The sequence below is a fragment of the Membranihabitans marinus genome, from assembly GCF_019802045.1.
Classification (GTDB): Bacteria; Bacteroidota; Bacteroidia; order Chitinophagales; family Saprospiraceae; genus Membranihabitans; species Membranihabitans marinus_A.
Map to the genome: position 1 here is coordinate 1 of NZ_JAHVHU010000002.1, position 115,343 is coordinate 115,343.

A 115,343-nucleotide genomic window follows, 5' to 3' on the forward strand; every position below is an offset into this window, starting at 1 on the left:
ATGTTATTGTCAAACCATGATGAATGGGATTGTGGTGGATGTAACAAAGCAGGTCATATAATTTTGTGTCTGTTACCACTGCCGTTCTTTTTGTCTTTTTTAAAAGTAAAGATCCTTGGATGTCGTATTTATGATTGATATACAAGGAATGGCCACTTAAAAACCTTCTGAATTGATCAGAAAGAAATTCGTTGAAGGTATCTTCGTTAGAAAGAAATTTAAACGCTGCTTGTGTTTTTTCTTTCGCAATAAGCTTTCGAATGATAGGGCTTATTGTTTTTACTTTAACCATAAAATGGAAATGGTTTGGAATTAAACAATATGCAACAATATCCATGTATGCCGTAAAGTATTTTTTGAACTTATTCAAAAAACGTGTATAGTCTTTATGGTCATAAAATAACTTTCTCTGGCTTACTGTCTTGTTGTAAAAATGATATACGCCCTGAGGTTGTAAGGAAGCATGGTAATCTGTTCTCATTATTTTGGTTTTTTAAAGTGGCCGGGCTTTACAATCTGTTCTCTTCCATGCTCTGTCGAAGCCTGGAAGATTCATAAGCTTGCAAATCCCTGATCCGTTGACGGGATTCATAAGATTAATTTTGGACAAATAGAATGATGACTAATAATATAATGAAAAAAATTACTAAATGAGGAATTAAAGATTGAAAATTTGTGTTCATGTAAAAAATTGTATTACATGGTGTGATAAATAAAAGGTAGGTGACATATGAATCAGATGTTTGTCGAACGGTAGTGTTTCCTTGCGTTCTGTTCTGGGATCGGGAAACTTGTGAGTTGGTCTTGTGGGTGAAGAGTCCCGAGTCTTTTCGAATATTTGAATAAGTATATTTCTCTTGACCGGACCATGAAATCCCGTAGGGATGAAAGCCCCGATAGCTATCGGGTAGCCTGGGTCGTGAGACCCTGGATCGGCGCAAGTTAATATTTTGAGTCCCTTGGGGACGGCACTCTATTGAGCCTGGAAGATTCATAAGCTTGCAAATCCCTTATGTCCGGTGAGATTTGCGGAGCATCTATTATACCGGGATTACCGACCCATGTTCTAAAATCTAAGTACTAAGTTCTAAAATCCATCAATCATCAACAATCAACCATCAACAATCAACAATCAACCATCAATCATCAACCATCAACAATCAACCATCAACAATCAACCATCAACAATCAACAATTACCCCCGCGCAGCCATTCATAAAATGCCTGGAGGCCCTGGTGGAGCGGAGTTTGAGGGTGATAACCCAAGAGCGCACGGGCTTTGGTGATGTCGGCCGAAGTTTGCGGGACATCGCCCGGCTGGGGTGGAAGCCGGTTGATATTGGCTTTTTTTCCGATGACCTCCTCGATGGCATTGATCAGCTCAGAAAGGGCCACCGTCTGATTGTTCCCCAGGTTGATGACTTCATAGTTTGTGCCATTGTATTGCAGCGCAGCCATGATACCGGACACAATATCATCGACATAGGTATAGTCGCGTAGGGTGGTTCCATCTCCAAAAACGGGGATTGCCTGATCTTCGTTGATCATCCGGAAAAACCGATGAATAGCCAGATCGGGCCGCTGTCGCGGACCGTACACCGTGAAAAACCGCAACGCGATAAAGCGAATGGGGTAGAGGTGGGCGTAAGCATGACCGAGCAATTCCCCGGCGACTTTGCTGGACGCATACGGACTGATGGGACGAAGCACGGCATCGGATTCTTGCCAGGGCACCCGTTCATTGACGCCGTACACACTGCTGGACGAACCAAATACAAATTGACCGATTTTCCTTTTTCGGGCTTGCTCCAACAGATTTTGTGTGCCCAGCACATTGACCCGCTGATAGGCTTCCGGATCGGAAATAGAGGGTCGGACCCCGGCCTTAGCCGCCAGATGAATGATCGCATCGATCCCATCCGGGAATTGGTGGACCAGTGCCTCAGCATTCGTGATGTCCAGTTCCAGGAGCCGGAAATTGGGGTGGTCCATCAACCGACTGATGTTGCTCTCTTTTAGGGAACGGGGATAAAATGGATCAAAATTGTCGATACCGGTAACCTGATGGCCTTCCGCGACGAGCCGGTCGCAAAGGTGGCTGCCGATGAACCCGGCGGCACCGGTAACTAATACAGCTGGATTTTGTGAACTATCTTCCATGCTTTGAAATCCTGTTTTTCGTTTCTGATGCCCCATCCGCGGATCGTTGATGCACCCTGATTTATCTCTGCGTTAAAATGGATGTAAACGTAATAATTTTTTTCTTTTTACTGGGTATGGGGACGCTGGCGCTGTTGGGACGCTGGCGCTTTGGGACGCTGGCGCTTTGGGACGCTGGGCCTCCCTACTTCGTCACGGGAGGTGAACTTTGGGGCGCTCCGCTGTTGGGACAATTCATTAACTGATGCCGATGACGTACGAAACCAGCTGCTAAATTTGCAGCAGTTCCCCGCATCGCCCCCACTTTCTATATGGAGCAAACTGATTTCAACCGCTGGCTGTGGCCTGCACCGCTGATCTTTCCGTTTTCAATCCGTTGAACGGGCCCATTTGATTAATTCAAATTGTGGTAATTCAATTTTTTAATACCTCCCATGAGACAAACTCTACAGGTCAGGGATAGTCAATTCGTGCTAATTTACTCAATTTTCTTGCTTGTCCAGCCGTCAATGTAATAATATCAGAGCTACGATGTATTTCTGAGTGGTATATGTTATCGGATAGGGGAGCATATTTAGAATATGTTTTATGCATTCGCCAGCAGTCACCGAAATGACTGATCTAATTTCAAATCTGGATTGGAAATCACTCACAATAGAGTTAATGGGTCGATTTCCTGCTCGATCTACCGATATACCCTTTGAATCTTTAAAGGCAGCTGAACTTGGTCCATTACGCTTGTTACTCCATTGATTAGGACTGGTCTTCTTTTTTGGTGGTCTTCAGGCGTACGGCCCTCTATATCTTCCTCCTGGATTTTACCAGATCGTATTTCAAAAGTTTGTGAATGGGGAAGGGGCATTCTTTCAAGGTAAAAGTTAATGATAATTTCTCCTCTAGAATTAACTCCACCGGGCGTTTATTCATTTCATCATTTTGATCATTTCTATACGTTCTGTTCAACGTCAGAATGGATGAAGAAGTTTTACTTTTGATAAATGTACTACATTTCTATTAATATATAACCTTTTTGAACATCCGTTCTTAGCTGCTCATGCAGGTTAGTCACCGGGTGATGTATTATGATTGTTAATTTTATACTAATCTAATCACACGGTGCTGAATCTGAGTCGTGTACTCTGTGACCGCGCTGCGGTCAAAAGGATTTTATGATCCGGTTGCTAATAAACTTGGACCGCTCTGCGGTCGTATTTTTGGAATTAATCGGGGTTTTCCAGCGGGTAGGACGCTCCGCTGTTGGTACGCTGAGCTGTTGGTACGCTGGCGCTTTCGTCCAGTTTCAGTTTCCAGTTTCGAACTAAATACACTGGGCTTTACAATCCGTTCTCTCAAGTACTTTGTCAAGTCGTCAGGATTCATAGGCTTGCAAATTCCTTATGTCCAGTCTCCATCATCAAGTTTCCAGTTTCCAGTGTCAACCATCTACAATCTACAATCTACAATCTAAGAACTAAATACACTGGGCTTTACAATCCGTTCTCCCGAGTACTTTGTCAAGTCGTCAGGATTCATAGGCTTGCAAATTCCTTATGTCCGGTGAGATTTGCGGAGCATCTAATATACCGGGATTACCGACCTATGTTCTAAATTCTAAGTTCTAAGTTCTAAACTCCATCAACCATTCACCATCAACAATTCACCATCAACCATCAACCATCTACAATCTAAGAACTAAGTACTAAACTGCATCAACCATTCACCATCAACAATTAATAATTAATAATTCACTTCAACACGATCCGACCTGTGAAACATGTACGGGTGACCTTCCCGCCCGTTTTTTTCACCACCAGGGTGCCGCCCCGCTGAACCGATTTGTGATGCCGGGGCCCCACTTCCACCGTGGATCCGCAGGAAGCTTCGTAAAGATATTTTCGGGACCGGCGCGCTTTGGTCAGTGGAATATCGTGCGTCCGCTGCGGACTGCCGCCCAGGGCCCGGATGATGGATTGCCAACGGGGACCGTGGCTGCTTTTGCCCCCATGCAGGTACATGTCGACGATGTGGGCCATTTCGTGGGGTATCGTATTTTCGAGCATTTCCGTCCGATCGCGGTGAATCGCTTCGATGTTAAATTCCAGATTGTACACCTCCTTCCGGCGCTTTGCCATCCCGGCCACCCGACCCGACCACACAAATACGATGGGTAACTCCTCGTCAGCCAGTTTGAAGTCCGGATAAAGTTCCCGGGCTTTGGCCTGGCAGGCCCGGACCCGCGCGATAAATTCAGTACGGCCCTCAAAATCTCCGCGGAAAATGCCGCGTTGACGCAAAATGGTGGGTTTGTGATTTGATTTCATAGCTGACTGATCTCAGGTGGATTGATGTTGAGCCGCAAATATAATTGAAAAGATGGGGTTTATGGGTATGGTTGATTTGTTGAGAGGGATCTGAATTTTTAATTTTTAGGTTTTAATTTTTAATTGGGAAGGGTGCTAGAACAAGCAGAAGAATAGAAGATGGACTTGGCGCCGGGGTAATTAGGTTTGGTTTGTGGTTTGGTTCTTTGGCTTTGGGGAAGTTCTCGGGTTTATGGTGTCGTATAGCCGAGGTGGGATTTGCTCAGCGGAATGGTAGCGTTTGTGGTTTGGTTCTTTACAGTGGGGGAGTTTCTCGGATTTATGGTGTCGTATAGCCCTAATGGGATTTGCTCAAGGGCAATGGTAGAGTTTGTGGTTTGGTTATAGGATGGTTGAGTTGTTGAGTCGATGAGTCGTTGAGGAAGGCTAGTGGCATTTTTAATTTTTAATTGAGCTCAATGATAGGAACTCTGCTGGAATCAGAAACGGTTGGGATGATTGAGACGGTACGAAAAAGTATATATCGCTTGATCGGACCAAAAAATCCCGTAGGGATAAAAGCCCCGATAGCTATCGGGGAGCCGGGGTCGTGAGACCCTGGACCAGTGGAAGCCTAATTATGGAGTCCCTTCGGGACGGCACTGCGGATGTTTCGTTGAGCGGAAAATCGGGTTCCGAATGCGAGACGCGTTCCTGCGACTGGCCCCCAATTAAACATTAACCATTAAACATTAAAAATTAACCATTAAGAACTCGTTCCACCCATTCCAGGTATTGTTTGTTCACCACCTTGGTCGAAAACACCTCTTCGGCCAGCTTTCGGCTGCGCTGCCCCATCTGCTGCTTCACAGACCCGTCCAGCGCATGAAATTCTTCAAACGCGTGGGCCAACCGGGCCGGGTCGTGGCAGGGAACCATCAGACCGTTTTCACCGGGAACCACCACTTCGCGGCAGCCCGGTACATCGGTGGTGATCACGGGACGACTCATGCTCAGCGCCTCGAGCAGGGTCCGGGGCACTCCTTCCCGGTAGGAAGGCAATACCACCGCCGACGCCTGACGGATAAAAGACCGGATGTCGGATTGAAAACCGGCAAAATCAATGCCTTCGTGGCGGCTGTACCGCTGCAATTCATCGGGCGTGATCGAAGCGGGATTGTCCGGGTCGGGCTCCCCCACGATGACCAACCGCGCCTCCGGATGTTTACTTTGGTATTGCGTAAATCCGTCCAGCAATTCCCGGATCCCTTTATCGTGGAGCAACCGACCGATAAACACATACACCGGCGAATCCGGCAACGACTCGTCGGGGGTGAAAAAGTCGGTATCGATTCCGGAGCCCAGCACCACCGCCGACCGGTCCGGGTCCACCAGGTTCCGCTGAATAAATAGCGCCCGGTCGTCCGGATTCTGAAAGATGGTGAGCTGATTCTGCCGAAACGCATACCTATACAGTTGCCGTGCCGCCCGACTTGCCAGTCCGCTGGACAGAAAAGTAAACCCCAATCCGGTGACCACGGCCATGGAAGGAATGCCCGCGCGGCGGGCAGCCAGGCTCCCGTATATATTGGGCTTGATCGTAAAATGGACGACCAGATCAATGTTGTGAAACCGATACAAAGCAGTTAGTTCGCGGATCAACCGGATGTCCTGGACCGGATTGGTCCCCTTGCGGCTGAGGTGCCGGATCGGATGAACCTCGATCCCTTCATCGGTGAGCTGTGGGGTAGCTGTATCCTCCGGTGCAAAGCACACCACCTGGTACCCCGCCTCTTTTAAGGTTCGGATCAGGGGCCGCCGAAAGTTGAGGATGTTCCAGGCTGTATTTAGGGTGAGGGCTATTTTTTTGATCGCATTGAAGTTTTGGCCGTGAAGGGGTTCGCGGATTTATAACGTATTCCGGACGAAGATGGTTTGATCGGGTTTCCGAATTTTTAGTTTTTAATTTTTAGTTGGGGTGAGTGCCCGTACAAGCAGAAGAATAGAAGATGAACTTGGCGCCGGGGTAACTAGGTTTGGTTTATGGTTTGGTTTTATGATGTTGAGTTGTTGAGTCGTTGATTTGTTGAGTGGTTGATTCGTTGAGGGGGAGCGGGTTTATGAGGTTTATAGGGTTGATGGGGTTGAGGAAAACATAGATTTGACAGATCGTGGAGATCTGTTAAATCTGTTTCCCATACGTCTTATTCTGGGGATCGATGAGCCGTATGATCAAGTTCGTCCCGGTGGGGACGGTCCATGGGTAGAAAAAATGAGGTTCCCCACCATCCTTCCGTGCTGTAGAGCCTGTCACCCCTTAGCGTGATACGGTCTATGACATTTCTACGAATGGCTTGTTAGAGCGTTGAGAAAAACAGGATATGTTTCTAAACCAAAATTCAATCAATAATCAACCATCAACAATTCACAATTATAAAGCGGTTTATTGAGTTGAGATTGTTGGGAAAAAGCTGGATGTGGTTTCCCAGCCTGGACCAATTTAACCCATGAAATTTGCGCAGCATCTATTTCACCGGGTTCAGAAGGGGAGATGGGATTCCTACGCTGGTACCCAATTTAAACGAAGCATTCAAAACCTGTCCCGTGAAATTAATTTATTTCACCGGGATTAAAAACTAAAAATTCTCCTCATCCGTTCCGTATCTTAACCGCACAATAAACGAAATCTATGGTCCAAGGCGTTTTTTCCTGGGTAGATCTGGTGATGACACCGATATGGCTGGTACTGCTGTATCTGCTCGCCTACACCATCGCCCACCTCAAGTACCGGGATCCCTACTTGGCCAAGCACTTTATGTGGGGTGTGAAATTGCATTATATTGTAAAATCCTTTTGAGTATGCATAAACTCATTTTAAAATTAATCTAGAATTTTCATGTTTGATCGCAGCAATGCCGATTTCTTTATTACATGTGTCATAAACTTAATGAATTATGTTTTGTAGCCCATGGCCATATTTAGTTATAATGCGTGATGCTTCTCAATTCAAATAAACTAATTTGTATATATCATCAATGAGGGCATGTAAGTGCTTTAATCGTGACTTTATATTAGAAATATTATTATAGTTCCTTAAAATTTTAAGGTCCATAACCTAGAATAAAATGTTACTCTATAATAGCCATCTTTAGTAGGGCTTATAGATGTTAAACAAGTCATCATTAAAAAAAAATTATGAATGAACAGAAGGATGATTTTGATTAACAGCGGCTTTGATTCGGTAGCTTTTTTTCTGATTCCTGTAATGGATAAAGGCAAAAATTAGTATTAACAAGAAAAGAAAAACCATTGTCTTTTGCCTGATGAAAAGGCCGAAGACACTTAAGCCGTTGGAAAGTACTAAAGTGCCAATCACAAAATAAACAAGACAAAATTTCAAAATTCTGGGTTGTTTATTAATCCAATAGACAAAAGAAACTCGGACCAATGAAAATGTTAGAAATAGGAATAATAGATTTTCAGCACTGTATTCTAAAAGTAATAAATTGGGAGAATCAAAAAATAAGGGACGATAAAGATAAGTAAAAGCTTTAAGCCAAAAAGGATAGGATGTCATGTCAACATAAGTTCCAGCAGTACTAACATATCCTTCATTACGCTGAATAGCTAATTGGACAGCTTCTAAAGAAACATCTCCAACTCTGAAAAAAGATAAAACTAACGGCAGTGATACTGTAGCAACTACAATTGTTATTAAAAATAGAATGAGCTTTTTCATGCCGCCCCATTCTCCACTCCACAAGAGGGAAACTATTAAACTAGTTATTAGGACAAATACAATGTGAGGTCGCACTAATAATAATAAGGCGAGACCAATCAGCAGATATTTTTTTCGTAATCGATAAAATATGAGACTATAACCTACAAGTGCTATGCCTAAAAGTACTATAGCGTCTTTTCCCGCCATAGTTGTATACATATGTAGACTTGGGTAAAGTAGAATCCAAGGAAATATATTGATCCCCCATATTTTTACCTTATCGGAATGGTTGGTTAAACGATGTGCTATTAAGTAGAATAGCAACACCCCTATGTAGCCAGCGAAAGAATAGAGATAAAAAATATCAATCGTTTCAAGTCCAATCTTTACAAAAGGATAAGTAAGAGTGGCTACGCCACTAGTTCCTAAGCCAAAAAGTTGTGTTATATCCGTAGCCCTTTCTCCTCTCGCAATATAGCTGATCCAATCTCCTGGGATAAAATTGAAATAAATTATAGAAAAGGGTATACGATAAAAAAACAAAAAAAATAGAAATGGTAGGCTGGCTTTTGGATACTTTGCTTTTACGAAATTCAACAAAATTAAAAATCCTGTGAAGATGACAATATAAAAAGTAATTCGTATCAGGATGTTCATTAGGTGCTCACTTGATAAGTTTATTTTTTACCATGCGGAATTTTCCACTTTTCTCTTGTGGTATATCAGTAACGTTTTTTATATTGATAGTCATTGAAGGGCCAATAACAGTTTGCAGACATCTTTTGAAAGCTCTCGCTTGTAATTCTGAGAACTTTTCGCCCGGTTTTATTTTGACTATAATCTCTTTTCTATTCTCTTGAATAATTTGGAATTGAATTATACCCTTTATTCCCTTAGTACAATTAGATAGGTTCCCAAGATTTATTTTCCCATGATCAGGTGAAAGAATATAGTCGTTGGATCTGCCATGGATTTTTTCGATAACTGGTGTTTTTTGCCCACATGAACATGCCCTACCTGATTGGTCAAAGCTAACCTGGTCTCCGATTTTATATCTGACTAAAGGAGTTCCTCTAGTTGTAAAGCTGGTTACGAGTATTTCACCTTCTTGACTAGGCATAAGTTCTGTATCCACTACTTCAATGATGCCGGTCAGCATATCATAATGAAGCTTCCCTTTGGGACATTCTGTAATAAATGGAGCACCCTCTGAAGATGCGTATTGGTCTCGTAATTCACATTTGAAAAATTCCTTAATCTCAGCTACCTCTTCAGAATTGAGCTTTTCTGCAGTAGGGAAAAAACATCTTACGCTACCTTCAAATTTTAAACCCTGATCTTTAGCTAATTTAACAATTTGATGAACTGAACTCGGAAAACCTACAATGAACTGAGGACTGAATTGATTTAAATTATTTATATAGTACCCTATATTTTTTCTTGTAATGTGAAATGTACTGTAATACCTTATATTGTTTATCCAATCTTTTCGCCAAAATACATTAGAATTATTATTTGGGACAATGTGTTTACCACTAAACCATGCGGTATTGGCTCCTTTTTTATATCCATATTGTTCCCAAAAAAAATCTAAAAATGCCCTTCTTTCCTGTATATCTTCCCATTTATACACTACCTTCAGAGAAGCACCGGTGGTACCGCCGGTGTAGGAGACATAACCATCTTTTTCTGACATTGTTTTACGTTGTTCATACTCTTCCACTAGTTCACTTTTTGTCATTATAGGTATTTTTGGTAGATCCTTTAAAGAATAACTTGTTTGTTTTGGGATGATTTCCTGGTAATATGAGGAGTTTGAACGAGTGAATAGAAGAAATTTTGTCAAACGTCGCTCCTGTTCCTTTTTAATCTCTTCATATGACTTGTATTGCCACTTTTTAAAATATTTTTTTGAAGATTTATAGTCGCCACCATATCTGCCTTTATTTTGTTTTAAATTATAGAATGTGACCATTATGTTTTGCAGTAGAATAGGTGCATTGTTGTAGATCCATTGAAGCTTGGTATTCATGTTTTATGGTTATAGTGCATTAGTTTATTAAAAGTGAGCATGTGTGTTAAGTGATGCCTCAGAAATTAAATTTATTACCCGTAATAGATTCCTGCATATAAAATTATCTTAGATTATTCTAAAATAGGTAAAATAACCTGTTGTTTCAATGGAGAAAACAAATGTGGAATATTTAGCACCTCGAAGCTAGCTTTCGTGGTTTGAATGCTAAACACCCCATTGCCAGTGATTGTACGAGAAACTGGGTCTTTTACGTAGAACTTTTCTTTCTGCATATCTTCTTTATCTATAACAACCTGACGTGTGAGGTAGGTAAACCGCATATCGAGGGAATAATTCTTTGGATTATATGCCCATAGTTTTATTGGTTGTGGTAAAACCCCTGTGGCTAATGGATCTGTAAAGGCAAATGGTCGGTTTGGTCCTTGTATGTACATTATGGCAGCAGGATTGTTGAATTTTATAATATAAAAAGCATTAGCTTTTGGCACTGTAAAACTTATGTTATTCCATTCGATGTTTTCATAGTCAAAAATTTTGCTGTTTATTTCATTTCCTTCCAAATCAAATAGAACCACATTACCTCCCCCATGTCTGTTTGAAGGAACATTTTTTACTCTAATTTTTATGGTCAAATCGCTACTATCTGGAATAAAGACCAGGGAATTAGGATTATTATTGAACTTGATTATCGGCATCGTATCAATTATTTCAGAGTGAAAATTCGGATGGATTGCTTTATAACCAAGAACAGTAGGTTTTCGAGATCGCAATGTGAAATTAGGAATTGGAGAAGCTTGTCCTTTTTTTATCTGTTGACCAAACTTGATGTTATTTCTATCTTTGACCATAACTCGGTACAATCCCCAGGAATGCAATAGTAGTCCGGATGAATCTGAGTAAATAAAATTAAGCAAATTATCCTTCATTATGTGTTTTTCTTGGTCACGATTGCTGGTGTAAGTATGCCGTATCGCTAGATAATGAAAATATTTTTCAATATCTTTCAATCGCTTCATTTCCAGGGAATCAGAACAAATGAGAAGTGCGTTATTAATCTGGTTTTCAAGATTTCCATAATAATAGGATGATGAACGTGCATCTTCAAAATAATTGATCAATTCCTTCAAGTTGAGGTTTGATGACGCAAACATATGCTGTTTGAATTGATCAAGAGACGCCTTATAGTTTAAATTTTTCCAGCTCGCTGTGCTTATCAGGTAGGTGGGCCAGCCAGCACTCAGAAATGAAGCCGTAGTTTCAAAATTGTATCCTGAATAATTTTGGGTTTTTATATGCTGAATTCGATTTAGGAATTCGTCACCATTTTGCCAATAAGGTGCATCTAAATTTGATTGAGGAATGGCCAGGTAGTCTCTTAAAAATAAATGGTTGTGAAATTCTTCCCACACCTGCATAAATTTATCAGGTGTATAATCTCTTTGAAAAGCATAGGGTACCAGCCCCACCAATAAATTATCATTTAGAGAAAAAGATGGAGGTGCAGCATGCTTATTATAAGCTATCAGCCAGACACCCGCATCTGGGTTTATTGACCGTAGGAATTCAGCAATTTTATTCGCCAAACCAAAAACCAGATCACTCGGAGTTTTATTGGCTGAACAATCTGTACATTGACAGTGTCCCCCACCATCCGGTGGTTCCATGTTAATATAATACGGGGGAGACTGGGTCTTCATTATTTTCTCAAGACGTATTTTTGCGTCTTTTTCATAGAGTTCAATAACGCCGGGGTGCGAATAACATAACTTTAGGTTACTGCTCCAACTTCTTATTTTGCCATCCTTATTTTTACCCCGCCACTCAGGATGTGCGATAATCTCCTCTTTATATTTTCTGTTAAATGTACTACCATAATGCCCAAATCTCAATTGTAGAACGTTAGCCATACGAAGCCGGTTCATCCACCGGTCGTAAGTATAACCCGCATTTTTTAATCCTTCATTTGTTGGAGGTCCTACGGAATATGAGGGAGCAAACCTGCGTAATTGAAATAAGGAATATATAGTAGTATCTATTAAAGAATGGTTTTCAAGCTCAGGAATATATGTCCAATGGTCTTCAGGTCCATAAAAACGATACCCCAAGATGTCGAGGTAATTGTATAAGGCTACTTTTTTGTTTTGGTCATTCCCGATAGTGAGATATACCGTATCCTTACAACCGGCCTGTATCCGGATGGAATCTTTCAATTTGGGATCAAAATACACTTGAAACCGAAGCAAATCATACGTTCTATTTGCTTTTTGATAACCTAACTTCAGCAGATGGTGAACATCCTGGATCGCATTTCCGGGCAACTCATCTGGTGCTAAGAGCGTGAGTGAGGTGTCAATCTCTATGTCGATATGATCCTCATGCGCGGGAACGGACTTCCGTTGGCATGCAGAGATAAAAAACAATATAATTAACATTCTGTATATCATAACTACAGTAATAAACGAAAAAGCGTGGAATTGTTGTTTAGAATACCAAAGGATCGGTAAGTTCGGGGGCTAGTTAGTGAGCAATCCTTTTCTGCGCTCCCCGTTCTCGCTTGCTTACCGATCCACTTGACGATGCGACTCCCTCAACTCTCACACCTTCTCGATCATCTTCTCAAACTCGGCATAGATACTCTCCACGGTATAATCTCTCGCTCGTTCATACCCTCTTTTCCCATATTCGATTAGCATTTTCGGGTTATCCAGTAAATACCGAATCGCTTTTTCCAGCCCGATCACATCACCGACATTCACGAGCAATCCATATTTCGCTTTTACAAAATCGCCTTCTTCTATAATCAACTTTTTATTCTCATTCAATATTTCCAAGGGGCCCGACATACAATTGGTGGAGATCACAGGAAGTCCAGTCGCCATCGCTTCCAGAATTACATTGGGGAATCCTTCAGAATTCGATGAAAGAATAAAACAATCGTGCTGGGTAAGATAGGGATTGACATTCCTTACGGTTCCTTCAAAAGAGACGCTTTTGGAAAAGGAATCATTTGCAAATTCTTGTTCCAATGATTTTCTAAGTTGACCATCACCCAGGAATGTTAAAGAAATTCCATCAATATTCTTTATGGCATTAATGATCATCGATGGATTTTTGATTGGTTTTAATGAACCTACTGAGATTAATTTCAAATCATTTGATGAGAAGCTTTCTTTCCGTTTTTGCATGATGACTGGATTATACAAAATCTCTAGATTGGTTTTGACCCTGAATGATTTTGTGAGATCATCGTTTATATGTTTTGAGTTTGAAAATACAATATCTGCTTTGTTATATAATATTGGAATTAGAAATTTATATAGCCAATAGCGTAAATTTGATGATTTATAGGCGATTGATGGGTAGCAACGCTCTCCTATAATAACTTTTATATCCGGATGCCTCATTTTAATAAAACCGTTAATAAAATTAGGACGGGTCAGAAAGGAAATGGATGCATCTATTTGGTTTTTACGTACGAAATCATGATACCGAGAGATGAATCGCGGAAATTTGAAAATTTTTTTTGAAAAATCATCACTTTGATTTTGATGGAGTATCACGGTATTTACCTCCTCGGGTATAGGGAAATGGATGTTCTCATAGAATAATACAAGATGGACGTTGTAGGTTTTGACCAGTTCAGGAAGCAACAGGCTGATGACCTTTTCAGCTCCTCCACTGGCGAGACTGATGGTCAGAATAGAGATGTTTTTTTTATTGCCGGAGCTCATTTCAATTTAAGATTGATAAAATCAAATGTTATTCGAATGGGATACAAGTCGTGTAAAGTTTATTGGTCCTTTAAATTTATGATCTCTTATGATTTCGTGTTCTGATATACAGCTCTCCATATATACGAGCTTGATAAGTATTTAACCGATCCTGAAACTGATCGGGAAACTCCTCTTTCGGCTTTTTGATATTCTTTTCTTCAAGAAATATTTTTAACGAGGCCATCCAGGAAAACAATTCATCTAGATAATTTACGGAACGGGTAGTGGCTTTACTCCAGAGGGACAGCGCCTGATCCAGGGACTTGTTATTGAAAATACCTAAATCACGAATGGTTGAACTATTGACGGCTTCGATCACTTCATTTCGGAGATCATTTCGGAGCCACTGACCATATGAATGATAGCTTTTTGTGTAGTTGTCTTTCTCTCCCTCATTTTGCCCGTATGGCAATCCCGTTCTGGCCCAGGGAATATTCAATAAATTACCAGGTAAATCTTTTAATAAAAGGATATACCATTGATCATCACGAACACTGGGGTCTAAAGCCCACATTTTTCCAAATACGTCAGGTGCAGTAAAAATTTGGTATAGGGGGGTGCTTTTTGTGATATGTATCATACAGGATTGCAACATTCTACGTAGATAATGTTGTTGTTGTTGTATTTCTCTTCTACGAATTGGTTTATTAGAATTTGATGATTTCGAGAGTTCATCTTCTAAAATAGGAGTTAGCTTCTTTTTTGCTGATGATTTTAAAATTCCAAATCGATCCTTACCTTTAAAAGATATATCTGAGAGGTTAGTAATATGGGTACCGGAATATTCCCCTCGACCGATACTGTCACCATAGCTTCCTGCCAATATCAAATCAAGACCCTCGATTTTAGAAACTTCATCCATTCCGTGATAATGAAATGGAGCCACCTCTGAACCATTATCGGAGGAAAGACGAATATTTTCATATAATGTTTCTGCGGATAGTTTTATATGTTGCCATTCCCAATTAAATTGTAGGGCAATTCTCTGAGCATATGCTACATCTCTTGAGTTCGTATCCCCCCATGAAATACCCGTGACTATGATATCAGGATCGATGGTGTTTTGATATTCACGTACTATACCTGCAAGGATTCGGCTGTCCATGCCTCCGCTAAGAAGTATCCCTATTGTTTTTCGACTATTGATATATCGTGTGACTTCTTGAAGTAGTGCAGTTTTCAATTCAACAGTAAATAGCTGACGATCCGGGATGGAATGTTTGTGGGGAGGCAGGGGGTGTTCTTGCCATTTATTATTTTCAGGATGAGACATCCAGGGAGCTCGATGAATGTTCTTGATAAGTGTTCGATCTCCTGGAATGTAGGGTAGGTAGATCCTAGAGATTAAAGAAACTAAGTCTAGCAAGTTTTGATCATCATTCTCCAGGTTGGTAATAAGTAATTCTTTAATGTTAAGAGAAAAAGAATGAACTGGTTCGTCTACTTTATAAAACGGATAGACTCCACCTAAATGATTAGTAAGTTCTTTCCAGCTTGAAGAAAGTTTATTTTGTACCATTTTACGAGTTGCTTGGGTCTAATTTTTTAAAGTAAGAACGGCGTCTTCGAATAAATTCTCGTATTGGCTTATTATTTTTTTCATATTGTAATTGTCAAAGCAGTTTGATTTAATAGCGTCCTTATCCCAAGAATGCTTAAAAGATTTTTTAATTGCAAGTGCCAATGCTTCGATATCTCCATCAGGAACTAAAAATCCATTGAAACCATTCTTGATTATTTCGCTATTTCCTCCTGGGACATCAAAAGCCACTACAGGGGTGCCAACTGCAAGTGCTTCCAATATTACATTGGAGAACCCCTCATAATACGATGTCATAACCACTATCTTTGAAGAAGATATAAAAGCAGTCGGATTTTTTTGAAAGCCTAGGAAGGTGAATTGAGAAGTAAGCCCTTTTTCTTCAATCAAATTTTTGAGATTATCCTCTTCAGGACCGGAACCTATTATTCCATATTTGACTTCAGATGATAAGTGTTCAGCAGCTTCGATCAAACGATGAATTGCCTTTAAGGGGGTAAGGCTTCCCACTGAAAGGACATCAAATTTTGGATGTTTGGAATGAATATTATTGATTGAAGAGAAATCTACAGGATTATTTATCGTCTTGAGTTTCTCTCGAGAAATGCTGAAATTTTGGTTTAAATCTTCTGCCATAGCAAAGCTTTGACATACGATGTAGTTATATTGAGCCAGTAGGTCTGGAAAAAGAAGGTTGAATCCAAGAGACATTTTCTTTTTACGTTCACTTGCATTTGTATTTTCACGTGCTATAAAAACAGTATTGCCAGAAAGTAAACGAGCTGGAAAAATTCTTCTTAAGAGGGATAACATTAGATACATTTGAGGAAGTGTGACGAAGACAATATCCGGATTAAGTGTATATATGAGATTTCGAATTTTCCAAAATGCAAATCTGGCTCGTGAGACTTTCAAATCATAAAATTGTGGACTTCCCTTTTTAAAATTACCAACTTTATTGATCCCCACACTAAGAACAGCTAAATGAACATCAAACTTATCTTTCGACAAGTGATTGAAAAGATGAACCATAACCCGCTCTGCGCCACCAGGACTTATGGAAGGCATGAGAAGAAGGAGTTTAATTTTCTTCATAGTTCGAGACTTTTCTTTGAAGAACATGGTTCATTGCGAACATATTTATTCTGGCATTACCTCTAAAATGAGGAAATAGCTTGTTAAATTTCAAAAGGCCGTCAATTCTTTTCTTCTGGTTTTGATCGATAATTCCATAAATATGAAGCGAATTCAAATAACCAGAAACAAGATTAAAATCCCGATGTTTTGATTGCTTTATTTTTGTCAATAGTGTTGCTAATGAACGGGAAATCCCTGCGTAAAGATCATCTTCATATTTGGTGTTTAGAAACCGAGTATGATATTTTTTGAAGAAAATTTCATACGCAGTAACAATCATTTCTAACCATTCAATCGTTTTACGAGTGGATTTAGCAGTATGAATAATGTGATAATTATCTGCTTTATTATAATCATAATGCACTTTGCCGTCATATTTAGAAAGCATTAGAATGTGAAAATCAGGATCCTGTAAGCGTGGAAGACATTCATCAAAAGGCTTTATCTTTTTAAGAATTTCAGATTTCCACGTTCCAGACATAATATTCCAAGGATGTTCTAATCGTAGAAAAAGAGATAAATAATCAGAACCTGATCTTGCTATTTTGTTGGAGAATATGGTAGTTTTCTCTTTTTCAAACATCTTGTAAGTTCCCTTTATCAGGATATCATTTTCCCCTATTTTGTGAATTCTTTGCATTCGGTTTTCCAAACACGATGGCATAAGTAAATCATCGCTATCCAGAAAAATTATATAATCTCCTGTGCTGTATTCTGTGCCAATATTGCGACAGGTATTGGCTCCTTTCGGTTCACGGTTCCGGTGATATAGTCGAAATCTTGAATCTTTTTGAACGAACTCTTCAATGATTTTTACAGTATTGTCAGTAGATCCATCATCAACCACGATGCATTCCCAGTGTGGGTAGGTTTGCTGTAGTACGGAGTCCAGGGTTTCGGCGATATAGTCTTCTCGGTTAAAAGAAGGGATGACAATGGAGATTATTGGTTCGTTCATATAATGAATTGCTGTTTAAGATTCATAAATGTATATTGATTTCTAGTCAGCCGTATAATATTCTGAATTATTCGCTTAATGGATGATGTTTATATTCAGAAACCCATTCTTCCGATCCCAGTATGGACGTTCCTAATCCAATTATACAACCACAATTTTCTTTGATGATAGGTAATATTTTCTTTTCCTCTTGCATTTATTCTTTGTCGAATTTCTTTTAGAGGAAGAGGACGCATGGTCCATAGGGCTTGTTTAAATATTCGAAAGTTTGATAATCCATTTTGTATTGCAACCATTCTCTTACCAGCTCCTATCCGTCGAGCTTTTTTCAATAACAGTGATCTATCTTTTGGAGGGTAACTGACCTCTAAATGTCCTAAAAGTGTTAGGTTCGCTCCCAAGGCAATCGCTTTTTTTGACCAGATGGAATCTCCGGTGGAACGAAGCGTTTCATCAAAGTATCCGTATTTTTCAAAAAATTCATTCTTTGTAAAAACACAACCTCCAGCAACGCGTCCACTTTCGATTTCTCTTTTTATATCCACATATATCAGGCTATCCAGTAATTCCCAGGTCGATGAGTTTTCATTTATCTCAAATTGAATGATTGGGGCACCAAAGTCGCTAGTATTTTCTTCCAATTGGCGAATTCCAGATTCTATAAAATGCTTTGGTACTACGATGTTGGAATCCAGCAATATTTTATAATACCCCTTTGCGGCCCGAATTCCCATATTTCGGGACGGATACGGGCTTTTTAATTTGTTTTGTATAAGCATTCTATCTGCATGGGTCTTTGCTACATCTAACGATCCATCTGATGATTCATTATCGACGACGATGATCTCATAGTTTATCCTGTAAAAAGTTTGAACTGATAAGGCTTTTAGACATTTTCCCAGTCTTTCCTTATTATTATAGACGGGAATGACAATAGATACTGAAGGATAATTCATATAAAATGACCCATGTGTGAACTGACAAATTTAAAAATTGATGAAATTCTTGAATATTGATGCCCTATTCTTCTAGCCCATTATGTAATGGGTAGGAGTGTCGAATAAAGTTATTTATAATTGTGATTTATGTTGTCAAATTTACTATTTTCATTGATAAACAGGTTATTTTGAAACTTTATGTTTTTTAAATTGGTGTCATTTACCGTATAGTATTTCCGGTGTTTTGAAATTTTGGAAAGTTTACCCAAGATAGTAAAATAAGCCATACTTAGACCCATTAGCTTTTTCCAATCGAACCGCATTCCACTTGAAATAACATACCTTATCAAACGCTGATGCATTTTTATAATTTGTGTTTTATACTTATTTACAGGGTTCTTTAGCAAAAGTAAAAAGTGTCGGTGGTACCTGTTTTTCACCGATTGGATACTGGGTGTTTTATTATCTGAATTTTGATTCCGTAAATGATAAGCTTTGCAATCTGGAATTACTCCTATTTTTTTGTTGATATACACAAGCCTATTTATAAGGTCATTATCTTCGCCGTAATGATCGAAAATAGGATCAAAACCACCGATTTGGTGGATTACGTCAATGGGGATAAACCAAAAGGCTGCATTGATGAAGTCAACAGGTATGACTTCCTGTTGATTTAAAAGATGTGTAATAGTTCTTGTTTTACTTCGCTTTAAGTAATTTTCAAAATTTCTATCAAGTGTATTGCTGTTAAAGTAATGCATGGGGGATAGAATACCATAGTCTGCATTGGATTTTGACACCATCTTCATTCTTCTGATAATTCCTGGTTCACATACTGTATCTTGATTGACCAAAAACACAAAATTATAGTTATTTTCGATAGCATACCGTAAACCAATATTATTTGCTTTGCCAAAACCTAAATTGACCTCTGAGAAGAAAGTTATTATTCTATCTCCAAACGATTTTACAATGCTTTTAGAATTATCAGTTGAATTGCAATCAATGATAATTATATCGGAATCTGGATCCTCAATTAATGATTGAATGCAGTTTTGAATCCACGCTTCTCCGTTGTACGTAACAATGATAATCAATACATCTTGATTGACAGTGGATCTATTTTTTAAATCTTGTTGCATATCTTGATAGTAAATAACGATACTTAAAATAGGTTTTCATCGGTAACTGTGACCATAAGAGGTCTAAGCCTTTTTTTCGTTCTTCAAATTCATAGTTTAAGAGTTGTAAGTCATTTTCATAGTAATTATTAATGAGTTTTTTTCTTTCTCTATTATAGAACAACGAATAATGATCAAATATCTTTAGTGATTTATTTATTCTGGTATCAAAAAATTTAGATGGTAAATTCAGATCGTTAATTACATTTTGTAATCCCTCTCTGATATTTTCAAATTTTATTACTTGATTATAAGCAATATGTTTATTATCTAGAAAGAAAAAAGTTGATTGCGGATATAAATGGTCTCCCCTATAAATGATATTTTTCTTTGAATTCATGACTTTTTGGTATGGTCCTGTCCCTTGTATGAAATCATTAAACGAACCATAGAGGTTGTGCATAAAAGATATGTATTTATAATCTGAGAATGCTCGGTCATATGGATTCCGAACTATTATGAATTTATAATAATCATTCCATTGTTGTTTTGAAATATATCCATAATCTATCAGTTGTTGTGGAGTAGCATGCTGAAGATGAATTTTGTTCTTATCGCACCATCCCATTAATGTGGTGTAGTTAGCTTTCTCCCATTCCCCCTTTTGAGGCCTCACTTCAAACGCTTTTTCGACTGAACTTCCAGCACACTTTGGAATGTGAATGAAAATTACTTTATGTTTATGATCTATCATTTGTTAGAATTAAATGTTTTAATAACTTCTTGAATAAGTTTTTTTTCTCCGAGGTAAAGAACTATCCCATAAATGATTAGGGGGATTGTAAGTGATATAATAGTAGGCATGTTAATTTGGTGGAATTCCGGTTTTATTAGAATAATCGTAAAAATCAAAATCATGTTCGAGAATGATATGTAGACCATGCTTCTTAGCTGACCCATTATTGATAATCCTATTGAATCTTTTATTTGAAAAAATGTGACGAATAGATTAAAAATATCTGCTAGCAATTTTCCAATAGCAATAGCAAATACGCTGATATAAGCACCTACTAAAATTCCGATAATTACACTTGGTCTTTTTAAATATATCTCTTTAAATATTAGATCTGTCCTTCCGCGTGAGATAATGACAGATCCTAATAGTGAGTTTATAGATGCAATCATACCTGAGATTGAGAAAATCTTGATAAATGGAACAGCCTCAATCCATTGGTCGCCGAAAACGATAAGAACAAATTCTTTGGCGTAAAAATAAACCATTATCATGAGTGGAAAACTAATCGAAATCACAATTTTGATTATTTTCACGTAATACTTTTTTATTTTGGCTGGATCATCTTGAATTTTTGAAAAAGATGGCAAAAACACGGCTGATAATACCTTGGATATGTTCGTTGTGGGTAATTTGATTATGGCATAGGATTTGGAGTAAATCCCCAAGCTCTTTTGATTATACATTTTTCCAATTAGGAAGTTATCAATGTTTGAAGAGAAGTAAGTTATGGAAGAATTTATAAACAAGGCTGATGACAATTTAGTATACCTCAGGATGCTCGACCACTTCAAAATGAATGAAGGTCGCCAATCGGTCAAAGTCCATATTAAAATAGTACTTAAAAATCCCTGTAATACTAACTGTATTGCTAAAGCCCATTCACCAAAACCAATGTAAGCTAATACAATTCCAGTACCTCCTGAAATAGCTGCAGCCAATAAATTTCTTATAGCAAGACTTTTAAAGTCCATACTTTTTAAAAAAAGGGCGGTAGGAACTAAGCTAATTGCAGTTATTGTAAAACTTATGGAAATAAATTTTATCAAAGGAACTAATTGTGGTTCATTATAAATGTTGGCTATGAGAGGGGCTGATATAAAAAAGATAATTGATAGGAAAAGACCCACTATTAAATTCAACCAAAATATTGAACTAAGATCATTGGTGGTTACATCTTTTTTCTGAATAATAGAACTCTTAAACCCAAAATCTATTAAGATGCCCGAGAAATTTGAAAAAACCGTTATCATTGCAATGATACCAAATTGTGACGGCGTAATTAACCTGGCCAGGACCATTGTAATTACAATGCCAATAATTTGGCTGCCATATTGGGAGATTGAGTTCCAATACAGTCCTTTTAAAGTTGACTTTCGTAGCGACACTCTATGTTATTAGTAGGTAGTAATATTATATTTTATCATGGATTGAATATTTTCCGCAAATCCATTCTGCGGGATAAAACGAGAATTCCTCTTCAGAATTGCTCGGCGAAGGTTCAGAAGAGACCGGAGATGGTTTTTTCTTTTAAAGACAAGCTTTACTAAGGGGTGATGGTGAATGATTGATTGTTAATGGAGTTTTAGTGTTAGTCCTTGGTGGTCGATCACTGAATCATGCCATTAGAACGATTTTACAATTTAGTCAGATTTATGATTTCTGATTTCATATCAAAGAGAGAAGTTTTTCAAAAGTGATCACTGGAAAAAACGGTCCCGCCGGTTATTACTATTTGTTTTCCATTTCGACTCATTAAATGGTGCTTTGTCTGTGATTAATTATTCGAGTGTCGCTATCGGTCATCCGTATCGCACTTTTTTTAATAAATATATTTCTTGATTCTTTTGGAGGGTAGGTATTTCTCCCTCAATTAAAGAATTATTTCCGGTTTTATTGTCTTTTATGGACATGATTTTAATCTCTGCATCTTGTGATATTGGTACGCTGGCGCTTTTGGTAGTTGGTGTCAGACACTTGCCGGGCGAGCCTTGTGGGTGGGGTAGTGTCTGACACCTAAAGTGATTTCCCCAACTGGGATAGAAGGCACTGCACTGTCTGGTGCGAGGTGGCTTACGTCTGACCAGTCTGCCCCATCCGATTCGTGCATTCTGTGACCGCGCTGCGGTCAAAAGGATTATATGATCCGGTGGCTAATAAACTTGGACCGCTCTGCGGTCGTGTTTTCAGGATTAATCCGGGTGTTAAGCCTGTTAGGTCGCTGCGCTTTCGGTACGCCTCGCTGTTGGGTCGCTGCGTTTTTTTGGTTAAAATGTACCGAGCCGCTGGCTCTTATATGATCCTTTATCCGTTATTCCCCCCGGTTGAAACCGGGGGCTATTACATGATTCGAGCCGACGGCTCTGACCGGACGCTGCGCTGTTGGTTGCTGCGGTATTGGGGCGCTGGCGCTATTGGGTCGCTGACGCTTTTGGTACGCCTCCCTGCTCCGCGACGGGAGGTAAACATCGCTGCTGGGACGCCTACATCTACAATCTATAATCTATAATCTAAGTCCTAAGTACTAAGTTCTAAACTCCATCAACCAACAACAATTTAATATGCCATCCGAATCAATGCGCAGCAACCTCCTCGTGATCCAGAAAGCTGATCAGATCGATAGTCTGTATGCCTTCCACAGTATTTCCCGAATATGAATCCATGGTGATCACCGTCTTGGGGTAGTTGTCATCGATAGCCTGTAGATTACCAAATTCCCGTTCCATTGTTTTAGGATCGTGAATGTTTAGTGCAACCTGGATATATGCTTTCTCGCCTTCTTTTTCTGCTATAAAATCTATTTCTTTATTTTTGAGTTGACCTACCTTTACATCGAATCCCTGGAAAAGCAAATGATTATAGACGATATTTTCCATGATTTTACCCGCGTCTTCCAGTCGGTATCCCCAGATACCATTTCGGATGCCTAAATTCTCAAAGTAATATTTTTCGCCGATTTCAAACATTCGTTTGCCAACCATGTCGTACCGGGAAGCCGGGTGGATCAAAAATGCATTGGTCAGGTGTTGTACATAAGTTTGTACCTGATTGGGAGCAATATTCACTCGTTGCGATTTGAGAAAATCACTTATTTTTTTTGCCGAGAAAATGCTGCCGGTGTGGGCGGCCAAAAACAGAACCAATTGTTCCAGGAAATGTACATTTCTCACTCCGTATCTGTGTACTACATCTCGAAATACGATGGTGTTGTATATGTTTTTTAAATATTCAAACACGACAGAATCTGTAAGCTCCAAGTGGACCAAATAGGGCAATCCGCCAAATTTCATGTATTGATCCAGACTCTTCTTTCCTTTTTGCAATTGATGAAAATTTAAAAACTCGGGATAGGATAAACTATAGACCGATATTTCAATGTATCTGCCGCTTAAATGACCTGATATGTCCGTGGATAGCAGATTTGCATTGCTTCCCGTACAGTAGAGGTCTACGTCTTCATCTAACAATAAGGACCGCAGAGCGGATCCAAAATCAGAAATATCCTGGATCTCGTCGATAAAAACATAGGTTGTGCCTGACCTGGATTTATGTTGCAATACATAGTCATGCAGATCTTTTGCTGTTTTTATAAATGAAAATGCCAGGTCTTCCTTGTTAATGTATATGATCTTATCCTCCCTATGGGATTTCTGCAACAATTGAATTATTTGATAGATCAAGTAACTTTTGCCGACTCTGCGCTGTCCTGTAAATACCTTAATTATATTCTGATTCATGAACGGCTTGACCTTTTCCAGGTAGTGGGGTCTTGTCAGAACATTTTTTGGTATTTTGAAATTCATCAAGATTAAATCGTAATTATAACTTTATGCGAATATAGTAAAAATTATAAACATGATTATAGCTTTTGGGACGCCTCCCTGCTCCGCGACGGGAGGTAAACTTCGTTGTTGGGTCGCTGGCGCTATTAGGACACTCCGCTGTTGGGACACTCCGCTGTTGGGACGCTACGCTGTTGGTACGCTCCGCTTTGGTAGTTGGTGTCAGACACTTGCCGGGCGAGCCTTGTGGGTGGGGTAGTGTCTGACACCTAAAGTGATTTCCCCAACTGGGATAGAAGGCACTGCACTGCCTGGTGCGAGGTGGCTTACGTCTGACCAGTCTGCCCCATCCGATTCGTGCATTCTGTGACCGCGCTGCGGTCAAAAGGATTTTATGATCCGGTGGCTAATTAAACTTGGACCGCTCTGCGGTCGTGTTTTCAGGATTAATCCGGGTGTTAAGCCTGTTGGGGCATTGACGCTGTTGGGTCGCTGGCGCTATTAGGACACTCCGCTGTTGGGACGCTGCGCTTTTTTTTGGTTAAAATGTACCGAGCCGCTGGCTCTTATATGATCCTTTATACGTTAATCCCTCGGTTGAAACCGGGGGCTATTACATGATTCGAGCTGACGGCTCTGACCGGTCGCTGGCGCTATTGGGACGCTCCGCTTTGGGTCGCCTCCCTGCTTTGCGACGGGAGGTAAATTTCATTTTTAGGACGCTGCGCTGCTGGTTGTTCCCGTACTGGGGTACTGTGCCCCAACGACCGTCCGCACGTCGCCGAAGCTTTAGCGGAGGAACAAGGTTCCTAGCGCACGCAGTGTCCCCAAACGGCGAAGCCTCCAAACTACAAACAGCCGAAGGCTCCAAACGGCCGAAGGCCCTCAAACGCACGCAGTGCCCAAACGACCAAAAGTCCCTAATATAAAAAGCCGAACATCCACAAGGGGATTATTCCTGCGACGCCATATTCGATGTCATCTTTGACGATATAGGCATTTTTCTTGTTTTTGAGGTTTCCCTGTGCTTTGCTTTTTCCACCTATTTCAATTATATACCTGGTATCGACCAAAAAATCTGCGTCACCAGACCAATGGATAGTTTCGATATCTTGAATCTGATTCATAAAGAAAGTTTCACGTAGTGTGCCTCTATCTGTCTGTTCTCCGGCTAATGCAAATTGCAGATTACTGTTATTCAGATATAGTTTTTCGGGTTTTCTCAATACAGCCATGCCCTGTGTGTCTTTACGTAGTTGCTGTATGAGTCGTGCCTTTTCCAATAGATGCAATACCCGCATAAGAGCCGGCCGTGATATATTGGTGGTTCTGCTTAACTTACTTATATTTGGTGTGAATGGCACGCTGGTTGAAATAACGTACAACAGTTTTTTGATTTTTACTAACATCTCATAATTAAGGTTTTCCACAGCTGCCAGGTCTATATCGATAATCAGATTCACTGTATGCAATAATCGCTGTAGGTATTCATTTTCGCCTTCAATAAAATACGGATAAGCTCCATATCGCAGGTATTCCTTAAATTCTGCTATGGGCTTTATATTATCATTGATCGTCCGGGCTATTTCCACATGATCTTCCAATATTTCCGACAGAGTCCATGTAGTAAACGATATATCTTTTTTGAGTTGAATATATTCCCGAAGAGATAGCTCCTTTAAACTATACGAAATAGCTCTCCGGCTTAAATCAGATTCGCCAGAATAAACTTCAAGTATCGACGAAGAGGTAAAAATCACCTGCAGATCCGGGACATTATCATAAATAAGTTTTAATTCCCTAGACCAACGAGGATACTTATGTACTTCATCCAGTAATAAATAATTGCCTCCTTCTTTCGAAAAACGTTCTGCCAATTCCAACATTCCAACATCCTGGAAAAACAGATCGTCCATGGCTACATAAAGTGCGGAGCCATCATTAGGCAGCTTTTTGGCAAGATACTGTAACAATAAAGTTGTTTTCCCACTTCCCCGCGCACCTGTGATCCCGATCAACCTGTTATTCCAATTGATTTTATCGGCCAGATACCTTTCAAAATGCAATGGCACTGTTTGTGCTTTTCTTTGTGATGTAATTTGTAATCGCTCTATATTCATGACGACCAGGAAATGATGGCTTAATTGTAAAATGTAATTTACAAAATTCGATGGTTATTGTAAAAGATAATTTACAAAATTGGGTGACATCAATTTTATGTACTTCTTGCGCAGCTTATCTTTTGGTACGCTGGGCCTCCCTGCTTCCCTACTTCGTCACGGGAGGTAAACTTCGCTGTTGGTACGCTGGCGCTGTTGGGATGCTGCGTTTTTTTGGTTAAAATGTGCCGAGCCGCTGGCTCTTATATGATCCTTTATCCGTTATTCCCCCGGTTGAAACCGGGGGCTATTACATGATTCGAGCCGACGGCTCTGATCGTACGCTGCGCTGTTGAGACGCTGACGCTGTTGAGACGCTGACGCTGTTGGGACGCTGCGCTTTGGTAGTTGGTGTCAGACACTTGCCGGGCGAGCCTTGTGGGTGGGGTAGTGTCTGACACCTAAAGTGATTTCCCCAACTGGGATAGAAGGCGCTGGCGCTGTTGGGGCGCTGACGCTGATGGGTCGCTTCGGTAGTGGGGCACTGTGCCCAAACGCCCCTCCCAAATCCGTCCGCGTGTCGCCGTAGCTTTAGCGGAGGAACAAAGTTCTAAGTGCACCCAGCGTCCAAACCCCAAACGAGCGCAGCTCCCAAACCGCCGTCAGGCGCCAAACCTGCCCCTCCCAACGACCTGTCTTTCTTTATCTCCCGACCAGCCGCCTGTATTGTTCAGCTATGGTGTCCAATCCAAAATTTTGATACAGTAATTCCTGGTTGCGTCTTTTTTCTTCATCGTGTAAGACCGGTGCTTTATGCTGATGATCTTTCATTGAAAAAACCCGGAACCCCTGTCCGGTGTAATACCGGTAGAACCCGGATTCTTCTGGCAGTACGATGGGGATGTGGTTTTGAAGGCAATACAAAAGGTTGCCTCCGCCCATCCCACGCATTTGAGGCATCCAGGCCAGTTTGACCCGGCTAAGTACATTGAAGTAGCTCTGGCGGTTTAGAAATCGATGGAGAAAAAGCGCCTTATCACCCATTTTGTTCCGGGCTGCTTTTCGCACCAGGGCTTCATACCGTTTGTTCGCTCCGTAGGAAAAAGGAATGATGATGCGGTCATATCCGGCAATCAGCTCTTCACTCAAGGCTTTGATGCCGTCCAGATGGTTGACCGTCACAGCCCCCGAATGGCCGAATAACAGATCGCGGTGCCGGAGGTCCGGCACATTTTTATGGATTTTCTGCCCCATGGCAAATGGGGCGTATTCCATGTGCGTCAGATCATACCGATCCCTGATCATGTGGTATTCGGCCGGATTCCAATGCGCAAATCGGTCGATGCGTTGCAAATCTTTTTGGTATTGGTCGTCTTCGCGACGAAGGATATCCAGTACCCGTTGAAATTTTAATTGGTAATACTGGGGGTTTTGCATAGAATCATAATACGCCCGGGTGGCCGTACCCAGGTATTCCCGGATCACCGCTCGCCGGTGGTAGTATTCATACCCATAAAAGATCCAGGTCACTGGCATGTCCGCCGGGATAAACGGCAGCAGGTGTTTGCGAAATCGGCCGGGCAAAGAATGAAATAGAACCTGTCGGTATCTCTTCATGCCCGAGCTCCGGAGTATTTTTTTCATCCCTGCGATGGAGATGCGGGTGACCTCCTGGTCTTCCGGAGTACCCTGTTTCCGCCTGGCTGTGCCGACGACGTAATAGTCGTTGTGGGAATCTGGAGCATAGGTCTTTTGATGCCGAATGAAGCCCTGGTGAAATTTATCGTCAATGCAAAGGTGCAGGTTCATGGGGTGTTTTATGGTGTAGGGGTTTGGTCTTGGATTTTGATGGCCGCTTAACTTCTCCGGTTTTGCCAAAGTTCGGAGGTATTGTTTGTGGTTTGGTTCCTGGGGTTTTGAATGAGTTCCTGGATTTCGTTTATAGCTTGTTCGATTTGGGGTTTTTCGATGTTATGTGGTCCTGTTTGTGGTTTGGTTCTGGGGGTTTTGAATGAGTTCCTGAATTTTGTTTATAGCTTGTTCGATTCGAGTTTTTCGATGTTATGTGGTATAGTTTGTGGTTTGGTTCCTGGGGGTTTGAATGAATTCCTGGATTTCGTTTATAGCTTGTTCGATTCGGGGTTTTTCGATGTTATGTGGTTCTGTTTGTGGTTTGGTTCTGGGGGGGGGTGAACGAATTCCTGGATTTCGTTTATAGCTTGTTCGATTCGGGGATTTTCAATGTTCTGTGGTACTGTTTGTGGTTTGGCTCCAAACGGGCGTAGCCCATCAAACGGCCCCAGGCCATTAAACTTCAAACGCACGCAGTGCCCCCAAACGGCGAAGCCTCCAAACTACAAACAGCCGAAGGCTCCAAACGGCCGAAGGCCCTCAAACGCACGAAGTGCCCAAACGACCAAAGGTCCCTAATACAAGAAGCCGAACAGCCACAATGGGATTCTTTTATTCCCGCCATATTCTATATCATCTGCCGCTATATACGCGTTTTCTATTCCCCGAATCTGCTCAAAGCTTTTATTCTTTCCACCGACTTCAATGGTGGTCTGGTCGTTTATTCGGAAATCGCCCTGATCGATGTATTCTATTTTATTTTGGTAGGCTACCTGATTGATAAAGAAGGTTTCCCGTATATTTCCTTTTCCGGCATTTTTACCGGCCAGTGTAAAAGGCAGATTTGGATTTTCCAAATAGATCTTATCCGGCTTTTGCAATCGGGAGATTCCCTTTGCATCTTTGTAAAGATGAGCAATCAACCTGGCTTCCTGCAAATAATGCAAATAGGTGACCAATGTATTTCGATTGATCTTCATCCTGTTGCTCAGTTTGCTTACATTGGGTATGAAAGGAACAGATTCAGCGATAATCTGTAAGAGTTGTTTCATTTTAATCACATAAGCCGGATCAACACCTCGTTGGAGGGGGAGCTCGATCTCCAGTATCATATTGAGAATCTCTTCAATCCTGTGATGGTATCCGGTTTTTCCTTCCATAAAAAATGGATAGTATCCATTCTTCAGATAATCATCGAAATGTTGCAATGGTTTTATTTTCCTATTCACCATTTGGGCCAGAGGTACAGGATCTTCCAACAGCTCATCCAGCCTGATGACCTCAAAGTCCAATCCCAATCTGATGTTTAGATATTCTCTATAGGACAGACCTTGCATGTGATACATGACGGCCCGGCGACTCAAATCCGCACGGGCATCCAAAAGTTCTAAAAGCGACGATCCCGTGAAGACAATCTTTAATTCCGGATGGTCGTCATATATGTTTTTGATTTCCTGCCTCCACGTGGGATAATGATGTACCTCGTCCAGAAAAAGATAACGCCCCCCTTTTCGGACAAATTCGCTGGCGACGTCGACAGGGCGGTTCTCTGCCCACCATATATTGTCCAGACTGGTATAGAGACTGGTTCCGTCCAATTTTAGATTTTTCTTTATGTACTGAAGCAAGAGGGTGGTTTTTCCAACGCCCCGGGCACCGCGCAGGCCGATCAGGCGCGCAGTCCAGTCGATATCGTTCATCATGTTGCGGGTGAACTGAAGCTGCGTGACCTCTATTTTCTTGATGAACTTCTCCAGTAATTCGTCCATGAGTATTAAATTGCTTTTTGCTCTAAGCAAATATAAGTAAAATATGCTTAATAGTCTAAGCAGTTGGTTTTTGAAGGGCGCTTCGCTGTTGGGTCGCTTCGCTGTTGGGTCGCTGGCGCTTTTAGGTTGCCTCCCTGCTCCGCGACGGGAGGTAAACTTCGCTGTTGGGACGCTGCGCTTTAGTCTTTAGAACGCTGCGCTCTTGGTACGCCTCCATCAACAATTCACCATCAACAATCAACAATCAAAGTGCACCTTTTATCTCGTCAAATTTAAGGAGCATCTATATCACTGGGCTTTACAATCCGTTCTCCCGAGTACTTTGTCAAGTCCTCAGGATTCATAGGCTTGCAAATCCCTTATGTCCAGTTTCCAGTTTCCAGTGTCAACCATCTACAATCTACAATCTACAATCTATAATCTACAATCTATAATCTAAATCCTAAGTTCTAAACTCCATCAAACCTTCACCACCCGATCCTCCTCCAACCGATACTGCTCACCGCTCTCCGGACAAACCGCATTGCCGGCCCCGTCAAATTCCAACCGATGGCCATACTCACTCATCCAACCGATCCGTCGCGCCGGATTCCCCACCCACAATTCATACGGCCGGACCTCCTTCGTGATCACCGCCCCCGCACCGATAAATCCGTATTCCCCGATCTCATTCCCACACACAATGGTGGCATTGGCACCGATGGTGGCACCCCGCCGAACCGTAGTCCGGGCATACTGCCCCCGCCGGTTGACCGCACTGCGCGGATTGATCACATTGGTAAATACCATCGACGGACCCAGGAAAACCTCGTCCTCACAAATCACCCCGGTATAGATCGATACATTGTTCTGGACCTTGACCCGGTTGCCAAGCACCACGCCGGGCGATACCACCACATTTTGACCAATGTTACATTCTTCTCCGATCGTGCTGTCCTTCATAATGTGGGAGAAGTGCCAGATCTTGGTTCCTTTTCCAATCTGTGTTCCGGAGTCGATTACCGCGGTTTCGTGTGCGAAGTAGGGAGCGTTTTTTTCAGTGTTGGGCATGGATTGTATTGTTTGTTGTTTGGGTTATGATATAGTTCTTCGGTTATATAGGGTATTTAGTTTTTCTGGGGACATTCTAATGTTAAGTGGTATTGTTTGTAGTTTGGTTCCTGGGGTTTTGAATGAGTTCCTGGATTTCGTTTAGAGCTTGTTCGATATGGGGTTTTTCAATGTTATGTGGTATAGTTTGTGGTTTGGTATCTGCGGTTTTGAAATAATTTTTGAGTTTTGAGGATAGCTTATTCGTTACGGACTTTGCCAGTGTTAATGGTACTGTTTGTGGTTTGGCTCCAAACGGGCGTAGCCCACCAAACGGCCGCAGGCCACCAAACTTCAAACGCACGCAGTGCCCCCAAACGGGCAAAGTCCTAAAACGGCTGCAAGCCACCAAATGGGCGGTCTATTTAAGTACAGAAACACGCAGTGCATAAATCTTTTTACTGGTACTCTCTATATTCTTTCTTATCTCGAGATAGGCGTCATTTTTTAAAAAAGAAAGTTCTTCTGAGATGATGCATTGATTGAGTAATTCCATTAGACTACTGTATGCCATGGTATAAAAGTGTCCTTGATCTTTTTTGGTTCTGCGTGAACTTCCTTCTGCCAAGTTGGAACAAACAGAAATCGCAGATCGTCGCATTTGACTCACCAATCCATATTTTTCTACATCCGGAAATTCTGTCGTAATCTTGTAAATTTGAATGTTTATACCTTTTGCTTCCTTCCAGGCATCCAGTTTCTCAAATGGGTAGGTGTAATTGGACATGATTTTAGTCTTTAGATTTCACGCGTTGGTTTGGTTTTTGGGTTATGATTTCGCTATATGGGCTATGGTGCCTTTCTGGAGATTGCTAAACGCCCCAAACTACAAACGGGCGCAGCCCCCAAACGGGCGTAGCCCACCAAACGGCCGCAGGCCACCAAACTAAATATCGATAATTTGCGAAAGCAAATAATCGATTTTTCGAACGATAATGTCCACCTGATTCATCTGTTCCTCGATCTTCTGAAAATAAATGCTGACATCCCGGTCTTTCCAGCTTTCGGAGATGACGCGGGCGCCCAGGCTGATCCGTACGACGCCGCTGACCGTCCCGTCCTTGTGGATGGCTTTGACGGGCTGCCCGATGTGGCAGGCCTGCGAGGCGATCCGATCCCATTCTTCCGGGGCGTCGCCCATCTGATCGGATAAGTTCTGATTCAACAGGCGGTACAAATGGGTGACTTCATCCAAAGTCAACACCCGGTCCGGGGTGCGGATGAAAAAAGGGAAAATGGTGCGTCGGTTTTTTAACATATGCCGGTCGATGGGTTCGTCGGGGGCCTTGACGGGTTCGATGGTGTCCGGCAGCGGCTCCAGAAAAGGCGCTTGCTCAATCGCCTGCGCAACGTGGTTGCAAAACATTTCAATGCCCAGATACCGCAGCGAAATGGGCGTGTTAAAATACCGCTGAATCTCCACGATGGCTGAATACCAGCGCATGTACAAGCCCAGATTGAGGCACTTGGGCAGGTTGCGTCCGATGTTCCACGACGACGGACATTCGTTTTTGCAGTTGTACTCTTCCAGACCTTCGGGGAGCTTGTTGTCCGGTGCGGCCCATTTCGTGGCGTACTTTTTTGGTATAATCAAGGCACCGCTAAAAGGCGGTCCGGTAAAATATTTGGATCCGGTGATGGTCATCAGGTAATTGCGTTTGATGTAGGCCCGGATGTCCTCTTGGTCCATGCGCAACTGCGAGTTGTCCACAATCTTCAGCAATCGTTTGCCAAATTCCTGATCCAGGTCTTTCAATGCGCCCGTGCTGGGTGCCGAATACCCCAGTTTGGACTGGTCCATGACGTGGAGGACGGGCTGTTTGTTTTCTTTCATCACCCGACGTACCGTCCGGATCACTTCCTCGTCAATGTCCGCCGGGCTTCGCAAATCCCCCTGGTCGTTTCGCAACGGAATCTTGATCAGTTCATCCTGGTCAAATCCATTGATCTGATCGCCTTTGGTCACTTCAAAACCCAACGCGGTCCGGTCTGAAAAGTGGCGGCCCAGTAAGGCCAGTGGTACCCCGCTACCGGTCTCATCCGAAGCCACCAGAATGTGAACCTTCTGCTCGGGATAGACGGCCTGACAAATACCAGCCAGCTGCAGCGATATATCTGTGCCGGAGGGCGCGAGGATCAGGGTGACCGATTCGGGCAGGGCCAAGGCTTTGCGAAGTTTGGTCTTGAGGTGGCTCGCAAACCGCTGCAAGGTTTCGCGGATGCCCTTGTGGAGTGCGGACTCGATGAGGTATTGCCGCTTGGTTTCGGTTCGGTTAAAGGCTACATTGGACACCGAGGTCGCCGTGGAGGAGGCAAAGGTCAATGCCTCCGGACGCGGAAAAGGCCGGCAGCCGTATTTGTTGAGCAACTGGATGGGATCCACATTGAGCCGGAGATCGCCGCCCAGCATCAGCATCGCTTCGGTGGGGTGGGCCAGATGCCGCACCACCTCCAGGAGTTCTTCATCAATCGGCCCGTCCATGTAGGTCTGATTGTGTAAGATGCCCAAGGTCTCGTAGGTCTCCGGGTCGAGATGGGGAATGTCTTCCCGGTCGGATCGGAACCGAAGAATGATTTCAGCAATATCCGCCGGGATCTGATCGATGGCTTCCTTGTCTTCCTGCGGGATCAGCTCATAAAACCGTGCCGTGACGCGACAGGCCGCCAGATCACAGATCCGGACATCGATTTGATCCTGGGACATGCGCTGGTACCAGATCTGCCACTCGATGCCATACCGCAGACAAAGCAAGGCGGCGATGGGATTGCTGAGCAAATGCACCCCGATGTTGATGGAATGACCGGCATGGATATAAAACCCGTCCGGTCTGGACATCATCGAACGGATCAAAATGCCTTCTACCTTCGGCAGGGTACTGGATCGGCTGAGGATCCGGATGAGCTTTATGCGCTCTTCCAGGGATTCGGTCGAATGTTCATGAAATATACTTTCCACTAGTGTATCGTTTTCGGCGGTTCGTTTGGCCATATCTTTTCATTTGGTGGTCGCGGTCAAGGTACTGAAACCATCATTTAAATGCAAAATAAAAATCCGGGGGCGTTATAAATGGTGGATCCAGACCTCTGATTTTGGCTTCTTATCTCCGGGCAATTTTATGGAATAGATTAATGGCTAAAGCCAAATAATGTTTTGCTTCCTTAACCTCAGCCTTGTCAGGGTGTGTGAAAACCTGACAGCGTTTGACTTCGTTTTGTTATCAAGCAATATATGTAGTATATAAAATCCTTGTATTCAATGTGATATAGAACCTGTCAGCGTTTGAAGAAATTATATTTCCAGTGTTTTCACGCAGTCTCTAAAGTACGGGGCAAAATACAGCAACTGATCGTCTCCACTCGTGGAATACAAGGGGGAACAGTGCCGGCTCATAAAGTGTGAACCACGACTCTTCAGGGTGTGTGGAAACCTGACAGCGTTTGGCATTTGTTAGTGACATAGGAACTGGTGTAATATAACAAGCACATGTAATCTGTGCAATAAAAACCTGTCTGTTTGGAGACTCGTGCAAAATCAATAATTCCACCTTTTTCACACAGTCTCTCTTCCGATGACGCATAGATTTGCCACCTTTTATTTGGTGTCGAGGGCTTGGTATGGTTAGGTTAGGTGCAGAGTTTGTAAACAAATCTCCTCGATCTTTTCATGCACCGGACCCATCACAAAGGAACGAGTTTGTTTAAAAAGTATTGATGGGTTTTTTTTAAACCTTCCTGAAGGGAAATCTCGGGTTCCCATTGCAGCATTTTTTTGGCTTTTGTGATGTCTGGTTTCCGAACCTTGGGATCATCTTCGGGCAACGGATAGAAACCGATTCGGGCCTCCGGATTGTGAACCTGCTGCAAGATCATTTCCGCCAGATCCAGGACCGATATTTCCTGGGGATTGCCAATATTGACCGGTTGGTGATACTCGGTCATCAGCAATCGATAAATGGCTTCGATGGTGTCGGTGACATAACAAAAGGACCGGGTCTGGCTGCCGTCCCCAAACACCGTGAGTTCTTTCCCACGAATCGCCTGGGTGAAAAAAGAGGGGAGGGCCCGGCCGTCCCGCACCCGCATCCGGGGGCCGTAGGTGTTGAATATCCGGGCGATGCGCGTGTCGATCCCGTGCACCCGGTGGTAGGCCATGGTCATCGATTCCTGAAATCGCTTGGCTTCGTCATAGACACCTCGGGGACCGATGGGATTGACATTGCCCCAATACTCCTCCGTCTGTGGATGTTCCAGCGGATCACCGTACACCTCGGAGGTGGACGCGATCATAAACACAGACTTTTTGTTGCGGGCCAGCCCGAGCAGGTTGTGGGTGCCCAGTGAGCCGACCTTCAGGGTCTGGATGGGCATCTCCAGGTAATCAATGGGGCTGGCCGGCGAGGCAAAGTGCAGGATGTAATCCAAGGGTCCCGGAACGTGGACGTATTTGGTCACATCGTGGTGATGAAATTCAAATTCTTCTTTCGGAAATAGATGTTGGATGTTTTCCAGGTCGCCGGTGATCAGGTTGTCCATTCCGACCACCCGATGGCCTTCTGCGAGGAATCGATCGCAGAGGTGGGAACCGAGAAAGCCGGCCGCTCCGGTGATGAGAATGCGTTTCATTTTTAGAGGGTTTAGAGGGTTTAGAGGGGTGAATTTTTAGTTTTTTATTTTTTATTGGGGTTGGAGCCTGGGGGCGCTTTGCTTTTGGGACGCTGGCGCTTTGGTAGTGTCTGACTCCTAAAGTGATTTCCCCAACGGGGATAGAGGACGCTGCACTGTCTGGAGCGAGTGGCTTACATCGGATCAGTCTGCCCCATCCGATTCGGGCATTCTGTGACCGCTCTGCGGTCAATAGGATTATATGATCCGGGTGCTAATAAACTTGGACCGCTCTGCGGTCCTTTTTTGGGCATTACGCCGGGGTTTGACCCTGGTAGTTCGCTTCGCAACGGGAGGTAGACTTAGAACGCCTCCCCGCTCTGCGACGGGAGGTAATCGCTGCTGGGACGCCTCCATCTACAATCTACAATCTACAATCTACAATCTATAATCTAAGTCCTAAGTTCTAACCTCCATCAACAACTTCCCGTCCGATGCTTTCATAATAAAATCCTTTTTTCGCCATATAATCCGTCTCATACAGATTCCGCCCATCAAAGATTATCGGTTGCTTCATCAGCGATTTCATCACTTCAAAATTGGGGGTACGGAAGACACTCCACTCCGTGATAATCAACAGGGCATCCACATCGATCACGGCCTCGTACGCATCGCTGACCAGATGGACCTGATCCCCAAACCGGGTTCGGATGTTTTCCATGGCTTCCGGATCGTAGGCCTTGATCGTGGCGTGGCGGTCGAGGAGCTCCTGTATAATATACAGTGCCGGTGCTTCCCGGATGTCATCGGTGTTGGGTTTGAAGGCCAATCCCCAAATACCGATGGTTTTGTTGCACAGGTCTTCGCCGAGATACTGCACCAGTTTATCAGCTAAAATGCGTTTTTGCCGATTGTTGACCTCGATGACGGATTGAAGAATCCGAAGGTCGTAGTCGTAATCCTGCCCGGTTCGCACCAGCGCTTCGACGTCCTTGGGAAAACACGATCCGCCATAGCCCACGCCGGGAAACAAAAATCGCTTTCCAATCCGGGAATCCGATCCGATGCCGATCCGGACCTGGTCCACGTTGGCGCCGACCCGTTCGCACAGATTGGCAATATCGTTCATGAAAGTGATTTTGGTCGCCAAAAAGCTGTTGGCCGCGTATTTGGTCATTTCAGCCGACCGGACATCCATAAAATAGATCGGGTTCCCCTGCCGGACAAAAGGTTTATACAACCGCTCCATAATATTTCGGGCACGCTGGGATTCGGTACCGATGATGACGCGTTCGGGTTTGAGAAAGTCATCGACGGCAACCCCTTCGCGTAAAAATTCAGGATTGGAAACCACATCAAATAATTCCGGACTGATTTTGGACGCCAGGGTGTCGTGCACCTGGTCTGCTGTGCCGACCGGTACCGTGCTTTTATCTACGATCACGGTATAGTCGGTGATCAAATCTGCCAGTTGTGCGGCGACCTTTAATATATAAGATAAATCGGCGGAACCATCCCCGTTGGGTGGAGTCGGTAAAGCCAAAAATATGACTTCGGCGTCTTTGATCCCTTCTTCGAGGGAGGTCGTAAACTGCAAGCGATTTTGTCTGGTATTTCGGTCAAACAAGGTTTTTAGTCCGGGTTCATAAATCGGAACTTCACCCTGCTGCATCCGCTGTACCTTGTCGGCGTCGACGTCAATACAGACAACTTCATTGCCGGTTTCGGCAAAGCATGTTCCGGTGACCAGGCCGACATAGCCGGTACCTACTACTGCAATATTCATTTTTTATATTGGTTTATGAGGTTTATGAGGTTTATGAGGTTTATGAGGTTTATGAGGTTTATGAGGTTTATGAGGTTTATGAGGTTTATGAGGTTTATGAGGTTTATAGGGGTTATAAGGTTTAAGGGGGGTAGATTGTTTAGGAAAACATGGTCGCTGCGTTGTTAGGGCGCTCCGCTGTTGGGGCGCTCCGCTTTGGTCTTTGGGACGCTGGCGCTTTGGGACGCTCCGCTTTAGTCCAGTTTCCAGTGTCAACCATCTACAACCTAAAATCTAAAATCTAAGAACTAAGTTCTAAACTCCATCCACCATCAACAATCAATAATTAAAAATAACCATCGCCCCTTCAGGGCTTTGAAGCACCGCACAATGTGTATGTTGACATCGTCCTTCATGAACAGTTAATCCTCTTGTGAATGGCTAGAAAGAGAGCCATAGGCTCGTTCGATGTGGTAGCCACCGGTTTTAACCGGTGGAGACCGGGAGCGAAAAAAATTGAGAGCTGTAGGCTCGAATCATTTTGGAACGCTTTGCTTTGGTCTTTGGGACGCTCCGCTTTAGTTCTGTTTCCAGTTTCGGACTAAATACACTGGGCTTTACAATCCGTTCTCCTGAGTACTTTGTTAAGTCCTCAGGATTCATAGGCTTGCAAATCCCTGATGTCCAGTTTCCAGTCTCAACCATCTAAAACCTAAAACCTAAAACCTACAACCTACAACCTACAATCTATAATCTACAATCTATAATCTATAATCTAAATCCTAAGTTCTAAACTCCATCCACCATCAACAATTAAAAATAACCATCGCCCCTTCAGGGCTTTGAAGCACCGCACAATGTGTATGTTGACATCGTCCTTCATGAACAGTTAATCCTCTTGTGAATGGCTAGAAAGAGAGCCATAGGCTCGTTCGATGTGGTAGCCACCGGTTTTAACCGGTGGAGACCGGGAGCGAAAAAAATTGAGAGCTGTAGGCTCGAATCATTTTGGAACGCTTTGCTTTGGTCTTTGGGACGCTCCGCTTTAGTTCTGTTTCCAGTTTCCAGCCTTCAGTTTCCAGTGTCAACCATCTACAATCTACAATCTACAATCTACAATCTAAGTCCTAAACTCCATCCTCCAGTTTCCAGTTTCGGACTAAATACACGGGCTTTACAATCCGTTCTCCCAGTACTTTGTCAAGTCCTCAGGATTCATAGGCTTGCAAATCCCTTGTGTCCAGTTTTCAGTGTCAACCATCTACAATCTACAATCTATAATCTATAATCTACAATCTAAATCCTAAGTTCTAAACTCCATCCACCATCAACAATCAACCATCAATAATCAACCATCAACCATCAACAATTATCAATCACCTCAACTGTTCCTGCATCAGTCGTTCCAGGCCTTCCCGGATACCGACGGTCGGTTCGTAATCCAGTAATTCCTGGGCCTTGCTGATGTCTGCCAGGCTGTGTGGTATGTCGCCCGCCCGTTCCGGACCGTAAATGGGGTTTAGTTCACTGCCGGCAATGTCGTTGATCAGACCCCAGAGTTCGGTCAGCGTAGTGCGTTCCCCGCAGGCTACATTGTAGTTTTGATTAACCGCCGCCGGGTTGTTTGTCAGCAATCCCCGGAGGTTGGCCTGAACCGCATTGTCCACGTAGGTGAAATCCCGGCTAAAGCTGCCGTCCCCGTTGATCGTGGCGGCTTCCTGGTCGCGGATGGCTTTGATAAACAATGGAATTACCGCCGCATAGGGGCCCTTGGGGCTTTGACGAGGCCCAAAAATATTGAAATACCGAAGCCCGATCAGCTCCATACCGTACAAGCGGCCAAAATTCTCGGCATAGAGTTCGGCGACCTTTTTCGTGATCGCATACGGTGACAAGGGCTGCCCCACCCGGGATTCGACCTTGGGCAGGTTTTGGTCATCTCCATAGACCGAAGAACTCGATGCAAACACCACCCGCTTGATGTTGTTCTGTCGGGCGGCCATAAAAATGTTCAAGGTGCCATCGATGTTGTGGGCATTCGAACGAACCGGATCGTCTACGGACCGGGGCACGGATCCCAATGCCGCCTGGTGGCAGACAGCCGTGGCTTCGTTGCACAACTTCTGGCAGAGATCCAGATCCCGGATGTCGCCTTCGACAAAGGTGACCTGATCGTGATCCAATACTTCCCGAATATTGTCCATGGATCCGGTGATCAAATTGTCCACGATGGTCGTGTGCGTGATCTCCGGATGGTCGATAAATGCACGAACCAAATGGGAGCCAATAAATCCGGCTCCGCCGGTTAATAATATATGCATATAGGTTGATTTTTAAGTGTGGCGCTAATTCTTTTTGTAGTTTGGTTTTTAAGTTATGATTTAGTTCTTCAGTTGAATGGGGTAATTAGCCTTTCTGGGACTGCCCATATTGTGTGGTATTGTTTGTTGTTTGGTTTTTGGGTTATGATTTAGTTCTTCATTTACATGGGATATTTTGTCTTTCTGGGGACTGCCTATGTTATGTGGTACTGTTTGTGGTTTGGCTCCAAACGGGCGTAGCCCATCAAACGGCCGCAGGCCACCAAACGGGCGAAGCTCTCAAACGGCCGCAGGCCCACACCCCAAACGGCCGCAGGCCATCAAACAGACGAAGTCCCCAAACAGCCGCAGGCCACCCAACGGGCGCAGCCCCCAAACGACAAACGACCGCAGGTCACTACAGCCGGGCCGGCACATCCTTTTTATCCCAAAAGCCTTTCACGTCATACCACACCTGGCCGTCCGGCTTGCGGACGGGAACGATGGACTTAAATTTCTCATGCGATACACACAGCAGGATGGCGTTGTAGTCGTCGGTATCGGGTTCTTCTGCAAGGATTTCTATTCCCAGTTCTTTGCGAACCTGATCGGGATTGGCCCAGGGGTCATAGACATCGATGTCCAGATCATATTCCTCGAGTTCGTGGTAAATGTCGATGACTCTGGTGTTTCGAATATCGGGACAGTTTTCTTTGAAGGTGATGCCCAAAATCAAAACCCGCCCATTACAGAGTGAAATGTCCTTTTTGACCATCAGTTTGATGACTTCCTGAGCCACATAATTCCCCATGGTATCATTCAGCCGGCGACCGGCAAGAATCATTTCCGGGTGGTAACCCACTTGTTGTGCCTTCAAAGCCAGATAATAGGGATCGACCCCGATGCAGTGGCCTCCGACGAGCCCCGGCCGAAAGGGGAGGAAGTTCCATTTGGTACCGGCCGCTTCAAGAACATCCAGCGTATCGATGTTCATTCGGTTGAAAATCTTGGCGAGTTCATTGACAAAAGCAATATTGATATCGCGTTGGCAATTCTCGATGACCTTGGCTGCTTCTGCGACGCGGATCGAAGTGGCTGGAAAGGTGCCCGCCGTGATGATAGATGCGTACAGCTCATCGATTTCCCGGGCCACTTCCGGTGTGGAGCCCGAGGTCACTTTGACGATTTTGGTCAGGGTGCGGTCTTTGTCGCCCGGGTTGATGCGCTCCGGACTGTAGCCGATGAAGAAGTCCTCGTTGTAGACCAATCCGGTTTCTTGTTCCAGAATGGGCAGACAAATTTCTTCCGTGGCACCGGGATAGACCGTGGATTCGTAAATGACGATGTTGCCTTTTTTGAGTTGACCGGCAACCAGACCGGTGGCGGACCGGATGGGATTGAGGTCTGGTTGTTTGTTGTCATCCACCGGCGTGGGAACGGTGACAATGTAGATGTCGCACGGGCTCAGATCCTCCGGATCGCTGCTGACCCACAGACCGGACTGACCGGGTCCTTCCGCTAATACGGACTGCAGCAGCTCGTCGGTGACCTCCAGGGTGCTGTCGTGGCCCCCCTGGATTTCCTGACACCGTTCTTCGTTGATGTCAAAGCCGACCACGTGGTGCTTTTTGGCAAATTCTACCGCTAGTGGCAGCCCCACGTAACCCAAACCAATGATTCCTATTTTTTTCATGTATTTGTTTTTATGTTTAGTAGTTGTTGCGTTCTAAATTATAGGCACTAAGCACTAAGCACTAAGCACTAAGCACTAAGCACTAAGCACTAAGCTCTAAGCACTAAGCTCTAAGCACTAAGCTCTAAGCACTAAGCTCTAAGCACTAAGCACTAAGCTCTAAGCACTAAGCTCTAAGCACTAAGCACTAAGCTCTAAGCACTAAGCTCTAAGCACTAAGCCTTAACTCAGCACAAAACGATTGCGAAAGGTTTGTATTTCTTTTCGAAGCAGTTTTTGAATTTCATCTTCCTCCAGCAGGTGGTCGTCCTGGATTTCCAGACTGGGGACTTCGTGCCCCTGATTGATGTAAATATAATCCAACGTTTCGATTTCTTTTTCCAGGATGTCTCGAATACCGTTGATGCTATGGTTAAATTGCAATACGTTGTTGAGTCGGAGGTCACTGTGGTCCTGAATGGGTTCCAGCAGATCATTGAGCAACTCGGTCAGGTGATGGATGTGTACAAAGGGTCGGACCTGGTTGCCGTTGCCGAAAATCTGAATCTGGCCGTAGCAAAGGGCTTCAAATATAAAGCGATTGATGACCGAATCATGACGCACTGTGCGGTTGTAACCAAACACATTTCCCACCCGGAGTATATCGACCTGCATGTTTTCTTCAAGCAGCTGGACAAATTTTTCCGCTTCCCGCTTGGAACGGCCGTAGGTGTTCATGGGGTTCGCTTCCATAAATTCATTGTCGACCGGTGCAAAACCATAGACCGATGCCGAGCTGACAAAGATAAATTTTTGGACCTGCTTAAATTTTTCCAGGCACTGGATCAGATTGGCTGTTCCCCATTGGTTGATCTGTTCGTATTTCAGACTGTCCTCCATGCTGTAGGGGGATTTGACCACCCCGGCCAGATGGTAGATGACATCAATATCTTTCAGCACTTTTTGCAGTGCTATGTGGTTCAGGATGTCTCCCTGGACGAACCGGACTTTTTCCAGGTTGATGTTCCCGAAAAAAAACCGGATGTTGTTGTGCGACATATTATCATACACGATAATCTTTTCAATGAGTGGATTGGTGTTGAGTTTATCCACCAGTGAAGTGCCGATGTAGCCGGCGCCGCCTGTGACGAGTACGTTCATGAGTTAGGGTATAGTTTGTAGTTTATAGTTCATAGATATGGGTACGGAATGACGGGCCAGTATTCGGTGGATCCGTTCCGTGTAGGGTCAAAAGAATTGGTGACTTATTATTTCAAATTTATTTTCTAATCGATGTGATTAAGCCATTTAATATTTTCGTTATTTCCATTGCTTTGGCCTTAAGAAATTGCAAATTCTCATCTGAGAGGTTGTTTCTCTTGTTAAGTAAGATTAATAATGTGACCGTTTCATAAAGTGATCCTCGCGAGTAATAAAGGAATTTTAGATATTCTTTTTTTGAGTAACGTCCAGTTCCTTCAGCTATATTCATTGAAATAGAAGCGGAAGCAGCATCTAATTGTTCTTTCAATCGATAACTGCTTTTATTATTATGAAAATCTTCGGTTTTTATCATGATTAAATCAAAAAACTCGACTGATTTCTCCCATGCAATTAACTTCTCAAAATTGAAAGTATCCATGATGATTTGTGTTATTTAAAAGCCAGTATCTATAGTCTATTAATCTATAAACTATAACCTACTTCAATTCCGTGTGCAATCCGCACTCCGTCTTCGACTGGCCTGCCCAGCGGCCGTCGCGGTTCATCTCATCGGCCCAGCTGACCGTGCAGGGCATGCATCCGATGGACTTGTATCCGGCATCATGGAGGGGGTGCTTCGGTAGATCGTATTCTTTGATGTAATCATAAATCATCTTGGAGGTCCAATACAACATCGGGTGGTATCGGATCTTTCCGTCATCGGCGGTCATGATGGGGTCAAAGGATGCCCTGGTGGCAGATTGGTCGGCGCGGACCCCCGAAATCCAGATGTCAAATTCTTTTCGGACGCGATCCATGGGGATGACCTTGTTCAGGTGGCAGCAGTAGTCCGTATCCGAATTGTAATAAAAAATGCCTTCGCTGTTTTTCTGCTGGGAGTGGGGGATGTCCGATCGCTCGATGCGGACATGAAGGCCCAATTCTCTGACCAGTTGCTTGCGGAAAGCATGGGTCTCCGGAAACAAAAAGCCAGTATCGAGAAAAACCACTTCGATCGGTTTGTGGTACTGCGCCAGAATGTGCAGCAACGGGATCGATTGGGTCTGAAACGATGAACTACTGACTATCGATAGACCTTTTTGATCAAATTCATCCAGCTGACGGTGAATGTCCCCGACCAGCGCGCTAAATTCTTCTTGGTGTTTCATGGTATATTTCATTTGGGGTACAAATTTCCGTCTCGGCTCAGCCGAGACGGGGGCCTAAGAAGGTAGGGGCACTGTGTGATTCAACGATTTCTTAGTTTGATGCCCGGTTCCCTATTCGTTTGTATTTACGGTGTTTTTATTATGGTCTTCCAGGTCCTTCCTGTGCAATGTACATACTTGTGTTTTGTTTGATAAAACATTATAAATTCGATTACCTTATAAATCCCCATATAATTTGGAGTTCAATCTAATCCGACCCTGACTGGGTCGAAATTGGATTTCTACTCGCATCTAACCTAATCTGACCCTGACTGGGTCAGAATCCTTGCAGGTCAAAGATCTCAGAGCGGTATACTAGTAATAGCTAAACTAGAGAAGACCTCAGAGCGGTCTAATTAGGTTAGCCAATTTATATGAATTCCGACTGACGACCTCAGAGCGGTCGGGTTTGATTCTGAATCGCATAATTCAGATGATCATAACTTACTAATGGTTTATTTTCGAGGGCGCTCCCAGATTGCTCCACTCCGTTCCGCACTCACGGATCGCCAACTATAGCCTGCGATTCGTGAGCATGGAGAGAATCGGAGTGATCTGGAAGCGCAATTAATTAATCATATAGAATTATGAAACACACCACTAGTGCTGCAATTCAGAACTTGTATGCATTATATGCAGCGCCTCCATCCCCAACAAGTTGGGATACGTGCTTAGCACTCTAAATGTAGATTCTAAGCAGACCTGCAGCGCAGGTCGAAGTACGTTAGCAACGGTTATTGTCATAATATCGACCTCAGAGCGATCGTAATGCATGCTTAGACATTGCGACTTCTCGGAAGTCGAAGAATACTGCAAAATCCTCTGCTAACATAGTTATGACCTCTCCCAGGTCTATTGAACCAAGCTCAAATAGAGCTTTTATTTGTGCTAAACAGGTACAATTTGAGGATGGAAGCGCGAGCTAATACCTATACATTATTTATGATTTCCTACACTAGCCCTTCTCTTCACGCATGACATCCACGTACATCTTCCGGAGAATGAGGATCATCCCCGCGAACACACTTCCCACGATGGCAAATATCACCATTAGCCGGATCAGGCTTTTCCGGTTGGTGGGGAGCGGCTGCAGCGGATAGTCGATGATGGTGAATATGGGGCGAATGTTTTCCAGGTTAAACCGGGACATTTCCAGATTTTTCACGACCTCCATGTACATGGTCCGGGTGATTTCGAGATCAACGGTCAGATCCAGCCGGTTTGTCTGCTGCGATCTGTACGTCATGCCCCGGCTACGATCAATGGCTGAAGCAAGGCTGGCTTGTTGTTTCTGGAGAACATTTTCCAGAGAATCTTTTCGTTCGGACAGGGTGCTAACGGTTTCTATCCCTTTGGCTGTACTCTGAAGAACATAGAACTGACTCAGGTTCTCGTACAAGGCATACACCAGGGCGATGGACAGTTCGGGGTGGATGGTTTCGGCCTTCATGGTGATCATTTGTGAGGCGTTGTCCAGCGAAACGGAATACATCGGTTGTTTATCGTTGTTGATCATCGAATAAATCCGTTTGAGATACTGCCGGTTCGTCAGATCCATGCTGTCCGGTGACTGAAAGGTGAAATGGATGGGTTCTTCCACTTCCCAGGTTTTCTGTAAATCATAGACCCGGCTGATGTGATTGATCATCAGATCCCTTTGATTATCGACTTCCACCGTATCCAGCAGGGCAGAAAATTGTATTTTGCGAGACTGGCTTAATGCGAGAATTTTGGTGTATTGACCGGATTCGCCTTCCTTGCCCCCGGAAAGCCCAAAACTGGCCAGGGTGGAGGCTAAAATAGAGTTCCCGCCTCGCTGGCTTTCCTGGTTTGCTACGAAGGTGATTTCAGCAATGTGTTCGATCGTGTGTGATTTTACAATCGCAAATGCAATGCCCATCCCCAGGATGGCAACCCCCAGCATCCAATACCATCCCCGGGCCAGATAGCGGAGGTAGCCTTGTACCGTGCGGATGATGTCCGCCAGGGTCACTTCGGCGTCCCGGGATGGTGGTGTGTATGGTTTATGTTCCTCCATGTTTTGATATTGAGCGGTGGATTAATCTATTTTGTTGATCAAAACGATCGTGGTGGCGAGGCTGGACAGGATGGCTGCAGAACTCATGGCTACGCGGAGGAGTTCATCCCACTTTACCGGTTCTTTGCTTTTTTCCTTTTTTTGTTCCCGCTTATCTTCGATAATCTCCGGGGGTGTCATCGCCACATAGATCTGACTTCCCCGCCGTACCTTGGGATAACTCTTGATAAACCAGAAAGAGTTGGTCCCTTTGATCCGCCCGTTCGGATAAACGACCCGAACCGATTTTTTATCTGCATTCCGGTCAAATCCACCGGCGTAGTTTCGGATGTACCACGCGGCAGATTTTTTACCACTGTAATTGACATTGATAAAATTTTGCTGAATTAGTGTATCGCGAAGTATTTCCGTGGCTTTGGTTGCCACGGTTCGGATGGACACCAGGTCATCCTGTCTGGGAATGCTGATGACGTCGCCCTCCCGGAGTACGAGGTTGGTCGGATGCGAACTTTTGTCCAGGGCTTTGCCGAGTGAAATGACCACAATGCCGGTGATATTTCCTTGGGTACGCACCAAAGTGGCTCCCTCCGGAAATGCATCGGCACTCAGCCCGCCTGCCCGATGAACCAGATCGGTGAGTTTTTCGGGACCGCCCATCAGCACATACGGGCCCGGATAGCGCACCCGCCCGTTGATCTGTACGACCTGCTGCAACTGGAAGTCTGGAATGGTTCGTACGACGATGACATCAAAGGGTTCGAACCGGAAATCGGCATCGGTGGGATTGATCAGGCTGCCGTCAGCGTTTAACTCGATGGATTTTACAATGGTGTTGGGCTGTCCATTGGCGGCAAACTGGATGCGATATACATCGACCCGTTTTGGATCGGCATCAAATTGCAATCCACCCCCCATGAGCAAAGCGTCCTCCACGGATAAAGACGGATCAAAAATGAAAGATCCCGGGTCGTTCACCGCACCGAGGACCCGAATGTTAAACTGATTGATAAAGGTTTCTTTATTGTAAATCCGGAAGACATCACCCGGTCTGATCTGGAGGGTGTCCGCACCGGTCATCAACGCATGGATGTCAATGAGCTGATATTCCCGCATTTTTGAATTGGTAGTATCCCGCCGGACCAGCATTCCATATTGATTGGCGGAAGGTCTCAGTCCCCCCGCATCGCGTATCAGATCAGGAAAGGTCAGCGAGGGATCGTAGACGTAGGTTCCCGTATCGCGTACCAGTCCTTCGATTTTCACGGAATATTGTTCTCTGTAATCCTCGGTCTGGTAGACTCTGATCTGGTCTCCGGCATGGAGCGTAATGTTGCTGGCACCGTTCGGATCGTCCTGCGCGTGCCTGAGATCGACCGGGATGTAAATCCGGTCTTTGCTGTCCCGGGGATTGATCCGGGTGAGCATACCTTTCCCCGTGGCATTGGGCCTCAATCCACCAGCCAGGGTAATCAGATCATTTAACCGGATGTTGTTTTGGGGGTTGAAGGTTTCGGTCACGGGAACCCGGACTGCACCACTGATCTGTACAGTGTTGTTCGGATCGGTGAACCGGCTTTGATCGTAGATGGTGATCCGGTCCCGGGGCTGCAACGCAATATCTTCTTCGTTGCCATTCAGGATCGCTTGCGGGTTGATGCGAATCATCTTAACCGTATTGTCCAGGTTGGTCCGGATGACAAATGCAAGGTCTCGACGTGCCTGATCCTGCAACCGGGCTTTTTTCAAAACGTCGGAAATGGTTTTGTTTTCCACGGTGGAATAATTACCGGGGAAAATCACGGATCCCTCGATGGATACATAGGATTTGAGCGGCGAGGGCACGGTACCGATGGTGATAATGTCCCCGTTTTCGAGGCCAAATTCACGGTCATTGTCGAGGATCTCCTGCAGATTGACTTCCATGATTTGACGTTCGGATTCCATTTGCCGGTTGACACGGATCAGGGTAGTATAAGCGTTGCTGCTTAGTCCACCCGCAAACCGGAGCAGGTCTTTGAGGCCTTCTTCCTTTTTCAATTCGTACATCATGGGCCGTTTGACGGCGCCCGATATGGTGACTACTTTTTCACTGAACGGTACATAGATCATGTCGTTGTTGTTCAGCGGAAAATCGAACCGGATGGTCGGATTCGTGAGGAATTCATAGACATCCAGTTCCCGGACTTCGTTGTTGTCTTTCATCAGTTTGATGTTTCGCACAGATCCGTTGGCGGTCGGTCCTTTGCAGGCGACGAGCGCATTGAAGGCGGTGTTGAGCGCTGAAATGGTGTAGGACCCGGGTTGAGCCACTTCCCCGAAAATATTGATGGTGATCGTCCGGGCGGTGGTCAGGACTACTGAAAATTGTTCGGGTCGAAAGGTATAGCTGTTCCGGAACCGGTTTTCCAGGAGGGTCCGGGCTTTTTCCAAGGTGATGCCCTTGAGGAATATTTTTGGCATGCCGGTGGGGGAGATGGATCCATCTTCTGCGATGGTCATTTCAAAGTCAGCCTGAGACGGACCAAAAATGGAGATGCGGACCTTGTCTCCCGTGCCCAAAACATACTGAGCGGGGGCCTGTGCTTTTTCCGTGGTGCGGTACAGGGAAAGTTCGGAGCCGGCGAAGACATTGTGCCCGTAAATGTTGGTGATCTCGGTTTTTTTGTTCTGAAGTTCTTCAGACGTGGTTTCCGAGATTGCTTCCTGGACTGATGCACCGGCATCCACTTTTTCCTGAATGTCTTCACTTTTTTCTTTCACCACTTCAATGGCTGCTGCCTGTTCTGTCTTGGTGATTTTATCTTCTGCGCCGGTGGTGTCCGCCTGAGCGGCTTTTTCCTTTTCCATTTCCTGAACCACTTCCTGGAGTGCGGTTTCCGCTTCCGGAAGTTGTTCAGGTTTCAGATTGTCCAGGTCAAAACCACGGGTTTTCATGCGGTTTTTAACTTCTTCCCAGTCCAGTCCTCTGGATTCCGCTTCCTGGCGGGCCAGTTCTTCGCTTTGTTTGGGAATGTCCTGAGCCTGTAGCTGGAGGGCCGTGCTAAAACAAAGGAAAAGAATGAATAGAATATTGGTCAATTTCATATTGGATCAGATTTGATTGTACTGACGATCATAGTATTCCTGGTAGGAGCCATCGGTGATGTTGTCCAGCCAGTCTTCATTGTCCAGGTACCAGTCGATGGTTTTATCGATGCCTTCTTCAAACTGAAGGGAAGGTTTCCAGCCCAGTTCTTTTTCGATTTTAGAGGCATCAATGGCATACCTGAAATCATGGCCCGACCGATCTTTTACAAAAGTAATTAATTTTCGTGCACTGCCCGGCGGGCGATTGAGTTTTTCATCCATCTGGTCACAGATGACGTGGATGAGGTCGAGATTGGACCACTCATTGTGGCCGCCAATGTTGTAGGTTTCCCCCGAGCGTCCATTCCGAAAAACCGATTCGATGGCTCCCGCATGGTCTTCGACATAGAGCCAGTCCCGCACATTGTCGCCTGCGCCGTAGACCGGAAGGGGTTTTTCGTGTTTGATGTTGTGGATGAAAAGCGGAATCAGCTTTTCGGGAAATTGATTGGGGCCGTAATTGTTTGAACAATTTGAGATCACTACGGGCATCCCATAGGTGTGGTACCAGGAACGAACCAGGTGGTCCGATGCTGCTTTGGACGCGGAATACGGACTCCGCGGGTCATAGGCTGTTTCTTCGGTGAACATTCCTTCGTGATCGAGGGAGCCGTACACCTCATCGGTGGAGACGTGGAAAAACAAATTTTTGTCCCGGGTCGTATCGTCCGGCCAGTTGGTTCGTGCCGCGTGCAGCAGATTGGCCGTTCCCGTGATATTACTCCGGATAAAGATCAACGGGTCGTGGATTGACCGGTCCACATGGGATTCGGCAGCCAGATGAATGACGTGGGTGATGTCCTTTTCTTTGAACAGTTTTTGCATCGCTTCCAGATCGGCAATGTCGGCCTGGATAAAACTGTAGTTGGGCGCATCTTCTACATCGGTCAGGTTTTCAAGGTTGCCCGCATAGGTGAGCGCATCCAGGTTGTAAATATGGGCTTCCGGAAATTCCCGGACAAATCGTCGAACGACATGGGAACCGATAAATCCGGCACCGCCGGTAATTAGAATATTCATATTTTAGATGTTTGGTGTTTGGTGTATTGTGGTAGTTTTCGGGTTTCAGTTTGCAGCTTAGCTTTACCGGGCTTTTTTCAATGTGGGGTGGTGTAGTTCGCGGTTTGGTTTTTACGGATTGTTTTTGTTTTTGTTTTTGGGTTTCTGTGGGAGCTTAACTTTGTCGGATTCTGTCATCGTGGGTTGGTATGGTTTGAGGTTTGGTTTTTACGCATTGTTTTTGTTTCGAGTTGGGAAGAGTAGCGGGAGTATCGGAACGGGGGAATACCCAACGAACGGTGTTACCCTCTAAAACCAATTCAGGTCTTACTGCTCCCCGCGTATCCTCTGCACCAATTGGCGGCGGTCCACGGTTTATAAACTAAGCCGAAAGCCTAAGAACTACAAACCACAAACCACAAACTACAAACTACAAACTAGTACCTATCCCCAATCCATTTCAGGTATTTGCCATAGCCACTTTTGAGCAAGGGTTGAGCCAGCGTCATCAGCTGGTCTTTGTCGATCCATTTCATGCGGTAGGCGATTTCTTCGATGCATCCGATTTTGAGATCCTGCCGGTGTTCGATGACGCGAACAAATTCGGAAGCATTGTGGAGTGATTCGAAGGTTCCGGTGTCCAGCCAGGCCGTGCCGCGGTTCATGACGGCCACTTTGAGTTTTTCGCGGGACAGGTATTCTTTGTTTACATCCGTGATCTCGTATTCGCCCCGGGCAGAAGGCTGCAGGTTCTTGGCGATATCGATCACATTGTTGTCGTAAAAATAAAGACCGGGCACAGCATACGAAGATTTGGGGTGGTCGGGTTTTTCTTCGATGGAAATGACCTTGTGGTCCTCATCAAATTCGACCACTCCATACCGGCGCGGATCTTTGACCGAATAGGCAAATACAAAAGCACCGTCCGGATCCGTGCACGACTGGAGCAGATGACTCAGTCCGCTGCCGTGGAAGATATTGTCTCCCAGTACGAGGGCTACTTTGTCGTCACCGATAAACTCCTCGCCGATCACAAACGCCTGCGCCAGGCCATTGGGGACTTCCTGAACCGCATAGTGAAACGAGCAGCCCAGATCCAAGCCGTCGCCCAATAAATGTCTGAACTGTGCATTGTCCTCCGGGGTGGTAATGATAAGTATATCACGGATGCCCGCGAGCATAAGTATGGACAGGGGATAATAGATCATGGGTTTGTCATATATCGGCATCAGTTGCTTTGATATGCCTTTTGTGATGGGATACAATCTGGTCCCGGATCCACCCGCTAAAATAATTCCTTTCATGATATGAATTTGTTCAAGAAATGTTCAAAATAGATTTTGTGCGTTGCTGAACGGGTATGGCTTCGCCTTCCATATGTCGGAGTGACTATGTTGCCCTTGTTACCCATACCGTGGTATGTCATCCTGATAATCAGGTCGTTCTTTAAATTTTCAAGCCGGCTATATTCCGGCATTTTTCATGGATGTTTCGCTTTATTGGGGTTCGTATTTAATTAATCCTCGCAGTGAGAAACGATTCATTATATAGATTGTTATATTTGGACCCGTCTTAATATTGTTGACCTTGGAAAACAATGTATCGTTATCGGTATAAAACAAAAATAGTAAATTGCAGGATAACGAATAGCACAAAACAGAACACAAAGCATAAAGTTATGAATCTGAATATCAAAGGCAAAAAATTTCTTATCCTGGGTGCGAGCAGTGGTTTCGGCCGCCACGTTGCACAACGGGTACACGATGAAGGAGGATTGCCTGTTTTGGTGGCCCGGTCGGAAGATGCGCTGAAGGATTTTAAGGAAAAAAATGCTTCATCTTCGGTGGTCTGTGCTGATTTGTTCTCTACGGAAGGGTTGTCCAAAGTATTGGATGTCATCGAAGCAACAGATTTTTACGGGGTGTTGATCAATGCCGGCGGTCCGCCGGCCGGTTCATTTCCTATGGATGATATGGCGCAATGGGATCAGGGGTATGATGTGGTGTTGCGATGGAAGATCGAATTGCTTCGGTCGCTGGTACCGCGTTTGGAGTCGAGTGGGTCCGGCCGGATTGTCTTTATCGAAAGTGTCTCTGTGCGACAGCCCATCGATGGTTTGATTCTCAGTAATGTGTTTCGCATGGCGGTGGTCGGCCTGATGAAGTCGATGGTGAATGAGATGGATCAAAAAGATGTGTTGATGAATATCCTGGCGCCGGGTTATCATCGAACGAACCGTTTGGAAAATCTGATCGCTAAGCAAAGTGAAGAGCAGGGGCGGAGTGAAACAGAAATTGCCGATAACATGGCTGCCAATACCCCGTTGAAAAAGCTGGGTGATCCGGCTAGTTTCGCTGAATTGGCGGTTTGGTTGCTGTCGCCCCAAAATCAATATGTGACTGGCCAGATTATACCGGTCGATGGGGGATTGGCGAAAGGAGTTTGATTAATTATAGATTATAGATTATAGATTATAGATTATAGATGGTTGATTGTAGATTGTTGATTGTTGATGGAGTTTAGAACTTAGTTCTTAGATTGTAGATGGTTGAGACTGGAAACTGGAAACTGGACATCAGGGATTTGCAAGCCTATGAATCCTGAGGACTTGACAAAGTACTCGGGAGAACGGATTGTAAAGCCCAGTGGATTTAGTCCGAAACTGGAGGCTGGAAACTGGAGGATGGAGTTTAGGACTTAGTTCTTAGATTATAGATTGTTGATGGTTGATGGTTGATGGAGTTTAGAACTTAGAACTTAGTTCTTAGATTGTAGATTGTGGGTGGTTGATGGTTGATTGTGGATTGTGGATGGATGATATTCTAGAATATTCAAAAATACAAGTGCTCTGATGTCGATGTATGAATCTATTCTGAAGCCGTATATGTTTCGGCGTGACGCCGAAGAAGCACACACTAAAACGATGGCTTTACTGAGACTGGCTGCTTCTGTGCCCGGTGGAAAGGCAATGCTAAAGCGTCGGTTTGTGCTCACCGATGCCCGACTGGAAAAAACCCTGATGGGGATTTCGTTTAAAAATCCGGTGGGGCTGGCGGCCGGCTTTGATAAGGACGGGAAATACATTGATTTATTGCCGTTGCTGGGGTTTGGGTTTGCCGAGATAGGGACCGTTACCCCGCGTGCGCAGGTGGGTAATCCACGTCCACGGTTGTTTCGGTTGGAAAAGGATGAAGCGTTGATTAACCGGATGGGGTTTAATAACGAAGGGGTGATGGCGTTAAAACGCCGCCTGGAACAACGAAAGGATTCCCGTTTTGTATTGGGAGCGAATATTGGAAAAAACAAGGACACCGCCAATGATGATGCTTTTAAGGATTATGTGATTTGTTTTAGAGAACTACGGTCACTGGTGAATTTTTTTGTAATTAATGTTTCCTCTCCCAATACGCCCGGTCTTCGAGAATTGCAGAACAAGGAAAGCTTACGGCGAATTCTGGGCAGTGTTCAGTCGATCAATGAAAGCAGAATTCCGGTTCTGCTTAAAATTGCTCCGGATATGAACCTTCATTTGCTGGATGATATCATGGAGGTATTGGGTGAAACTCAAATGGATGGAATTGTTTGTCACAATACGACGATCAGGCGGGCGCCTTTGAAGACCAGTGCTGCAGACATAGAACAGCTTGGTGCCGGCGGCTTGAGTGGCCGACCGCTGGATGCCATGTTTCAGAATCTACTTTATGAAGTGGATCAACGATTGCCCCGGGGGGCCGTACGGATCGGATCCGGCGGGGTCCACGATGCAGAGACGGCGCTGCGAAAATTAAAAACCGGTGCAGATCTCGTCGAGGTGTACACCGGTCTGATTTATCAGGGACCTGGTTTTGTCCGTCAAATTTTGTCCCGTTTACTTTCGGAGAATACGTAACCCCTGGAAGTCAAACGACCCCTGAATACGGAAATGACTCTATTCCATCACGCCACGGACAGGATGTGGTCGATCCATCTGGGGTGCAAGAACCAAAACATCTTTGTTTTGGGCGGGTAGAATACGGGCACCGAACCACGCTTTTTATCGGATATCAGAACTTCTGGGAACAGCGTCCAGATTGTTTGGGGATTAATACATGGATGCATTATATATTCAGGCGTCTTATTAGAATGACGCCGTATATAAAGCGGTTGTTTCTAATCCTTTTATAATTCAATAATTTTGAGGCCCTGCGGGTGCATCATTATGTTCCGAATATATGACTTCTGGTTTCAGAGATGGTTCCTCTTGGGTCGACGTATAGCACCTGTAGGGCACGGCAAGCCTGGGTCGTTATTGACCAGAGCGCATTTTGCTCACAGGATGCATGGACAGCCGATTACCGAAGCCGTCGCAGCATAAGTTCTTTGTTCTCCATGGCGCGCTGCACGATTTCCTCTCCAAATTCTGTAAATTCCAGTTTTTTCTCGATGCGTTTGCCTTGCTTAGCACCTTCAATAAACTTCAGCAAGTCCTTTTTCATAAGCTGCTGCACCGAAAGGGTAATATTGGGTACTGATTCGCCGATTTCTTTCAATGCATTGCTGATGTCCCGGGCTTTGAACTCGGTCATTCCTCGCTTGGTTTTGAGAAAAGCAGCCGCCAGTAATGTTTTGTCTGAAGACGATTTAATATTGATATCAGCCAATAATTCTTTTAGATTTTTATACTGGCGGATTGCTGCGATGGAAATGAAGGAGGACAGATTGTCATTGTTGTCCTGGAACATGACCGGTTCGCTTTCATCCTGGTGTCCGTTTTCCGAATTGGTTTCTTCGTTTCTTTGTTCGTTTACCTTATTCTTGAGCCACTCAATGACCCGGTTTTGCTCTGGTAACGAGAGCTGCGAGATAATAGAATAGGTATCCGCCATTGCCTTTAATTCATTTTGAATGTGAATCATTTTTTGTTAATTGTGATTTTAAGTTAATAAGTAATCGCTTGCTCTTTCGCTAGTGCAAAAGAGTTGATTTCGCGGCATTAAGTAGGGTATGCCACAAATATAATCATTTCCCCAGAGTGGGTAGTTGGGTATATTGACTATATATATTATTTAACAAAATAATCGAAATAATCCGCAATTTAGTAATAGCTTAACACGTGATTTATGTTATTTAGTTTTCCTTATCTAAGGTGTCGCAGAAAATGAAGCTAAATATTTTACTAGTTTGTTTGGATATTTCAAATATAAAACGTATATTTACGTTGAATTGATGGGTATTGGGTTTCGAAGTGAAACTAATTCCAGATCCCGAATACATTCAAAATTTTAAATATTAAATACTGAAAAATGAAACTGACAAAAGCAGAAGAAGAAATTATGCAGATATTGTGGGAAATCGAGCCCTGTCTGGTGACTGATATAATCAAGCACATGGGAACCCCCGACACACCTCATTCCACTATTTCTTCCATTGTGCGTATCCTGGAGCGCAAGGGGTATGTGGATCATAAGGCTTATGGACGCACCCACGAATATTTTTCGGTGGTCAAGAAAGAAGATTATAGTAAAAACCGATTAAATAAATTCGTTCGGGATTATTTTGACGGGTCGCCCAAGCAACTGGTTTCCTTCCTCGTGCGGGAGAAAGAGATCGACCGGGAGGAGTTGAGTCAGTATCTGGAAGAAATGGATGACGAATAAAATATGAGAAATGGTTACTTATCTGTTGCAACTGACATTGTGCTGGACGCTGTTCTATATCGCTTATCATTTTTTGCTAAGCGGAGAGACGCATTTTCGTTGCAATAGATGGTACCTGTTGGTTGCGCTTGGGCTGGGGATGGTGTTGCCTCTCATTAGTTGGGAAAGCATTTTTCTTCATCAACCCGAAAGTTTCGGCCACCTTTACATTGCGCCGCTGAACACCCAATTAGCAGAATGGGAGGGTGCCATTTCTGCCACCGCACCAGAATCGATGAACTGGTATTCACTGATGTGGGTTGTTTATGGGGTCGGCGCACTGACAACTGCCCTGCATCTCCTGCGATCCTGGTGGAGAATCCTTCGGATCCGCCGTCAATCCGAGCAGCACACCTGTGCTGGGTACACCCTGGTGTTGACGCCTCAGCCCCTGATGCCTTTTTCATTTTTAAGTTCTATTTATATGTCCCGGGATTTTTACCGGGATTCTCCGGATGTCGATAAGATTTTAGCGCATGAATTATTTCATGTTCAGGCGCGTCACAGCATCGATGTAGTCGTCCTGGAAGTGCTGAAAGTGGTTTTTTGGTTTCATCCGGTGGTCTATGTGTATAAGCATGAACTACAGCAGGTTCATGAGTATCAGGCCGATGATGCAGCTTGCCGTATAAGTACTAAGAAGCAATATGGAAGATTGCTTCTAAAACATGTCTCTTCCTCGATGGCTTCTCCCCTGGCTAATCCTTTCTTTAATTCACAACTAAAAAACAGATTTATCATGATGACTAAAAAACCTTCCACCCGACACAGTATTTTAAAGTATTTGATCATGATTCCATTGGTTGGTCTGGCCATCTTGTTGTTTTCTTATACCGATCAGGGAAAAGCCATGTTGTCCGCACCTCTTCTGCAACAAGATACGTTGATGCCACCTCCGCCCCCGGCACCACCATTGCCCGGTATTGGAGAAGAAATCATGTTGGGAGAGGATAAGTATGTAGTCAGCACTTCCGATTTGCTCTATGTGGACGGGCAGCGTATCGGTACGCTGACAGATGAGTTAATTGATACATACGCTGCGAATGGACCCTGGGTTTTTGAAGTGTTTACACCTGAGGCGGCGAAAGCTCGGATTGATCCCGGCATCGATGGCTATGTGTACAGCATTCGTAAAAGAGCACCCGGGTTGGATCAGGTAAATAAAACATACAATCCAGCGGGTCGACAAGAAGGTGAGATTTTTCGCGTGGTCGAAGAAATGCCCCGGTTTCCGGGTTGTGAAGGGATGGAGGGCACTTCGCGGGAGATTAAATCTTGTGCCGATCGGAAGATGTTGGAATTCCTGTACAGCAACATCCGCTATCCGGCTATAGCCCGAGACAACGGCGTGGAAGGCAATGTGGTGTTGAGTTTTATTGTCGAGAAAGACGGCTCCATTTCCAATCCCAAGGTGATTCGTGATCCCGGTGCGGGGTTGGGGGATGAAGCCTTGCGGATCGTCGACATGATGGCTGAACTCCCCGAAAAATGGACGCCGGGCGTTCAACGGGGACGGAACGTGCGGGTTCAGTTTATTTTACCGGTGAAATTTCAATTGAAATCCAAGAAAGAGGAAGGAAGCAAATCAGGCCGGCCGCTTTTTGTGCTGGATGATGAAGTATTGGGAACAGTGGATATTGAGGAGCTCAACGAATCCATCAGTCCAGAAGATATTGAGTCTGTAAATGTCTTAAAAGGTGAGTCTGCGATCAAGAAATATGGAGAAAAAGGCCGCGATGGGGTGGTGGAGATTACGACAAAATGGCGCCACGCCAATACATCCGTGCAGCTGAAAGTCGCCAATATCCGGATTTATCCGGTGCCCGCTCAGGACTTGTTGAATGTGGAGGGCGTCGTCACCCAGGATGGTGCGTATGAGTTAGAGGTCCGGGATCTGAAAGGGAGCGCGGTTCGATCACATGCAATTAATGTCCAGGATGGGATGATCAAAACTCAGCTCATGGTCAATGGTTTGGCAACCGGTCCCTATGTACTGATGATCGTGCACAATGGAAAAGTATTCTCAAAAGCGTTTGTGAAGCAATGAGGTAGGGGCGCTCTGCTGTTGGGACGCTATGCTTTGGGACGCCTCCCTGCCTCCCTACTTCGTCACGGGAGGTAAACTTCGCGACGGGTGCTTGGGTGTGGAGATGGTTCTTGAGATTTTAGTGAAGCTTAGCTTGGATGGGGTTTTGCTTATTCCGTAATGGTGTGGTTTGTGGTTTGGTGCTTGGGTGTTCAAATAGTTTCTGGGATTTAAAAGAGTCGCTTATTCGTTTTGGTGCTTTCCGATCATATGTGGTATGGTTTGTAGTTTGTGGTTTGCAGTTTGGAACTAGTGTGGTAGTCTCGATCTGCTGATCTAGGTCTCCTTCTCTCGTGTGGCCTGTCAGCACTTCACGGTCTGCGGTCTGCCGTCTTCGGTCATTCTTCCTCGCCCCAGTAAAATGAACTTTGGTCCACTCTGATCTTTTGTTTGGTCTGGTGGCGTTGGCGCTGCCGTGCGAGAACAAGTTCGGCCAGACCTTGTGCGATGGGTGCTCCGGTACCGCTGTGCAGCACCTTTTTGATTTTTTGTTCATCAATATCGAGTCGATAGAGGGTGCTCAGCAGTAAATCGGTTTCGTGATCCAGCATATAACCAATGCGTTTTTCAAGCCATCTCCTCAGTTTTTCGGGGTTCTCTGCTGGTGCTTCTACACCAAAGTTGTGCATAATGAGGTCAGTCATCAACGTGTATTTTTTGCAGGTTTGTAAAATCAAGAATATCATCTACGTAATCTCTGGTGTTGGACAGTCTGGGCACCTTGACCTGAGATCCTTGCCGGTTTTGGCTCTTTAACCACTTTTCAAAGGTGTTTTCAGGTAAAGCCGTAACAGATAATTGTTCCAATGCCAAATTTTTGGTTCGTTTGGCCGCATAATCTGAGTTTACCTTTTGGAGTTCATCGTCCAGTACGGTTGCAAAGGTGTGCAGGCTTTCCGGCGGGTGCTGGAATTCGATCAGCCAGTCGTGCCGGCCTTTTTCGCCATCTTCGAGGTAGCGCGGTGCCACGGTATAGTCTTTGATTTCACTGAGGGTCTTGGCTGCGGTACGGCTGATCGCGGTGTCCGTGTTGTGGATCATCACCTCTTCTCCAAATGCATTGATGTACTGTCGGGTGCGGCCCACAATCCGAAATTGGTAGGGATTGTTGTTTGTAAACCGGATGGTATCTCCGATGTCGTACCGCCACAACCCGGACGACGTGGAAATAATCACCGCATAGTCGACATTTAATTTGACATCTTCGAGCGGGATCACATTTTGATGGGGACTGCCATATTCACTCATGGCCACAAATTCGTAAAATACCCCGTTGTCCAGCAGAAGAATCATATCTTCATCCGGCCGGTATTGCGTGCCAAAATAACCTTCTGAAGCATTGTAAACTTCCTGAAAGATGAAATCATCCCGGGGAATCATCTGACGAAACTGATTTCGATACGGCTGAAAGTTCACACCGCCATGGATGTACAGCCGCAATTCCGGCCATACTTCAAGCATATGGGCCGCCCCTGTTTTTTGAAGAATTTTTCTGAATAAAACCAGGTTCCACGTCGGGACACCTCCGATGGTTCCGATATTGGGCTCTCGCAAGGCGAGGTCCGCTGTGAGATCGAGCTTTTTCTCCCAATCCTCCATAATGGCTGTCTTGACATCGGGCATATAAAAAGGACGTCCGATCAATGGCAGATTGGTGATCATAATGGCAGAGACGTCACCGATGATGGTTTCCGGATTGTCCTTGAAATGGGACAGACTGCCACCGAGAATAAGACTTTTCTTTTCGAAGAGCTGTAAGTTGGGGTGGTAGTGGTACAAAATGGACAGGGTGTCCCAGCTGCCTTTCTTATGAGAATCGTTAAAATTTTCTTCGGAGACCGGTAAAAATTTGGATCGTGAGTTGGTTGTACCGCTGGATTTTGAATACCAGGTGATTCGACCTGGCCACAATACATCCCGTTCACCCAGCATCATGCGGTGAATGTGTGGCTGGAGGTCTTCATAGCTTGACAATGGAAGCCGGCTTCGAAATGAATCGTAGGAAGTCAGTTCCTCGTACTGATATTTTCGACCCCATTCGGTATGGCGCGCCGTTTCGATGAGGTGGTCAAACAAGCCGTATTGATATTCAAATGGTGATTGCATGACCTGTGTCAACGCGCGGTATTTTGACTTGAGAAACAGTTTGACCGTTTTATTGACCAGGCTTTTCATAAAGCGGGTTTAACCAGATATAATAGGACAAATTTCATATTCAGTGGCTTCATATCTCTGTGGTTTCATGGTGCCATAAAATATAAATTAATTGATTAGGAAAGCACATCTTCGGACACATATTTCCGGAGGAATTTTGCCGTAAAACTTTCTTTGACTTGCGCTACCTCTTCAGGGGTCCCCTGAGCAATGACCTGCCCCCCGTGCTTTCCGCCTTCCGGCCCGATGTCTATGATGTGATCTGCGGTCTTGATTACATCCATATTGTGTTCTATGATTATAAATGTATTGCCTTTGTCGATGAGTTTCTGTACGACCTGCAGCAACCGTTCGATGTCTTGAAAATGAAGCCCGGTGGTCGGTTCATCCAGAATGTAAAGCGTGTTGCCGGTGTCTCGCTTGGCCAGTTCTTCGGCCAGCTTGACCCGTTGGGCCTCACCGCCTGACAGTGTGGTCGCTGATTGTCCCAGCGTGATGTAGCCCAACCCGACATCCTGGATGGTTTTGAGTTTTCGGTATATTTTAGGCACCGGTTCGAAGAACTCAACGGCCTCATCTACCGTCATTTTGAGAATATCGCTGATGTTTTTTCCCTTATACAGGATTTCGAGTGTTTCACGGTTGAATCGTTTTCCAAAACAGGTGGGGCATTCGATGTACACATTGGGAATAAAATTCATTTCGATCTCTTTCATTCCCGCTCCACCGCAGTCTTCGCACCGTCCCCCTTTGACATTAAAAGAAAACCGACCGATTTTGTACCCTCTTATTTTGGCTTCCGGAACTTCGGCATATAGTTTTCGGATGTCAGTAAATACATTGGTGTAGGTAGCCGGGTTGGAGCGCGGGGTCCGTCCGATGGGCGATTGATCGATGTCAATCACTTTGTCAAGATTTTCGATCCCATGAATCGCGTCGTGCTCCAGTGGATCCTTCAGGCTGTTGTGAAAGTGCTTCCGCAAAGCGGGGTAAATCGTTTCGTTGATCAGGGTCGACTTGCCGCTTCCGGAGACGCCCGTAATGCAGGTTAGGGTTTGCAAAGGGATGTCCACGGTGATGTTTTTCAGATTGTGCCCCCTGGCCCCTGTGACGGTCAGTGTTTTGCCGTTTCCCGGACGTCGTTCCCCGGGTACCGCTATTTCCATGGTGCCTTTGAGGTATTGCCCCGTAATACTTTGCGGGTCACTAATCACTTCTTCGGGATGACCGACCGATACGATGCGCCCGCCGAGTTTGCCGGCCCCCGGGCCGATGTCAATGAGGTAGTCTGATGCCAACATGATGTCTTCATCGTGTTCCACCACCAATACGGTGTTGTCGGCCTCGATCAAGCTGTGAAGTGCTGTGATCAGTCTTTGGTTGTCGCGCTGATGGAGTCCGATCGAAGGTTCATCCATGATGTAGGTGATGCCACTTAATTGAGAACCGATCTGATTGGCCAGGCGGGTTCGCTGGGATTCACCCCCTGAAAGCGACTTTGCAGGCCGGTTGAGTGTGAGGTAAGTCAGACCTACATCCAGTAAAAAACGAAGCCTGGTTTTGATTTCTTTCAGGACTTCTTTTCCGATGTTTTTTTGTTTTTCATTGAGGTGTTCCGGGAGCTGCTCCAACCAGTGATCCAGTTCATCAAGATCGAGGTGCGCTATTTCACCGATGTGGCGGTCATTAATCTTGAAATGCAGAGATTCTTTCTTTAACCGATATCCATGGCAGGCACTGCAATCCTGAAGTGACATAAATTCACCGGCCCATTTTCGGATGCGTTCCGACGTGCTGTCGTTGAACCAGCGATCAAGCATTTTGATAATCCCTTCGGAGAGGATGGAATTTTCGGACAAATCCAGGTTGCGAGCGGTGATTTCCACTTGTTCGCCCCCGCCATGGAGGATAATATCCAGTGCTTTTTTGGGGATTTCTGAAACCGGGGTGCCCAGGGTAAATCCAAAATGTTTGGCCAAAGCTTTTAGTTGGTCAAATGTTCTGTTTTCCCGGCGTTCTCCGATGGGGGGTATGGCGCCCTTGTTGATGGACAAGGCCGGATCAGGCAACACCTTTTTCATATCCACCTCGTTGACATAGCCCAAGCCATTGCATTTGGGGCAGGCCCCGTAGGGTGAGTTGAATGAAAAACTATTGGGTGATGGGTCTTCATAAGAAATTCCGGAGTCGACATCCATCAGGTCTCGGCTGAATCGACTGATCTTTTTTTCTTTCATCTCTTCGATAAAAATCAGTCCTTCACCCATCTCAAAAGCGGTGGCAATCGATTTTTCCATGCGTTGCCGACGGTCCTCCAACACCTTGATGCGGTCAATGACGACTTCAATATCATGGACTTTGTACCGCTCCACGCGGAGACCTTTGGTCAGTTCTGTGAGTTTGCCATCGATCCGGACTTTGGAGAAGCCTTGTTTGCGGATTTGTTCAAACAGCTCCCGGTAATGGCCTTTCCGGCCCCGGACCAGGGGTGCCAGGATGGTGATGTTTTGTTCGTGAAACTCATTAAAAAGCCGCTCGATGATCTCCTCTTCCGTAAACTGCTGCATTTTCTTGCCCGACTTCCAGGAGTACGCTTCTCCGATCCGCGCATACAGCAGCCGAAACAAATCATAAAGCTCGGTGATCGTGCCGACCGTCGATCGGGGATTCCACCCGCTGGTCTTTTGTTCGATGGATATGACCGGACTCAGACCGGTAATCTGATCGACATCGGGGCGTTCCATTTTGCCGATAAATTGACGGGCGTAAATGCCAAAAGTCTCCATGTACCGACGCTGACCCTCTGCAAAAAGGGTGTCAAAAGCCAACGAGGACTTCCCGCTGCCACTGATGCCGGTAATGACCACGAACTTGTTTCGTGGAATCCTTACATCGATATCCTGTAAATTATTTTCCCGGGCACCCGAGATTGAGATATATTCCTGCTCTTCCAAATTTGATTCTTCTTTATTTTTCATACGTTGCTGCAAAACAGATCATCCCGGTGTACTGTCTTTTTAGATGGATCCATCGATTTACACTGATGGAAAGGGTCCGTAACCTGTTTTTGACTACTGCGAAATCAGTGGTCCAATTTACTTTTGAAAAATTTTCTGCAAAATTAACGTTTTGTAGTCAATTATGAGAATAAACTTCTCAACTGTAATCAATTACAATTTAAAGACCACATTGTTTTCATAATTTAGTCATTGCGTATCGGAATCTGCGGACCTGGTCAACGACGCAATGAATGGTTTTAATTCCTTCACTTTTTGACGGGCCGGCCATGCATTCCCATATCCATCGGGCGCATTCTTCAATGGCGGGCCCGGTGTGCTGCGTCCCTGCTCGATGGTGTGGATTAACTGGTCGTATAATTCCCGCACTTTACCGGGGTGTTCGGCATAGATGTTGTTGGTCTCCCCCGGGTCATCGGTGAGGTGGAAAAGCTGAACGGGCGGCAGATCCCCGTCGGAAGCAGCTTGCGGACGCGGGTCGGACCACCCGCCACTCCCGGGGCAGAGATTGAGTTTCCACGCTCCCTTTCGGATCGCAAAACTACCATTGATGGAAGAATGAATCGTAGCTTCCCGATGGAAGGAACTGGTGCTGGTGTCAGACCACATTGACAGCAGGGAGTAACTGTCCGCTCCCTGATCTTCGGGAACAGTGACCCGGGCCAGGTCCGCAAATGTGGAGTAAAAATCCGTGAGACAAATTGTGGTGTCGCACGTAGATCCGGGTTCCACCAATCGGGGGTACTTCACGACCGTCGGAACTCGGTGACCGCCTTCGTAAATATCTGCCTTGTGACCTCTGAACCAAGCGCTGGGGTGGTGTCCATGGGCAGCCAGTTCCTGAAAGTTGGCCATGGGCGAACAGCCGTTGTCTGAGGTGAAAACGACCAAAGTGTTGTCACTGATCCCCAGGCTATCCAGGCACTTCATCAGGTCGCCGACATAATGATCGATTTCCATGACGAAGTCTGCATAGGGGTTGATGCCGCTTTGGTCTTGCCAATCGGGCGTGGGCAAGATCGGCGTGTGCGGAGAGGGAAGAGCGAGGTATAAAAAGAATGGATTTTCTGTCTGACTTTGTTCCTTTATATAAGCCTGTGATTTTTTAAAAAAGTGCGGTGTGACCTCCTCCATGTGAAAATCAGGGGCGATCCACCCTTTTCGGTAAAATTCGTAGCCGCTCGTGGCCGGGATGATCGAATCCGGAACGGTGGTGACATACCTGTTTTCCACATACACATAGGGCGGGATATCCAGGGAGGCGATGTGTCCATAGGCATAGTCAAACCCCAGCTCATTGGGCCCGGCGGTAATGGGTTGGGTAAAATCAATCTCATTATTGTCGTCCAGCGCCCAGTCCCATCCCAGGTGCCATTTGCCGATAAATGCGGTCTGGTAGTGTGCTTTTTTCAGCAGATGAGCCACCGTTGTGGTGGTGGGAGTGATGAGGGCAGAGTCCCGGCCGAACAAGACCCCTTTTTTTAACGGAGATCGCCAATTGTATTGGCCGGTGAGAAGACCATACCGGGTTGGTGTGCACACGGAGGAGGAGGTGTGCGCATCGGTGAACATCATGCCCTCGTGCGCCATTTTATTTAAATAAGGTGTGCGAATTTTACTTTGCGGGTTGAAGACTTCGACATCGCCAAAACCCAGATCGTCAGCTAAAATAAAAATAATATTTGGCAGATGGGCGGATGAGCTTATTGATTCATCGGATTGGCAAGAAGTCGCCAAAAGTATAGAAGTTAAAATGACTATAATATATTTTGACATTTCCAATAATATGTTTTACTTTAATGCTAGTATTGAACTTTGTCGTTTTTATTCTAAACAAAGTGCCGTTACCTGGTGAAGGTTGAAACTTTAACGTTCTAAGATTGCGCCCGAATTTGCTCTCAAACCGGCGGGTTTAATCTTTTGAGTTAAAGGAATCTTGGATAAGATAACAATTCCAACTCCTTTTAAGGTATTTTAGATACTTTTTAAATTGCTAAATCCGTTTTAATTACAAATTGAAAACAAGAAACCATACCCAACTTATGAAAAATTTATTACTCCCGCTAATTTTTACATTTCTGAGTTTTGGAAGTTATCTGAATGCACAAGGATGCCTGATCACAGAGGCAAGAATCAGTCCGGATTCGAACTGTCTGTTCGTGACGTGGCAATCTGACTTAGGGGAGGCGCTGCAACCACCTATTATATTAATGGGAGGAACTCAGTATTTTAAAAATGGAATAGTCGACGGCGAAGTTATGTACTCGCGCTTATCAGGTGATATCCCTGCTACTTGCGATACCCTAGACGCAGCTGGGTTCAAAGGAATAATTAGTTTTAAATTGTTTAGTGATGATTTGCTAGAATGCGAATTCATAGATGGGGTGGATGTCCCAAGTTGTCCTGATGATGTCATGGTATCTTCATCAGGAGATTGCCTAGTATTTATGGCTGATTCTACTTTTTCAGGAAGTCTACCTGATTCTGTGCGTTTTAAGGATACGATGTATTATAATCCAGGATATGATTCGAATAATCCCCGTTATTGGATTTTCAGTAATGACACTAATGTCGTGTGTGACACGACGAATATGACACCAATGCCGTTGTCGGATACGCTGTATGTGGGACAACGAGCCTGTACCTACGAAGCCGGAATCTTACCCATCTCCATACTTGCTTTTGATTACAAGAACGAAACGAACGGCGTGGCTTTGTCCTGGGCGGTCAATTCCGAAGAGCCCGCACAAAAGCTTCATCTGCAGCGATCGTATGACGGTATAAACTGGGTTAGTGTGTACGAGCAAAACCTGGACAATTACCTCACCGGTCAGACCATGGATGGAAAATACATGGATCAGTCCATCGAGCAAGCCAAAGTTTATTACCGGCTCTTTATCTCCGGATATGCCGGGGCGGCGAAGTATTCCAATATTCTGCCCGTGACGATGAAAGATCAGGTGATCAACAATCTGTTCTATCAGTCACAAAGCCGGAGTATTATGATCAAAGCCGGTCAAAATTATGCGGGTGAAATGCATTTGATGAACACCCACGGTCAGAATGTGATGACCCAAAAGATCCGGATTCAGAAAAATACCATGCAGGAGGTCAATATTCAGGGCCACCTGACGCCGGGAATCTATTTCGTGAAATTTGAGAACAGCTTGATTCCGCCGGCTAAGCTCTTTATTGATTAACCGGCCTCTCCTGGAGGATTATATAGCGTACCTGACGCAATGCGCAGACCATTTTTATTTTCTACCCATGGTATGTCCCCAACGGGACAATCCGTTGGAAATTTTTATGAAGCCCCCGTCCCTTTTGGGACGGTCTCTGGGTAGAAAATCGTGATGAGACAGAATCTCCGTGCCGTACGGTACGGTCTATGGATGGAATGCAGGGATGTTCATGGAAAGAAAATGATTGGCGCAAAAGTTGGGAACAGGATTAATTGTCTGAAATGTATCTAGCTAGTTCAGCAAGGTGATCGGATCCGATAATATCCACACCCAGGTCGCCCTGCAGTTTCCAAAAATATGGCTGATCGGGGACCCCCCAGAACCGTATTTTCAAACCTTGTTGATGAACCTGATCCACCGCAGCTCTTACTGCAGCGATCTGTGATGAAGACAGGGGCTGCCCCCTGTTCCAGGAACCGGGAACAACGGACGAGAATGAGCTGCTGACCATATATACCCGGGATCGCAAGGATATCGGGATGGAATCAGTCAACCGACCATCAATAAATATAGATGCCGGGAGATCGGCCCAGGTATTAATAGGGGGACGTATACCACTGATGATGATCGGTACCCGAACAGGGTGGTCGGACGAACCAAATAATTCCGGGTAAGCACCAATCAGCGCTCTGATCCATGTCATGATTGTTTCCGGATGACTTTTGATATCGAGCATTAATGCCAGCTTGAGTTTGGGATCCGGATAGGGGCTGCCACGTCGGATGACATATCTTTTCAATGGTTTGAGATAAATCTCTTCCAGGTCCCAATTGTGATGGAATTCGGAAGAATCATGAGCTACCTTAACCCTTCCGTCGTGCAGGATCAGATCGGCTTCAAAAATGCCTACACCGTACTTGTAGGCTGTCGTAAACGGCGGCGATTTCTGATAATCATTGTGAGCCAGAACATCCTGCATGGTGTAGTTACGCGGAACGTTGTTCTGACCCCATAAAATACCATGTGCGAATACCAGCAGAGCCGTTATTCGCACACAGTGAATGTGGTATTTTAGGTCCATATTCCGGGTTTAAACGCCCAGACTCCATCCGTTCCGGTAGTCCCGTTTAACAAACTGATTGGCTGGTTCGAAATTGGTGACTTCCATATTGGGTCCATCCCACAACAGAATTTTATGTCGGCCGGGGTAATTGTATCCCTTTCCATTGGATTTTTCTTCTCTGTAATCATAGCTTCGGATCGCAAGATTGCCCATCAATACAGATTCTGTCAATGGCCCTGCAATGCTAAATGGTGAGCTCAACTCTTTGAACTCCTGACTGCCTCTTCCGGCAATACATGCATTGACCCACTGAGCCTGGTGACCGCCGGAACCGCCTTCTACTCGGGGTTCTGTCTGCGGTACATTGATCGCATCCGTAAGCGATGTGGGTAACAACCGGGGGTTCCGGCCGTAGGTCGAACACATCATTTTACCACGCGTTCCTTCGATAATGACTCCGTTTCCACCGTCACCCATGACTTCATCCGGACCAAGTTCGGGTGGTCTGGAGGGTTGAATACCACCGTCCATCCAGTGAAATTCCACGTCATTGCCATTGGCCTGTCCTTCAAACTGCAAGGTAATGTGCGACGCAATGGGACCCGACTCCGGGAAGTAAGCCTGCCCCCAGTTTTCGACATATCGGTTGGCAACGCTGCATTCTGCAGAGCTGGGGTACCCCAGACCCAACACACGGAATGGCGGCTCCATAATGTGGCAGGCCATATCGCCCAGCGCACCGGTGCCGTAATCCCACCAGCCCCGCCAGTTGAATGGAACCACATGGTCGACATATTCTTTATAGGGAGCGGTCCCCAACCAAAGATCCCAGTCCAATTCTTTGGGGACGGCAGGATTTTTTTCGGGCCAGGGAATACCCTGAGGCCACACCGGGCGGTTCGTCCAGCAGTAGACGGTGTGTGCTTCGCCGATCAATCCGGCGTTGTACCATTCGATCATTTGCCGTACCCCATCACCAGATGAGCCCTGGTTTCCCATTTGGGTGACCACGTTGTATTTTTCAGCTGCCTCAGTGAGTTTCCGGGCTTCGTAGATGTCGTGGGTTAGTGGTTTCTGGACATATACGTGTTTACCCAGTTGCATCGCAGCCATGGCCTGGACAGCATGGTTGTGATCCGGGGTAGACACGGTTACCGCATCGATGGAATCGGCGGCTTTATCCATCATTTCTCTAAAATCATGATAATAGTCGGCTTTGGGAAAACGCTCCCGGCTCGCTTTGGATTGCCGGTCATCCACATCGCACAATGCGACGATTTCCGCATTTCCGGACTCAAAGCAGCTTGCAATATCACTGCGGCCTTTCCCACCTGCTCCGATTCCCGCTATGCGAAGCTTGTCGCTGGGTGCGGTATAGCCATCTCCACCCAGAACGGCTCTGGGTACAATATATAATCCGGCCATGGCAGCGGCGCCTTTTTTCATAAAATCCCGTCGTTCACGGGTGTTCGTTTTATCTTTTTTCATGATACGTGTTGATACTAAAAATTTGAAATAATTGTTGCGGGCATAATTTAGAATAAAATTATGTGAATTGCCAATTATTTAGCAACTATATGGGACGAGCCACCATTATAAGAGGGGTGGAGTGAGATCACCGGGGTCGATCAGGACGTTCGCTTGGGTTGGGTGGGATTACGCTTGATCACCTGGTCAAACATTTCTTGGTGACAGCGTGGATTACCTGCTACGACATGACCAGCGAGTTTCCAGTTTTCGTGGTCTTGTTCAAAATCGGTCACGACACCCCCGGACTCCCGGATGATCAATGCTCCGGCAGCGATATCCCACAAGTGCAGATCATATTCAAAAAAACCACCGTAAATACCTGCTGCTACATGGCACAGGTCCAGCGCAGCCGATCCACAGCGACGCAAGCCACGACAAGATGCCATGAAGCCTTCCAGGTGGGTCAGATAAATGGTTTTCTTGTCAAACCGGTAATAGGGGAATCCGGTACTCAGAAGGGACATTTTGAGTGAGCTGTCACCTTGTATCAAACGCTGGTCGTTTTTCCAGGCGCCCTGGCCTTTGGCAGCGTGGTACACGTCTTCGTTCATCACATCAATAACCAGCCCCCAGAGCAACGTGCCCGACCGGTTGCTGAGGGCAATGCTTACTGAAAATATTTCGAGACCATGGAGGAAATTGGTGGTCCCGTCCAAGGGGTCAATAATCCAATAGTAGTCCCTTTGATCATCCTGTCGAATGGTGTTTTCCTCTGTAATGAATCCATAGTCGGGATAGAGTTCGGCGAGCCCCCGGGTGATGATTTGTTCTGCCTGGCGGTCAACATAGGACACCAGGCTGTTGTCGTGTGCTTTGGTTTCTTCTTCAAAGTCTTTTTTCTGAAAATGCTGGCGGATAAAGGAGGCTGCCTTTTGGCCCACTTCAATGATATCCTTATATGCATCCTCCTGAAATGGGACTTTCATGGGTTAGTCCATGTGTGCTTCCACCGATTGGACTTCCGGAATCATCCGTTTCAACATCCCCTCGATTCCTTGTTTGAGGGTGACCAGCGAGGAAGGACAGCCACTGCAGGCGCCTTGGAGCAAGACCGAAACGACCCCGTCTTCGAAAGATTCGAATTCAATGTTTCCCCCGTCACCAGCTACCGCCGGCTTCACGTAGGTGTCAATGAGGTCTTTGATCCGGGCGACGATTTCTCCCTCATCTCCCGTGTAGGCGATCCCTTCTTTTTCTCGCTTGGCCGCTTCTTGCTCTTGGATATAGGCCTCGAAGGATTCATTGATGATCGCTTTATCAGATTCCACATAGGACTTGATAAAGGCTTTGATTTTCAGCATGATGTCATCCCAGCTGTAGTTGAGTTCCTTGGTGACCGTCACGAAGTTGTTGGATATATAGACGCCTTTGACGTACGGAAATTCAAATAGCTCTGTAGCCAGTGGTGAATACTCGTTGGCCAGTTCTACTTCTTGAAAATCTGCGGTACCACGGTAAAGCATGGTATTGGTAACAAATTTCAGCGCTTCCGGATTGGGGGTGCGCTCTGTATATAGAAGTACTGGATTTTTGGTCTTGGTTTGTGTTTCCATGAATTTTTGACTTTTTCGTTTCATTACCAACAACGTTGCATGTGCCAAAAGGTTGCCGGTTCTACACAAATATAGGTATAAAAGGAGAGAAGCTCAAAGAACCAAGCTGAAAGCTGAAAGGGCTAAACAAGCAGAAAAGCTGAAAGCTGAAAGAACCAAGCTGAAAGCTGAAAGAACCATACCAAGCAGAAAAGCTGAAAGCCCAAAGAACCAAGCTGAAAGCTGAAAGGGCGAAACAAGCATGGAAACTCAGAGAACTAATCTTAAAGTTGATATGGGGGAAGTCCGCACGCTCATAGGGTTGGCTCAGTGCTACTTAGCTTCCAGATCTCGAACTGCTTAATCCCTAATTTACTGCTTCACAAAACTTCGGGTTACCCGGGCATGCTTTCCTTCCAGGACCAAAATATACTGGCCCGGCGTGAGATCTGAAATATCGATTTGTCCGGACGGTGTCATTCGTTTTATTTCCTGACCGGTCGACGAAAATATCCGGTAAAGCGAAGGGGTGAAATCGCTCGTATTGCGTAGTCGAAGTTCGTGGCGGGCTGGATTGGGGTAGAGGGCTAATTCCGATTCCGGTATTTGCAACTCCGTGTCTGTCGTCACGCTTGTCTTGACCGATACACTGTTTTGTATGACGAGCTCGTACTTATCCCCGTTGGGAATCCGTTGTTCCACCCAGGCAAGGACATAGAGGTCCTCCGCGTTCAGGTCATTGGGAACATCACCTTTTAGCGTAATGCTTGTTGATGCGCCGGATTTAAGCGTACCAAGAGCATTCCCTTTTCCTTGCTGAGATCCGAGAAATTTGCGGAATACATCGTGAATTTCCCAGTCTTGGCCATCCACATTGACTTTTACTTTTTTCTCCACCAGTGCGGCATACACATACAGGTGACCCAGGTCGGCTTCGGTCCGGTTAAAAACTTCCAGGGTCACTTCTTTGCTGCTGGTTCCTTTTTCGACCATATTCAGTCCGACGGGGACGCTTTTGTCTTCCATGGCTGCATTGATGTTTTTCACCATGCTGTTTCTGTGGCGTGCAATTCCGTTCACAGATAAAGTCGGCGCACTACCTATAGGATCTTGGGAATCTGCGTAGATCGCCACCCGGTTGTCCGCTTCTGTTTTATTGTATTGATACAAGGGGCAGGAGGAATAGGGATACCGGTAATGGATGGTCATGTGGTTGATCTCGCCTTTGAAATCTTCGAGGTTTTCATAGATGTCACCGCGGGAATCCTGACATATGGGGCACTTGGTATTGCTAAAGTGCTCTACATAGGTGATTTTTTTGGTTTGAGCCACCGTTGAATTGGACCACAGCAAGGCTGAAAAGAGGAGGAGGGTGGTAAAATATTTCATGGTTTTGCGTTTTTAAGTTGTTCTATCGTGCTAAATAAACGATCATCCTTCAAAATTTGTGCGCTATTTTGCATTAATTGAAAAATTTCCTGAAGCCGGTCTTTTTGGTAGGTTTTCTCTGCGGTGAATATTTTCAATTTGCCCGGTGACAATTTGAAGAGTTGCATCAGGGCAGTAACATCCTGATTTTTAGTAAAGTCAATGGCGGATTTGCCTTCGAGCCGAAGACCATTCATGATCACTTTCTCTTCCCCAAACCGGAAGATCCGGATGATGTCTGGTTGGCGGTGTTCCAGGTAATGAACCTGGGATAAAATTTTATCGAACACCACATCGCTGAAAATGGCGATCAGTTCCTGGCTTTTGGCCGGTTCATTTTCTTTGATTCGGACCCAGTCTTCGGCTGGTATTCCATTCGCTGCCAGAAAGGTGACAAATTCTTTTTCGAGTTCTTCCAATTCATCCTTGGTGAGCAATCTGTATTTCATGGTTTTTTGGCCTTTTAGACAAAGTTAAGGAACTTCATTCCAAATGATTTAATTCCGCCGGATAACATGCTGTGATTTTTTCCACCGGTCCCAACCAGGTAGATGAGTACTAAATTCCCGGTAGTACGAGCTCCAGCTCTGGCAGAACGGGATGCTTGTCTTTTTATTCCCCCAGATCATAGCAGTCCACGCAGATCGTGTCACGCCGGCGGGGTGGATAGAAAAAAGACTTGAAAGAAGCTATGACTAATGCGGAGCAAGCAGATTAATGACCATAATCTTTTCATACAATGTTTCTATGGTACCGGTACCCTCGTGATTCATACAAATCAGGGGGTCGGTATGCCGCATTGATGAACTTGCCAACGCATAGAAAAAGGGTTTGGCCGTTTTTGTATTGTTATAGATTACATCTTTTGCCTTATCTGATTGGGCGGGTCAAATGGTACCGAGTATAAATGCATTTGTAGTATATTTGCAGCGGTACAGTATTTTGTCAAAAATAAACCAAAGCGTATGATTGAATTGTTATTTGGGATCGCCATTCCTGATTTTTCCCACCCGGCGATATGGATGAGTTTATTGACACTGACTTTTTTGGAGATCGTCCTGGGAGTGGACAATATTCTATTTATTTCTATTATCAGTGGCAAATTGCCAAAAGAACACCAAGGGAAAGCCATTAATATCGGCCTTATACTGGCGATGGTGATGCGTATTGTGCTGTTGTTTGGAATATCATATCTGACGGCCATGCAGGCGGTCTGGTTTTCATTTGATATTGGCTGGCTGGCGGCCGGTGTCAGCGGCCAAAGTGTAATTTTGTTTGCAGGGGGTGTGTTCCTGCTTTACAAAGCCACCAGTGAGATTCATCATAAGCTGGAAGGAGATCAACTTGCTGCAGCCAATAAAAAAGTAAATACATTGAGTAATGCCATCGTTCAGATTTCAGTGATCAACCTTGTTTTTTCCATCGATAGCATATTGACGGCGGTGGGAATGACCAGTGGTCTGGACGGAGCTTTGCTGATTATGATTATTGCCGTAGTGATCAGTGTGGGAATTATGATGGCTTTTGCCGTTCCGGTGGGTAATTTTGTCAATGAACACCCCACCATTCAGATGCTTGGTCTGGCATTTTTGATCCTAATTGGGTTTATGTTGGTCACCGAGGCAGCACATTTGTCTCATCTGGAGGTGTTCGATGAGACGGTGGGCGCTATTCCCAAAGGATATCTGTACTTTGCCATCGCATTCTCGCTGATGGTGGAAATGCTCAATATGCGGCTTCGGAAAACTAAGAAGCCGGTTCAATTGCACGGGGCTGCAGAAAAAGTATCAGAGTCAAATTGAAATACGATATCACTATGAAATATTTGTTATGGGGCTTGGTGCTGGGGTGTATGGCGTATGCATGTACTCCGCCGGCTGCAACGACCACTTCGATACAAAAGATCCAGGGGAATACGATGGGGACAACCTGGCACATCACCTATGAAGGATCCGATCAAAATCCGGTCAAAAAAGAAGAGGTTGACAGCGTATTAGCTATGATCAATCAGTCTGCTTCGACCTATATTCCCACGTCTTTGATCAGCCGGCTGAATAAAGGAGAAACCATCGATGTCGAAGCAGAAAATGCGCATGAAATCGAATTTTTTAAGTTTAATGTGTCCATAGCAGAACAGGTGTGGAACTGGAGCGACGGCTATTTTGATCCGACGGTAATGGATCTGGTGAATTATTGGGGGTTTGGATATGAAGGACACCGTCCGGTGGATCTGGTCGATTCTGTCAAAGTGGATTCCTTGCTTCAATTTGTGGGATACGGCGACCTCCTCGATCAATTGGAAGGAGCGACGTGGAAATTGCCCCACGGGTACCAGCTTGATTTTAGTGCGGTGGCGAAAGGGGCGGCCTGCGATTGGCTGGGAGATTACTTCAAGGAACGTAGGATTGAGAATTATTTGATCGAGATAGGTGGAGAGATGTTGCTTCACGGCCCTGGAAGAGCCGGTGAAGGCTGGGTTATCGGGGTGAGTAAACCACAGGTGAATGCACCGGCGCAGGAACTGATCGAAGAACTGGTCATCAAAGATCAGGCTGTAGCCACCAGCGGTAATTACCGCAATTACTACGAATCCAATGGGCAGTTGTTTACACACACGATCAATCCGAAAACCGGTTATTCGGAACAAAGTAATGTGTTGTCAGCTACCGTGATTACTGACGGATGTGGTCTGGCTGATGCCCTGGCCACGGCAGTCATGGCCATGGGTTCCGATAAGGGTAAGGCCATGCTGGATCAGATTCCGGAAGTAGAAGCCTACCTGATTTACAATAATGGCAGCGACAGTATGTTAATATATGAGACTTCCGGAATGAAATCACTTAAATATAAAAACAACAATGATGAATTTTAACCTTGACAGAGATCTGGTTTTTTTGGATATCGAATCAACGGGATTGCATGTGATTCATGATCGCATTATCCAGCTGGCTCTTATCAAGTACCAAAAAGGAAAAGAGGAACCGGAAGAATACACTGTACTGGTCAATCCTGGAAGGGAGATCTCAGAGGAGTCTATTTCCATCCACGGCATTACCCCTGAAATGGTGGCGGATAAACCCTTTTTTAAGGAGGTGGCCCGGGAGGTGCATAGCTTTATCGGGTCGGCAGATCTGGCTGGATACAATTCGAACCGGTTTGATGTGCCCATGCTCATGGAAGAGCTGGATCGGGCAGGCATTCCTCTGGATATGTCAGAACGACGAACCATCGATGTGATGCGGATTTTTACTAAAATGGAACCGCGTAATCTTGCTGCTGCCCTGAAATTCTATACTGGTCAGGAGCTTGAGAATGCACATGATGCACTCGAAGATGTCCGGGCGACCGTAAAGGTACTTCACGGACAGCTGGATCGATATGCCGATACGCCGTATGACGATGGCGATGGAAATATTTCGAAACCGGTGCAAAATGATATGCAGGCTTTGCATGATTTTACCACCGATCTTCGGTTTGCTGATGTGACTCAAAAGTTAAAATATGATCTGGACGGACAGGTTGTGTTCAATTTTGGCAAGTACAATGGTCAACCTGTAGGTAAATTCTTGTATAAAGACCGGCAGTATCTGGGGTGGATGTTGAACAAGGATTTTTCGTATCAGGTGAAAGACATTATCCAAAAAGAAGTGAAGGCTTATGCTGACAATCTGGCCAAGGGACAAAATGCTTAGCATTCGGTTCTTTTTGATCCTCATGCTGGGCGGTCTGTTGTCGTGCGAGGAGTATAAAGAAGGGTGCATGGATGCTTCGGCGACCAACTTCCAGGTGTCCAATCAGGCTCCGTGTTGCTGCGAGTATCCAGATCTTGTGTTTCAGACTACATTGACCGACGGGGAAGGTACGTTGTCTTTCGCGGACACTTTTGAAAATGCTGCCGGTCAGCGCTATGTGATCCGGGAATTGAAGTTCCTGGCTTCAAATATCCAGCTGTCTGATTCGACAGGAGCGGTTTTTGTGCCCGGGGATACCACCGGGAACTACCTGGTATCGCCTGCTATTTTAGGGGTGAATGTGCTTGACCTCAATAATGCGGGGGCAAATTTTCTTTCGGATGGAACATTTGATCATTTGGAATTTTCTGTAGGTCCGGTGGAAGAACTACGGGGGAAAGTACCCGCTGATTTTCCACGCGATCACCCTTTGAGGGATAGCACGTTCTATGACTTTAGGGCCCATTCGTGGAATTGGGTAAAAGTTGTGCTGGATGTACCGGGTAGCGAAGCAGGTTCGCTGAATCTGTCGATTGATGATCCACGTGCAAATGTTGATATTTCTGGTTCGTGGACCAAAACTCGCGGCCGGGATCTGGTTGTTAATTTTCGTATTAATATAACCACCCTGTTTGATGCGATGGATTTCTCCCTGCCGGAGGACGTTCTTTTGAGTAAATTTAAAGCAAACTTAAGGGCCTCTTTTGAACCTTAATGGCATCGGAGGTATTGATTACATACTATGAAGCCGGTAGTACGTTATAAAAAGCTAATTTTCTGTAGTATGTTTCTGCTATTTATAGGGGTGGGCGCCTGTGAAAAAGAGCCTGCCGAAGTGCCGGATGTGGATGAAGATGACCTGACTGCCATCCCCTATGAACCGACCCCATATACCTTGTCTGTAGCAGTAAATTATCCAAAAATGAATATTCCGGCTTCCAATCCGATGACCCGTGAAGGTATAGCGCTGGGCCGGAGGTTGTTTTACGATCCCATTATGTCCCGGGACAGTACGATATCTTGCGGAAGTTGTCATCTGCAGACGGAAAGCTTTAAAGATCCCCGGGGTATATCGCTTGGGGTGGATGGCCGGACAGGTCGCCGGACCAGTATGAACCTGATCAATGTCGGGTACAATTCTCAAAATCTTTTCTGGGATGGCCGAAGCACCAGTTTGGAGGAACAAGTCCTGCATCCGGTCGAAGATCCAAATGAGCTCGATCACGATTGGGCGGTGCTGGAAAAACAGATTCAAAACCACAAGGATTACCCCGCGGAATTCCGCCGGGCTTTTGGGATTACTAATAAAAAAGAAATTGATCAGAAATTGATTGCCAAAGCCATTGCTCAGTTTGAACGAACCCTGATCAGCAGTGGAACGACACGGTATGATCTCGCGCTGAAAGGTGAGCTCGTGCTGACCGAGGATGAATTGGAAGGGTATCTGATGTTCGTAGACGCTGTTCCTGATCTTCCGGATGCCGAGTGCGGCCATTGCCACGCAGAACCGCTTTTTACGACGTTTGAATTTAAAAATAATGGTCTGGAGAATATTGACAACCTGGAGAACTTCCCGGATAAAGGGCGTGGTGAAGTGACTGGCGAGTTGTGGGATTATGGAAAATTTAAAATACCGACGCTGTTCAACGCAGCTGTTTCACCTCCTTATATGCACGATGGCCGGTTTGAAACATTGGAAGAAGTCATGGATCATTACAACAGCGGAGGGCATCGTCAGGCCAATACCGATCCGCTCATCGTACCCCTGGGGTTGACGGAGAAACAAAAACAACAAGTGATTGCATTCGTGAAAACTTTAACGGATACCGCATTTTTAAATCACCCCGATTATGCTGATCCAAATCCATGAAAAGTAACAATATCGCTAGTTTAAAGACTATAATGCATTGATTAATAGGCTATTAAGTATGTAGTATTATTTATTTGACGTAACAATACCGTAATTTTGTATTCGGTTTGTGTGGATCCTCCTCTTATATTTGTACTTGTCCAATTGATATTTGTATATAACGAGATATAATAGTTTTGGATATGTTCATGGGATTATAATTTGCATACTCGGGCCACCGGATCATTCTTGTGGCTCGTTTTTTTTTAGAGTAAATCCTTCAAGGTATATTCTTGATTCTCCTCTGCAGTCCTCCACAATTTCATAAAGATAAATGCGGTCGTTAATGCATCACCCATGGCAGAATGCCGGTCTCTGGTCTGAATGTCAAACTCCATGGCGATTTCATCGAGCGATGGTATCGGACTTTGATATTTGTTGTATATAAACTTGCTCGGATAGGCCTTTTTATACAACACTCCGGTATCGATAAATGGGTTGATGAGTTCGGTATCATAATGGCGTTGGAGCGCCTGATTGATCATCGCTATGTCGTAGCCTACATGATGGCCGACGATTACTTTCCCACTTAGGTGCGGGAGGATGGATTTAAGAAAGTCTTCTTCCGATAAACCATCTTTAATATCGTCCTTTAGTATTCCGTGAATAGGAACAGTTTCTTTGTCAAAATAATCCTGTTTTATGTAACACTGAAATGATTTACCGGGCCATATTTCAAAGTTTCGTAAAGGAATGAAACCAAATGAAATAATCTTGTCTTTCGCCGTATCGAGGCCGGTGGCTTCCAGGTCAATAACTGCAAAGTCCTGGTCTCTTGATGGGGCATTTTGGTCGATTGCTATGGTATGTTCAAAGTATGCCCGGAGCCATTCGGGCCCTTTGGCTGGTGCCTTTGGTTTATTGCGTTTCCAGAATTTGAACATGGTCGGAACGGACTTGTTTTGTGTTAGAAAAATTTCAGGCGAAACCGAACAGTTAAGACTTCCTGGATTTGGCCAATGGGTTTGAAGCTATTGCGCAGTAGTAATCGCTGAACTTTACTGAGTTGGTCGGGTGAGAAATAACGCCCGGAATTTGCATTTTTGATGCCGTTTTTGGCTCTCAGTTTCATAAGAACATCATAAGAATCGCGGGCATCCTGATACAGTTCTGCGTTTTTCGAATCCACTTCAGCAAGCTTCTCGTACCGATCGATGGTATTATTAATCCGTCCCACCTTCTGTTCCATGATTAATACGCGGGCAGCATCCACGAGGGGCAGCATCCCACGGTGTTTGATGTCAAACAGGTTTTTGTGTGCACCGTCTTTTTCAAGGATGAAATTTCTGAAGAAGCTCAGGGGCGGTGGGGTTTCCACTGCATATTTGGCTAGATAGGTCAGGAATATTTTACTGTCATGGACGATGTTGAATATATGTTCAGTCAGCTCTTTGGTGAGGTTCACTTCGCCATATACAGACCGGTAATCCATAAAAATGTTGGCGTGCAGGATGGATTCATTATCCGGGGAATGGATCCATCTGGAGAATTGTCCCTTCCATTCATCGATTGAAAGACACCATTTTGGATTGTTTGCCATCATTTTGGCGGGACACTCCTTGAAACCACAGGTGATCATAATCTCCACAACATGATTCGCCAGCTCGAGAAAATATTTTTTGACACTGTCATACTGGTTTCTGGGAACTTCTTCAAAGATGATCGCATGATCCTGGTCGGTGCGGATAATTTGCTCGCGCCGGCCGTGGGAGCCGATGGCCACCCAGGTAAACCTGACCGGAGGCAGTCGGCCTGAATCTTTTAATATCCGCCGACGGGCAATGCGAATTGCACGAACGAACAGAGCATCATTGATTGCTGTCATGACATCGGAAATAAAGGTAATCGCTACATCCTGGTCCAGGTACCGTTCCAGCAGCAGCTCTGCTCTTTCTCGGATGCGTTTTAATTCTTCCGGATCCCGGGATTTTTTCATTTGTTTGATGATCATACCCGGACTGTTGCCCTGATAAACCAGCATTTCACTTTCTGAAAACACACCTTTGATCTCTGATTCGTCGGTGCCGTCTTCTGTCAGAACAATCTGGCCGATATCGTGCTGAATCATGGTCATCTGCGCCTGGGCATAGGTCGATTTCTCCGGGAGGCAAGTGACCGGTGAGTGCATGATCATTCGGATGGGCTGATCAAGCTCGAGTCGCCGTAGACCGACCATGCGCCGGATGTCGGAGTCGGTTAAAATGCCCACCGGATGCCGCTCCTCGTTGATGATGATAATCGAACTGACCTTTTCAATGGTCATGATACTGGCGGCCACTTCGACCGGGGTATCAGGCGAACAGGTCACGGGTTCCCGGGAACTGTGAAGCGATTGAACTTCCGAAAGTTTTTCATCCTGAAAGACTTCCCCCTTGCTTATAAAAACCAATCCATCCGTGTTGTCGTTTTTTCTGTCCGTGCGCGAGCCGGAAGCAAAACTGGAGGCCAAAAAGGAGCTAACCTGTGGGTTTTTGGCCATTATTTTCCGAATATCTGCCACGGCTATTCCATATACGATGGATTCTTCCTGAGCGGTGCCTGTCGACAAATAAGGCTGATCGGCAATGACCGGCCGGATTCCAAAAACGTCTCCTTCACCACACAAATCCATGAGAATATTTACACCACCTTCCAGTCTTTCCAGTTTTACCGCTCCTTTCCGAACGATGTAAAAATAATCACCGGAGGGATCACCCTGCTGGAAAAATATGTCTCCTTTGTCGACATATTTGATCTTGATGTTTTCCAGCACGAGCGAGATTTCTGCCTCACTCATCATGGAAAAGGGCGGATATTCAACCAGGAAATCCTGGGTACGATATTTTAAGACGTTTCGATTTGCCATTAGTGAAGTATTATTTTACGATTCCATTGCTCATGCGCTGATCTTATCGTAACGAACAGCACGCCTGCTGGCCAGGAACTGACAGGTATGGTCCAGCGGTCCGATCCGGATTCCCGTGCAGACCAGTACAATTCCTGTCCCTGGACATCGTGGATTTGAATACTGCGCAGGCTGATCTCTGGCTCGGCTTCGATGATCACATAGTCTTTGGCGGGGTTTGGAAAAATTTTGATCCGGTGGTGGTTCGGATCTTCTGGCGTCGCCGCGGTCATTTCATCAATTTGCACCGGAACCTGTATCAGGCCGGACCATCTTCCATCGGCAGACTCAATCGATAATACGATGTTTTCGCGGTCAAATGCTTTGGTGTTTTTGTACTGAATTACGCCCGAAGCAACATCTGCAGCCGTCCATTTTTGACCAGGTTGCATGGGCTGCCCACTATTGAGTAATTGTCCGGACCAGGTGGTGTCCACCCATTCAAAGATCACATCGCGTGCACCGACAATCTCAATTTGATTGTCGGTCAGCGGATTCTGACCACCCGGAGCCACGAAAAGCGTGTCCGTGGTTACGTTGAGTTGCTCTTGAGTAATCGCGCCACACAGTTCCAGCATCCACCCCTGAAATATCCCACCGGCTCCGACCACGCTGTCTTGCCAATGTAGATTCCAAACCCCTTTGCTGGATAATCCTTGAAAGGCTGCCAGGGGCTCCAGTGGCTTCACCCGGGTTCCGGAACCTAGCCGGCAGTCGGTTTTTTCCACACTTTCATCGTCAAAATTGATGTCAATGTTAAGACTTCTGATCCCACATTCTCCTTCGTAGAGCGTGACAGAGGCCGAGTCCTTTTGGAGGATCAACTTGAGCTGGTTGACTGATTCATGATACCCTTCCAGGTTGAGGATATTTACATCAGATAATAGGAAATCATCGTCGACATTAAGCTGCGAAACGATTTCGCCCGGACTGCTACCACCCAGCCCGACAGGCAGATCAGAAGCTGTATAGATATTGCAATCCTGTACCCTGGTCTGAAACGCGGCAACCGGAACATCGGTGGAACTTTGACATCGATTGTGCGGGATAACGCGCCAGAAGTAAACGACACCCTCATCAAGAATGGTGTTCGACGGGAAGGAATCTGCAGAAATTGCAGGTTCGGAAAGCACGATAAACGCCGGGTCAAAGCTGGCTGAGGTGCTGACCTCCAGCGTGTAAAAGTCCGCGTTCGGCGATGGGTGCCAATCGAAGGAAGGAACCACCTCTACACCTTGGGTGTCATTGCCGGGGTATGTAAGAGCGAGCTGCTGGTGTGAATTATTGATTACGATCAGTGAAATATCACGGTGATGCGTGACAGAAGGACTTTGTGCAGTGAGCTTAAACCGCAAAGTATCAGAATTAAAGGTCTCAGGTACATCAAAGGATATATTTATTTCCTGATTTATATTACCTTGGTTTTTGTTGAATTCAATCGCTACGCCGGGATAAGGATTTTCTATTGAATAGGTCAACGGTTCATTGAATTCCAATACGGGGAAGGGATGAATGGTTACTTCTGCTGCCTCGGGAAGACAAATGGTTTGACGACCTGGTGTAATGTTTAAGCCGAAGGTCGGCGCCTGAGGATTAATAATCCTGATATTCTGGTCGGAAATATCAAAGAAGATATGGTCTTTGCCCTGGATGAGGAAGCGCACACTATCGGAAATTAGATTGGGTAACTGTACCTCGTGTTCGCCATCGTTGTCGGTTTGTTCAGCGAGCAGGATGGGAAATGTGTTTCCCCCATCGGTGGAAAGACGAATGGTGACTTGCTTTGCATTGACCAGCCCCCGGTCTGTGCCAGCCACATTCCATTGTATTTTTGTTAGTGCTCCTGCAAACAGCAGATCCGTAGAATCATTGGGGAAATCGATAAAAAAGGGACCGGCACTTGCAGTGCTGTGAAAAGATACTTTTTTTTGGGCGAGACCGGCGCCGTTGGGGTGATTGTCCCGGACGGAGAGACCAAAATCGAATTCCCGGCTGTAGGCCGGCAACACCTCTTCGGGATGAGGGGTGTTTTGTCTCAAGTCAGTCAGCCGAGGAATGTATCGGGTTGGTGATATATCCGGTGCATAGGAACGGATGGATGGACCGGACTGAATGGGCTCTCCCAGGGGGGCGACGGGACCTGTATTCAATTGGTCCCAGGCGTATGTCAACTCGTCTCCATCTTCATCGATCGCGTCGGCCTGCAATACGAAGGGTGTGCCGATTGGAATATAGAGGTCCCCACTCTGAGGCACATTGGTCGATATGATCTCCGGTGGTCGGTTCGTGATTTCATTAACAGACACACAATTGCTTCCGGGGCCGACCTCGATGTATTCCAGCATTTGCTGCAACGATCCGGTATGAAAATAAAAAGGACCGGGAATGTTTCTGAGGTTTTGATCCCCACAGGTGCCGATATAACTCATGATGGATGAACCGCTTCCGGGTTCATAGGCTGTGTGACCAGTTCGCTGAGAAGTGTTGACCGGAGGACAGTTGGACCAGGTATGAGCAGCTCCCAGCTGGTGACCCAGTTCATGAACCAGGACGCGCACGTAGCCCTCCAGATCATTGGTCAGATCGCAGGATAGGGCTTTGCCTTTGTTGAATTGGCAAATGGTGCCCGTTCCAGCCGACACTCCGGCAGTACCCGGTCCGCAGTTGGTAGCCAACAGATGACCCAGGTCGAAGTTTTCCCGGCCGATGTTCTTTACTAATTCCTCGTCCAGTTTGTTGAGCATGAGTGTGTTGTTGCCTTCTGTGTACGGATCCGATGCTTTGTCTAGAAAAAATAACTGGGTGCTTTCTTCGATCACTTCGAATCGCAGTGAAAGCTCCCGAAGAAAAACATCATTGACTCTGTTGAATACTTTGTTGATCTCGGCTAAGATCGACTCCACCGTGCCCCCGTGGCGGGCAGCATATGTGGAGGTAACGGAAATGGCGAGATTGTATTTTCGCCGTTGTACGGGAGCATTGCGGCGAGTGCTTCCTCTGATTTTATCCCTATTGTTATTCGCCAACGTAGTCGGTGTGAGACATCGACCAAGTTCTGCCACAGGATCCGCAGGGGCAGTTTCCCGGTTGGAAAGTGAGCGCATCAGGTATCTGTGATTTTCGATTTGTTCGATGGCGTAGCGTTGGTGATTGCTATTGCTGAATACGACATCAATCCCAGTAGGGTCTACCGCCAATCGACCAGTGATATTATCCCCCGCAAAGGCAAAAGCTTGAATGTCCGGATATTTTTTATTCAAAGCCTGGTCCAAAACTGGACTATTCGCTATCGTGACCGGAATTAGTTCACCATTGGGACCGGGGAGATTAATCCAATCGCCATGCTGTGGGTGCGCCGGAAAGTCGTACATGTGGTATTCCTGTACTAATTCCTTCACCGTGGCGGATTTCGAATGGCGCAGATCTGCCGGTGCAGGATGGAGCGCTTCCCAGGTTTGGGATGTTCCCGGGACAGACACACTTGTTATTAAGATCGCCAGCAAAATCACATGTCTCATCCCGATATCACATTTGTGGTAAATTGCTAAAATACAAAAAACTTAGTTGCCGATTTGAAAACTAAACTCATCAAAATCTGCGGTTCGCCAGGCATGCTTTTTGGTAGTCGGAGATATTCCAAAATAAGGAGAATACGTTTTTACGTGGACGGTTCGGCCATCTGGATCAAACTCCAGGTACCGCAACCAGCCATCACCCCCATTTCCGTGCCAGCCGCCTCCTAGCGCCTGGGCATTAAAGACCATCTGTGTGACTTCCTTCCCGTCTTTTCGCTGCGCTTGTTTAAAGGCAGTATGGCCTTTAAAATCATTGGGTGCTCCAATGTGTCCTGCGATGACCATCACAATGTTCTGTGAAGGATAGACTAACTTATCCCAGATTGCTTGCCCGTAGTTCCCGTCTTCGATGGGGTAGTTTTCTTTTTCGATGAGTTCGTTTTTATTGTTCATGTAGGAATGGGTGAGCACAATAACCCGGTGATTTTTATATTTTTCCTGACCTATCGCCTGGCCAGCCCATTCCAGTACTTGATCGCGGGGTGCAAACTCCAGATTAAGTACCAGGTATTTTTGCTGCTGATGGCCTTCAAATTCGAACAAGGCATTGGCCAAGGTGGGCATACCATCCTCGGTATAATAGTACTCGCGCAGGATGGATTCATTGATCAAATTTCGGTCCGCCGTAATATATTTATTGTAGTAGGTGTGCCGGCTTTCGATATTCTTGTAACCAAAGTCATGGTTTCCGGCAGCCAGCACATAAGGCATCCGGTTGTCCAGGCGACTGATGGAACGATCAATGGCACGCCATTGATTAATCGAGCTCTGGTCTCCGTTTTTGCCAACACCCCGGATGACGTTGTTTTGTTCCACCAAATCCCCCGTGCAGACCACCATTTGTATGTTCAGGGAGTTCTGGTTCTGTGCGATCCAGGCGGTCATCAGTTCAAGAATGCCCTGGTTCCTGGCAAATTTCACATAGGTTTGCGGATCTGGGAGTATGACCAGAGACCAGCTGTCTTCGTTTTTCAGCTGTGGTTCAGGAATACTTACCTTTTGACCAATGGCATGATGGGATAAAAACAAAACAATACAAGCAATCCAACAGTACTTCATGATTTCTACTTTTTTTGTAAACGTACAAATTTATATGAATTCTCAAGTCTTTCTGCACTTATTGTCTGAATCAGGCGATTCGTGAGTCTGCCTAGGCTATAACTTTTGTCCTTAATTGCCGGCAGACAGGCGTCAAACGTCCCCAATCTGTGGGGAGGGAAGCGCCTGGAAGGCGTATAATAATTTATGAAACAGATCAAAGTTCACTATTTCAAACCCCTTCACCTTCACCATCACGATGCCTGTGCCTGATTCGAGTGGTCTATCATCCGCCAATTGTCTTCTTTGTAGTTTTTTATTTCCATGATGGATGCGGGCATATAGAATCCTTCTTCGTCCAATGCCTCCAGGACCTCTGTGACGACCATGGTTCGTAACCCGGGTATATTAAACTCCGGTTTGTCTGTTACCAGCCAAAAATGGACTTCGAGATTGAGGGTGCTCGAGCCCAAGTCCTTAACGACGATTTGTGGATCTTTCCCCGTGCCAAGTCCATTGTTCAATCCTCGGATGGTCCTGTGGATGATGTCAATGGCCTTCGTGATGTTTTCACTGTAATCCAGGCCGACTATAAATGAATCTCTGAAATAGCCGTCCAGGGTGTAGTTTATAATGGGATTTTTGATGATGATGGAGTTGGGGATAAAGACGTCCTTGCCATCCAGGGTTTTGACCAAAGTTTCCCGGAGGTTGAGTCCCGTTATCCGTCCTTTTATGCCTTGGACATCAACCATATCCCCAATTCGAAAGGGGCGTTTGAAAGCCAAAAATATTCCGGCTAAAAAATTTTCGCCGATATCCTTAAAGGCAAAGCCCAATATGACCGCCGATACGCCTGCGCCGGCCAGTAATTTGGTGGCGGCGCCATCCAGTCCACCGGCATCCAAGGCAATCACAATCCCTACTATGACCATTAGAATGTAAATCATGCGTACGATGAATTGGGCGATTAACAGGTCATCTGTTCTTTTCAACAGGTATTTTCTCAAGAGTCGTCTGATGAGCCCGGCCACAAAAAGAACTACGATAAATACCGTGATACCGATCAATACACCGGGTACCCAGGCCACCAGCGTGTGGTAATACTTTCCAAATTCTGACCAAACGTCGTTGATAAATTGTTCCATAGTTGATTATTTTTGAAAGTAAGATAAGAAAATAGTTGGTGGACGGTAGTCAACAGTGATTGGTAATTAGCACATTAGCTGCGCTCAGCCGGCACCGGTTCGGCTGCTTAACGCTAGGTATGCGTTGCTGTTTGTGGCGTGGCGGCTACGCCCGTTTGGTAGCCTATGGGCGTTTGGGCACTGCGTGCATTTGGGCTTTCAGCCGTTTGGGAGAGCTTCGCCCGTTTGGGGCCTGCGGCCGTTTGTAGTTTGGGAGTTTGGTGCAAACTACAAACAGTGCCACTTAACATTGGAATGTCCCCAGAAAGACTACATACCCATATAACTGAAGAACCAAATCATAACCCAAAAGCCAAACCACAAACCGAACCACGCAAGATGGGAAAGGTGCGGAACGAATAAACTGATTTTTAATTTTTAGGATGAGTTCGATGCTTTTGAACCAAGCCACAACCAGTACCTCATAACGCTGGAAAATCCAGGAAAGGCTCAGCAAATTTCTAAAATCAAGAATGAGCTCCAAACTTAAGCACCAATCAACTAACTATAAATCCTATCTTTAAAGCCAAAACCCATTTATGGCTCGTCCGCATATTTTGATTATTCCACCTTGGTTTGATATTGATTTTCAGTCCAATTTTTCGAAAAGTTACCACCAATGGGCGCGGGATATTGCCGACCGGTTTGATGCAAAAGTTGGATTGCTATTTGGAGAATTTTCACCGGGACAAATACAGCGGGAATATGTACAGAAAGAGGATTTGAACTACCATTATCTGGGGGTAAAAGGATGGGGGCTGCCCAAAGTAGGGGTGGGGTGGTGGCTCTGGAAGCGACAATATGTCAACGCTTATCAGGAATATGCTCGTCGATATGGACGCCCCACGGTGATTCATGGTCATTCCCTATTGGGGTTGATCGCCGCGGAGGCCATGCATCGGCACAGCGAGGTTCCCTTGGTGTACACTGAGGTGTTGGGCGCTTTTATTGAAGGAAGTGTAGCAACCAGGTTGGTGCGGCAGGGTCGGAAGGCAGTGCGGAACGCTGCCTTTGTTTGTGGGATCAGTCCGGGCATGGTGGATGCATTGCAAAAGACCTTTGGTGTGCCGGCAGAATTGATCGCTCTCTATGTAGATGACGCTGTTTTTTCTCCGGAACCACGACAAGAAGGACCGCCACAGTTTATTTCCATCGGAGCACCGGCCCATACCAAAGGGATGGATGTCCTGATCGAGGCGATGGCTTTGGTGGTCCAAAAGCTTCCTGATTGCCGGCTAATTCTGGTTGACGATATCCCCGAGCAGCGAGAACTTGAAAATCAGCTGCGACAGCTTCGGTTGGAAGATCGTGTTCGCTTTGTAGGAGAAATGCCGCACGACCACATCCCGGATTATATTCACCAGTCGCATGTCCTGATATCGGCTTCGCGCTACGAAAGTCTTGGATTTACCATGCTGGAAGCCTTGTCCTGCGGCCGGCCGGTGGTGGCTACCGACACGCCGGGTGCCCAGTTCATTGTAGAAGATGGACTGGGCGAGATCGTTCCCAAAGAAGATCCCAAAAAACTGGCTGATGCGATGGTTCAAGTTTACTTGAACCGGTCTGCATATGATCCCGTAGATTTGCATGTACGTATTCAAACCCGTTTTGGGAAAGACAGGATTCTGGACCAATGGATGACCATTTATCAACGCGTTTCAAATCAGAGCAATCTATGAAAGTGATCACCGATCAGGCTTTATACCGCCAGCTGATTCCGGCTAATGCACCGCTGTATCTTCAGCCGGCGTGGATGGATGTGTTCAGCACAGACTGGAATGCCCGCATCGGTCTGGATGATAGCGGAGATCCGGTCTGGCTCTGGCCCTACCAGGTCAAGTCCCGGTATGGATTGACAAAGTATGGCCGGGTGCCCTTTAGTCCGGACAACGGGCCGGTATTTTTACAGCAGTCCGAAGGGAGTGGTTTTGATCCTGGCGCATTGCGATGGCCGTCGGTGTGTGTGGTTGATGACCGGCGGAATGCATTGAATCAGGAAGAAATGGTGGGAAAGACGTGGCGTCGTCAGAAACGGTCGTATCAATACTTTGATTTGCAGGAATACCCGAAGGACTTTCGGGGTGTTTCAAGTTCCAAACGAAACCGGATGAGAAAGAATAGCACGTATAAATTTGTTCGTTTTGATGAGTTGGCTCAGCCCGGATTTTTATTTAAGACTTTTTTTGACTCGATGGGGCAAACAGGCATTACAAATGACGTGATGGAGCGTTGGAAACGAGACCTGGACTGTTCATTTGATCAGTATTTATTTGGCTTGCTTGATGACGTTGGGAACATCTTGTCGGCGCAATGGAGGATTGGTTATCAGGATACGGTATATGGCTGGCAGGCCGCACGTCATCCTCAATTTCCCACAGCCGGAGCCCAGGAGCTATTGCTATGGCATGTATTGCAATGGGCCCGGAATGACTACCGCATTTATGACTTGGGTGGTTCTTCGATTCCCGGGGTCAGACAGTTTAATCTCGAGATGGGGGCAAAGGAGGTTGTCTATTCGCGGTATGTGCGATATCGACCGGGAATTCTCTCTACTATTATCTAGGTTAAGTATCGTATTCTCGGAAGGGGACTCTTCGGATCATCCTCGAGGTTTTGCTGCTCGCAGGAGCTCGCCGTTCCACATAGATGGATGTATAGTCATTGATCTTCGTTACCACTCAGACTGCATTTTTTCAGACACCCATTTTCCCTGGCCCGCAAAAGTCAAACGCCACGCGAAATTGGACTAGGTAATATGCCCAATTTGGGAATTTAAGCAAATAATGCACGGTGTAGTAGGCGTCTTAATAGATTGACGTGGTGAATAAAGTATGTTAGCTGCCCCCCCAGTGTCGAACTTTGCATGTGTTCCACAAAAAAAGTCTCTGTTTTGCTAAATGGGCAGATTGCAAATGGGGAAAGAAGACCTGCGGTGGTGTCTGGTACTTGAAGAAAGATCTTGTATGAAGTGAGTGGTCCGCTAAAAACATACAGGGCGTGATGCCTTGGAGAATAATAAACCATTTTTCTGTATTGTTATGAAACTTCGTGTCCCTACCCTAAATGGCCAAAACACCATCTCAAAATGGAAATGAAAAATCTACAACCAAAAATCTAAAATAAACTGATATATTGGGCGTGATCTTAAACAAAACGCCGCCTTCATGGGAAAATTTATCAAGGTTCGCCTTTCATTATTGATGTTTTTGGAATTCTTTGTATGGGGTTCCTGGTACACCACCGTAGCCGTGTATATGTCGCAGCACGGGATGGAGAACCTGACGCACTGGCCATTTACGGGGAATGCCATTGCGGCTATTGTAGCCCCGTTTATTGTCGGCATGGTGGCTGACCGGTATTTTAATTCAGAACGAATCCTGGGATTTTTGCATCTGCTGGGAGGCGTGATCCTCTTTATGACGCCCTCGTTCTATCAGACGCCGTGGTTGTTTATTAGTGCGCTGGTGTTGTACAATATTTGTTTTATGCCGACCATGAGTCTGGCCAATTCGCTGAGTTTTCACAACATTAATGATCAGGAAAAGGAGTTTCCTGTGATCCGTACCTTTGGCACCGTGGGCTGGATCGTGGCGGGACTAACGATCAGTTTTGTACTTGGGAATTTTATTTCCTCTGATCTTCAGCCGGAACAAACGGCCATTCCGGTATATATGGCTGCTGGATTTAGTGTGTTGCTGGGATTGTATTGCTTCACTTTACCCAAAACACCACCGCAGGCCAAAGGAGAAAAAAGCACTTGGCAGGAGGTTGTCGGGGTGGAGGCATTGCGAAAACTGTGGAGTCAGCCTTTTGCCGTTTTTCTGATCAGTTCCATTCTCATATCCATTCCGTTGGCGGCCTATTATAATTTTACCCAGGTTTATCTGGTTAATACCGGTTTTAAAAATATCGCAGCAACCCAGACGATCGGCCAAATGTCAGAATTCGTATTTATGCTTTTGATGCCGTTGTTTTTCGTGCGTCTGGGGGTTAAGAGAATGCTGGCGGTGGGTATGCTGGCCTGGGCCATTCGTTACTTTCTGTTTTCAGCCGGTGCGGTGGATTCCGTAACCTGGATGATTATTACGGGAATTGCTTTGCATGGGATCTGCTACGATTTCTTTTTTGTGACCGGTCAGATCTATGTTGACAAGAAAGCCGACAAGAAGATAAAAGGACAGGCTCAAGGACTCATTGTGTTGGCTACGTATGGGGTCGGGATGTTGATCGGAGCCCAGGTAGCTGGATTTATATTTAATCTGTATATTGGTGATTCGGCACAGATGTCTCTGGAGAACTGGAAAGCTTTCTGGCGGATTCCGGCTCTTTTTGCCTTGGGGGTGATGGCCTTTTTTATGATCTTTTTTAACGATAGAAAGGTCGAGAAAAAAATAACGACCACCTAAGGTGGAACCATTGATTTAATAAGAATTTAAACTATAAAAGTTATGCGTAAAGTTGCCATGCTCGGATCGGGATTTATAGCTCGTTTTTATGCAGATTCCCTGACCGGCTTAAGAAGTAAAGATCAGATTGTAAGCATTTACTCCCGGACAGAAAAGAATGCTCAAAAATTTGCTGAAGATTATAATGTTCCACATTATACTTCAGACATGGTGGCGTCGATCGAAAATGAGGAGGTGGATACAGTGATCATATCCCTGCCCAACCACCAACACGAAGAAGCTGTGATGGCTTGTGTGAAAGCCGGTAAAGGGGTGCTCTGCACCAAGCCCCTGGGCCGGACTGCAGAAGAAGCACTGCGTATGCTACGGGCGGTGGAAGAAGCCGGTGTATTCCACGGTTATCTGGAAGATCTGGTCTATACACCCAAGTACCTTAAAGCCCTCGAAAGCGTCCAAAAAGGAGCTTTGGGCAATATACTCTGGGCCCGGAGCCGGGAAGCCCACCCTGGGCCGCACTCTGAATGGTTCTGGGATAAAGAACTTGCCGGTGGTGGTTGTATTCTGGACTTGGGATGCCACTGCATCCAAATTGGCCGGGGGTACATCGGAAAAGATATCCGACCGGTGGAGGTGATGTGTTGGGCAGATACACAGGTCAAACCCATCGATGCCGAAGATCATGCGATTGGAATGGTGCGGTATGAGAATGGAGCCATTGGTCAATTTGAAGTGAGCTGGACCTTTCGGGGTGGATTGGATTTGCGGGATGAAGTGATGGGATCGGAAGGAACCATCTGGATCAATAATTTTCTGCGGACCGGATTTGATATGTTTACCTCCGGGGAAGGGTATGATTATGTGGCAGAAAAAGCGGAGACCAATAAAGGGTGGATTTTTCCGGTCGGCGATGAACTCCATGATCTGGGGTATAACTTCATGTTTACAGATATGTTCAATGCCATGGACAACGGGACAGAGCCGTCAGAAACCTTTTACGACGGCTATATCGTCAATGCCATCATGGACGCAGCGTATCGATCGGTTGATTCCAAAAAATGGGAGCCTATCGAGCTGGAAGTATGGCGCGGTCGGGAAAATGTCGAGAAGATTTCTTCCCAGCGGGATTATGATGAGGATCACTACCTTGTGAAAGAAGAGACGACCCATTATGGCGCCAAAAAATTAATTATCAAAAACAAAGAAACGGGAAAGATTTCCGAAATCATCGATGAAGGGTAGGGGATGCTTCGCTGTTGGGACGCTGACGCTTTGGTACGCTTCGCTGTTAGGGCGCTGCCCAGACGTGTTCATAGCACATTTGAGCTAATAGCCAATAGCTAAGAGCCAATAGCTAGTATAAGCCGTTAGCCGTTAGCTGTTAGCCCAGACGTGTTCATAGCACATTTGAGCTAAGAGCCAATAGCTGGTGTAAGCTGTTAGCCGTTAGCTCAGACGAGTACCATAGCTGGTACGAGCCAAGGGCTGCTTTTAGCTTTTAGCCTTTAGCTAGGATGTGTTCTTAGCACATTCGAGCTAATAGCTAAAGGCCAAGGGCTAATAGCTGCAATCAGCTCAGACGTGTTCATAGCACATTCGAGCTAATAGCCAATAGCCAATTGCTACCTGGCTAAGATCCAAAAAGATAAATATAAGATGAGAAATTTCAGAGAATTGGACATCTGGCAAAAATCAAGGAAACTTGTTAAAGAGATTTATCAAGTGACGAGAAATTTTCCGGCTGAAGAACGATATGGACTTTCTTCTCAAATACAAAGAGCAGGCGTTTCCATTCCTTCTAATATAGCGGAAGGATGTTCTCGAAAATCTGAAATCGAATTTACTCGTTTTCTTGAGATAGCTCAAGGCTCTGCGTTTGAAGTTGAAACACAATTAATATTGGCAAATGATCTTGGATATCTTCAAGATGATTTACTGAATGAGCTGATCATTGATATTCATTTTTTGCAACGGCAAATTAATAAATTGATTACAGTCATTCGGAAGAATTAGCGATTAGCTGTTAGCCGAGACGCGTTCATAGCACATTCGAGCTAATAGCTAAAAGCCAAGGGCTAATAGCTGCAATCAGCTCAGGCGTGTTCATAGCGCATTTGAGCTAATAGCTAAAGGCCAAGGGCTAATAACTGCAATCAGCTCAGGCGTGTTCATAGCACATTCGAGCTAATAGCTAAAGGCCAAGGGCTAATAGCTGCAATCAGCTCAGGCGTGTTCATACCACATGCTAGCCAAAAGCCAATAGCCAAGGGCCAACAGCCAATAGCCATTAACCAATCACTTTATCCGAAAGGGGTTCTACGATAAAAAAGCCATCTTCCCCTTGTTCCTGATAGTGGGGCATTACGATGAGACCTGTGGAAGGAGCATAAATGGGGCCGTTGATGTCGTTGGCTAATAATTGATTTTCGTGGATGGGGTCGAAGTTTTGAAAACCCGGTTCCATGCGGAACTGGTCTCCTTCCACGATTTTATGGGTATATATCAACCTTGAATGGATGGGATGACCAGCAGCGTACTCATGAAGAATGCGATGATGGCGGGGTTCGATGTGTAGCTTTTCGACTGCGCCGACTGAACTCAGAAAGTTTACTGCGGCTGCAATACACCGGTTGACAGACAATGGGTCTTCATGTTGACCCGCTTCAAAGCACAGGGCGGTGCAATTCTGATGCACATTATCTGCATTGAGGTAATGAAGAATCGTCCCTTTGATTCCTCGAAGAAACCCTTCGATTACCGGTGCTTTTAAGTCCAGGCTGATCTCCAGTGCTTCCGGCGAATCGTTGATAATAGTGAATATCCCACCAGCCGCTGTCGTGGTATGCAGATCGAGCACAAATATTTCATCCGGGTGATAATCAGCGATCGAATTTTTAATAAAATCAATAATTTCCACCAATTCTTTTTCTTCGGCAGTGCGCTCTTCCTTGGTGAGTACGGTTTGCAATAAATCATTCCGAAACATCCGGTTCAGATCGCGGTTGATGTATCGTTTATTGACTTTCTGCGCTTGAATATTCCCGCGTATTGCAATAAGTCGGCCTGTAAATTGGAAAGCTTCGTTGGTGATGTGTTCTACCTCAAGCATTTTAATAAGGTACTCCAGGGCTTTTAATCCGGCTTTTTCATTCCCATGGATACCCCCGATCATAATAATCAGTGGGCCACGTCGATTTTCATCAAACACACCGATCAGGCGTTGGTCATCGGCCCGATGAGTTTGCGGACGGGTATGAGCTGCTCTGTGGAAGTTAGTGCTCATATTAGTCCGAATCTTTTACTGCATATTCTGTTTCGGGTTCGCCCAGGATGTGGATTCGACTGTTGGACATGGAAAGTATACTCGAAGCAGAATACAAACCGATCAGATCACCTTCAAATTGGTAATCGACCAGGGTAAGTATGACCCGGTCATCGATGCTCAATTCGATGTAATATCCGTACCTGATAAGTCGAAATTGTATTTTTCGATCCGGCGATGGTTTGAAAAGTCCGGTCTGAAGGTTGTCAAACTTAAAGTTGTTCAGGTAATCATCCGGATTGAATCCCCATCGACGGATCTGCACATATCCGTTGACAAAATCCATAGAGATAAAGTATCCGTTGCCATCTTCGTCGATATTGAGCACAAAACCACTTTTTCCCATCCCTTCCAAGTGTAATTCTCCTTCCCAGATAAAGTTGTCAGCCGGTTTTTGAAAGGCATATGCTTCATACCCGGATATTGATTGAAAGGTCCATTTCTGGCTTTGAATTTCCATACTGGCTGTACTGTTTTTAAACGTTGGAATAACATCTGCAAAATCAGGTTGATAAATAGTGTTTTGAATGTTGTTCTCCCAGCCGTAAAAACTCTTCAGATACAGCCTGCCTTTTTGATCCACAGCGACTTCTTTGGGCGGGGGCAGTACGCGTTTGTAGTTAATCTCTCTGTTAAGATAATAAAAGTTATAGATGAGTACGTGTTCATTGTCCTGGATAATACGTGCGGCATAATTGCCTTGCGGCATCAATACATCGGAGTGAAAACTCAAATACGGTCCCTGAAACTCATCCGAATACCAATACCTCACTTTGATGTCTTCCCGGATAGAGCCCAGCAGATAAAACCGATCGTTTATCTGAACGATGCAGGGACATTCCACATCGTCGTACGCTATGGGGAATAGAAGTGGTTTTTTGAGTACCCACTCCTCATCTTCCAGCTTGGCCAATCCTACACATCCCCTGCGACTGATGGGACCATGACTGCTTCGTCCACAGAAAAGCAAGTAATGGCTGCCCTCGTGCGTGAATCGATAAGGGTCCCGGAAACTCAGCCAGGTACGGGGGTTGTTGTCGAGGTTTTCATAATAGGGACCCAGTGAGGTCAGGGGAAAATTGTAATTGTTTTCCTTTTCCCAGTCGTATAAGTTGTGGGATTTGGCGCGACCAATTTTTTGAATGGTTCCCTTATCGGATAACTTCAAGCCGGTATAATACATTTCGTAAACACCATCTCCTTCGGACACATCCATGGTCCACAGCATATCATCGTCCCACTCCCCGGGGTGACCGACGAAGAGCGCGTTTTTGACCCGGCGCCAGTTGTACCCATCTTTGGAAACAGCATGTGCGATGTAGTCATGGTTCGGAATGATCAGATGAAATAAATGGTAGGTGTCATCCATTTTAAACACCTCAATATCACCTATTTCCCAGTCTCTAAAGCCACTTCCTGTGTACATATATGTTGAATGAAATTTTTAAGTTGTAATTAATTTACCGGGACCGTGGCCCGGTCGGCTGATCTTTCAGCCAGAATCAATAGCCATAATGCCTGAGCCCCTCATTTATTCCATCGGCTGCTTTCCCCTTGGCCAGGTAAAGGTATTCATCCTCTTTGAGATAATTCAGTTCTTTGGATCGGTTTCCGACAATAATTCCCTTAATGGGCTTTCGGAACATATCCATATCATTGCCTGAATCCCCGCACGCTATAACATTGGCCAGTGGTATCGACCACTTTTGCGAGAGGTAACGAATAGCGTTTCCTTTGGAAGCATGAACGGGGAGAATATCCAAAAACTTCTGGTGGCTGTTCACCATGGTGATCTGGAAAAAATCTTTTCCCAAGGCATTGCGGAGGATTTCTTCATCGAAATCCACCGGGTCATAATAGTACGATATTTTATAAATGTCCTGGGCTTCTTCTTCCTGGGGCACGAGCCAGTGAACCGATTCCAGCTTTTCACGGATGCGGTCTGGGTTCCATTTAAAACTCAGGTAGTCCATCCAGTCGTCATCCAAGGATTGGCCACCCAGATCATAATAAATGCGTGCACCCACGGAACTGACGACGATGTCAACGTCCAAATCGATTTTTTGCATCACTTCCTGAATCAAAGGGTAGGAGCGACCGGACGCCACGGCAAAACAAAAATCGTCGCGGTGACGGGCTAAAAATTCTTTTAACTGATCCAGACCGGGAAATGAATCCTCGGAAGCAATCAAAGTACCATCGATGTCTGTGATTAAAAGATGACTGGCATTCCGAAGTCGATCAGCTTTTTCTGTCGGTATTTTGAGTTCTTTGGGTTTTCGGGGTTGCTTCGGCTCGAGCGTTTCCTGCAGCCACCCGGTATAAATATTGGTGTGCGATTCCCAGCTGTAGTACTTTTTTGCAGCGATGATGCCCTGATTGGAAAAACGGCGCCATTTGACTTCGTCGGTCAGGATGGTTTTCATCGCGTTACTGACTTCGTGCTTATCCAGCGGGTCAACGAGGTATCCGTTTTTGCATTTTGGAATGATTTCCGAAGGGCCGCCATTCTTGGTCACTACCACCGGAAGGCCGGTAGCTGCGGCTTCTATTGTTGTCAACCCAAAATTTTCATGAAGTGATAAATTGATAAACAACCCTCGTTTTTCCGCACAGTATTGATAAATCAGGCTGACTTCGTTGTCGATATCATGTTTTTTGGGAATGGCCAGTTTGCCATATAAATCGTATTTGTCCATCAACAGGAGCATCTCGGTGAGTACTTCTTTTTCGGCCTCTGGCATATTGGTGATGTCTTTTCGGATGCCGGCAAAAATCACGAGATTGGCCAGTGATTGAATTTCCTTGTTGCTCCCATAGGCATCGATCAGCGTATGAAGATTTTTTCGTCGATCCGGGCGGGCGAGCGCGAGTATAGCCGGTTTATTTGGGTTGACCAGAAACTTTTCGATGGATTGACTGACCCAATATTTTCGCTGCATCACTTCTTGTTGGATTTCCTCGTTGTCGAGGTGTTGCTTGTAATACGGGTAGAATTTTTCGATATCTATGCCCGGCGGCAAGACGTGAAAAGTAGCTTTTTGATAATTGTCATAAGCTTCCCAGTCGCTGATTTCCTGATAAGTCGATGTGATAATGAATTCCGCCAGAGCCAGACAAGCTTCCTCAGCCGCAATCCGCAAGGAGAATTTGAATTTTTCCTCAGCTTCCTCCTCGGACAGCCCCATGTCTTTCATCTTACTTTTCTTGGACCGGCCCAGTGAATGGGCGGTATGCGCGAAAGGAATGTTTAGTTTGAGTGACAACTCCTTAGCCACATATCCGGCGTCACCATAATGACTGTGCATCCAGTCAGGAAAAATATCGTGGGTTTTCATGTGTTTCTCCGCATTCTCCACGAACTCGTCCAGATGTTCCCAGAGTTCTTCTTTTTTACGATAAAGATTTCCGGCAAATGGAATTCTTCGGATATCACATTTAGCGTTTATTTCTTCTATTTCCTGACTGTAGGCGTCATCTTCATTGGGGTCATCGATGAGTCGTGTAAATATATGAACGAATTCTACATCAGGATTTTGTGAAAGATGGCGTGCGAGTTCATACACGTAGATGATTTGACCGCCATTGTCCGCATCTTTTCCGATCTCGAGGCCGTCGCTTTTGATGAGTCCGTGAATGTTATAGAGATGTATTCGTTTCATATGCACATTTAAGATTTTTGGTAAACCGCTGCAATAATTGCTGGTTTCAATAAACTAAATATAAGAGAATTCGGTGTATTATAAAAGTGAAATGGTTCTTTGAGTTTATGGGACGGAGAACACCAAGGTGATAAAAGTCATTGCGAAAAGGAGCATTGGGTGGGGGATCCGCAGTTTGATTGTGGAGAAAATATTGTATATTACGGGTATGAAAATGCAATATCTTGTAGTCTCTTTCTTGTTTTTTATTTTTTCGATGGGATCGTGTACCGGTGATTCAGAATCCGGAGAAATGAATCCGGATCCTGCCGATGAGGTAGCATATGCGATCGAAAAGGCCATTCATAAAAAGGACTGGGATCAGACCAAATGGGTTCATTGGATTTTTCCTGGAAACCGGGAGCATCTATGGGATCGAGAACGCGGTTTTACCGAGGTGAAATGGGGTGATTACCGGGCTGTGATCAATGTGAATACGAAAGATGGTCGGATTTATAGAAATGACCAGCCCGTCGCTGGCCCGGAGAAAGATTCACTGCTTCAGAAAGCCTGGAGTGCACATATTAACGACGCCTTCTGGCTGAATGCTCCGGCTAATTTATTTGATGACGGAACCCAACGTTCTCTGGTGGATAAAGATGGAAAAACCGGCCTCAAGGTGGAGTACACGACGGGGGGTGTGACTCCGGGTGATCATTATATCTGGTACTATGATGATGATTATCTGCCGACAAAATGGGAAATGTATGTTTCTGTGATTTCAGAGCCCGGGGTGGAGTCGACCTGGGAAAAATGGATCACGCTGGAGAGTGGAGCGAAGATAGCCACCATTCATCAGACTGGTGATCGGGTCATGGAAATGAAAGCGGTAAAATCAGGGAATTCGTATCAGGATTTTGGAAGAGAGGAAGATCCTTTTGAGGGGTTGTAATGATTTTCCTCTTTGCTTTGACACCATTCAATGCATTTGGGCAGTACACCGAACTCTGGAAGAGCGTTACCCTGCTGCGAGTAAGGAAGACAATAGATTAAATCACACGGTCCAGATATCGAGGCCTGAAAGGGCGATGGCAAAACAGCGATGGGTGCCAACCCATCGAATAGATAAACAAGTTTTTCCTGAGCCCTAAAGGGGCGATGGTGTGAAATTGAGATTTACTTGCAACGAAACTTGTCATACATCGCCCTGTCAGGGCTCAAAATTAATTATTTACGAACAACCGATCCCAACCGAAGGTCGGGACCCACCGCTAATACACCGACGATCCTTCAGGTCTTTTTTATGAACTGTTCAAATATATACGTGCAGTTAATTCCATTTGAATTCATACTTGCCGTATATATTCCGAAATATTCTTCGATGCTCTTTGTCAAAAATACTCGGTGGAGCTCCTGCTATACCTTCGTTTTTTCTTCGACTATCTTTGAATGGTTACAAAATCGTATACGGCATAACCAAATACAAATGGTAAAAGACAGATCTTCCACCTGCGCATAAATATCTTTTAGAGCTCCAATAATGGCAGCGGTAATAGCAGTGTGCCGAGAGAATACGTCGGCCTTAGCAATTACTTCACCGTTGTAATATTCACTTTTCGTTCGAGCTTTACGCGTTGCTTTCAGATATTCGGCTTCCGTGATGAATGTTTTCGTAATCGCACCATGGTATATATATTTACGCTTTGTAGATAATCATCTTATCTCTGAATGTGAATCCGGGTTAATCGTATGACAATTTGTTTTCAGAAGCGTCCAAAATAATTAATTCAAAAGACCCCAGCGGGGTCAAAATATCATAGCCCCGGGTTTCAACCCGGGGTATATGTGGTTTAGAGGTAGGCTTGGCGCGATTTTTGACCAAAATTCGTGACAAGCAAAAAATGAACCTTGATTTCAATTTTGGGGTTTTCACAATTACAATATAGAGAAGATCAATTAGTTGCATTTAGGCCAGAATTTATTTTGGACGGGTGTGATTTGTTTTATACCTGCAAATAATTACCATAGTCGCGACATAAAACAGAACCGGTCACCAAATTCACTGGTGACCGGTTCCTACAGTCATAAAATAAGTTCTACTCATAACTTTACAAATGGCCAGACCGCTGTATTCAGCTGAAGATAATATTGCCCCGTAGGCAAGGATTGAATATCAATGGTTTTTCGCTGAGCGGGACCAAATATTCTGAAATCTACTTGCTTGATCAATTGCCCGAATGAATTGTAAATCGATGCCTTGACGTCCGGTTGTGTGCGGAATGCTTCATAATTCCGGACCGAAATCGTGATTTCATTGCTGGCCGGAACCGGACTTATCTGCACCACCGATTGCAACGGATCATCCCGGTTGGTGCGAACCCCCAGAATAAAGCAAATTTCTTTCGAGTCGCTGACATCGGATAAGCTTCCGTCTGTCGCCCGCAATCGCATCATGATGCAGGCCGTGTCTGAATCCATGAAGTATCCGGATGCCATCAAAGTATCCAGTAAATTGGAGTCCGCAACGGCAAGCTGTGTCTCCATGGTGTATGGGCTTCGGTACCATATCGAATCAAATGTACTGTCCACAGCCCATTCCAGCTGATAAATGATCGGATCTTCATCGACGGCGGGGGTCCATTCAATGACGACCTGAGTATTCATATTCGTGGTGTCTATGGTGATCTCGTCGGATGAAGAGATGGATGTACTATCTGCATCCGGGAAATAATTAATCATGGGCAAAAGCTGCCCGCGGATTTCACCAGTGGGGTGATTTTCGGAATGAATATTGACGTACAGGCCACTCCATACTCTATCCAGAATGGACTCCTCCCCGGTATCTATGCTGTTGCTGTCTGCCGTAAATTCTCCGGAAAGTTTGTCCTCCTCCAGTTCACTGTGAAGCGGTACGATGACATTGCCATTTTGTCCGGCCGGGGCCGTGTGAATATGGGATCCACCGGCAATGTTGGTCGCCAGGGGGGCTGACAGATTGCTGAATGATCCACTCAGGGTAGCCTGGTTCCCGTTGACTTCTGCAACAACGGTTCCTGATCCCGTGGCGTCGATGGGCGGCACTTCATTCTGTCCATCCAGATTCGCGATCAGGTAGTAGGACGAGAGGGGCAGGACTTGCCCTCTGATTTCACCGGATGGATGCCCGGTAGTATGGATATTTAGATAACCTCTGCGCAAACGCAGTACATTAAGTCCCGGTGCGGTCAATTCATAGTGGTTTCCCATGACGGGCATTCGTCCCGATTTTTGATCATCGCCGGGATGTATCTTCACAGGCATTACCACAGGGCCGTTTTGTCCGGCATACGCATTGTGTAAGTGTGCTCCGCCTGCGATGCTGGTGTCGATCGGTGTGGTGAGCCCGGACACAGAACCTGTCATTTTCATTGATTCCGGGTTCACTTCAAGTAAGACCAATCCTTTGGCTGGTGTGTTTACTGGTGGATTTTCCAACGATCCGCCAAATACCGCTGCATGATACATGGCCGCATCAAACAACAACTGCCCGCGAACCTCCCCGCTTCGGTGATTTTCCGTATGGATATTGGCATACAGCCCTCTTCGGATCAATGCAGTAGCGAGTGAATCTGCTAATACATGAATATTGCTGTCTGCCTGGACCCGGGCGTTCAACCCATTTTCAGAAATATCAAGGTGGAGTGGGAAGACGACCCCGCCATTGCGACCAGCCATCTCCATATGAATATGTCCACCCCCGGCAATATCCTGTGCGATCTCCGAAGATAAACCCTGGATGACTCCGGATAGGGTCAGCTGGTGGCCGTTCCATTCTCCTTTCAGTGCTCCGTGGGCCGTAGAGACAGCGGAGCTGAGCTCCTGACTACTAGTCATGGGCGCTGTAAAGTGCCAGGGCGCATCTGACAGTACCTGTCCCCGGATTTCGCCGCTCCCAAATTTTTCCGTATGTACGTTCACGTAGGTGCTTCGATTCATGAGCAACGCCAGGTTCGCTGAGTCCAGTCCATAACCCCGGGTTTCCAGTTTTCCTTCAGTTCCTGAATCGGACGTATTCTCCAACGGAAAGAGGACGCCGGCATTTTCTCCAGCCATACCACCGTGGAGGTGAATGCCACCGGCAATAGCTGTATTGAGCGGACTCCCGAGTCCACGGTATGAACCAAATACCAGAATGCTGTCCGGGCTCAATAGTTCTATGTTCACGGTACCGAGTGCTGTGGTCAGAACCATGGGTACTTCGTTGGTGCCACTGAGATAGGCTCTGAATAGTTTTTGGGAAGCTGCTGAAACGATCTGACCGCGAATTTCTCCACTGGGGTGATTGAGCGAATGAATATTAACGTAAAAATTTCTATTTCGGATGGCTTCCATTTGGTCCGGGGTCAAATCATATTCATTGTCATCCGCAGCCAGTGTACCTGATGTACCCTCTGAATCGGATTGAATGTTCAGCGGAATGGCTACACTACCACTGGATCCGGGAAGCCCGAGGTGAATATGACCTCCGCCGGCGATGTCTGTAGCGAGGGGTGAGGATAAGTTTTTGAAACTACCACTTACCGTCAACTCATTGCTGTCGAGTTCCAGTACGATCCGCCCTTCGGCGCGGGTGAGTATGGCAGGCATTTCATTGCTGCCGTGCAGGTTGGCACGGTAAAGTTCATCATCGGCATCGAGGATTTGCCCTCTGATCTCTCCGCTTGAAAAATCATGGGAATGCACATTGACATACATCCCGTGATCCTCCAGGAGGCTATCTTGCATCTCGGTAAGCATGAATTTGTTTTGGTCCGGCAAGAGTTGACCTGATGACAGGCCTTCATCGAATGTCGCTGTCAACGGAAATAGTACGCCCCCAATTTGGCCGGCCAGCCCGCTGTGGATATGTAAGCCACCTCCTATCGTAGAATCCACGCCGGATGAAATCCCTTGGAATTGACCCCAGGCGATCAAACTGTCGTTTTCCTTTTCAAAGTACAAGGTTCCCCGGGCCTCTGTCGATGTACCGGGCAGCTGATTCTCGCCGGTCAGGTAGGTCTTGTAATCGATGTCCCCGGTCATCATGATATTGTCGATCTCCACGGTGGCTTTTATTGTTTCTCCCCGCCAGGCCGGTGATGGACTGCTCAATAGACGCACGGTATTGACGGCGCTCATGATATCCTCCATGTTTCCTTCTTCACTGACCACGAGGTCGTCATCATCCAGGCTAAAGTGGACCGTCTGCCACTTTGTACCGGGGTGGACGGGTATGGCGTGTGTGTTGACAAAGTGGACCCCGTTGTCATTCGAAAATGTCAGCCGGAGGTGAATGGTGTTTGCCCCCGTATTGCGAACATCCATGAAAATATTTTCAATCCCGGCTTCGTCGTAGTCGCCGGTCCAGGCAGAAGATGTATTGATCATGACCCATTTACTTCCTACTCCTCCTCCACCGGATGACTCATTTTGCAGATAAGCACCGTTGTTCTCGACAATGACGGGCGGGTTCGGGCTTTTGTCCGGTTCTGACCATCCGCCCAGGTCTTCAGAAAAGTCAAGGTAGTACCATTTTTTCACTTGGGCATCGGCCGGGTTCTGAAGGGTGAAAATTAAGAGGGGCAGAAATAGTAAGTAAAGCTTTTTCATGTGAGCTGGATTATTGAATCAATAATTAATCTACGTCAAATCAGCAAGGATGACATCCGGATGCTTAATCTAATTTAAATAGACAACCACCCTGCAATTATATGCGGTTATTTTAGAGTGCTCTAAATATAATTAAAATTAAACGTAAATTAGATGTGTGGAGGAGTAATTAACATTAAATTTTTCCCTTCAGGTTGTTTTGGGCTCGATAAATTTGCTGAGTGCAAATTAGAAGGATTGGTACACAACTCTGAAAATTATAATATTTTCCAGAATAGGGTTTGGAATACCTCTAATTTTAGGTTGTAATTATTTGATATTAAGCGCTGTAAAAGTTACAATGTTGCACCGTGAGGATTAATCTGGAAAATGGTAAGGCATGATTTTATTTATAATATCTGATCTGAATAGATTGTGTTTTTGGCGGATTAAGTTATCCATCGAACAACCGTTGGTTTGGAAAATCATTTCAGTATCGGGGCAGATTAACCCCGCATATGACAGTGGGTTAATGCTAAGAAGCTATTATTTTACAACTAAAATCACAGCGCCAGATGTTTGTAGTTAATCTAAAAAGGAAAGTCGTCGCCGGGGTATTCTTTTTGGTATTGGTATTTGAGCAGGTCAAATGTGGTTAACAAACCAACCAGTTTTCGGTCTGAGTCAACCACCGGAACAGAATGAAACCGGTTTTGAAGCAGAACAATGGAAGCGGCGCCAATTTGATCTGTGGGGTTCAGAACTGCTAACTTTCGGGTCATGACATCACCGAGCAGGACCTTGTCCTTTTGATCTGGTGCGATGTTCAATCTTAAAAGATCAAAACTCGTGATTACACCTTCTAAAATTCCGTTTTTGCAAATGGGAATGTGATGAAAATGATTGTTTTGAAATATTTCCCGGGCATCTGCAATCGTGTTCTCGGGCCCCAGCGTGACCAGTTTGGTCGTCATAATGGTCGAAACCTCCTTATTCATAGTGTTTTATTGTTTTTATCAGCCATCAAATATAAAAATATTACGGGGATTTTTTTGCCCCAAACAAAAACCTGACAGCGTCTGCCTGAAGATGGCCTTTTGTTAATATGTGGTTTATTTAAGGCCAATAGTTTCGGATGGTTCATAAAGACCTGTTAGCGTTTATTCAACCGCACAAACACTCCCTCAATAACCTGACAGCGTCTGGCCGAAGATGACTTTTTGTTAACATATAATGTTCTAAAGGCCAATAGTTTCGGATGGTTCATGCAGACCTGTCAGTGTTTATTCAATCGCACAAACGACAGGTTTCAGTTGTGCTCGAATAAGTATTTGGATTAATAACTCCACCTTTCTGTTCAAAGCTAAAATATGATCAAAACACTGTCAGGTTATTCGCCCCGCCTCAACCCCTCAACAAATCAACCCCTCAACGAATATACCCCTCAACACCTCAAAACAGCAGATTTGCCTGGATCGATCCGGTATGAACCACGGAGGCATCGCCGGTTTTTCGACCGTGATACCGCAAAGAAACCACCAGATTATTGGGCAATCGACGCTGTACATTGAGTTCCCACAGCAGGTTTCCACCGGGACGGAGTCCTTCGAGCATCACCTGCTCCAGAGATATGTTTTGCTCTTCGGATTCAAATTTTACCCTGGAATAATCCACGGTAGTGTGCGCTGACCATTTCAGATCGGGTTTATATTGCCACGAAAGCTCATTGGTCCAGGTGCTGGATTTAGTGGTGCCTTCACGTTCCTTACCCTGGGTGATTCCCACCTTGTATTCCAATTGCATGGTTCGATTGATCATCCATCTTAACTTGTGGTTGCCCTGCAGGAAATGAATCCTGAAATTCCGTTCGGCAAAACTGGTCGCTGATTGATGGGTAATTCTTTTTTTTAATTCAATGAACGAATTAATCCGATTTGAAAACAGCAAAGTGGTTTTTGAAAAATACTCTTGTGAGTCAAATGATTCAGAGCCCGTATGGAGGAAGTCTTTCTGTTTCCTAACCCAGTATCCCAGGTGTTCCTGAATCACCTTTCCATTTCGGTTGAAATACAGGTTGGTTAATACATTTTGCCGGGAGGACACCAGAGCGGTATCGGGAATATTCCATAAGGACAACGCCCCGGTCCGTTGCTGTTTGTTCTCAATCTGGATGCTGTTATCGGTGGACCATTTGGACCAAAAGTCATGGGTCGTCCATTTTGCCAGATCGATATTCCACGCCCATTTTAATTTATAATTGAATGTAGAGATCAGGGTGTTCTCCAGCGTGCTGACTCGGATGTAGTTTCGCTCATCGGGATAGATGGCCGGGAAGAACTCATTGAGTTGCTGGATGGAGTCATTGTTTATATCGACGTATTTGTATTGGCCCTGGCCGGTTTCTACTTTGATGTACTGAAACTGGCGCCGGGGTTCCTTCCCGTTGGAAACCGCAATTTCTCCCTGGTTTCTCCATCCGTCATCAAACCATTTTTGGGCAAACAGCATCTGGCCGAGAATGTTCCAGCCTTTTTGATCGTCCTGAATGATGCTTTGTTCCTGTAGAACTTTAAGATGTCGGAGGGTGGTGATCCACCGTATAAAGCCTGTTTCTCCCGTGATGCCTGTCTGCATTTGCAAATCATCTGTCCGGAATGAGGGCAAGAAACCGTCCGCTTCCGTGCTATAATCCGTGCGACTGGAAAGCGTCAGAGAATGATTTTCCTTCCAGTCTACAGTGGTGTAGATTCGGTCAAAACGCATCGAACGGCTGGATAGGCTGTCGGTGTCCCGGCTCCGGACGGCGTTGTATTCTCCCTGATACCCGGTGGTTATAGCCAGATCGCCGGATTCTGTCCCGTGCCAGGTCAGGGTGGCTGCGGGTCTGGAAAATAGAGAACCTGTCAGGGATGTTCGACTTTGGGTAAGAGACTCGTATAGACTGATGTCAAAACTTCCGGGCGTCCAATCCAGGTTCAATTCATGCCGTTGGCCGCTATACAAGGAATCTGCATCGAAATTTTGATACCCATAACCGGTTTTGAAATTGCGGTCGTGGTAGGTTGCCCGGATCGTATATAGCTGTTCTCGGACGGTGCTTTGTTCGGCCGAATAGTTCCAGTTTCGGTTAAATTCCACGGGGCGGTAATTGCTGACCGGCTGGTAGGTTTGGTTTCGCCATTCCATGTTACCCTCGATTCGAAAGGATTGGTGGCGGGCGGAATCCAGGCTTTTCCCCCAGGAGAATCCACTGTATTGCGCCCATCCCACGTTGTCCGCTTTGTCCAGGGAAGAAAACCGGTTTAAGTCTTCATTGGTCAGGGACCATTCGCTAAATATTTGGTTTTCCTGATTGGGACCCCATGATTTTTTCAGGTCAAAACCAAACATTTGTTGTTTCTGCGGTGCCTGCAATCGGGTGATTGGGGCATAACTCCCATTGGAACTTCCGTCCGGGTCCGGAGCAACCCATTGATAAACTTCCCCATTGCTGAAATTTCCCTTTTGTTCATAATCGCCATTGCCCGGACCGACAAACGAAAATCCGGCGGTGTACAAGGGGACGTCCACTGGCTGCTTTACGAGGTCCAGGACCCGGGAGAACCCCATGGTGTCAATCAGCTGGTAGAGCACCACCCCTTCTTCAAAACCTCCATCCCAGGGGACGATGGAGGTGCCGTTCAGGTTTTCGACCTCATCACCTGCTTCGGCGAGAATGGCTTCATTTTCGGGGGTGAGAATATTGTTTTGGTAGGCATTCTTTCCGTCTTGTTCGCTGTACACATGTAGACCGAGTTCCCAGTTATTTTTTTTCCATGTGCTGTGCCCGGCAAAGAGACTGCGGAGGTAATTTTGTTCGGCAAATTCGTATTCCACGATAATCCGGCTGGTGGCGCTGATGTAAATGCGCGGCGTAAAGGTAATTTCACCCAGGTTGTAGTCGATGGTGTAATCATTGAGTTCGCCGCGTTGGAGTAACCGGCCATCCAGATAGACCCGTTCTGTACCTGCCAGAACGACGACAAACAAATTATTGCCCGTCTGAGCCAGTCGGTAAGGGCCCTGGTTTCCTTCTTCGGATTCAATGGTTGTTCGTTTAAACTTTCCTTTAGACACGGAGTAATTTATCGTGGACTGTTGGTTCCATCCGGTGGGGGTGGTGGAATCGTACCCGGCAAAGACCCCCTTTGTTTTTTTATAATATTGCATAAAATAATTCTCCGGATTCCGGATTTCATGATCACCGGCAATGAGTGTGGCATTGTCTTTTCGGAGCTGGATAAACACTTTGTCAAATTCCTGGAGGCGTTGGGAATTGCCTTCGGGCTGGATGGGTATGCTGTTGTCCGACAAACTGCCCACTACTTCGATGCCGTGGGGTAAGGAGCCTTTTAACTGTAGATCAAAATTGGAGTTGAGCGTGGTGTTTTGATTGTTTCCGATATTGATCCCCCGACCAAAATGGCCGCTGTAGGAGATGCTGGACCAGGCAGGAAGCGAAGCATCGGTGGCCAGCCCGCCCGGCAAACTTTTGATCAGATAATCACTTTTGACCTGTTGGGTATCTACCCATGTGGCAGGCCGGGCGAGGATGGGAGACAGTGGTTTCGTGTGGATGACAAAGTATTGATCATAGTGCTGCTCGTGGTTTAATATTATAAGCGTACGACTGCTGAGGTGGTAATCCACCGAATCCGATAGTCGATTTCCTTCCAAGGTGTGTATAGAAATAAGCGAGGGGTGGATGACCGGGTGGGGAAGGACCAGCGAATCATATTCTGCTGACACGGTATCGACCGGTACTGCCATCGACTGCCCCTGTGCGGGTGATGTCAGCAAGAACATCAGGCACCAGACGACGACCAGAGTCAGTATTGTAATACGCGTTTCCATCTTTTATGCGTCCATAACCAACATGCCGGTTGGTTTAATATATTTTCCATCACTTTTTTACTGTACAGCGATGTGATTTCTTCCGGAGAATAATTCTGAGCATCCCGGACCAAAAGGGTAAACCGGGCTTCGTAAAATCCTTGTCGGATTTTTTCAATATAGAAATAATATATGGGAATATTCCGACGGACGGCCAAGGTGCTCATCCCCGATACAAAAGGTGTCTGTACACCGAAAAAATCTGTCCAGTGGGCAGATTCTGTAAAAGGCGTCGATTGATCGCTGAGAAAAAGATAGGCGGAGGCGGAGCGGTCGGTCGTCAGGATATCCCGGATGACCTGCCCCATGGGGACCATCCGGGTGCCCAGTCTTTCCCGAAGCTGCGCTATGATCCGGTCCATGACCTGGTTTGATAGGGGTTTGTAAATGCCTACGGCACGTCCGGGGGTCTGATCTCCGGCAGAAAGTACCGCCCATTCCCAATTGTTTACATGAGCGCCCGCGAGAAACACATCCTGCCCGGTCTGCAAATCGCGGACGATTTCTTCGCTGAAATGGATCTCAAACCGACGCCGCAATTCCTCCGGTTTGATCGACCAGGCTTTGATGATCTCTGCAATGGTATCCATAAAATGACGGATGAACTGATGTTCCAGGATCTTGTGTTTTTCCGGAGTGTCATCAGGAAATGCAATTTCCATGTTGCGGGCGATCACTGAACGCCGATATCGGAAAAGTCCAAAGATAACCCAGCCCGTAAATCGGAACAAGCCATACAACCAGGCCAAGGGTAGTCTGCTCCATAGGTGAAAAGCTCCTGCTATCAGATAATATAAAATCTTTTGCATGGCAGTTCGGTTGATGGCGTGTGGGTGATTTTTGATGCATGTAAATGTAGCAAATAATAAGGAAGAAGTTGAAAGCTCAAAGCAAGGAAGCTCAAAGTCTCAAGCTCAAAGCTGAAAGTCTCAAGCTGAAAGTCTCAAGCTGAAAGCAAGGAAGCTCAAAGCTCAAAGTCTCAAGCTCAAAGCGAGGAAGCTCAAAGTCAAAAGCTCAAAGCTAAAAGCAAGGAAGCTCAAAGGTGAAAGGGGAAGGGGAAAGGGAAGTTATTTTACGTTTTAAACGAAATGCGGTTATAATGTGTTAGATGAAAGAATTATCAAAAATTAAAGATGAAAAGGCCTGGTGGAGCTGGTCTCGGAATGTTTTGGTAACGAAATTACTGTCATTTAATTTGGAAATAGAGAATGGATAATACAAAAAACAAACAATTTGAAACAGCCACGCTCGGCGGCGGGTGTTTTTGGTGTACCGAGGCAGTTATGCTGGAGGTTAACGGGGTAGAAAATGTCGTATCGGGTTATAGCGGTGGTGATACGCCCGGAAAACCCACTTACCGGGAAGTGTGTACCGGCCAAACCGGCCATGCCGAAGTGATTCAGGTGCAGTTCGACCCTGAAATAATTTCGTATAAAGATCTGCTTCATATTTTTATGACCAGTCACGATCCAACTACCTTGAACCGGCAGGGAGCGGACAGAGGCACGCAGTATCGATCAGTGATTTACTACCACGACCAGAATCAAAAAGAAACGGCTGAGGAGGTCCTGAATGAGATGGGGGATTTTTACGATGATCCCGTGGTTACAGAACTCAGCCCATTGGATGTGTTCTACGAAGCAGAAGCCAATCACCAGGATTATTACCGCAACAACACCTCCCAGGGATATTGCCGCATCGTCATAACGCCGAAGCTCAATAAACTTCGACAAATGCACGCGGATAAACTAAAAACAGCATCCGCATAACGGGATTATGAAAGATCACGATACAAACCAACCGCTGGAGAGTCAGACCGCGCCTGAGCTCCATGTGGATCAGTGGGTTGATCAAAATGGAGTGCCGACTGGCCCGGTGACTCTGTCCGATTATCATGGGAAATTCAAAGTTTTGTTTTGTTTTCAAAGCTGGTGCCCCGGCTGTCACAGCAAAGGATTTCCGGATCTGCAAATGATGGTCGAAGCGCTGAAAGGAAATGATGGCGTCGTTTTTCTGGCCATACAGACCGTTTTTGAGGGTTTCCATGCCAATACGTATGAAAAAATGATCGAAACCCAAAGGAAGTATGGACTCCAAATTCCATTCGGACACGATGCCGGTCACGAAAGAAAGTCGGTCTCCCGAATCATGCAAAACTATGGAACAGGTGGGACACCCTGGTTTATATTTATCGATCAGGATGATCAGGTGGTTTTCGCGGACTTCCATTTGGATGTAGAAAAAGCCATCGAATTTTTAATTAAAACAACAACCAATAATGAAAAGTGAAACGCTTACAGTACAACATCAACCAGATCAAAACCGGTTTGTCATGGATATCGAAGGGCAGACCGCGACCGTAAATTACCGCCACCGGGATGGAAAGATTTGGTTGGTGCATTCCGAAGTGCCGCTGAATCTGCGGGGACAGGGGTATGGCAAAATATTGGTTCACAAGACGTTTGAGAAGCTGACCGAAGAGGGGTATGAAGCGGTGTCCGTTTGTCCGTTTATACGCAAAGTAGCCGCGCGAAGTGAGCGATGGAAGGAAGTGGTCGAGCATTAGTGGTGGTTGAGACGCTGCGCATTTAGGAGTTGGGGCGCTACGCTCTTAGTTGTTAGGGCGCTTCGCTTTTGGTACGCTGTGCTTTTGGGAGTTGGGGCGCTACGCTTTTGGGCGCTGCGCTCTTGGTTGTTGGTACGCCTCCCTACTTCGTGACGGGAGGTAAACTTCGCTGTTAGTGTTTCCTCCCTTAGCCATTAGCCATGAGATGGAGCGATATCTGAGTCAAAATAATGGGTGCAAAAAAGCAATTTTGCAAGAAATATTAAAAAAGAAAAATCATTATGAAAGCTATTTGGAATGATCAGGTCGTCGCCGAGAGTGATGAAACCAAGATTGTAGAAGGGAACCATTATTTTCCGCGGAGCAGCATCCGGGAAGCGTATTTTAAACCATCAGATACCCGTACCCACTGTCATTGGAAGGGCGAGGCATCCTACCTGACCCTTGAGGTAGATGGTGAAGAAAATGAGGATGCAGCCTGGTATTATCCGGAACCCTTTGACGCTGCCAGTCACATCCAGGATTATGTCGCCTTTTGGAAAGGGGTGGAAGTCAATGATTAATTATGAATGGTTGATGCGGGATTAGTGGGTTTTTTTGTGTTCGCATCATTAATTCTTTAGTACATGGAGAGTACATGAGTTTTATTTTGTGGTTTGATTTTTAAGTTTTGGATTAGATTCTGGTCTTCTGATGTGTTTTCATTTTTTTGGGGTGTGCTGGAGGTTGGTGGTACCGTTTGTGGTTGGATACATATCGTTGTCAACTAAGAGTTTGTCTGCCAACGAAAGACCACCTACAAAGAAAAAAAGCTGATGATTGAAAAAATAGCATTTGGAGGGGGGTGTCACTGGTGTACGGAAGCCGTGTTTCAGTCGTTGATCGGAGTCGAAATAGTGGAACAGGGATTTGTGGCATCTACTGGTGCGAATGATACTTTTTCGGAAGCGGTTGTGGTTCATTTTGACAAAGAAAAAATTTCACTAAGGGAGCTCCTGACCATACATCTACATACCCATGCCAGTACTTCGGAACATCGAATGCGGGTAAAGTACAGGTCAGCTGTTTATGCTTTTTCTGCTGCGCAGATCGATCAGGTGAATTCAGAACTGGCCGTATTGCGCAAAGATTTTGAGAAGAAGCTCGTCATCAAAGTGTTGCCCTTCAGGGCGTTTCGTCCGTCTGAAGAGCAGTTTAGAATCTATTATTACAACGATCCGGAGAAGCCTTTTTGTAAAACTTATATACAGCCCAAGTTGGATCGGATAGCTGGTAAATTTCCAGATAAGTTAAAAAATAGAAGCTGAAACCACTCTAGAAAATCATATTTTAAAATGATTACTCCCTCCAAAAAGGAATCACTACGATTGACATCCATAGAAAAAGACTTCACCCTAATTTATAACACATAGACGCCAATGGAGACCAACTACCCACAGCGTTTCAACCAATCTAGTCGTTGATTTTCAAAATTCAATACTCTATTATATATGTAAATGGCGTGGTGCCTAAAGCCTGCCTGACTACTTCCTATTATTGAACATTGCTGGTATACAGAATTCAACGTGTGCAGTCGGCAGTTTAAACCAGCTTGCCCCATATGGTATTTGGGGGACCGATACGGGGGCTTCTGCTACTATTTATCCGGTAAAACGCTTCCCTTTCATTAGTACTTCGTTCCAATGCAATGCCCGGGAGAAAGGAACAACTCTGTTCGACTTCAAGACTGATATCAAGTCAAAACCACTGGCCCCCTGTAGCGGCGACTTTAGTCGCTCGAAATGAAATAAAAATTTTCATCAATTCATCTACAATAGTATGCTATTATCCCGGGTATATGATATATTCGGATATGGACAGTAATTTTCAAAAGTATCTAAAAACAGAATGGGGATTGTCAGCGGTTGACATCGTCAACCTGGAGCCGTTCTTTCATTCGGAGGAAGCTAAAAAAGGGGATATCCTGGTGCGGAAGGGCAGTAGAGGGCGTTCTTTTTATTTCGTAGAAGAAGGGATGCTGCGTATGTATGATATTTCTGAAGACGGGCGGGAACATATCTTGCATTTTGCTCCGGAAAACTGGATTCTTGGTGACCGCGGCAGCGTGTATTTTGATGAACCGGCGTTCTTTTATATCGATGCGATCGAAGATACTTTGATAGTCCGTTTTGATCTAGCGATGATGGATCAGTTGACGAACCTTTGTCCGGACTTCAGGGAAAACAATGATCTTTTGCTTCACAATCATATTCGTCACCTCAACCGGCGCATCAACCTTCTTCAAGGGGCTACAGCGCGTACACGCTATTTGAATTTTATTGAATTGTATCCAGACGTTTTATTGCGGGTGCCCCAATGGATGGTGGCATCCTATCTCGGTATCGCACCGGAAAGTCTGAGCCGGGTGCGGCGGGAGTTGGCCAAAGAGAACTTCAAACCATGATCTGTTATCTACCCGGACAGGATGCTCATGAGGAGAAAGATCGCAGTATGGGTGCTAGAGATAGTACTTTCCCGATTTTTAATCCGATGAATGATTTCAGATCCTAACATAAGTCAATGGACAGGTAGTGTTGTCTTTCTATTTTTGTAGAACATTAAATAGAAGATATTATGAAAACGAAAAATGTAGAAATGGTGATGAAACCACGCGAGGCACATTATGTGGGTGATGGTTTCCGGGTACACAATTTTATTCCGAGTGGGTATGGATTGACGATGCAACGGATGGACCCATTTATCATGCTCGATTATAATTCCAAGTTTCATTTTTCAGGGACGGAAAAACCCAGAGGTGTTGGTGTACATCCACACCGGGGATTTGAAACAGTGACTATTGCTTATCAGGGAAAAGTGGCACACCATGATAGTTCAGGAGGTGGTGGCGTGATCGGAGAAGGTGATGTTCAGTGGATGACAGCGGCTTCAGGGGTTTTGCACAAAGAATACCACGAAAGAGCGTGGAGTAAAGAAGGGGGTGATTTTCAAATGGTGCAGCTGTGGGTGAATCTGCCTGCGAAGGACAAGATGTCACCGCCCAAATACCAAAGTCTTGAGAATAAGGATATTAACCGATATGAATTGGAGAATGGTATGGGAGAGATTGAAGTGATCGCTGGAAAATACAACGGAGTAAAAGGATCGGCATCCACGTTTACGCCCGTGCATTTGTACAATGCTCATCTAAAAAATGGGGGATCGGCTGATTTTTCTTTACCTGCGAACTACAATACCGCTTTGTTAGTCATCGAAGGCGGTGTGAAAATAAATAATGGAGAGCACGTTCCGACCGATCATTTTGTATTGATGGGAAATGAAGGTGAAAATTTTTCGGTAGAAGCCACAGAAGATTCTCTGGTACTGGTGATGAGCGGAGAACCTATCGGAGAACCCATAGCGGCCCAAGGTCCCTTTGTCATGAATACCAAAGCGGAGTTGGCGCAGGCAATGCGGGATTTTAATATGGGGCAATTCGGGTTTCTTGAAGATTAGATGTTGGGACGCTTCGCTATTGGGTATTGGTACGCTTTGCTATTGGGTATTGGGACGCTTCGCTATTGGGTATTGGGACGCTTTGCTATTGGGTATTGGTCGTTGGTTAAGACGCGAATAGTACGCTCCGGTAAATCATTTTAAACAACAAAAGCCTCAACGTATTAACAAATAACTAAATAACGAATTCTAATGAAATATAATCTAAAGGTAATTGTCGCCAGCACGCGCCCCGGACGCAAAGGAATGGCCATAGCAGAATGGTTTCTCGATGTATTGAAAGATTTTTCAGAATTTGAGGTGGAGCTACTGGATCTTAAGGCGGTGGACCTTCCTTTTTTGGATGAAGCAGAACATCCAAGATCGCAAAAATACGAGAATGACCATACCAAAAAATGGAGTGCTGTAATTGCTGAAGCGGATGCTTTTGTCGTCGTCACCCCGGAGTACAATCATGGTCCACCTGCATCAATCGTTAACGCGTTGGACTTTTTGAGTAAAGAATGGGCCGAAAAACCCATGGCGTTTGTCAGTTATGGTGGGGTGTCAGCGGGAACCAGAGCCGTAGTTCGGTTGTTGCCCTCAGTAGTCGCATTAGGCATGATGCCAATACCTCAGGCCGTAAATATTCCATTTTTTGCACAGTTCATAGATTCCGATGGTAAGTTTGAAGGAAATCAAATATCTGAAAAAGCTGCCCGAAATATGGTGAATGAATTGATTCGGTGGACAACTGCTTTGAAAGGGATGAGAGTAGTATCTTGATGGATGCTGGCCAGGGTCTGAAATTTATTTTAGAAAAAATCGCACTACAACGTTTCCGACAAACCACTTAGGAACTGAACGCAAAAACGTAAGATGAAAATATGAGATCAGGACGATTAGAAGCTTTTAGCGATGGCGTGTTAGCGATTATTATCACCATCATGGTGCTGGAATTGTCAGTGCCGGATGATACAAACTGGGGATCATTACTTGAGATTGCTCCTACGCTGATCAGTTATATACTGAGCTTTATCTACGTGGGGATTTATTGGAACAATCATCACCATTTATTTCAAGTGACCCGACGAGTAAACGGAAAAGTTTTATGGGCGAACCTCCATTTATTGTTCTGGTTGTCGTTGATCCCGTTTACGACGAGCTGGGTGGGTGAAAATCATCAGGCGTCGTTGCCGGTAGCGTCCTATGGCTTTGTACTTATGATGGCTGCAGTGGGCTGGTATATTTTACAGAGAACTTTAAGAGAGCTTGATCCTGAAAACGAAGATCTGGCCCAGGTGACCAAGGGGGGACCAAAGGAAATAGTTTCTGTGGTGCTATATGCCCTGTCTATCGGATTAGCTTTTGCCAATGTGTGGGTATCAATTGGAATCATCTTCGGAATTGCCGCCCTGTGGGTCATCCCGG

At 45.4% G+C, this 115,343-nt stretch carries 82 protein-coding genes (1 of these 82 running past the window's edge); 26 read left to right on the forward strand and 56 right to left on the reverse strand.

Annotated elements, in window-relative coordinates; all coding sequences use genetic code 11:
* The 4 genes from KUV50_RS00540 to KUV50_RS00555 form a co-directional block, all read right to left on the reverse strand.
* A partial coding sequence (locus KUV50_RS00540; protein WP_222578125.1) for a transposase occupies positions 1-481 on the reverse strand: 481 nt, incomplete at its 3' end.
* A gap of 707 nt (positions 482-1,188) precedes the next feature.
* Positions 1,189-2,196: an NAD-dependent epimerase/dehydratase family protein gene (locus tag KUV50_RS00545; RefSeq protein WP_222578126.1), complete on the reverse strand. Its 1,008-nt coding sequence runs from the start codon at positions 2,194-2,196 to the stop codon at positions 1,189-1,191.
* 1,709 nt (positions 2,197-3,905) lie between these two features.
* On the reverse strand, positions 3,906-4,481 hold the full coding sequence (locus KUV50_RS00550) for a SprT-like domain-containing protein (protein WP_222578127.1): 576 nt from the start codon (positions 4,479-4,481) through the stop codon (positions 3,906-3,908).
* Between the two features lie 738 nt (positions 4,482-5,219).
* Positions 5,220-6,368, reverse strand: a complete 1,149-nt coding sequence (locus KUV50_RS00555; protein WP_315899914.1) for a glycosyltransferase family 4 protein — start codon at positions 6,366-6,368, stop codon at positions 5,220-5,222.
* A gap of 781 nt (positions 6,369-7,149) precedes the next feature.
* On the opposite strand from KUV50_RS00555, the gene KUV50_RS00560 reads away from it, so the two are divergent.
* On the forward strand, positions 7,150-7,317 hold the full coding sequence (locus KUV50_RS00560) for a hypothetical protein (protein ID WP_222578129.1): 168 nt from the start codon (positions 7,150-7,152) through the stop codon (positions 7,315-7,317).
* Positions 7,318-7,653: 336 nt separating this feature from the next.
* Here KUV50_RS00560 and KUV50_RS00565 read toward each other — a convergent pair whose 3' ends face one another.
* The 29 genes from KUV50_RS00565 to rfbA form a co-directional block, all read right to left on the reverse strand.
* Complete coding sequence (locus KUV50_RS00565) at positions 7,654-8,838, reverse strand: hypothetical protein (RefSeq protein WP_222578130.1); 1,185 nt, start codon at positions 8,836-8,838, stop codon at positions 7,654-7,656.
* A 7-nt stretch (positions 8,839-8,845) separates the two neighbouring features.
* A complete protein-coding gene (locus KUV50_RS00570) occupies positions 8,846-10,213 on the reverse strand; it encodes a hypothetical protein (RefSeq protein WP_222578131.1) in 1,368 nt (455 codons plus the stop codon).
* Positions 10,214-10,326: 113 nt separating this feature from the next.
* Entirely contained in the window at positions 10,327-12,426 is a 2,100-nt protein-coding gene (locus tag KUV50_RS00575; RefSeq protein ID WP_222578132.1) for a DUF4838 domain-containing protein, read from the reverse strand.
* 384 nt (positions 12,427-12,810) lie between these two features.
* Entirely contained in the window at positions 12,811-13,947 is a 1,137-nt protein-coding gene (locus KUV50_RS00580; protein WP_222578133.1) for a glycosyltransferase, read from the reverse strand.
* Between the two features lie 76 nt (positions 13,948-14,023).
* A complete protein-coding gene (locus tag KUV50_RS00585) occupies positions 14,024-15,508 on the reverse strand; it encodes an asparagine synthase-related protein (protein WP_222578134.1) in 1,485 nt (494 codons plus the stop codon).
* 18 nt (positions 15,509-15,526) lie between these two features.
* Positions 15,527-16,624: a glycosyltransferase gene (locus tag KUV50_RS00590; RefSeq protein WP_222578135.1), complete on the reverse strand. Its 1,098-nt coding sequence runs from the start codon at positions 16,622-16,624 to the stop codon at positions 15,527-15,529.
* Positions 16,611-17,624 (reverse strand): glycosyltransferase family 2 protein, encoded by a 1,014-nt coding sequence (locus tag KUV50_RS00595; protein WP_222578136.1) that lies wholly within the window; start codon positions 17,622-17,624, stop codon positions 16,611-16,613. The genes KUV50_RS00590 and KUV50_RS00595 overlap by 14 nt, the downstream gene beginning before the upstream one ends.
* 95 nt (positions 17,625-17,719) lie before the next feature.
* Complete coding sequence (locus tag KUV50_RS00600) at positions 17,720-18,580, reverse strand: glycosyltransferase family 2 protein (RefSeq protein ID WP_222578137.1); 861 nt, start codon at positions 18,578-18,580, stop codon at positions 17,720-17,722.
* A 110-nt stretch (positions 18,581-18,690) separates the two neighbouring features.
* A complete protein-coding gene (locus KUV50_RS00605) occupies positions 18,691-19,704 on the reverse strand; it encodes a glycosyltransferase family 2 protein (RefSeq protein ID WP_222578138.1) in 1,014 nt (337 codons plus the stop codon).
* Positions 19,682-20,437 (reverse strand): sulfotransferase family 2 domain-containing protein, encoded by a 756-nt coding sequence (locus KUV50_RS00610; RefSeq protein WP_222578139.1) that lies wholly within the window; start codon positions 20,435-20,437, stop codon positions 19,682-19,684. The genes KUV50_RS00605 and KUV50_RS00610 overlap by 23 nt, the downstream gene beginning before the upstream one ends.
* A complete protein-coding gene (locus KUV50_RS00615; protein WP_222578140.1) occupies positions 20,434-21,864 on the reverse strand; it encodes a lipopolysaccharide biosynthesis protein in 1,431 nt (476 codons plus the stop codon). The genes KUV50_RS00610 and KUV50_RS00615 overlap by 4 nt, the downstream gene beginning before the upstream one ends.
* Before the next feature lie 1,185 nt (positions 21,865-23,049).
* On the reverse strand, positions 23,050-24,279 hold the full coding sequence (locus KUV50_RS00620; protein ID WP_410000021.1) for an ATP-binding protein: 1,230 nt from the start codon (positions 24,277-24,279) through the stop codon (positions 23,050-23,052).
* 899 nt (positions 24,280-25,178) lie between these two features.
* Positions 25,179-26,330 (reverse strand): ATP-binding protein, encoded by a 1,152-nt coding sequence (locus KUV50_RS00625; RefSeq protein WP_410000022.1) that lies wholly within the window; start codon positions 26,328-26,330, stop codon positions 25,179-25,181.
* Positions 26,331-27,059: 729 nt separating this feature from the next.
* Positions 27,060-28,166 (reverse strand): TDP-N-acetylfucosamine:lipid II N-acetylfucosaminyltransferase, encoded by a 1,107-nt coding sequence (locus KUV50_RS00630; protein ID WP_222578143.1) that lies wholly within the window; start codon positions 28,164-28,166, stop codon positions 27,060-27,062.
* A 617-nt stretch (positions 28,167-28,783) separates the two neighbouring features.
* Complete coding sequence (locus KUV50_RS00635; RefSeq protein ID WP_222578144.1) at positions 28,784-29,977, reverse strand: ATP-binding protein; 1,194 nt, start codon at positions 29,975-29,977, stop codon at positions 28,784-28,786.
* Positions 29,978-30,436: 459 nt separating this feature from the next.
* A complete protein-coding gene (locus tag KUV50_RS00640; protein WP_222578145.1) occupies positions 30,437-31,027 on the reverse strand; it encodes an acyltransferase in 591 nt (196 codons plus the stop codon).
* A gap of 400 nt (positions 31,028-31,427) precedes the next feature.
* On the reverse strand, positions 31,428-31,793 hold the full coding sequence (locus tag KUV50_RS00645; protein ID WP_222578146.1) for a four helix bundle protein: 366 nt from the start codon (positions 31,791-31,793) through the stop codon (positions 31,428-31,430).
* Between the two features lie 159 nt (positions 31,794-31,952).
* On the reverse strand, positions 31,953-34,055 hold the full coding sequence (locus KUV50_RS00650; protein WP_222578147.1) for a hypothetical protein: 2,103 nt from the start codon (positions 34,053-34,055) through the stop codon (positions 31,953-31,955).
* 689 nt (positions 34,056-34,744) lie between these two features.
* Positions 34,745-35,689, reverse strand: a complete 945-nt coding sequence (locus KUV50_RS00655; RefSeq protein ID WP_222578148.1) for a UDP-glucuronic acid decarboxylase family protein — start codon at positions 35,687-35,689, stop codon at positions 34,745-34,747.
* A gap of 445 nt (positions 35,690-36,134) precedes the next feature.
* Complete coding sequence (locus tag KUV50_RS00660; protein ID WP_222578149.1) at positions 36,135-37,454, reverse strand: UDP-glucose dehydrogenase family protein; 1,320 nt, start codon at positions 37,452-37,454, stop codon at positions 36,135-36,137.
* Positions 37,455-38,809: 1,355 nt separating this feature from the next.
* Positions 38,810-39,754 (reverse strand): SDR family oxidoreductase, encoded by a 945-nt coding sequence (locus tag KUV50_RS00665; protein ID WP_222578150.1) that lies wholly within the window; start codon positions 39,752-39,754, stop codon positions 38,810-38,812.
* Between the two features lie 397 nt (positions 39,755-40,151).
* Positions 40,152-41,426 carry a nucleotide sugar dehydrogenase gene (locus KUV50_RS00670; RefSeq protein WP_222578151.1) on the reverse strand — a complete coding sequence of 425 codons (1,275 nt, stop codon included), beginning with the start codon at positions 41,424-41,426 and terminating at the stop codon, positions 40,152-40,154.
* A gap of 222 nt (positions 41,427-41,648) precedes the next feature.
* Positions 41,649-42,566, reverse strand: a complete 918-nt coding sequence (locus KUV50_RS00675; RefSeq protein WP_222578152.1) for an NAD-dependent epimerase/dehydratase family protein — start codon at positions 42,564-42,566, stop codon at positions 41,649-41,651.
* A 118-nt stretch (positions 42,567-42,684) separates the two neighbouring features.
* A complete protein-coding gene (locus KUV50_RS00680; RefSeq protein WP_222578153.1) occupies positions 42,685-43,047 on the reverse strand; it encodes a four helix bundle protein in 363 nt (120 codons plus the stop codon).
* A gap of 58 nt (positions 43,048-43,105) precedes the next feature.
* Positions 43,106-43,777 (reverse strand): phosphoadenylyl-sulfate reductase, encoded by a 672-nt coding sequence (locus tag KUV50_RS00685; protein ID WP_222578154.1) that lies wholly within the window; start codon positions 43,775-43,777, stop codon positions 43,106-43,108.
* Positions 43,778-44,771: 994 nt separating this feature from the next.
* Positions 44,772-45,854: a hypothetical protein gene (locus tag KUV50_RS00690; protein WP_222578155.1), complete on the reverse strand. Its 1,083-nt coding sequence runs from the start codon at positions 45,852-45,854 to the stop codon at positions 44,772-44,774.
* 21 nt (positions 45,855-45,875) lie between these two features.
* Complete coding sequence (locus KUV50_RS00695) at positions 45,876-48,938, reverse strand: SLBB domain-containing protein (protein ID WP_222578156.1); 3,063 nt, start codon at positions 48,936-48,938, stop codon at positions 45,876-45,878.
* A gap of 6 nt (positions 48,939-48,944) precedes the next feature.
* Positions 48,945-50,000 carry a dTDP-glucose 4,6-dehydratase gene (rfbB, locus tag KUV50_RS00700; RefSeq protein ID WP_222578157.1) on the reverse strand — a complete coding sequence of 352 codons (1,056 nt, stop codon included), beginning with the start codon at positions 49,998-50,000 and terminating at the stop codon, positions 48,945-48,947.
* A gap of 416 nt (positions 50,001-50,416) precedes the next feature.
* Positions 50,417-51,283 (reverse strand): glucose-1-phosphate thymidylyltransferase RfbA, encoded by an 867-nt coding sequence (gene rfbA, locus KUV50_RS00705; protein WP_222578158.1) that lies wholly within the window; start codon positions 51,281-51,283, stop codon positions 50,417-50,419.
* A 374-nt stretch (positions 51,284-51,657) separates the two neighbouring features.
* Here rfbA and KUV50_RS00710 point away from each other — a divergent pair, with 374 nt between their 5' ends.
* Entirely contained in the window at positions 51,658-52,425 is a 768-nt protein-coding gene (locus tag KUV50_RS00710; RefSeq protein WP_222578159.1) for an SDR family oxidoreductase, read from the forward strand.
* A 405-nt stretch (positions 52,426-52,830) separates the two neighbouring features.
* Positions 52,831-53,868 (forward strand): quinone-dependent dihydroorotate dehydrogenase, encoded by a 1,038-nt coding sequence (locus tag KUV50_RS00715; RefSeq protein ID WP_222578160.1) that lies wholly within the window; start codon positions 52,831-52,833, stop codon positions 53,866-53,868.
* A 442-nt stretch (positions 53,869-54,310) separates the two neighbouring features.
* On the opposite strand, the gene KUV50_RS00720 is transcribed toward KUV50_RS00715, so the two are convergent.
* The gene (locus KUV50_RS00720; RefSeq protein WP_222578161.1) at positions 54,311-54,874 is read right to left on the reverse strand and encodes a hypothetical protein; all 564 of its coding nucleotides are present in this window, start codon (positions 54,872-54,874) and stop codon (positions 54,311-54,313) included.
* Between the two features lie 387 nt (positions 54,875-55,261).
* Here KUV50_RS00720 and KUV50_RS00725 point away from each other — a divergent pair, with 387 nt between their 5' ends.
* Both KUV50_RS00725 and KUV50_RS00730 read left to right on the forward strand, forming a co-directional pair.
* Complete coding sequence (locus KUV50_RS00725; RefSeq protein WP_222578162.1) at positions 55,262-55,615, forward strand: BlaI/MecI/CopY family transcriptional regulator; 354 nt, start codon at positions 55,262-55,264, stop codon at positions 55,613-55,615.
* Between the two features lie 10 nt (positions 55,616-55,625).
* A complete protein-coding gene (locus KUV50_RS00730) occupies positions 55,626-57,701 on the forward strand; it encodes a TonB family protein (protein ID WP_261394948.1) in 2,076 nt (691 codons plus the stop codon).
* 377 nt (positions 57,702-58,078) lie between these two features.
* Here the strand turns inward: KUV50_RS00730 and KUV50_RS00735 are convergent, their stop codons facing one another.
* From KUV50_RS00735 to KUV50_RS00750, 4 genes are all read right to left on the reverse strand, one after another.
* Positions 58,079-58,384 carry a hypothetical protein gene (locus KUV50_RS00735; RefSeq protein WP_222578163.1) on the reverse strand — a complete coding sequence of 102 codons (306 nt, stop codon included), beginning with the start codon at positions 58,382-58,384 and terminating at the stop codon, positions 58,079-58,081.
* Positions 58,377-59,915, reverse strand: a complete 1,539-nt coding sequence (locus KUV50_RS00740) for a GH3 auxin-responsive promoter family protein (protein WP_222578164.1) — start codon at positions 59,913-59,915, stop codon at positions 58,377-58,379. Before KUV50_RS00740 ends, KUV50_RS00735 begins: the two co-directional genes overlap by 8 nt.
* 95 nt (positions 59,916-60,010) lie before the next feature.
* A complete protein-coding gene (gene uvrA / locus KUV50_RS00745) occupies positions 60,011-62,872 on the reverse strand; it encodes an excinuclease ABC subunit UvrA (protein ID WP_222578165.1) in 2,862 nt (953 codons plus the stop codon).
* 228 nt (positions 62,873-63,100) lie between these two features.
* Complete coding sequence (locus tag KUV50_RS00750) at positions 63,101-64,687, reverse strand: sulfatase family protein (RefSeq protein WP_222578166.1); 1,587 nt, start codon at positions 64,685-64,687, stop codon at positions 63,101-63,103.
* Positions 64,688-64,953: 266 nt separating this feature from the next.
* On the opposite strand from KUV50_RS00750, the gene KUV50_RS00755 reads away from it, so the two are divergent.
* Complete coding sequence (locus KUV50_RS00755) at positions 64,954-66,111, forward strand: hypothetical protein (protein WP_222578167.1); 1,158 nt, start codon at positions 64,954-64,956, stop codon at positions 66,109-66,111.
* A 250-nt stretch (positions 66,112-66,361) separates the two neighbouring features.
* Here KUV50_RS00755 and KUV50_RS00760 read toward each other — a convergent pair whose 3' ends face one another.
* The 6 genes from KUV50_RS00760 to KUV50_RS00785 form a co-directional block, all read right to left on the reverse strand.
* On the reverse strand, positions 66,362-67,174 hold the full coding sequence (locus KUV50_RS00760; protein WP_222578168.1) for a hypothetical protein: 813 nt from the start codon (positions 67,172-67,174) through the stop codon (positions 66,362-66,364).
* A gap of 9 nt (positions 67,175-67,183) precedes the next feature.
* The gene (locus tag KUV50_RS00765; protein ID WP_222578169.1) at positions 67,184-68,644 is read right to left on the reverse strand and encodes a Gfo/Idh/MocA family protein; all 1,461 of its coding nucleotides are present in this window, start codon (positions 68,642-68,644) and stop codon (positions 67,184-67,186) included.
* Positions 68,645-68,784: 140 nt separating this feature from the next.
* A complete protein-coding gene (locus KUV50_RS00770; RefSeq protein ID WP_222578170.1) occupies positions 68,785-69,612 on the reverse strand; it encodes an inositol monophosphatase family protein in 828 nt (275 codons plus the stop codon).
* Between the two features lie 3 nt (positions 69,613-69,615).
* Positions 69,616-70,239 carry a NifU family protein gene (locus KUV50_RS00775; RefSeq protein ID WP_222578171.1) on the reverse strand — a complete coding sequence of 208 codons (624 nt, stop codon included), beginning with the start codon at positions 70,237-70,239 and terminating at the stop codon, positions 69,616-69,618.
* 351 nt (positions 70,240-70,590) lie between these two features.
* Complete coding sequence (locus tag KUV50_RS00780) at positions 70,591-71,607, reverse strand: T9SS type A sorting domain-containing protein (RefSeq protein WP_222578172.1); 1,017 nt, start codon at positions 71,605-71,607, stop codon at positions 70,591-70,593.
* Positions 71,604-72,095, reverse strand: a complete 492-nt coding sequence (locus KUV50_RS00785) for a DUF6495 family protein (protein ID WP_222578173.1) — start codon at positions 72,093-72,095, stop codon at positions 71,604-71,606. The genes KUV50_RS00780 and KUV50_RS00785 overlap by 4 nt, the downstream gene beginning before the upstream one ends.
* Before the next feature lie 516 nt (positions 72,096-72,611).
* Between KUV50_RS00785 and KUV50_RS00790 the strand changes: the two genes are divergently transcribed.
* From KUV50_RS00790 to KUV50_RS00810, 5 genes are all read left to right on the forward strand, one after another.
* Entirely contained in the window at positions 72,612-73,448 is an 837-nt protein-coding gene (locus tag KUV50_RS00790) for a TerC family protein (RefSeq protein ID WP_222578174.1), read from the forward strand.
* Between the two features lie 14 nt (positions 73,449-73,462).
* Complete coding sequence (locus KUV50_RS00795; protein ID WP_222578175.1) at positions 73,463-74,518, forward strand: FAD:protein FMN transferase; 1,056 nt, start codon at positions 73,463-73,465, stop codon at positions 74,516-74,518.
* On the forward strand, positions 74,508-75,338 hold the full coding sequence (locus KUV50_RS00800) for a 3'-5' exonuclease (protein ID WP_222578176.1): 831 nt from the start codon (positions 74,508-74,510) through the stop codon (positions 75,336-75,338). Before KUV50_RS00795 ends, KUV50_RS00800 begins: the two co-directional genes overlap by 11 nt.
* A complete protein-coding gene (locus tag KUV50_RS00805) occupies positions 75,304-76,092 on the forward strand; it encodes a hypothetical protein (protein ID WP_222578177.1) in 789 nt (262 codons plus the stop codon). The genes KUV50_RS00800 and KUV50_RS00805 overlap by 35 nt, the downstream gene beginning before the upstream one ends.
* A 69-nt stretch (positions 76,093-76,161) precedes the next feature.
* Positions 76,162-77,247: a cytochrome-c peroxidase gene (locus KUV50_RS00810; RefSeq protein ID WP_222578178.1), complete on the forward strand. Its 1,086-nt coding sequence runs from the start codon at positions 76,162-76,164 to the stop codon at positions 77,245-77,247.
* A 245-nt stretch (positions 77,248-77,492) separates the two neighbouring features.
* Here KUV50_RS00810 and KUV50_RS00815 read toward each other — a convergent pair whose 3' ends face one another.
* From KUV50_RS00815 to KUV50_RS00835, 5 genes are all read right to left on the reverse strand, one after another.
* Positions 77,493-78,170 carry a PolC-type DNA polymerase III gene (locus tag KUV50_RS00815; protein WP_222578179.1) on the reverse strand — a complete coding sequence of 226 codons (678 nt, stop codon included), beginning with the start codon at positions 78,168-78,170 and terminating at the stop codon, positions 77,493-77,495.
* Between the two features lie 23 nt (positions 78,171-78,193).
* The gene (locus tag KUV50_RS00820; RefSeq protein ID WP_222578180.1) at positions 78,194-80,131 is read right to left on the reverse strand and encodes a DUF294 nucleotidyltransferase-like domain-containing protein; all 1,938 of its coding nucleotides are present in this window, start codon (positions 80,129-80,131) and stop codon (positions 78,194-78,196) included.
* Positions 80,131-83,688 (reverse strand): zinc-dependent metalloprotease, encoded by a 3,558-nt coding sequence (locus KUV50_RS00825; RefSeq protein WP_222578181.1) that lies wholly within the window; start codon positions 83,686-83,688, stop codon positions 80,131-80,133. The genes KUV50_RS00820 and KUV50_RS00825 overlap by 1 nt, the downstream gene beginning before the upstream one ends.
* A 42-nt stretch (positions 83,689-83,730) precedes the next feature.
* Positions 83,731-84,804 (reverse strand): metallophosphoesterase, encoded by a 1,074-nt coding sequence (locus tag KUV50_RS00830; protein ID WP_222578182.1) that lies wholly within the window; start codon positions 84,802-84,804, stop codon positions 83,731-83,733.
* A 233-nt stretch (positions 84,805-85,037) separates the two neighbouring features.
* Positions 85,038-85,931 (reverse strand): mechanosensitive ion channel family protein, encoded by an 894-nt coding sequence (locus KUV50_RS00835; RefSeq protein ID WP_222578183.1) that lies wholly within the window; start codon positions 85,929-85,931, stop codon positions 85,038-85,040.
* A gap of 578 nt (positions 85,932-86,509) precedes the next feature.
* Between KUV50_RS00835 and KUV50_RS00840 the strand changes: the two genes are divergently transcribed.
* From KUV50_RS00840 to KUV50_RS00860, 5 genes are all read left to right on the forward strand, one after another.
* Entirely contained in the window at positions 86,510-87,649 is a 1,140-nt protein-coding gene (locus KUV50_RS00840) for a glycosyltransferase (RefSeq protein ID WP_222578184.1), read from the forward strand.
* Complete coding sequence (locus KUV50_RS00845) at positions 87,646-88,533, forward strand: GNAT family N-acetyltransferase (RefSeq protein ID WP_222578185.1); 888 nt, start codon at positions 87,646-87,648, stop codon at positions 88,531-88,533. Before KUV50_RS00840 ends, KUV50_RS00845 begins: the two co-directional genes overlap by 4 nt.
* A gap of 601 nt (positions 88,534-89,134) precedes the next feature.
* Positions 89,135-90,376, forward strand: a complete 1,242-nt coding sequence (locus KUV50_RS00850) for an MFS transporter (RefSeq protein WP_222578186.1) — start codon at positions 89,135-89,137, stop codon at positions 90,374-90,376.
* A 42-nt stretch (positions 90,377-90,418) separates the two neighbouring features.
* Positions 90,419-91,615 (forward strand): Gfo/Idh/MocA family protein, encoded by a 1,197-nt coding sequence (locus KUV50_RS00855; RefSeq protein ID WP_222578187.1) that lies wholly within the window; start codon positions 90,419-90,421, stop codon positions 91,613-91,615.
* Between the two features lie 414 nt (positions 91,616-92,029).
* Complete coding sequence (locus KUV50_RS00860; protein WP_222578188.1) at positions 92,030-92,386, forward strand: four helix bundle protein; 357 nt, start codon at positions 92,030-92,032, stop codon at positions 92,384-92,386.
* Between the two features lie 274 nt (positions 92,387-92,660).
* Here KUV50_RS00860 and KUV50_RS00865 read toward each other — a convergent pair whose 3' ends face one another.
* From KUV50_RS00865 to KUV50_RS00875, 3 genes are all read right to left on the reverse strand, one after another.
* On the reverse strand, positions 92,661-93,656 hold the full coding sequence (locus KUV50_RS00865; RefSeq protein ID WP_222578189.1) for a succinylglutamate desuccinylase/aspartoacylase family protein: 996 nt from the start codon (positions 93,654-93,656) through the stop codon (positions 92,661-92,663).
* A 1-nt stretch (position 93,657) separates the two neighbouring features.
* Positions 93,658-95,121 (reverse strand): family 43 glycosylhydrolase, encoded by a 1,464-nt coding sequence (locus KUV50_RS00870; protein ID WP_222578190.1) that lies wholly within the window; start codon positions 95,119-95,121, stop codon positions 93,658-93,660.
* A gap of 76 nt (positions 95,122-95,197) precedes the next feature.
* Positions 95,198-97,408, reverse strand: a complete 2,211-nt coding sequence (locus KUV50_RS00875; protein ID WP_410000023.1) for an HAD-IIB family hydrolase — start codon at positions 97,406-97,408, stop codon at positions 95,198-95,200.
* A 163-nt stretch (positions 97,409-97,571) separates the two neighbouring features.
* Between KUV50_RS00875 and KUV50_RS00880 the strand changes: the two genes are divergently transcribed.
* Positions 97,572-98,288, forward strand: coding sequence for a hypothetical protein (locus KUV50_RS00880; protein ID WP_222578192.1), 717 nt, complete (start codon positions 97,572-97,574; stop codon positions 98,286-98,288).
* A 1,148-nt stretch (positions 98,289-99,436) separates the two neighbouring features.
* Here KUV50_RS00880 and KUV50_RS00885 read toward each other — a convergent pair.
* The 4 genes from KUV50_RS00885 to KUV50_RS00900 form a co-directional block, all read right to left on the reverse strand.
* Positions 99,437-102,964: a CHRD domain-containing protein gene (locus KUV50_RS00885; RefSeq protein ID WP_222578193.1), complete on the reverse strand. Its 3,528-nt coding sequence runs from the start codon at positions 102,962-102,964 to the stop codon at positions 99,437-99,439.
* Between the two features lie 569 nt (positions 102,965-103,533).
* Complete coding sequence (locus KUV50_RS00890) at positions 103,534-103,941, reverse strand: HPP family protein (protein ID WP_222578194.1); 408 nt, start codon at positions 103,939-103,941, stop codon at positions 103,534-103,536.
* Positions 103,942-104,395: 454 nt separating this feature from the next.
* Positions 104,396-107,836 carry a hypothetical protein gene (locus KUV50_RS00895; protein WP_222578195.1) on the reverse strand — a complete coding sequence of 1,147 codons (3,441 nt, stop codon included), beginning with the start codon at positions 107,834-107,836 and terminating at the stop codon, positions 104,396-104,398.
* Complete coding sequence (locus KUV50_RS00900) at positions 107,812-108,684, reverse strand: lysophospholipid acyltransferase family protein (protein WP_222578196.1); 873 nt, start codon at positions 108,682-108,684, stop codon at positions 107,812-107,814. Before KUV50_RS00900 ends, KUV50_RS00895 begins: the two co-directional genes overlap by 25 nt.
* Positions 108,685-109,083: 399 nt before the next feature.
* On the opposite strand from KUV50_RS00900, the gene msrA reads away from it, so the two are divergent.
* From msrA to KUV50_RS00945, 9 genes are all read left to right on the forward strand, one after another.
* Positions 109,084-109,644 carry a peptide-methionine (S)-S-oxide reductase MsrA gene (gene msrA, locus KUV50_RS00905; RefSeq protein ID WP_222578197.1) on the forward strand — a complete coding sequence of 187 codons (561 nt, stop codon included), beginning with the start codon at positions 109,084-109,086 and terminating at the stop codon, positions 109,642-109,644.
* A 7-nt stretch (positions 109,645-109,651) separates the two neighbouring features.
* Entirely contained in the window at positions 109,652-110,164 is a 513-nt protein-coding gene (locus KUV50_RS00910; RefSeq protein ID WP_222578198.1) for a peroxiredoxin family protein, read from the forward strand.
* Complete coding sequence (locus tag KUV50_RS00915; protein ID WP_222578199.1) at positions 110,154-110,441, forward strand: GNAT family N-acetyltransferase; 288 nt, start codon at positions 110,154-110,156, stop codon at positions 110,439-110,441. Before KUV50_RS00910 ends, KUV50_RS00915 begins: the two co-directional genes overlap by 11 nt.
* Positions 110,442-110,722: 281 nt before the next feature.
* Positions 110,723-111,004 carry a DUF427 domain-containing protein gene (locus tag KUV50_RS00920; protein WP_261394949.1) on the forward strand — a complete coding sequence of 94 codons (282 nt, stop codon included), beginning with the start codon at positions 110,723-110,725 and terminating at the stop codon, positions 111,002-111,004.
* Positions 111,005-111,256: 252 nt separating this feature from the next.
* The gene (locus KUV50_RS00925; RefSeq protein WP_222578200.1) at positions 111,257-111,748 is read left to right on the forward strand and encodes a peptide-methionine (S)-S-oxide reductase; all 492 of its coding nucleotides are present in this window, start codon (positions 111,257-111,259) and stop codon (positions 111,746-111,748) included.
* 530 nt (positions 111,749-112,278) lie between these two features.
* Positions 112,279-112,884, forward strand: coding sequence for a Crp/Fnr family transcriptional regulator (locus KUV50_RS00930; protein ID WP_222578201.1), 606 nt, complete (start codon positions 112,279-112,281; stop codon positions 112,882-112,884).
* Between the two features lie 170 nt (positions 112,885-113,054).
* Complete coding sequence (locus KUV50_RS00935) at positions 113,055-113,933, forward strand: pirin family protein (protein ID WP_222578202.1); 879 nt, start codon at positions 113,055-113,057, stop codon at positions 113,931-113,933.
* A gap of 192 nt (positions 113,934-114,125) precedes the next feature.
* Positions 114,126-114,698 carry an NADPH-dependent FMN reductase gene (locus tag KUV50_RS00940; protein ID WP_222578203.1) on the forward strand — a complete coding sequence of 191 codons (573 nt, stop codon included), beginning with the start codon at positions 114,126-114,128 and terminating at the stop codon, positions 114,696-114,698.
* A gap of 101 nt (positions 114,699-114,799) precedes the next feature.
* Positions 114,800-115,343: the 5' portion of a TMEM175 family protein gene (locus KUV50_RS00945; protein ID WP_222578204.1), read on the forward strand. The gene runs 35 nt beyond the window's last position; the window shows 544 of its 579 coding nt (coding positions 1-544); the start codon lies at positions 114,800-114,802; the stop codon falls past the right edge of the window.

Coding starts and splice junctions, on each gene's coding strand:
- KUV50_RS00545 (WP_222578126.1), bottom strand. CDS start 2,196: ATGGGGCATCAGAAACGAAAAACAGGATTTCAAAGCATGGAAGATAGT.
- KUV50_RS00550 (WP_222578127.1), bottom strand. CDS start 4,481: ATGAAATCAAATCACAAACCCACCATTTTGCGTCAACGCGGCATTTTC.
- KUV50_RS00560 (WP_222578129.1), top strand. CDS start 7,150: ATGGTCCAAGGCGTTTTTTCCTGGGTAGATCTGGTGATGACACCGATA.
- KUV50_RS00565 (WP_222578130.1), bottom strand. CDS start 8,838: ATGAACATCCTGATACGAATTACTTTTTATATTGTCATCTTCACAGGA.
- KUV50_RS00570 (WP_222578131.1), bottom strand. CDS start 10,213: ATGAATACCAAGCTTCAATGGATCTACAACAATGCACCTATTCTACTG.
- KUV50_RS00580 (WP_222578133.1), bottom strand. CDS start 13,947: ATGAGCTCCGGCAATAAAAAAAACATCTCTATTCTGACCATCAGTCTC.
- KUV50_RS00585 (WP_222578134.1), bottom strand. CDS start 15,508: ATGGTACAAAATAAACTTTCTTCAAGCTGGAAAGAACTTACTAATCAT.
- KUV50_RS00590 (WP_222578135.1), bottom strand. CDS start 16,624: ATGAAGAAAATTAAACTCCTTCTTCTCATGCCTTCCATAAGTCCTGGT.
- KUV50_RS00595 (WP_222578136.1), bottom strand. CDS start 17,624: ATGAACGAACCAATAATCTCCATTGTCATCCCTTCTTTTAACCGAGAA.
- KUV50_RS00600 (WP_222578137.1), bottom strand. CDS start 18,580: ATGAATTATCCTTCAGTATCTATTGTCATTCCCGTCTATAATAATAAG.
- KUV50_RS00605 (WP_222578138.1), bottom strand. CDS start 19,704: ATGCAACAAGATTTAAAAAATAGATCCACTGTCAATCAAGATGTATTG.
- KUV50_RS00610 (WP_222578139.1), bottom strand. CDS start 20,437: ATGATAGATCATAAACATAAAGTAATTTTCATTCACATTCCAAAGTGT.
- KUV50_RS00620 (WP_410000021.1), bottom strand. CDS start 24,279: ATGAATTTCAAAATACCAAAAAATGTTCTGACAAGACCCCACTACCTG.
- KUV50_RS00630 (WP_222578143.1), bottom strand. CDS start 28,166: ATGAACCTGCACCTTTGCATTGACGATAAATTTCACCAGGGCTTCATT.
- KUV50_RS00635 (WP_222578144.1), bottom strand. CDS start 29,977: ATGGACGAATTACTGGAGAAGTTCATCAAGAAAATAGAGGTCACGCAG.
- KUV50_RS00640 (WP_222578145.1), bottom strand. CDS start 31,027: ATGCCCAACACTGAAAAAAACGCTCCCTACTTCGCACACGAAACCGCG.
- KUV50_RS00645 (WP_222578146.1), bottom strand. CDS start 31,793: ATGTCCAATTACACCTACCCATTTGAGAAACTGGATGCCTGGAAGGAA.
- KUV50_RS00650 (WP_222578147.1), bottom strand. CDS start 34,055: ATGGCCAAACGAACCGCCGAAAACGATACACTAGTGGAAAGTATATTT.
- KUV50_RS00655 (WP_222578148.1), bottom strand. CDS start 35,689: ATGAAACGCATTCTCATCACCGGAGCGGCCGGCTTTCTCGGTTCCCAC.
- KUV50_RS00660 (WP_222578149.1), bottom strand. CDS start 37,454: ATGAATATTGCAGTAGTAGGTACCGGCTATGTCGGCCTGGTCACCGGA.
- KUV50_RS00665 (WP_222578150.1), bottom strand. CDS start 39,754: ATGCATATATTATTAACCGGCGGAGCCGGATTTATTGGCTCCCATTTG.
- KUV50_RS00670 (WP_222578151.1), bottom strand. CDS start 41,426: ATGAAAAAAATAGGAATCATTGGTTTGGGTTACGTGGGGCTGCCACTA.
- KUV50_RS00675 (WP_222578152.1), bottom strand. CDS start 42,566: ATGAACGTACTCGTCACAGGCGGCGCCGGCTACATCGGCACTTCACTG.
- KUV50_RS00680 (WP_222578153.1), bottom strand. CDS start 43,047: ATGGATACTTTCAATTTTGAGAAGTTAATTGCATGGGAGAAATCAGTC.
- KUV50_RS00685 (WP_222578154.1), bottom strand. CDS start 43,777: ATGAAACACCAAGAAGAATTTAGCGCGCTGGTCGGGGACATTCACCGT.
- KUV50_RS00690 (WP_222578155.1), bottom strand. CDS start 45,854: ATGGAGGAACATAAACCATACACACCACCATCCCGGGACGCCGAAGTG.
- KUV50_RS00695 (WP_222578156.1), bottom strand. CDS start 48,938: ATGAAATTGACCAATATTCTATTCATTCTTTTCCTTTGTTTTAGCACG.
- rfbB (WP_222578157.1), bottom strand. CDS start 50,000: ATGAATATTCTAATTACCGGCGGTGCCGGATTTATCGGTTCCCATGTC.
- rfbA (WP_222578158.1), bottom strand. CDS start 51,283: ATGAAAGGAATTATTTTAGCGGGTGGATCCGGGACCAGATTGTATCCC.
- KUV50_RS00710 (WP_222578159.1), top strand. CDS start 51,658: ATGAATCTGAATATCAAAGGCAAAAAATTTCTTATCCTGGGTGCGAGC.
- KUV50_RS00715 (WP_222578160.1), top strand. CDS start 52,831: ATGTCGATGTATGAATCTATTCTGAAGCCGTATATGTTTCGGCGTGAC.
- KUV50_RS00720 (WP_222578161.1), bottom strand. CDS start 54,874: ATGATTCACATTCAAAATGAATTAAAGGCAATGGCGGATACCTATTCT.
- KUV50_RS00725 (WP_222578162.1), top strand. CDS start 55,262: ATGAAACTGACAAAAGCAGAAGAAGAAATTATGCAGATATTGTGGGAA.
- KUV50_RS00730 (WP_261394948.1), top strand. CDS start 55,626: ATGGTTACTTATCTGTTGCAACTGACATTGTGCTGGACGCTGTTCTAT.
- KUV50_RS00735 (WP_222578163.1), bottom strand. CDS start 58,384: ATGACTGACCTCATTATGCACAACTTTGGTGTAGAAGCACCAGCAGAG.
- KUV50_RS00740 (WP_222578164.1), bottom strand. CDS start 59,915: ATGAAAAGCCTGGTCAATAAAACGGTCAAACTGTTTCTCAAGTCAAAA.
- uvrA (WP_222578165.1), bottom strand. CDS start 62,872: ATGAAAAATAAAGAAGAATCAAATTTGGAAGAGCAGGAATATATCTCA.
- KUV50_RS00750 (WP_222578166.1), bottom strand. CDS start 64,687: ATGTCAAAATATATTATAGTCATTTTAACTTCTATACTTTTGGCGACT.
- KUV50_RS00755 (WP_222578167.1), top strand. CDS start 64,954: ATGAAAAATTTATTACTCCCGCTAATTTTTACATTTCTGAGTTTTGGA.
- KUV50_RS00760 (WP_222578168.1), bottom strand. CDS start 67,174: ATGGACCTAAAATACCACATTCACTGTGTGCGAATAACGGCTCTGCTG.
- KUV50_RS00765 (WP_222578169.1), bottom strand. CDS start 68,644: ATGAAAAAAGATAAAACGAACACCCGTGAACGACGGGATTTTATGAAA.
- KUV50_RS00770 (WP_222578170.1), bottom strand. CDS start 69,612: ATGAAAGTCCCATTTCAGGAGGATGCATATAAGGATATCATTGAAGTG.
- KUV50_RS00775 (WP_222578171.1), bottom strand. CDS start 70,239: ATGGAAACACAAACCAAGACCAAAAATCCAGTACTTCTATATACAGAG.
- KUV50_RS00780 (WP_222578172.1), bottom strand. CDS start 71,607: ATGAAATATTTTACCACCCTCCTCCTCTTTTCAGCCTTGCTGTGGTCC.
- KUV50_RS00785 (WP_222578173.1), bottom strand. CDS start 72,095: ATGAAATACAGATTGCTCACCAAGGATGAATTGGAAGAACTCGAAAAA.
- KUV50_RS00790 (WP_222578174.1), top strand. CDS start 72,612: ATGATTGAATTGTTATTTGGGATCGCCATTCCTGATTTTTCCCACCCG.
- KUV50_RS00795 (WP_222578175.1), top strand. CDS start 73,463: ATGAAATATTTGTTATGGGGCTTGGTGCTGGGGTGTATGGCGTATGCA.
- KUV50_RS00800 (WP_222578176.1), top strand. CDS start 74,508: ATGAATTTTAACCTTGACAGAGATCTGGTTTTTTTGGATATCGAATCA.
- KUV50_RS00805 (WP_222578177.1), top strand. CDS start 75,304: ATGCTGACAATCTGGCCAAGGGACAAAATGCTTAGCATTCGGTTCTTT.
- KUV50_RS00810 (WP_222578178.1), top strand. CDS start 76,162: ATGTTTCTGCTATTTATAGGGGTGGGCGCCTGTGAAAAAGAGCCTGCC.
- KUV50_RS00815 (WP_222578179.1), bottom strand. CDS start 78,170: ATGTTCAAATTCTGGAAACGCAATAAACCAAAGGCACCAGCCAAAGGG.
- KUV50_RS00820 (WP_222578180.1), bottom strand. CDS start 80,131: ATGGCAAATCGAAACGTCTTAAAATATCGTACCCAGGATTTCCTGGTT.
- KUV50_RS00825 (WP_222578181.1), bottom strand. CDS start 83,688: ATGAGACATGTGATTTTGCTGGCGATCTTAATAACAAGTGTGTCTGTC.
- KUV50_RS00830 (WP_222578182.1), bottom strand. CDS start 84,804: ATGAAGTACTGTTGGATTGCTTGTATTGTTTTGTTTTTATCCCATCAT.
- KUV50_RS00835 (WP_222578183.1), bottom strand. CDS start 85,931: ATGGAACAATTTATCAACGACGTTTGGTCAGAATTTGGAAAGTATTAC.
- KUV50_RS00840 (WP_222578184.1), top strand. CDS start 86,510: ATGGCTCGTCCGCATATTTTGATTATTCCACCTTGGTTTGATATTGAT.
- KUV50_RS00845 (WP_222578185.1), top strand. CDS start 87,646: ATGAAAGTGATCACCGATCAGGCTTTATACCGCCAGCTGATTCCGGCT.
- KUV50_RS00850 (WP_222578186.1), top strand. CDS start 89,135: ATGGGAAAATTTATCAAGGTTCGCCTTTCATTATTGATGTTTTTGGAA.
- KUV50_RS00855 (WP_222578187.1), top strand. CDS start 90,419: ATGCGTAAAGTTGCCATGCTCGGATCGGGATTTATAGCTCGTTTTTAT.
- KUV50_RS00860 (WP_222578188.1), top strand. CDS start 92,030: ATGAGAAATTTCAGAGAATTGGACATCTGGCAAAAATCAAGGAAACTT.
- KUV50_RS00865 (WP_222578189.1), bottom strand. CDS start 93,656: ATGAGCACTAACTTCCACAGAGCAGCTCATACCCGTCCGCAAACTCAT.
- KUV50_RS00870 (WP_222578190.1), bottom strand. CDS start 95,121: ATGTACACAGGAAGTGGCTTTAGAGACTGGGAAATAGGTGATATTGAG.
- KUV50_RS00880 (WP_222578192.1), top strand. CDS start 97,572: ATGCAATATCTTGTAGTCTCTTTCTTGTTTTTTATTTTTTCGATGGGA.
- KUV50_RS00885 (WP_222578193.1), bottom strand. CDS start 102,964: ATGAAAAAGCTTTACTTACTATTTCTGCCCCTCTTAATTTTCACCCTT.
- KUV50_RS00890 (WP_222578194.1), bottom strand. CDS start 103,941: ATGAATAAGGAGGTTTCGACCATTATGACGACCAAACTGGTCACGCTG.
- KUV50_RS00895 (WP_222578195.1), bottom strand. CDS start 107,836: ATGGAAACGCGTATTACAATACTGACTCTGGTCGTCGTCTGGTGCCTG.
- KUV50_RS00900 (WP_222578196.1), bottom strand. CDS start 108,684: ATGCAAAAGATTTTATATTATCTGATAGCAGGAGCTTTTCACCTATGG.
- msrA (WP_222578197.1), top strand. CDS start 109,084: ATGGATAATACAAAAAACAAACAATTTGAAACAGCCACGCTCGGCGGC.
- KUV50_RS00910 (WP_222578198.1), top strand. CDS start 109,652: ATGAAAGATCACGATACAAACCAACCGCTGGAGAGTCAGACCGCGCCT.
- KUV50_RS00915 (WP_222578199.1), top strand. CDS start 110,154: ATGAAAAGTGAAACGCTTACAGTACAACATCAACCAGATCAAAACCGG.
- KUV50_RS00920 (WP_261394949.1), top strand. CDS start 110,723: ATGAAAGCTATTTGGAATGATCAGGTCGTCGCCGAGAGTGATGAAACC.
- KUV50_RS00925 (WP_222578200.1), top strand. CDS start 111,257: ATGATTGAAAAAATAGCATTTGGAGGGGGGTGTCACTGGTGTACGGAA.
- KUV50_RS00930 (WP_222578201.1), top strand. CDS start 112,279: ATGATATATTCGGATATGGACAGTAATTTTCAAAAGTATCTAAAAACA.
- KUV50_RS00935 (WP_222578202.1), top strand. CDS start 113,055: ATGAAAACGAAAAATGTAGAAATGGTGATGAAACCACGCGAGGCACAT.
- KUV50_RS00940 (WP_222578203.1), top strand. CDS start 114,126: ATGAAATATAATCTAAAGGTAATTGTCGCCAGCACGCGCCCCGGACGC.